The organism is Lentzea sp. NPDC058436, from assembly GCF_042721515.1.
Taxonomy (GTDB): domain Bacteria; phylum Actinomycetota; class Actinomycetes; order Mycobacteriales; family Pseudonocardiaceae; genus Lentzea.
This window is the reverse complement of the sequence record NZ_JBHXLF010000004.1, coordinates 57672-171308: the sequence shown is the minus strand read 5'-3', so window position 1 is coordinate 171308 and position 113637 is coordinate 57672. Positions and strand designations below refer to the sequence as shown.

The following is a 113637-nucleotide window of genomic DNA, read 5'->3' as shown; positions in this document are numbered from 1 at the left end:
GCCCGCGATGTCCGGCGTCCTCGGCATCGACAGGAAGCCCGTGGCGGTCACGAGGTACCGCGCGGTGAAGGTCTCGCCGCCCGCCGTGACCTCCCAGTCCTCGCCGGTCCAGCGGGCGCCCGTCACGGTCACGCCGAAGCGCATCAGCGGCCGCAGCCCGTACTTCACGGCCACGTGCCCGGCGTAGCGCTTGAGCTCCTCGCCCGGTGCGAACAGCCGTGACCAGTGCGGATTCGGTTCGAACGAGTACGAGTAGGTCGAGGACGGGATGTCCACGGCCAGGCCCGGATAGCGGTTCACGTGCCAGGTGCCGCCGAGGTCGTCCTCGCGCTCCAGGATCAGCAGGTCGTGCAGCCCGAGCCGCTTGAGCTCGATCGCCGCGCCCATGCCGCCGAAGCCCGCCCCGACCACGACCGCGTCGTACCGCCTGGTCATCCCGGCCTCCCGTCACAAACGGAATCGTGTGTCAGTTTCGGAACCGTATGTCAGTTCCGAGGTGATCGCAAGCTTCCGCAGGTCATAGACTTGGGCGCATGACGTCCAGTGCCGAGCCCGTCAGCCGCGCCGAGCGCAAGAAGCAGGAGCTGCGCCGCGAGATCATCGACGCGGCCTTCGACTGCTTCGCCGAACGCGGCTACCACGCCACGGGGATCGCGGACGTCGCCGCGCGGCTCGGCATCGGGCACGGCACGTTCTACCGCTACTTCCAGAACAAGCGGGACATCGTCGACCACGTGGTGGACGGCCTGGCCGCGCGCATCACGGGCGCGCTGACGGCCGAGAACGCGCCGGACGCGGTGTCGACGCTCGACGAGTACCGCGAGCAGTCCGCGCGCATCGGCGAGGCGCTGGGCCGCATCTTCGGCGAGGACCCCCGCGTGCCGCGCCTGTTGTTGTTCGAGGCGCCCGGAATCGACCGCGCCATGGCGGAACGGATCCTCGACCTGTTCGACCTCGCCGCCGCGCTGACGTCCGCGTACCTGTCGCACGGCGTCGAACTCGGCTACCTGCGCGCGGACCTCGACGTCGGCAACACGGCCAGGGCGATCAACGGCATGATCCTCGGCACCGCGATCTCGTCGCTGCGCACGCCGGAAGCCCAAGCGGCACAAAGCGAAGCGCTGCGGCGCGTGATGTACGACGGCATCGCGGCCCGGTAGCGGAAACGCGGAAGGCCCCGACCGGAACCGGTCGGGGCCTTCGTCACGCGGGTGCTGCTCGCCGGATCAGCCGATCAGGCGGGTGCTGTTCCAGCCCCAGCCGCGGGCCGTCGGCTGCCACTGCTCGGCGCTGGTGTTCCAGGCGTACTCGATGAGCGTGCCGTCGGTCGCGATGACCGTGAAGTGGTCTGCGTCGCCACCGGCGATCAGACGCATCCAGCGGTTGTCGAAGCCACCCGGCTCGGCGTACTCCGTCAGGCCGCTCTGCTCGTTGACCCACCACGAGAGCGAGTTGAGAGCGTCGCCCTTGATCTCGATGAAGAGGAACGGGTCGAGACCCGTGATGCTCTTCGTGCCGCCCCAGCCCCAGCCGCGGACGACCTTGGAGAGGTTGTTCGAGCCGTCGAACGTCCAGTAGGCGAGCTCGCCCTGGTTGTTGATCTCGATGAACTGGTTGCTCGCGATGCCCGTCACGAGGCGGGCGTTGTTCCAGCCCCAGCCGACGACGGCCTCGTTGTAGGCGCCGCCGTTCCACGTCCACTTGGACAGGCGACCGTCACCCTTGAGCTCCAGGAACGTCTGGTTGTCGAGGGTGGTGATGGCGCGGGTGCCCTGCCAGCCCCAGCCGCGGACCTGCTTGGCGTAGCTCTCGCCGGCCCGCTGCCAGTGCACGAGCTCACCGGCGCCGTTGATCTCCAGGAACGACTGGCCGTCGGTCGTGAGCGGCTTCGGACCCCGCTCGCGCTCGACACCGTTGAAAGACGGAACTTCCCCCTGCGCGGAGCTCGGCGCCGCGCTGATGACGGTGATCATGGCCGCAAGGCCGACCACAGCCGTGATTGCACGCTTCAAACGCATGATTCGACTTCCCCCAAAGAAATCTGTCGTGTCCGACGCCGCCATCTAAGCGGGAGAACACGCAGGTCACAACCTATTTGTGCGCTATGTGAAACGCCTGCGACACATCAGACGATGGAGGAGGTGCGCCGTAGTCCGCGCTCGTCAGGAAACCGGGAAACCGTTCACCGCAACCAGGTTCGTGCGGCGACGATCAGCGCGGCGACGCCGGTGGAGAGCGTGGGCTCGATGTCCGGCGCGTACTCGGGGGAGTGGTTCATCGCGACGGGACGACCGGGTTCACGGGTGCTGAAGTCGGTGCCGCCGAGGAACCAGAAGACGGTCGGACTCCCCGCGGCGGCACCGAGAACACCGACGTCCTCGCTGGCGTTGACCACCGCGCCGGGGATCAGGTTGTGCTTGCCGAACCGCTCGGCGAACGCGGCCATCGTCGTCGTGGTCGCGTCCGGATCGGACACGAGCACGGGAGTGCCGTCGTACCAGTCGAACTCGGGCTCGCGCGGGGCGCCGGACGCGGCGGCCTCCGCGCGCACGATCCGTTCGACCGCGGCGCGCACGATGCCGCGGACGTGCTCGTTGAACGACCGGATGTTGACGCCGATCTCGGCCGTCTCCGGGATGACGTTCTCCTTGGTGCCGGCCTGCAACCGGCCCACCGTGACGACCGCCCTCTCGGACGGCGCGATCTCGCGCGCGACGATGCCCTGCAGCCGCACGACGGTGTGCGCGGCCATTAGCACCGGGTCGACCGCGCTCTCCGGCGCCGAACCGTGGCCGCCGCGCCCGAACAACGTCACGCGCACCGAGTCGGACGCCGCCAGCACCGGACCGGTGCCGTACGCGATCATCCCGGCGGGCAACGGACCGACGTGTTGCGCCAGCACGACTTCCGGCTTGCCGAACCGCTCGAACAGCCCGTCGTCGACCATGTTCCGCGCGCCACGGCCCAGTTCCTCCGCGGGCTGGAACACGACGAGCAGCGTTCCCGCCCACTCCTCACGGGTCCGCGCGAGCTCGTCGGCCGCCCCGATCAGGCACGTGGCGTGCATGTCGTGCCCGCACGCGTGCGCCACCGGCACGTCCTCGCCGTCCGCGGTGGTGGCGCGAACCGTTGACGCGTAAGGCAGTCCGGTCGCCTCCTCCACGGGCAACGCGTCGATGTCCGCCCTGAGCAGGACGGTCGGTCCGTCGCCGTTGCGCAGCACACCCACCACACCGGTGCCACCGACCCCCGTGGTGACCTCGTACCCCAACGGCCGCAACGCGTCCGCCAGCACGCCGGCCGTGCGGAACTCCTGCAGCGACAGCTCCGGGTGCTGGTGCAGGTCGCGGTAGAGCGCGTGCAGGTCGGGCACCGTGTCTCCTCAGTTCCGGTCGAGCTTCGGCAGTTCGTCGACGAGCAGGGCGAGCGACCGCAGCAGCGCCTCGCGATCGGCGGGCGCGAGCAGGCCGAGCAGGCGTTCCTCGCCCTTCTGGACCTCGGCCTGGACCGCGCGGTGCCGGCGGCGACCCTCGCTGGTGATGGTGACGAGCCGCGCGCGCCGGTCAGCCGGGTCGCGGGGGCGTTCCAGCAGGCCGTCGTTCTCCAGCTCGTCGAGCACGCCGATGATGCGGCTCTTGTCCGCGCCGATGAACTCGGCGAGCGCGGCCTGGGTGCGCACCGGCTGGCCTTCGAGGGCGTCGAGCACGACGTAGCCCCACATGCTCAGCCCGTGGGCGCGCAGCACCGGCTGCTCGGCGGCGACCAGCGCGCGTTGCAGCGGCGCGATCATCGCCGCGAGGTCACGTCGCCGGCCGTCCACGTGCCGAATGATAGCGACCTTGCTCCAGTGATGTGCATGTGCTTATCGTAGGCACATGCACATCAATCACTTGCTCGACCTCCACCACACCGCGGTGCGGACGAGCGTCGAGATCGTGGCCCGCGTGACGCCGGACGACCTGGACAGGCGCACGCCCTGTGCCGAGTGGACACTCGGAGACCTGCTCGCCCACATGACCGCCCAGCACCACGGCTTCGCCGCCGCGGCTCGAGGCAGGGGAGCGGACCTGTCGGCGTGGGAGGTCGGTCCACCCACCGCCGACGGCTACGCCGAGGCCGCCGGGGACGTCCTCGCAGCGTTCGCGGAACCCGAAGTGCCACAACGGGAGTTCGACCTGCCGGAGTTCCGCGCGAGCTTCCCGGCCGCGCAGGCCGTGAGCTTCCACCTGATCGACTACGTGGTGCACGGCTGGGACGTCGCGCGGTCCTTGGGCCTCGGCTACGACCTGGCACCGGAACTGGCCGAGCCCGCGTTGCGGATCGCTTTGGCGGTGCCCGGCGGCGACACCAGGCTGGTGCCGGGAGCGGCGTTCGGTCCCGCGCTGGAGACGGGGAACGCCGACCCGCTGTCCCGGATCCTCACCGCGCTGGGGCGCTCGCCCGGCTGGGCCTGAGATCAGCCGCGCGACACGACGAGCCGGAACCCGGCGTCCCACTCGTCGAGGGCGAGCAGGTCCCGGTGCCGTTCGTGCCACCGGCCGCTGTCCAGGTCCGCGCGCAACCGGCCGACGCCGCGTTCGACGGCCGAGGGCTCGGTCTGGGCGAGCGCGGAACAGGCGTGGCGGACGCCGGGGTCGAGGTAGGCGGCGGGACGGCGCCAGTGGGCGGGGAACACGCCGTCGGTGAAGTCCCACGGCACGGGCAGGGTGATGACGGCGTCGGCGCCCAGTTCGTGCGCGATGTCCTCCGCGGACGGCCGGCCGAGTTCGAGCGCGGCGATCTCCGGCACGTACTCGCGGACGAACCAGAACTCGGTGTGCCGGCGCGTGTCGTAGGCGAGGACGACGCGCAGCGGCGCGATCCGGCGCAGCTCGGCCAGCCCCGCGCGCCAGTCGGTCCAGTGGTGCACCGTGAGCACGGCCAGCGCGGCCTCGACGGCGTTGTCCCGCAACGGCAACGCCTCGGCGACAGCCCGCACGGCCGGCCCCGCGCCGGGAGGCCGTTGGCGGATCATCCCGGCGGACGGCTCGAACGCCACCACCGCCCGGTCCCGCGGTTCGTAGGAACCGGTGCCCGCGCCGACGTCCGCGACGGAACGGGCGGTGCCGAGCGCGGCGAGCACCTCGGTCATCCAGCGCGGATCGGTCCGCCGCCCCGACGAGTAACCGGTGCCGATGTCGTCGTACAGGTCCATGCCGCCCCCAGCAGCTCGATGTCCTTCGAACGTAGCGATTCCTTGGCAGGATGAGGTGATGCGGATCAAATTCCAGGTCATCACCTTCGACGCGGCCGACCTCGCCGCGGAGAGCCGCTTCTGGGCCGGCGTGCTCGGCGGCGAGGTGGCGGAGGACGACGACTGGCACATGGTGATGGTCGACGGCGAACCCCGCGTCGGCGTGCAGCTCGCGCCCGACCACACACCGCCGGAGTGGCCGGACGGGCCGACGAAGCAGCAGATCCACCTGGACCTGTGGGTGGAGGACTTCGCCGAGGCGCACGAGCAGGTCATGGCGCTCGGTGCCGTGGTGCTGAAGCCGTTGCGCGGGGCGACCAGCGGGGACGACTTCCAGGTGTACGCGGACCCGGCCGGCCACCCCTTCTGCCTGTGCTGGCTGGTCGCCGAGCAGGGGAAGTCGAACTGAGTTCGCAAACATGACAGGCGGGCCGAGGTGCAACTCGGCCCGGCTCTCAGCAACACCCGGCCATCGCCGAACCTGCCGCGTCCTCATCGGAGTTCGAGCTCGCTATTCCATTTCGGATAGACACTTTCGACGGTGCTAACGAATCCGGGACAAGTCTCGATACGACTTTCGTCCCATCGGATCAACCGTCACATGCCGAGCGAACGACTTCTTCTCACCACTGAGCAAGGCCTCTTTGGGCTGCCGAAATCCGGTGCTGCTCCGAGAAAGGGTGATGCACCTTGTGGGCAGCCTTAGGACCCCTGCGAGCTGCGGTGGAGCGTGCCTGGACGTCGGTGGCGAAGCCGGCCGTGTCCGAGATGGACGGGGAGTTCCGAAACAGGCGTCAGGCATTGACCTATCGAATGGCGCGCGCCGTTGCCGAACTTCCGGACCAGCTCGGGGACGAGACCAGGTTCGTCGTCGTGAGCTTGAACCCCGCAGACCACCACATCTTCGGACGCGACCTGATCCTGGAAGAACGCGCGCTCAACATCCAGCTGGCCGAGATGGGCGTCGAAAGGGTGCGAATCCGCGAATACACGACCGATCCCGAGGTCTGGCTCGGCCGTGCGCGGGTGGCACTCGCCGACGACCACGAACCGATGCCGGCGACCTACCTGTTCAACGGCGGGGAGGAGCGCGCCGTTCCGCTCCCGGCTCGCAGGGGGCGGTTCGTGCGGATCGGACTGCCGGGTCCTGTCCTCCCAGTGCCTTCCGGAGGCGGCGTCATAGGCAGGGACGCGGCGGTGTGCCAGATCGTGGTCGACGCGCCGACCGTCTCCCGAAGGCACGCCCGGATCCGCCCGAGGGAGGCCGGCTTCACGGTGGAGGACCTGGACAGCGCGAACGGCGTCACGATCAACTCGCGCACCACGGAGCTCGGGGTGCTGCACCACGGCGACATCCTCGGGCTCGGCAGGCAGGTGCGGCTGCGACTGGAGCTCGATGACTGACCTCGGACGCGGGGGTTCGGCACGCCCGCAGGTCGTCCCACCGCCTTCGGCGCTGCGCGGCGCCGGCCTCATTTTCACCGATCTCAGCGAGGTATGACCTGTGACGTTCTCGGAGGACGTGCTCCAAACGGCGAAGCCGAGGTGGCCGTTGGTGCCGCTGTGGTGGCTGGGCAACGGTTTCGCTTGGCTGGGTGGTGCGTCGTGGCGCGGCATCAGCAGCAGACACGACCGTTCGTCGTATCAGCTCTCCGGGTTCTTCGTGCTCCTCAACGGGTTCATCGCGTGGGGCACGCTGGCACTGGCCGCGGTCGGTCTCGGCGTGACGGAGGACTTCGCCGACGCCCTGCCATACACGGTGCCGTGGGGCTTGTTCGTCGCGGCGTTCGACCGGGCGATCGCGGCCAAGCCGGTCGACCCGGAGGAGAGCAGGGGCAAGACCCTCACAGGCTTCCTCGTGCGAGGGTTTTGCGCCGTGCTCCTCGGTTTCCTGGTGGCCCAGGCCGGAGCACTGGCCATCTTCCGGGACGACATCGAACGCACCATGCGCGACACGATCTCCACGCAGGTGAACCAGTCGACCGAGTTGGTGACCGGTTCGAGCGACAACCCGACGGCGCGCCAGGAGGAGCTGAACCGCCTGCGTGGTGAGAGGACCACGCTTGAGACCGAACTGCAGACCGCGGAGACCAAGGCGTTCGAAGCGCAACGGATCGCGGCCTGCGAGCGTGATCCGAAGGGCTGCGAGGACCTGATCAGAGCGGGCAAGGTCACCGGTGCCGGCGGTGACGGGGACAAGACCGTGGTCCGCGACCGGGAGAAGGCCGAGGCGGAGGCGGCGCTCGGGCGGGCACGCGAGGCGTGGAACGGCAACCGCGACCGGCTCAACAGACGGATCGACGAGCTGGACGAGCAGATCAAGGGTGATGTCGGACTCGCGCAGAGCGCGGCGAAGCTCAGCGACGGCATCCCGGCGAAGCTGCGCGCGATGTTCGACTTCACCAGGCAGAACCTCGCCGGTGGTGTCATCCACCTGGCGATCATCGTCGTGGGTGTGCTGCTGGACCTGATCCCGTTGCTGCTGAAGATCTGGCGCGGGCGCACCCAGTACGACATCACCGTGGTGTCCAGCCGCAAGCGTCACGTGCGTGAAGCGGAGAACGCGGCGACCCGTCACCAGGAAAGACTGGACCGGGTGCTCGCCCGTGAACGCATCGAGGAGAGCCTCGATGTCGACCTCGCCCGGTTGCGCGCGGAGGCCAGGACGAAGGTCGAGGCCGAGCGCCAGAAGCACTGGGTCGAGGCCGAACTGGAGAAGATCGGTACCGAGCCGGATCTCGCCGAGCCGTTCACCGAACCCGCGATCCGCGAGGACAAGGTGGTCCCGAAGAACTGGACCAGCGAGGACATGGAACTCCTCGACCAGACCTTCGGCGGCCGGTTCCGCGCTCTGGAACCGTTGGAGGGCGCGGATCGCGGCGCGTTCGGCCGCATGCTCGTGGCTCACGACCTCGACACCGACAAGAAGGTGGTGATCAAGGCGGTGCGCGACATGGGAGGCGACCGCCGCAAGCTGTCCCGCAGCCCGTTGCACCGCATGTGGCAGAGCGAGGTGGAAGCCGCCGGCCGGTTGCACCACAAGAACATCGGCAAGATCATCAGTTCGGGCGCCGACGCCGGGTATCTCTGGACCGCGTCACCGCAGTACCGGCCGGGCAGCCTCGTCCGGTGGATCGAGGACACGAACGAGGGTGCCAGGGACTACACGCTCCAGCTCTCCGTCCACCACATCGGGCAACTCACTGAAGCGCTTGCCTACGCCCACGGCATGAACGTCACGCACGGCGACATCAAGCCCACCAACGCGGTGCTCGAGGGACCTCGCCTGGTGCTGGTCGACTGGGGTTTCGCCCGCGTGCTCACGAAGGCGGAGCAGGAGGAGGCACTCGGCGGGACGCCGCACTACACGGCTCCGGAGGTGCTGCTGAACCGTGATTTCGACGCTGAGCTCGCCGACCTCTACTCGATCGGTGCCACCTGGTACTTCCTGCTGACCGGCCGGCCGCCCTACCTGACCGCCGACAGCCACGGGAGTGCCAGGGACCTCGCCAAGGAGATCGTCGCCGGCACCCTCGTCCGCACGGATCTGAAGGACCTGCTGCCCGACGTTCCCGCTGAGGTGAACGACCTCGTGCACGACCTGATCTCACCGGAGCCCGCCCGCCGCGGCTCGCGGACCGACGAGGGACCGGCGGCCTACCTGGCGCGCAAGCTGAGCGGGATCGCGACGATGCTGGCTTCGACCGGACAGGCCGACCTCCCTGTCGGCCCGACCGCGCTGGGCAGCCGCCGGTCCAGCAGGACGCCGGCGGACACCGTTCTGGAGACCAAGCCGAGGACCGAAGCGACGGAACTCAACGACGGCAACGGTTTCCACGAGGTTCCGATGACGACGTTGCTCGACGACACGGTGAATCTCGACGTGCCGAGCAGGACCGAGACCAACTAGCCCACGACGAAGCCGATCGGACCACGTTCGAAGGGCCCCTCGCTAGACCACGATCACGGTCTTCCCGATCGTTCGGCCGCTCTCGACGAGCGCGTGCGCCGACCTCATCGTGTCCGCCGTCAGCCCGTGCAGCGTGGTCGTGCCGATCGGGCGCAGGCGACCTTCGACGACGTCCCGCGCCGCACGGGTGAGGATCCGTCCCTGGGCGCCGGCGTCGTGTCCCGCGATGATCCTGCTGAACACCATCTCGGTGTGCAGCGACAGGGACCTGCCCGTGAACGCGCCGAGGTCGAGGGGACCGGCGGAGTCGATGACGGAGAGGTGCCCGAACGGACGGAGCACCTCGGTGATGGCGTCGAGGTGCTCGCCGGTCCTGGCGGTGGACAGCACCATGTCGACGGCCTGCTGGGCGGCCAGGTCGTCGTGGCCGACGACCAGGTCGGCGCCCATCTCCGTGACCCAGCGCGCCGACTCGGGCCGCGACGCCGTGCCGATCACAAACGCGGACGTCCTCGTCTTCAGCAGCTGGGTCGCCATCGACCCGACGCCGCCCGCCGCGCCGATGACCAGCACGCGGTTCACCCCTGCGGGCAGGGAGTCCTGGTCGCGGAACAGCGCCTCCCACGCCGTGAGGACGCCGATCGGCAGGGAGGCGGCGTCGGCGAACGCGAGCTCGTCCGGGATCTTCGCGACGACCCGGTGGTCCACCGCGACCCGCTCGGCCCAGCAGCCGTCACGGGTGAAGTCACCGGTGCCCATGACGCGGTCGCCGACCGCGAAGCCGGTGGCCTCGGGGCCGATGGCGGTGACCACGCCGGCGAACTCCCAGCCGAGCACGACCCGTCCGCCGGGTTCGGCACCGCGCGCCGCCCGGATCGCCGCCTCGCCGGGGTTGACGCCGATCGCGGCGACCTCGACCAGCAGGTCGGCGTCGCGCGGCCGAGGTTCGTCGACGTCGGTCAGCTCGACGGCGAACTCGTCGAGCGGATGCGCCTTCTCGTAGGCGAGTGCCTTCACGACCGGTCCCCGTCCAGCTTCAGGGCGTGCAGCGCCGAGAGCACGCTGCCCACCTGCATCAGCAGCCCGCCTTCGCGCAACCCGCCCGCGTCGACCGCCGCGAACCCGATGCCGTCGAAGACCTCGTGGAAAGCGGTCTTGGCGGTGGTGTCGTCGCCCGCGTAGAACAGCAGCTGCCTGCCTTCCGCGTGCCGCGGCTCGGCCGCGATGTACTGCGCGTACAGGGTGTTGAAGGCCTTGACCACCCGCGCGCCCGGCGCCAGCCGCGCCACGTACTCGCTGGAAGTCCGCACCCCGAGGTCCTCCACCGCGGGCGGCGCGAACCCGGAGTTGGTGGTGTCGACCAGGATCCGGCCGTCCCACGAGGACAGACCGGCCAGCGCGTCGCCGACCAGCGGCCACGGCACGGCGAGGAACACCACGTCGGCCGCGGCGGCCTCCTCGACCGTGCCCGCGCGCGCCGACGGGCCCAGTCCGGCCACGACGTCGAGCAGGGTGTCCGGGCCGCGGCTGTTGCTGAGCGTCACCTCGTGGCCGGCGCTGACGAGGTGACGGGCGATGGCCTGCGCGACCGCCCCGGCACCGATGGTTCCGAACCGCACGGCGAACCTCCTCAGTTAATGATGACGTATGACATCAATAACTATGATGATGCCCGACATCGTTGCCTTGTCAAGGCGCGGCGTGGTCCGTTTTGATGATGTGGAACATCACAGGGAGGTCCGGAATGCCCCGCATCACGCAGGAGCAGAAGCGGCTCAACCGCGAGAAGATCGTCACCGCGGCCGGCGAGGGGTTCCGGCAGCGCGGCATCGACGGCATCGGCATCGAGGAGCTGATGAAGTCCGCCGGCATGACGCACGGCGGCTTCTACAACCACTTCGCGTCGAAGGACGACCTGGCCCTCGCCGTCCTGCACCAGGGGTTCACCGACTCGCTGGGGACCCTGGACGCCATCCGCGGGTCCCACCCCCGGTCGGCGCGGGCGGCCCTGCAGGACCTGGTCGACGGCTACCTCAACGCCCACCACCGCGATCACCCGGAGATCGGCTGCCCCTCGGCCGCCCTCGTCTCCGACGTCGGACGCCACGGCGCCGACGCCCAGGCCGAGTACCGGCGCGGGCTCGACGGCTACTTCGCCGCCATCACCGAGATGCTGCTCGACCGGGCCCGCCAGTCGGGCGAGGAGATCACGCCTGCCGAAGCGCGCGAACGGGCGGTGGCGCTGTTCAGCCAGATGGTCGGGGCGCTGATGCTGTCCAGGGCGGTCGCCGACGCGGATCCGGCGCTGTCCGACGAGGTCCTGGCGGTCAACCGCAGGCGGCTCAGGAAGCCGTGACCTGTCAGCCCTCCAGGTAGGCGAGCACGGCGAGGACGCGACGGTTGTCGTCGTCGGACGGGTCGAGGCGGAGCTTCGTGAAGATGCTGTAGGTGTGCTTGCTGACCGTCTTCTCGGTGACGAACATCCTGGACGCGATCGCGGCGTTGGAACGCCCCTGGGCCATCAGCGACAGCACCTCCCGCTCCCGCGGGGAGAGAGTCCTGAGGTCGGCCGACCGGCGGGTCACCAGAGCGGTGACCACGTCGGGGTCCATGACCGTTCCGCCCGCGGCGACCTTGCGGACGTCGGCGACGAACTGGTCGACGACCATGACCCGGTCCTTGAGCAGGTATCCCACCGCGCCACCGCGGTCGGCCAGGAGTTCCCTCGCGTAGAACTGCTCGACGTACTGCGACAACACCATGACCGGCAGTCCGGGGATCTCCCCGCGCGCTTCGACCGCGGTGCGCAGGCCCTCGTCGGTGAAGGTCGGTGGCAGGCGCACGTCGACCACGGCGATGTCGGGCCGGTGCGCGGTCAGCGCCCGGAGCAGGGCGGGGCCGTTGTCGACGGCTTCGACGACCTCGCACCCGTTGGCCTCGAAGATCCTGACCAGTCCCTCGCGGAGCAGGGCGAGATCTTCGGCTAGGACGATGCGCACGGCAACGACATCCTCACCTCGGTGGGCCCGCCGCGCGGGCTGTGGACGGTCAGGGTGCCGTCGAAGGCCGCCAGGCGCCGGGCCACGCCGCGCAGGCCGGTGCCCGCGTCGGCGTTCGCGCCACCGCGCCCGTCGTCGGACACCAGCATCACCAGTTCTGCCGCGTCGTCCGAGTACTCCACCTCGATCCGGATGTGGCCGGCTCCGGCGTGCTTGATGGCGTTCGACAGGGCTTCGCTGACGGCGAAGTAGGCCGCGGACTCCACCGGCGCCGGCAGTCGTCCCGGCAGGCGGGTCACCACGGTGGTCTCGACGGGGTTGGCCAGCGCCAGGGCCTTCAGCGCGCCGTCCAGGCCGCGGTCGGCCAGCACCGGGGGGTGGATGCCCCGCACCAGGTCGCGCAGTTCGGTCAGGGCGTCGGCCGTCACGGTCTGGGCGTCGGACAGCATCCGCCGCACGGCCTGCGGGTCGTCGTCCAGCAGCTGTTTCGCCAGGCCCAGACTCATCCCCAGCGACACCAGACGGGCCTGCGCGCCGTCGTGCAGGTCCCGTTCGATCCGGCGCAGCTCACCGGCCTGCGCGTCGACGTTCTCGGCTCGGGTGGCCGCCAGGTGCGCGACGCGGGCTCGCAGCCGCGCCTGTTCGGTGGGGCCGAGCAGGGAGCGGACCACCAGGGCGTGCAGCCTCGTCAGCGGCGCGGACGTGGCGTACCAGAGCAGCAGGAGCGCCGCGCCGATCGGGACCAGTGCGAACGACTTCCCGACGTTGTCCAGGCGGAAGCCTTCGCCCAACGGCGTGCGCAACACGTGGGGCGGCGTCAGCTCGTAGAGGACCGGGTAGATCAGGGCGGCCACGCCGAGCAGGAAGAGCACGAGCGACAGGCCGCAGGTGAACCAGATGGTGACCGAGTTGACCACCAGCCACGCCCAGTCCCGCCAGCTCACCGGGTCGCGCAGGACCATCCGCAGCCGCGCCGTCCACCCGGCGGGCGCGACCGGGTAGGAGTGGGCCACCGGTTCGCCGAGCCGATCGGCGGCCCACCCGCGGTGCAGGTCGGCGAACCAGCGCACCACGACCGTCGTCAGCAGGGTGAGCGGGATGCCCGCCCCGAGCACGACGAGCGGGACCGACGTGATCCAGACCGTGGCCAGCGCCGCCCCCGCGGCCGCTCCGAGGAGCATCACCAGCGACCAGGCCACCTGGTTCAGCCGCAGGAGCAACCCCGCGCGCCAGAGGGGTGGTCCGGACTCCGTCATCACGCTCCACCATCGTCGCGGGGTCGTCGAGCGCCACGATCATCGCCGGACGACCGCGTTTCGCACAGTGGAGTTTCCTCCACCTCGGCCTCCGGACAGCACCACCGCGTCCGCAGTGGACCTGGCACCCACGCAGAACGGTGGCCGGCCGGATCGAGGAACGGGCGTGGAGTTCCTAGGGTTCTCGTCATGGTCAACCACATGAATCCCTTGCACCGCAACAAGTTCGTTGCCGCGATCGTGGCCGTCATCTCGCTCACGGCGTGCTCGACGCCGGACGCCGCGGGTGAGCCCGCGTCCACGACCCGCAGGGTGACGAACGCCGAACACGAACTCGTCTTCCACGTGCTGGAGGGGAAATCGCCGGCTCTGGTCCTGGACGCGGGAGGCGGGCTCAGCTCGTCGTACTGGAAGGACCTGGCGCCCAGGCTGGCGAAGGCCACCGGGTCGAAGGTCATCACCTACGACCGCGCCGGTGAGGGCGAGAGCGACGAGGTGTCCGGGCCGTGGCGGGTGGAGAACGCGGTCTCGGACCTGGAAGCCGGACTGAGGGAACTGGGGGTGACGGACGACGTGGTGCTGGTCTCGCACTCGATCGCCGGTGAGGTCGCCACCACCTTCGTGAACGAGCACCCCGGCCGGGTGTCCGGCGCCGTCCTCGTGGACGCGAACGTTCCCGACTTCTTCACCGACGAGATGCTGACGGCGTTCGCGCCGGTCGTGGAGAAGCAGAAGGCCGACCTGCTGGCCCAGCCCTCGACGAAGAAGAACCGCCAGCTGCTGGCCGTGATGGCCGACTACGCCCCGGTCCACCGCGTGTTCCACCGCCGGGCCTGGCCGAAGGACGTGCCGGTGACCGCGATCGTCGCGTCCCAGACGCCCTTCACCGACTCACCCGAGGCGGCGGGGCTGTGGCGGGCGGCCCAGGAGCGCTTCGCCCAGGCCAGGCCGAACCGGAAGCACGTGCTCGCCGAGAACACCTCGCACGAGGGGATCGTGACCGAACGGCCGGACGTCGTCACCGGTGCCGTCGAGGACATTCTGAAGATCGTCCGGTGAGGAAAGCGGACATACCGCTAAATGCAGAGAAGCAGGTCGAGATGAATCTCGACCTGCTTCTCTGGAGTACGCCGCCAGGGACTCGAACCCCGGACCCGCTGATTAAGAGTCAGCTGCTCTAACCAACTGAGCTAGCGGCGCTTGTTTGTGTGCCGGAGGCTTGCTCGTTTCCGACGTGAAGAACGTTAGCACAGCGCCTCCGCGCGCTCCCAATCGGCTGGTCAACACCGGTTTGCCGACGCATCGGCCACGTAACGATCCGGCCACTCGCGCAACTTCGGGCCACCTCCTGTCGTCACCTAGTCGGGGGACGCCAAAACGCCTTACGTGCAGGCAGTCTCGGGAGTGGCGACAAGCAGATCGGAAGTACGCCGATGGGGATGTGGAGCAGGCGCGGTCGTGGGGTGGTCATGGCGGGAATCGCTGTGATCCTGATCGCAGGCTGTTCAGGTGGGGCCGACACCGGGAGCGGGGGTGGCGGTGGTGAGTCGAGCGCGCCTCCTCCTCCGCCGCCGAAGCCCGTGACGTTGACGCTGGCGCTGAACAACGGCGCGGCCGACGTGTCGCCCGGCCTGCCGGTCATCGCCACGGCGGCCGACGGGAAGCTGACCGACGTCAAGCTGACCAACCCCGAGGGCAAGGTCGTCGAGGGGAAGATGAACCCCGAGTCGACGCAGTGGACGAACACCGAGCCGCTCGGGTACTCCAAGACGTACAAGCTCGTCGCCACGGCGACCGGTGAGGACGGCAAGACGGAGACCAAGGAGTCGTCCTTCACCACGGTGAAGCCGCGCACGCTCACGTACGTGTCGACGAACCCCCAGGACGGCACCACCATCGGCGTGGGGCAGCCGCTGGCCTTCTACTTCGACGAGCCGGTGGCCGACAAGGTCGCGGCCGAGAAGATGCTGGAGATCACCACCGAGCCCAAGGTCGAGGGCGCCTTCTACTGGTTCAACAAGAAGGAGGTGCACTGGCGTCCGGAGAAGTTCTGGAAGTCGGGCACCAAGATCACGATGAACATCAAGGTCTACGGCAAGCACATCGGTGACGGCATCTACGGCCAGGAAGACCGCACGATCACCACGACGGTCGGCGACGAGGTCATCCACGAGGCCGACGGCCAGACGCACCAGGTGATCACCAAGGTCAACGGCCAGGTCGTGCGCACCATGCCCACGTCGATGGGCAAGCCGGCCGACGCGACCCCCACCGGCACGTACGTGCTGATGGAGAAGTACAACCACATGATCATGGACTCGACCACGTACGGCCTCGCGCTGGAGAACGGCGGCTACAAGACGCCGGTCGACTGGGCGTTCCGCATGTCCAACAGCGGCATCTTCTTCCACGGCGCACCGTGGTCGGTCGGCGACCAGGGCCACCGCAACGTGAGCCACGGCTGCCTGAACCTCTCGCCCGAGAACGCCAAGTGGGTGTTCGACAACAGCAAGCAGGGCGACATCGTGATCGTCACCAACTCCGGTGGCCCCGTCCTGGAGTCGTGGGACGGGTTCGGCGACTGGCAGGTCCCGTGGTCCACGTGGGTCCAGGGCAACCGCTAAAGCACTAGGAGACCGTCACCTGGCCGGCCGCCACGGTCAGGTGACGGTTGACCTGCACGGCCTCCAGCATCCGCCGGTCGTGCGTTACCAGCAGCAACGTGCCGGTGTAGCTCTCCAGCGCCGACTCCAGCTGCTCGATCGCGGCCAGGTCCAGGTGGTTCGTCGGCTCGTCCAGCACCAGCAGGTTCACCCCGCGGCCCTGCAGCAGCGCGAGCGCCGCCCTCGTGCGCTCGCCCGGTGAGAGCGAGGCCGCGGACCGCATGACGTGGGCCGCTTTCAGCCCGAACTTCGCCAGCAGCGTGCGCACGTCGGCCGGGTTCATCTCCGGCACGGCCTCCTGGAACGCGTCGACCAGCGGCAGGTCGCCCAGGAACAGGCCGCGCGCCTGGTCCACCTCGCCGACCACGACGCCGGAGCCCAGCGTCGCGTAGCCCGAGGACAGCTCGGCACGACCCAGCAGTGCGGCGAGCAGCGTCGACTTGCCCGCGCCGTTCGCGCCGGTGATCGCGACCCGGTCCGCCCAGTCGATCTGCAGGTCCACCGGGCCGAGAGTGAACGAGCCCCGCGACACGACGGCTGCCCGCAGCGATGCCACGACCGCGCCGGAACGGGGTGCGGAGGCGATCTCCATCCGCAGCTCCCACTCCTTGCGGGGCTCCTCGACGACGTCCAGCCGTTCGATCATGCGGTCGGTCTGCCGGGCCTTCGAGGCCTGCTTCTCGGTGGCGTCGGCACGGAACTTGCGGGCGTTCTTGTCGTTGTCGCCCGCCTTGCGCCGTGCGTTCTTCACACCTTTCTCCATCCACGAGCGCTGCATGCGCGCGCGGGCCTCCAACGAGGACTTGGTGTCCGCGTACTCCTCGTAGTCGTCACGGGCGTGCTGACGGGCCCGTGCGCGCTCTTCGAGGTACGACTCGTAGCCGCCGCCGTAGAGGTGCACGGCGTTCTGGTGCAGGTCGAGCTCCAGCACGCTGGTGACCGTGCGGGCCAGGAACTCGCGGTCGTGCGACACCAGCACGGTGGCGGCGCGCAGGCCCGTCACGAACTTCTCCAGCCGCTCCAGGCCTTCGAGGTCCAGGTCGTTGGTCGGCTCGTCGAGCAGGAACACGTCGTAGCGGCTCAGCAGCAACGACGCCATACCCGCGCGTGCGGCCTGACCACCGGACAGCGAGGTCATCAACGCGTCGAGGCCCACGGCGAGTCCGAGGTCGGCCACGACCTCCAGCGACCGTTCCTCCAGGTCCGCGCCGCCCAGGGCGAGCCACTGGTCCAGCGCGTCGGAGTAGCCCTCGTCGTTGCCCGCGGTCAACGCCTCGGTGGCCACGTCCAGGGCACGTTGCGCGTCGGCGACACCGGTCCGGCGGGCCAGGAAGTCGCGGACGGTCTCGCCCTCGAAGCGTTCCGGCTCCTGCGCGAGGTGGCCGACGTTGGCGGAGGGCGGGTTCAGCGTGACGCGGCCCGACTCGGCGGGGATGAGCCCGGCGAGGGTCTTCAGCAGCGTCGACTTGCCCGCGCCGTTCACCCCGACGAGGCCGATCACGTCGCCGGGTGCGACGACGAGGTCGAGTCCGGAGAACAGGACGCGATCACCGTGACCGGCGGCGAGGTCCTTGGCGACGAGCGTGGTCATGAAGGCTCCCGTAAACGTGAAGAAAGGCCCCCGCAAAAGCGGAGGCCTTTCGACAAAGGGTGAGTGACGGGACTTGAACCCGCGACACCTGGGATCACAACCCAGTGCTCTACCGACTGAGCTACACCCACCATCACCGGTCTGTGACCGGCGAGGAAAGCATAGCAACGGCAGCCACCGATATTGAAATCGGGGTCTACTTGACGTCCTTGAGCAGGTCAGCGGCGACCGCCTGCGCCTGCTCGGTCGTCGGCCCCGGCTGCGGCACGAACGCCGTGCGCCGGTAGTACGCGAGCTCCCGGATCGACTCGACGATGTCGGCGAGCGCCCGGTGCGCGAGGCCCTTGCCCGGCTGCGCGTAGTAGATGCGCGGGTACCAGCGCCGGCACAGCTCCTTGATCGACGACACGTCGACCATGCGGTAGTGCAGGTGGGCGTCCAGCGCCGGCATGTCGCGGGCGATGAAGCCGCGGTCGGTGGCGATGGAGTTGCCGGCCAGGGGAGCGGTCCGGGGGTCCGGCACCCACTCCTTGATGTAGGCCAGCACGGCGGCCTCGGCCTCTTCCAAGGTCACCGCGGAGGCGCGCACCTCCTCGGTCAGACCCGATTTGGCGTGCATCTGCATGACGACTTCCGGCATCGAGTCGAGCACTTCGTCGGAAGCGTGGATCACGATGTCCACGCCGTCGCCGAGCACGTTGAGCTCGGCGTCCGTGACCAGTGCCGCGATCTCGATCAGGGCGTCCTTGCCCAGGTCGAGTCCGGTCATCTCGCAGTCGATCCACACCAGACGATCCATCACGGCCTGAACATTACTGCGCGGAGCGTCAACTTCGAGTGGCGGCGTGCAGCAACCTGGTTACGCTCCCCGTGCATGACGGCTCAAGCTGAGATCGCCGCGGGGTACGCGTCCGAGAGCGCGGCCATCGAACTCGGCGCCGTGCTGGTCGACGGGACCGTCGAGCCGGCCGCGCACGTCCGCATCCCGTTGTCCATGGTCAACCGCCACGGACTTGTCGCAGGCGCAACGGGAACCGGCAAGACGAAGACCCTCCAGCTGCTCGCAGAGCAGCTGTCGAACAACGGCGTCCCGGTGCTGATGGCGGACGTGAAGGGCGACCTGTCCGGTCTGTCGCAGCAGGGCGCCGAGAGCGACCGCACGAAGACCAGGGCAGCTGACACCGGCGACGACTGGGCGGCGACGGCGTTCCCCGTGCAGTTCCTCTCGATCGGCACGGGCGGCATCGGCGTGCCGTTGCGGGCGACGGTCACGAGCTTCGGGCCGATCCTGCTGTCGAAGGTGCTGGGCCTCAACGACACGCAGGAGTCGACGCTCGGCCTGATCTTCCACTGGGCGGACTCGAAGGGTCTGCCGCTGCTCGACACCAAGGACCTGCGCAGCGTCATCCAGCACCTCACGAGCGACGAGGGCAAGGCCGACCTCAAGGGCATCGGCGGTGTCTCCAGCTCCACGGCGGGCGTGATCCTGCGGGCGCTGGTCAACCTGGAGGCGCAGGGCGGCGACAGGTTCTTCGGCGAACCGGAGCTCGACCCGGCGGACCTGATGCGGCAGCGCGACGGCAAGGGCGTCGTGAGCCTGCTGGAACTGGCCGAGCTGCAGGGCAACCCCGCGCTGTTCTCCACGTTCCTGATGTGGCTGCTGGCCGAGCTCTTCGAGACGCTGCCGGAGGAGGGTGACGTCGAGAAGCCCAAGCTCGTCTTCTTCTTCGACGAGGCGCACCTGCTGTTCTCAGGCGCTTCCAAGGCGTTCCTCGACCAGATCACCCAGACCGTGAAGCTCATCCGGTCCAAGGGGATCGGCGTCTTCTTCTGCACGCAGCTGCCGACCGACATTCCGAACGACGTGCTGTCGCAGCTCGGCGCGCGCGTCCAGCACGCACTGCGCGCGTTCACGCCCGACGACCAGAAGGCGTTGGCGCGCACGGTGAAGACGTACCCGACGACGCCGCACTACGACCTGGAGAAGGCTCTCACGTCGCTCGGCATCGGCGAGGCGATCATCACCGTGCTGAGCGAGAAGGGCGCGCCGACGCCGGTCGCGTGGACTCGCCTCCGCGCGCCGCGTTCGTTGATGGACACCATCGGCAACGACGCGATCAGGCAGGCAGCGGGCCAAAGCGACCTGCACGGCAAGTACGCGGAGACGGTCGACCGCGAGTCTGCCTACGAGCGGCTGATGGCGAAAGTCGCGCCCCCGCAGGAGGAACAGGCCCCGGAAGCTCCTCCTCGGCGGCAGGAGAAGGAGGAACCGGGGATGGTCGAGAAGGTGCTGGGCAACAGCGCCGTCAAGTCGTTCCTGCGGTCAGCGGGCAGCGCTCTGGCCCGCGAGATCACGCGGGGCCTCTTCGGGACCTCGCGCAAGCGACGCTGACAGCAGCGCCGCGCCGATGCAGAGCCCGCCCGCGACGTACCAGGCCAGGTCGTAGCTGCCCAGGTGGTCGCGGGTGAGGCCGGCGGCGGACGCCGCGAGTGCCGCGCCGAGCTGGTGCGACGCGAACACCCAGCCGAACACGACGGGCCCGGACAGGCCGAAGTACTGGCGGCACAACGCCACGGTCGGCGGCACGGTCGCGACCCAGTCGAGGCCGTAGAAGATGATGAACACCAGCATCGACGGGTGCGCCGACGCGCCGAACAGCTGCGGCAGGATCATCAGTGACAGGCCGCGCAACGCGTAGTAGCCCGCCAGCAGCATCCGCGAGTCGACCTTGTCGGTCAGCCAGCCGGACGCGATCGTGCCCACGATGTCGAACACGCCCACCAGCGCCAGCAGGCCCGCCGCGGTCGTCGTCGGCATGCCGTGGTCGTGCGCGGCGGGGATGAAGTGCGTGCCCACCAGGCCGTTCGTGGACGCTCCGCAGATCGCGAACCCGCCGGCCAGCAGCCAGAACGGCCGGGTGCGAGCGGCCGATGTCAACGCGCCCAGAGCGCGTCGGGCCGCGCCACCGGACGGCGGCGGGGGAGTGTCCTCGGTGGCGCCCAACGGCAGCAGCCCCACGTCCCGCGAGTACTCGCGCAGGAAGAACGCGGCCAGCGGCACGACGGCGAACGCGGCGATGCAGATCACCAGTGACGCGGGCCGCCAGCCGTAGCTCTCGGACAGCCACGCCACGAGCGGCAGGAACACCAGCTGCCCGGCTGCGCCACCCGCCGTCAGCACGCCCGTGACCAGGCCGCGGTGCTTCACGAACCAGCGTCCGGTGATCGTCGCGACGAACGCCAGCGCCATCGAACCGGTGCCGAGCCCGACCACGACGCCCCACAGCAGGATCAGCTGCCAGGACGCGGTCATGAACACGGTCAGCCCGCTGCCGATCGCGACCATGGTCAACGCCCAGGTCACCACGACCCGCACGCCGAACCTGTCCATCAGCGCGGCCGCGAACGGCGCGGTCAGCCCGTACAGCAACAGGTTGATCGAGATGGCGAGCGAGATCGTGCCGGTGCTCCAGCCGAACTCCGCCCGCAACGGCTCGATCAACGCGCCCGGTGCCGCGCGGAACGACGCCGCGCCCACGAGGGCGATGAAGGACACACCTGCGACAACCCAGGCCCAATGCAGTCTCACGCCGACAAGGTTCGGCGACGGCCGACGCTCCAACCAGTGGCCCGATGGCCAACATGTGAAAGAATCGGGCCATGCACCGGATCGCCGTTCTCGCTTTGGAGCAGTCGGTGGCGTTCGACCTCGGCAGCTCGACGCACATGTTCGCCCGGCTCGCCGACCGCTACGAGGTCGTCGTCTGCTCGCCGGACCGCCGCCCGATCCCCACGACCGGCGGCTTCACCATCGCGCCCGACCACGGCTTGGAGGTGCTCCAAGACGCGGACACGGTGCTCGTACCGGGCACCCACTACCAGCCCGCACGGGAGGGTTGGCTCGAACCGGCGGTCCTGGAAGCGCTCACGACGACGAACGCGTCGCGGATCATGTCGATCTGCACGGGCGCGTTCGTGCTCGCCGCGGCAGGGCTGCTCGACGGCAGACCCGCCACCACGCACTGGAACACCACCGACCAGTTCCGCGCGCTGTACCCGAAGGTGCGGCTCAACCCGGACGTGCTGTTCGTCGACGACGGCGACGTGCTGACCTCGGCGGGCGTCGCGGCGGGCATCGACCTGTGCCTGCACGTCATCCGGTCCGACCACGGCAGCGAGGTGGCGAACTGGATCGCCCGCTACTGCGTCGTGCCCGCGTGGCGGCAGGGCGGCCAGTCCCAGTTCGTCGACAGGCCGGTGCCGAGCTACCCGGACACCTCGACGGCGCTCGCCCGCGAGTGGGCCTTGGAGCGGCTCCAAGAACCGCTCGACCTCGCCGCGATGGCCGGGCAGGTGCGGATGAGCGTGCGCACGTTCACCCGCCGGTTCCGCGCGGAGACCGGCATGTCACCGGGCCAGTGGCTGACGCAGCAGCGCGTCGACAGGGCCCGGCACCTGCTGGAGTCCACCGACCTGCCGATCGACCAGGTCGCGAGCCACGCCGGCTTCGGCACCGGCGCGGCTCTGCGACAGCAGCTGGCCGCTTCGATCGGGGTCTCGCCGAGCGCCTACCGTCAGACGTTCCGCTCGGCCTGACCGTCTACATCGGACTCGACAAGGAACGGGCGCAGCAGGTCCGGCACGGCCTCGTCTGCCAGCGCGAGTCCGTGCGCCTCGCCGACGTCCGTCACGTGGTAGATGCCCGCGCCGGCCGCCGTGGTCGCGCCGATCGTCATCAACCCGCTGCGGCGCTGGAAAAACGACCGCTGGATGCGCCAGCCGATGATGCCGGTGCGCTGCAACGCGACGGTGCTGCGCACGAGGGAGTTGTTGCGCGTCACCAGATAACGCTCGTCCATCGCGTTGCCGAGCGAGCGGTAGTTGTCCCAGCCGACCAGCGCGGCGAGCGGGATGATCGCGGCCGGGATCGGCCACGCCCACGACGGCGCCCAGATCGCGAGGCCCGCGGTGATCACGACCCACGGCAGCACGTGCCGGAAGACGCTGCGGCGCAACGCGGCGAACGGGTGCCTGCGCAGCCGCAGCGTCGTCGGGTCGCTGCCGACCTTCAGCACGTCCCGCGACACCTGGTGCGCCACGGACAGCGGCGCGGGTGGCAGCAGCAGGTTGCTCTCGCCCTTCGACCCGAGGCCCGTCGTCACCGCGGCGAGCTTCGCGCCCTTGCCCGCGCGCACCAGCAGCGGTTCCTGGATGTCGACGCCGCGCAGCCGTTGCTCCTCCACCGAGACCGAGCGGGTGGTGAGCAGACCCCGTTGCACGCGCAGGGTTCCGTCCGGTTCGCGGGTCAGCCGGTAGTTCCAGAACTGCAAGATGTAGAGCGGGATCGACAACACGAGCCCGACGACGGCCACCACGACCAGGAACCCGGCGAAGAGCGCGAAGCTCGGGTTCTCGAACAGCCACTCCCACAGGTCCTGCACCGGGTGCAGACCGAGGTCGTCGGCGTAGTTGGACAGCACGCCGAACACGGCGCCGATCGCGACGAGCCCGGACAGCGACAGCGGCGCGAACTTCAGCCACTTCAGGTCGAGCTGCGAGATCACCTCGGACTCGGGCAGCGGCGCCGGTTCCGCGCCGGGCTCGTCCGGTGAGGCGTCCTTGGGTGCGACACCCTTCTGCAGCAACAACAACCGCAGCCGTTCGGCCTCCTGCTGCGTCACCGCGTCGAGCGTCAGGCCGTCGGTGCCCGGCACGTCCTGCTGGCCCGTGCCGATCCGCACCGCCGAGAGTCCGAAGATCCGGTGACCAGGCTTGGAGGTGAGGTCGACCGTCCTGATGCGATCACGCGGTACCGCGAGCTGCTTGCGCGTCAACAGACCCGTGTGCAGCTCGACCTGCTCGCCGGTGATGCGGTACTTCGTGGTGCGCCAGATGAGGTAGCTGAACGACAGGATCGCCGCGACCGTCACGCCGCTCGCGATGAGCCGCCACTTCTCGCCGTTGCCGGTGAACAGCAGCACGAGGATCGGCACCAGCATCGCGATGCCCTCGTTGAGCGGCCGCACGACCAGCATCCGCACGTGCAGGCGGTGCCACTCCTGCAACGGCTCGGTGAACTCCGGCGCGGCGGGCAGACCGGACGGAACCTCCGCCGGGGTGGTCACGTGGCATCACCCGGCGTGGCCTGCGTGGTGTTCGTCAGCTCCACCACGAGCCTCTGCGCGATCCCGTGCTCCAGGCCCTCGATCTCCACCGGACCGGCGGCCGACGCCGTCGTCACCGTGACGGTCGACAGGCCGAGCAACTGCTGGAACGGCCCGCGCTTCGTGTCGATCGTCTGGATGCGCGACACCGGCGCGACCCGCCACTCCTGGTTCAGCCAGCCGGAGAGCGTGTACACGGCGTCCGGCGTGGTCTCCCAGCGGTGGACGCGGTAGCGCCAGCTCGGTTCGACGGCGGTGTGCACGACGCCGACGACCGCCGTGGCGATCATGAGCACGAACTCCCACGTCGGCGGGTTGTTCACCAGCAGGTACACGACCAGCTGGGGCACGAACAGCACGAGCCAGAACACGGCGGCCTGCATCGTCCACAGCAGGACGGACTTCGGGCTCACCTGGTGACGAGGCGTGCGCAGTTGCGGAGTCACCCCTCAAGGGTGCCTCACCTGCCGCCGCCGGTGTGGACAGGTGTGTCAATTGGTGTGTCGGTGACCGCGGTGGTCCTGCTTGCGAGGGAGGCAGGACCACCGCGGCTCACGCGATCCGGTCAGGGACGGGCCGCGTACGGGGGAGTGAAGATTGCGCCGGGGTCGTCAGCCGACGCGACGCCGGACAACCCCAGCAGTGCGCCCAAACCGAGGATCACGGCTGCGACGGTGCGGGCGATAGTGTTCAACTTCATGAAGGGGCTCCTTCGTTAGGTGGCGGCCGTGGATGAGGGCAGGAAGTCGTTGACGAGGTTCGGTGCGCGGTTGCGGGCGGTCCGGCTGCAACGCGGTCTGTCGCAAAAGGACCTCGCCTGCCCCGGTGTCTCCATGAGCTACGTGTCGCGCCTCGAGTCCGGCGAACGGGTGCCGTCGCCCGCCGTCGTCCGCAGGCTCGCCGAGGTGCTCGGCGTCGACCCGTCCGAGCTCGTGGTCGACGAGGACGGCACCGCGATGCAGGACGAGGCGCTGACGTGGTGCGAGGCGGTGCTGGCCTACCACGACGGCGACCTGGTGCTGGCCGTCGACCTGCTGGAGGCGGTGGGAAAGCGCTCCGACGAGGAGATGTTCGGCTGGTGCGTGCGCTGGACGCGCCTGGGCGTGCTCGCCCGGCAGCGCGACCACGAGGGTCTGCTGCTGGCGGCGGCGAAGCTGCGCAAGTCGTGGTCTCCCGGTCCCGCTGTGGACGCGCTCGTGGAGATCCTGCGCGCATCCTCGTTGCGGCGCCTCGGCCGGACGGCCGAATCCGTGAAGGCCGCGAGTGAGGCAGTGGAGCTGGCCGCGGGTGACGGCGAACGGGTGCGTCGCGTCCACACCCGCGCGCTCATCGCGTTGTGCGCGGAGCTCACCGCGGCGGGACGCCTCGCCGACGCGGAGCAGGTCGTGGACCAGCTCTCCGCGCGGCTGCCCGAACTCGGCGGCGACCGGCTCGCGATCTCCACGTGGTGGGTGCGCGCCAAGGTGGCGGACCGCCTGGGGGACCGGATGGAGGCCGCGCACTGCATCCGCGAGGCACTCCTGCTGCTCGACGACTTCGACGGTGATCCCGAGTACCGGTGCCGCGTCCGCCTCGCCGGCGCCGCCATCGCCCTGCGCACACCGGAGGCGAACCTCGACGACGTGGCCGCGTCGCTGGACGAGGTCGAGACGACGGTCGCGGCGCTGCGCCGGCACCAGAACCTCCTCGCGCACGCCCGCGCGCTGCGGGCGGAGCTCGCGTTGCGCGACGGTGAGGTGGGCCGGGCGCGCGAGCTCGCGGAGGCCGCGCTCGCGACCGGGCGCCTCAACGCCGAACAGCAGCTGCGGTGCCACCTCCTGCTCGTGCGCGCGGCCGACGAGGCCGACACCGACGGAGGTGCGGCGCGGGACGCGCTCGCCGCGTTGCTGGAGCACATCAACCCCGAGGTCGTCGACCCTCTGCTGTGGCGGGACGTGGCACGCATCGCGCTCCGCAAGCACTAGAGCTCGTGGTGCCGGGCGGCGTTGCCTCGTCATGACCGCCCCTCGCTCCTGAACCGGACACCTTGTTAACGGAGCATGACACAGACCGGTTCTCCGTCACATCACCCAATTACACCGCGCGCACTTGGGTAAATCACCCGGTAACCGGCAGTTCCCGGTGATCGGCAAGCGTCCGAACGGGCGATGGTCGACTTCGCCCGCTCGGCCTACCTGTCAGCGTTTTTGACAGCACTTGACTACGTCGCCGTCAGGTTCATCCACCAGACGATGGCGCCGGCGCGGCCGTTGACATCCAGTGTCGTGTAGATGCGCTGGAGGTGGTTCTGCACGGTCTTGGGGGACAGGCCGAGCGACTCCGCGATCATCGCCGTGCTCGCCCCGGCGGCCACGAGCCGCAGCACCTCGATGCCGCGTTTCGTGAGCCCTGCCCGCAACGCGCGGGCGATGCGGGTGTTCGTGTGCTCCGCCGTGCCGGTCTCGTGGAGCTCACCGGAGTGCGGGACGCGCACCACCGCGTCCTCCCGCTTGGGCTCGAAACGCTTGTGCGCCAACTGTTCCACGAGTCGTGACGACAGGTCGTGCTCGCGCATCCGCAGGAGGTCGCGGCCCTCCTGCAGTTCCCACAACCGGTACTGCTCCAGCTGCATCCGCGCGTGCCGCAGCGCGAGCTCGAAGTCGCCGGACCGTTCGTGCGCCTCGCTCAGCTGCTGGTGCGCGTGCACCGCGACTTCCCGTGCGAGACAGCTCATCGCGAGCTCGGCGGCCTGGGTGAGCTGGGTGATCTGCTCGGGGTGGCGCTCCCTGGCGCCGCTCAGCCGCGCCCGTGCCATCAGCGCCTCCGCCCGCGCCACCGGGCGGTTCCTTCCGGCAAGCAACTGGTCAGCGCGCTGCCAGCTGCGGTGGGCGCGGTCAAGTTCACCCAGATCGATGCGGACGTGTGTCAGCAGGACGTTGACCATCGCCATCCGCACGGGATCGCCGAGCGATTTCCAGTGGTCGCGCACCTGGGCGCACAACGCCTCCGCGCGGCGGAGCTTGCGCACGCACGGCTCCCCGTCGAGGCTGCACCGGCTCTCCTCGGTGCGGATCATGCAGTGCTCGTGGAACTGCGTGCGCAGCACCCTTGCCTGTTCGAACAGCACCGAGCCGATCAGCTCGTTGTCACCGGTGAGCTCCGCCAGTCCCAGCGCGCGGGCGAAGGAGTTGAAGCTCCGCTCCCGCGAATCGAGACGCAACTCGACCACCGCGCGGGAGAAGCTGCACCGCGCCTGGAGTCCGATGTGGCGGTTCGCCGCCGCGATCGCCTGCACCTTGTCGATCGTGTCGAGCGCGCTGGGCCACAGTCCCCGCTTGCCCAGCGCCACCGACTGCGCCAGCACCCCTTCCGCGACGCCCTCCGCGTCGTCCAGCCAGGAGAACGCCGCCACGGCCTTCTCCGCGTGCTCCAGCGCCTCGCCTGGTCTGCCTTCGTCCAGTGCGATCCTCGCCTCGCGCAGGTTGTGCACGGCGTTGGATCGCGGATCCGCGGTCCTGCCGGGAACCGTCATGGTCAAGCCCCCTCAACTCGGGGCTGACTCTAGCCTTGGTCGCGCAATTGACGTTTCAACACTTTTCCGGCCGCGTTGCGCGGCAGCTCGTCGACGAAGTGAACGTCGCGGGGAACGGAGTACCGCGCCAGGTTCGCCTTCACGTGGTCACGGATTCGTTCGGCTGTCAGGGTTTTTGCGCCGACAACGAACGCGGCGAGCCGCTGGCCCCACTCGTCGTCCGGCACGCCGAGCACGGCGACCTCCGTGACGCCGTCCAGCGTCGAGAGCAGGTCCTCGACGTCGTGCGGGTAGACGTTCTCGCCACCTGAGACGATCATCTCGTCGTCGCGGCCGGCCACGAACAGAAGGCCGTTCTTGCGGTAGCCGAGGTCACCGGTCGACATCAGGCCGTCCAGCGACTCCTTGCTGGTGCCGTTGGTGTAGCCGTCGAACAGCATCTCGTTGCCGACGAAGATCCGTCCGGTCTCACCCTCGGCGACTGCTTCGCCCTGATCGTCCACAATGGCCAGACGGGTGCCGAGCGGCGGTTTTCCCGCCGTGCCGGGCTCGCGCAGCATCTCCTCGGGCGTGGCGATGCTCGCCCAGCTCACTTCCGTTGAGCCGTAGAGGTTGTAGAGCACCGGGCCGAACTCGTCGAGCGTGCGGGCGGCGACGCGCGGCGGCAGCGCCGAGCCGCTGGACGCGATGATCCGCAGCTTCGGCCGGTGCTCGTTCTCCAGCATGCGTTGCAGCATCACGGGAACGACGAACATCGCCGTGCACCTGTCGGCGTCCCGCAACGCCTGCGCCGGGTCGAACCGGCGGCGCAGCACCAGGGTCGCGCCGAGCACGAGCCCGAGCTGGAACGCGGCGAGCCCCCAGGCGTGGAAGAGCGGGGAGGTGATGGAGATGACGTCGCCGTGCCTCAGCGGGATCCGCGACAGCAGCGCGGCGGCGGGGGCGAGGCTCGCGGGTTCCGGCCTGCGGGCGCCCTTCGGCGTGCCGGTGGTGCCGGACGTGAGGATGATCAACCTGCCGCGCGGAGGTCTGCGGGGCAGCGAGGCAGTCGGTCCGTTGGCGATCAGCGACTCGAGCTCGTCGGTGAAGAACACCGGGAGATCGGGCAGCACGCCGGCGAACTCGCGGTCGGCGACGATCCTGTCGATCTTCTGGTCCTGCGCGACCTGCGTCAGTTGTCCTTGGCTCAGACCGGTGTTGAGCAGGATCGCGTCGGCGCCGACCTTCGTGCACGCGGTCATCGTCTCGATGAACGCGCGGCCGTTGCGGCAGAGCAGCCCCACGCGTTCCTTGGGGCGGAAGGCGTGCGCGAGCCGGCTGGTGCGCTCGTTCACTTGCGCGTACGTGAGCACGCCGTCGTCGTCGATGATCGCGGCGCGGTCCGGGTGCCGACCGGCTCCCGTCTGGTAGCCCCAGGCCAGCGTGATGTCCCAGTGCAGGTATCCGCGCACGGTGCCGGCGAGCCCTCGCGGGCCCAGCGGCCGGATCACTCCGGCTTTGACCAGGGTCAGCAGCACGCGGGTCACCATGTGAGCCACTCTGCCATCTACCTACTAGCGAGTAGGTAACGGTGTGACGGCGGTCACATATCGGTGTTGGACGCGCTCACGACGGCGTCGCGCAGGGCTGCCCGCAGCCGGCCTACCTCCAGTGGCGTCAGAACGGCGGCCTCTCCCGGCGGCACGGTGATCACGATGTGCCCCTGGCTGACGAACACCGTCATGTCCCGTCGGCGCGAAGCGATGTCGCGGCAGCTCACCTGCCACTCCTCTTTGGCTCCCACGGGGTTCTTCCTCCAGCTCACTCGGCGCACCGGCTCGGTGTACCCGGTGCTCACGTCCAAGAGACGTTCGTCACCGGAAGTCATGACGAAGGTTTTCCGTTCTCCGTCGAGCGACTGCGCCGAGCTGCGGATAGCGTCGCACGTGGGACGAGTTCAGGTCACCTGGAGGGGTGAAAATGGCGGAACCGCAACGCATCGTGATCGTGGGAACCGGCCTCGCCGGTGCCTCCGCGGCAGGCGCGCTCCGAGACCGCGGCTACGGCGGCAAGATCGTCATGTTCGGCTCCGAACGCCACCGCCCGTACGAACTTCCCGCGCTGTCCAAGGACCTTCTGCTGGGCAAGGCCGGCGAACCGGCGTGGGTGCACGAGCCGGGCTTCTACTCCGACAACGAGATCGACCTCCAGCTCGGCGTGTCCGTGCTGGAGCTGCGGCCCGACGATCACGCCGTCGTCGACTCGGACGGAGCAGTGCGGTCCTACGACCGGCTGTTGCTCGCGACCGGATCACGTCCGCGCGTTCTGCCTGGGGCACAAGGACATGTGCTGCGCACGCTCGACGACTCGCTCGCGTTGAAGTCCGCGTTGCGCGAAGGAAGGCACGTCGTCGTCATCGGCGCGGGCTGGATCGGCTGCGAGGTGGCGTCCGCCGCCCGCGCGCACGGCTGCCGCGTCACGGTCGTCGACCCGCTGGCCGAACCGCTGGTGCGCGTGCTGGGAACCGAGATGGGCGCGATGTTCCGCGGCCTGCACACCGAACACGGCGTGGAGTTCAAGCTGGGCACGGGGGTCGAGAGCTTCTCGCCGTCCGGCGTGCGCCTCGACGACGGCACCGAGCTGCTGCCGGACGTGACGGTGCTGGCCGTGGGCGCGACACCCCGCCTCGAACTGGCCGAGGCAGCGGGTCTGGAACTGGCTGAGGGCGGTGTGGCGGTCGACGCCGTGCTGCGCACCTCCGCGCCGGACGTGTTCGCGGCCGGCGACATCGCGGCGCAGGACCACCCGCGCTACGGCGGCAGGGTGCGCGTCGAGCACTGGGCGAACGCGAAGGACCAGGGCACGCACGTCGCGGGGTCGTTGATCGGGCTGGACGAGTCGTACGTGAAGTCGCCGTACTTCTTCACCGACCAGTACGACCTGGGCATGGAGTACCGCGGCCTCGCCGGTCAGGACGACGAGCTCGTCGTGCGCGGTGACGTGGCCGCGCGGGAGTTCGTCGCGTTCTGGCTGCGCGACGGACGGCTGCGCGCGGCGATGAACGTCAACGTCTGGGACCACGGCACGGCGTTGAAGGCGCTGGTGGACGCGCAGGCGACCGTGACGCCGGAACAGCTGCGAGAGGCTGACCTCGGCTCGTTGGTCTAGTGGTGTGGCGCAGAACGTTGCCGGGGGAATTCGCGGTCAGACGGGTGTCTCGGGGTGCCGCCCCCACGTCCTCGTACTGGTTGTACGGGGGCGTGGGGGCGGTGCCGCGAGGCGCCCTGCTGGGCGTGGATTACCTCGCCAACGTTCTGTGACGCGCCACTAGATGCAGGAGCCGTGCATCGGGCCTTCCCCGCGGGAGAGGTCCTGCAGGGCCTTGCGGATGACCAGCATCTCCTGGTGGGTGAAGCGCGACTGGAAGGCCCTGTCGACCTCTGCGAGCGCGTCGCCCGCCTTCTTCTGCAGCTCACGGCCCTGATCGGTGATCACCGGTGTGCGCACGCGCCGGTCGTTGGGGTCGGGCACGCGCTGGACCAGGCCGGCCCGCTCCAGCTTGTCGAGCTCGCTCGTCAGCGTGGTCTTGTCGAGGCCGAGCATCGCGCCGAGCTTGAGCTGCGTGCGCTGGATCTCCTCGTTGGCGAGCGCCTGCAGCACGAGCTGACCGCGCAGCGAGATCCCGAACTTCGCGATCTCCTCGGCGAACGCGGCGCCCACGCGCTGGGTGGCGCGGTGCAGCAGCCAGTTGAAGTCCCACTTCTCCACGCAGGCTTCGACGAGATCCGGCTCCTCCATGTGTCCCATCCTACATCCCGGAAGAGATGTTCTCGGCTCGGAACATCTTGACTCGGAAGTTCTTCGCTCGTATGTTCCGAGTATGACCAATCTGCTGCACCTCGACACGAGCATTCGGTACGAGGGGTCCGTGACCCGCGAGGTCTCCGGTGCGTTCGCCGAGAGCTGGCGTGCCGCGAACCCCGGCTCCGGCTACACCTACCGGGACCTGCACGCGTCGCCGATCCCGCACAAGGACGGCACCGAACAGGGCGTTTCCGCAGACCTGATCGCCGAGATCGACGCCGCCGACGTGATCCTGATCGGCGCGCCCATGTACAACTTCTCGATCCCGTCGACCCTCAAGGCGTGGATCGACCAGGTCGCGACCTCCGAGCACTTCGCCCGTGAGGACGGCACGTTCGCGTGGGGCGGCAAGCGCGTTGTCGTCGTGACGGCCCGTGGCGGTTCGTACAAGCCGGGCACGCCGCGCGAGGGCTTCGACTTCCAGGAGCCGTACCTGCGCGCCGTGCTGTCGATGGTCGGCCTCGACCAGAGCCTGGAGTTCGTGCACGCCGAGCTGACCCTGGCGGACGTGGTGCCGCAGATGCACCAGTTCCGCGAGCTCGCCGTCGAGTCGCTGGCCGACGCGCACCGCGTGGTGAAGGAACTCGCCAGCGCCTAGTGCGGTGACCACAATCCTCACCGTGTTCTGCGCGGCCCAGGTGGACGCCCTGGACCGTGCACAACCCGGCAAGGGTTCGTGGCCACCGCACTAGGGTTCGGCCTTGTGATCGACAAGGTTGCTTGGATCCACCTGAGGGACGGCCAGGTGCTCGGCACCCGGTCCAGGGGCAAGGACACGTACTACCTGCCCGGCGGCAAGCGCGAGCCGGGGGAGTCCGACGTCGAGACGCTCGTGCGCGAGATCCGCGAGGAGCTGTCCGTCGAGATCGACGGGGCGTCGGCGAGGCACCTGGGGACGTTCGAAGCGCAGGCACACGGTCACACGTCGGGGGTGACCGTGCGGATGACCTGTTACACCGCGTCGTTCGACGGGGAACCGGTGGCGTCGGCCGAGATCGAGGAGCTCGCCTGGCTGACCACCGCCGACGCGGACCGGATCTCGCCGGTCGACCGGATCATCTTCGCCCACCTGAGCTCAGAGGGCCTTCTTCGCTGACCCCTGAAAACACGAATGGAGAAGAGCGCCGCTCTTCTCCCACTTCAACATATAGCGCACCCGGGGCCTTGCCACAAGACCCCGGGTGTGCTTCATCATTTCCCGGCCAACGTCATCCACCTGGGGAAATGGGGAAGACTCCATGATCGACGTCATCATCGCCGGCGGTGGACCGACCGGCATGATGCTGGCCGGCGAGTTGCGGTTGCACGGTGTGAACGTGGTTCTGCTGGAAAGGGACCCGGAGCCGACGAAGGTCGTCCGGGCGCTCGGGCTGCACGCGCGCAGCATCGAGGTGATGGACCAGCGCGGCATCGCCGGCAGGTTCCTGGACGCGGGCACGACGCACCCGCTCGCCGGGTTCTTCGCGGGCATCGACAGGCCCGCGCCCGAGCGGCTGGACACGAAGTACCCGGTGGTCCTCGGCCTGCCGCAGCCGCAGATCGAGCGGCTGCTCACCGAGCACGCCATCGAGGCCGGTGCCGACATCCGGCGCGGCAGCACGGTCGTCGCGTTCTCGCAGGACGACGAGGGGGTGACCGTCGAGCTGTCGGACGGCACGTCGTTGCGCGCCCGGTACCTGGTCGGCTGCGACGGCGGCCGCAGCACGGTGCGCAAGCTGGCCGGCATCGACTTCCCCGGCGAGCCCACGCGGGTGGAGACGCTGCTCGGCGAGATGGAGATCGGCATCCCGTGGGAGGAGGCGATGCCGTTGATGCTGAAGGTCCGCGAGACGCAGAAGCGCTTCGGCGTCGGCCCGATCGGCGGCTCCGCGACGTACCGCGTCGTCGTGCCCGCGGAGGGCGTGAACGAGGACCGCTCGGTCATGCCCGCGCTCGACGACTTCAAGGAGCAGCTGGTCAGGATCGCGGGCACCGACTTCGGCGTGCACTCGCCGCGGTGGATGTCCCGCTTCGGCGACGCCACCCGGCAGGCCGAGCGCTACCGGTCCGGTCGCGTGTTCCTCGCGGGCGACGCGGCGCACATCCACCCGCCGACCGGCGGCCAGGGGCTCAACCTCGGCGTGCAGGACGCGTTCAACCTGGGCTGGAAGCTCGCCGCGGCCGTGCACGGGTGGGCTCCCTCCGGGCTGCTCGACACCTACGAGGCCGAACGGCACCCGGTCGCCGAGGAGGTGCTGAACAACACCCGCGCGCAGATCGAGCTGATGAAGGTCGAGCCCGGCCCGCAGTCGGTGCGGCGGCTGCTGACCGAGCTCGTGCGGTTCGAGGAGGTCAACCGGTACCTGACCGAGAAGATCATCGCGGTCTCGGTCCGGTACGACCTCGGTTCCGAGGACGACCTGGTCGGGAAGCGGATCGGGGACCTCGCGCTCAAGCGCGGCGGGCTCTACGACCAGATGCACGCCGGGCGCGGGATCCTGCTCGACCAGGCGGGGACGTTGTCCGCCGACGGCTGGGCGGACCGGGTCGACCACCTCGTCGACGTCAGCGAGGACCTCGGTGCTCCCGCCGTGCTGATCCGGCCGGACGGGCACGTCGCGTGGGCCGGAGAGGACCAGGCGTCGCTGGAGGGAGAGCTGGCGCGCTGGTTCGGGGACGCCCGCTGAGCACCCCCGACTGAGGTCACCCGTTCGGGGGCCGGAGGTGCTTTGTCACACTGTTCCGCGTGTCCGAGCCGATGACAGCGGTGCTCCTGCGTGCCGCGGAACTCACCGCCTCGGGGAAGCCGCGGCAGGCCATCGACCTGTTGCGGCCCCTCGTGGCGGCGAACCCTCGGCACGCCGAGGCGTGGTGCCGCCTCGCCGCCGCCCACCTCGACCTCGGTGAGGCGGACCAGGCGCTCGACTCCGCCAAGCGCGCGATGATCCTCGACGGGGAGCCGGCCTGGCCCCAGCGGCTCGCCGCCCTGGCGCTGAGCGACCTCGGCCGGCACCAGGAGGCGGCGGTCGCGGCGCGGGAGTCCGTGCGGCGCAAACCCGGTGACTGGCGCGGCTACGTCGTGCTCGCCGAGGTGCTGGCCGACGCCCCGGACGGCGCCGTCGAGGCGTTCGACTCGGCGCTGCACGCCTCGCAGCTCGCCCCGACCGAGGCGCGGGCGTTCCAGGTGCTGGGCGACGCGGCGCTGCGGATGCGCGACTGGGGCACGGCCGAGCACGCGTACCGCACGGCGATCAAGCTCGACCCGTCCGACGCGGACTCGAAGGCGAACCTCGCGACCGTGCAGCGGCGGCGTTCGGCCAGGCCCGCGCCCCTGCAGCTGAACAAGGTGCAGGTGTGGCGCTCGCTGCGCACGCTCTCGTTGCTGCTGGTCGGCGGCGGTTTACTCGCCCTCATCGCCGGCATGCCCCGGCCCACGCCCTACCTGTCGTTCTTCACCGGCGCCCTGGTGCTGTGCTGCCTGGTCGTGGCGCTCCGGCTGCGTCCGTTCAAGCTGCTCTTCAGCCTGCGCAAGCTCGCCGTGACGGTGTCCCTGCTCGCCGTGTCGGCGCTGATCCTGCTCGGCTGGACCGTCGCACTGACCTTCGGGGCTACGACGATGCAGCCACTTGTGCTTTCCTGGTTGTGCGCTGTCGTCGGGGGAGCGCTCGTCTACGTCGGTGGAGGCAGGAAGCGGTGATGCGTCGCAACGCGGTCGCGCTCGCGTTCCTGCTGTTCCTCGGACAGCTGTTCATCGTCGCCGCGCCCGCCGAGCCCGTCGTCTCCGGTTCCGTGGTCCGTCACGGCCACGACTTCGCGAACCTGCCGGTCACCGCACCCAAGCCGCACAACCCGAACGCCGCCCAGGTCCCGCAGACCCAGGTGCCGTCCGACGTGCCGCCGGTCGCGAAGCCCGCGCTGCCCATGCGGTTCGTCGTCTCCTTCGCCCGGCGCGTGCACCGCACGCCCGAGGGCATCCGCTGGACGCCGCAGCCCGCTCGTTCACCGCCTTCCGGTCGCTGAATCTCCTTCACCAGCAACCATCTTCCGGAAGGCTCACCACCCATGTCGCGCGACAACGCGCGCCGGGGTCTTCTCGTGCGTGCACTGGCAGCGCTCGGGGTCCTCGTCGCATCCGCATTCCTGCTGCTCACCTCCGAACCCCGCCTGGGCCTCGACCTGCGCGGGGGAACCCAGATCGTCCTCGAAGCCAAGGGCGACGCCGATGCCGCCGACCGTTCACTGGAGGTGCTGCGCCGCCGCGTCGACGCGCTGGGCGTGGCCGAACCGGTGATCGCCCGCTCCGGCGAGAACCGCATCGTCGTCGAACTGCCCGGCGTCCAGGACCCCGAAGAGGCCGTGAAGGTCCTCGGCCAGACCGCGCAGCTCACCGTGCAGCGCAACGGTCAGACCGTCATGACCGGCGAGGGCATCTCCGACGCCCAGTCCACCCGCAACCCGCAGGGCGCGGGCTTCGTGGTCAACATCCAGTTCCAGGGCGAGGGCTCGAAGACCTGGCAGAAGGTCACCGGCGAGGCGGCCTGCGAGCCGTCCGGAACGCCCGGCCGCCAGATCGCGTTCGTGCTGGACGGCAAGCCGATCTCGTCCCCCGAGGTCAGCCTCGACACGCCCTGCGGCGCCGGTCAGGCCGGTGGCGCGACCACGATCACCGGCCGCTTCGCCCAGCCGGAGGCCAAGGAACTCGCCCTCGTCATCCGCTCCGGCGCGCTGCCCGTGCCGGTCGAGGTGATCGAACAGCGCACCGTCGGCGCGACCCTGGGCGCCGACGCCATCGAGGCCAGTGCCAAGGCCGCGATCATCGGCATCGCCCTGACGTCGTTGTTCCTGATGTTCGCCTACCGCCTCGCCGGCTTCCTGGCCGTGGTCGCGCTGGTCGGCTACGCGGGCGTCGCCTATGCCGGACTCCTGGCGGTGGGGGCGACGCTGACCTTGCCGGGCCTGGCCGGCTTCGTGCTGGCGATCGGCATGGCGGTCGACGCGAACGTCCTGATCTTCGAACGAGCCCGCGAGGAGTACGCGCGCAAACCCAACCTCCGGCGCGCCTCGGAGAGCGGCTTCCGCGGCGCGTTGAGCGCGATCGCCGACTCGAACGTGACGACGTTGCTGGCAGCCGGGTTGCTGTTCTGGCTGGCCACGGGCCCGGTGCGCGGCTTCGGCGTCACGCTGACCATCGGTGTGCTGGCGTCGATGTTCAGCGCCCTGGTGCTGTCGCGCGTGCTGGTGGTGTGGGTCGTGGGCAGTCGTTTCGTGGCTCGTCGTCCCAAGTTGAGCGGCCTGCACACGCTGGGCTACGTCCGCCAGCGCCTGTCCGTCGTCCTGTACCGCCGTCCGTCGCGGTGGCTGATCAGCGCCGGCGTGCTGGTGCTCGTGGCGTTCGCCGGCCTGTTCGTCCGCGGCCTCAACCTCGGCGTGGAGTTCACCGGCGGCCGCATGCTCGACTTCACCGCGGGCGGTTCGATCGACGCGGGTCGTGTCCGCGAAGCGTTGTCCGACGCGGGCTTCCCGGACGTGGTCGTGTCGTCGTCCGGCAACGAGGTCTCGCTGCGCACGGGCCCGATCGACGACGCGACGTCGTCCCGCATCGGCCAGGTCGTCTCCTCGGCCGTCGACGGAGGCGCCCGCCAGGCGAGCAACGAGCTGATCGGCCCGTCGCTCTCGTCCGAACTGCGCCGCAACGCCGTCATCGGCCTCGCCATCGCCGTCGCCGCCCAGCTGGTCTACCTGGCCATCCGCTTCGACTGGCGCCTCGGTCTCGCCACGGTCGCCGCGCTGATCAGCGACGTCCTGGTGCTGATCGGCCTGTTCGCGTGGATGGGCAAGACCGCGGACGGCGTGTTCCTCGCGGCCCTGCTCACCGTGATCGGTTACTCGGTCAACGACTCGGTGGTCGTCTTCGACCGCCTGCGCGAGCTCCGCGGCTCCCGTTTCAAGGCCCCGTATCCGGACGTGGTGTCGGACGCGGTCGTGCAAACCGTGCCGCGCACGGTGAACACGGGCATCGGCGTGCTCTTCGTCCTGTCCGCACTGCTGGTGCTGGGCGACGGCTCGCTGGCGGACTTCGCCGTCGCGCTGCTGATCGGCCTCGTGGCGGGCACGGTGTCCACAGTGGTCACCGCCGCGCCGATCGCGATCTGGCTGGAGTCGCGCTGGCCGCGCCAGGCGGCGTTGACGAAGAAGCGCCCGGCAGCCGCGCGGCCCTAGCTCGCGCCGCCCGTTCGTAGCAGAGTGGGCGTCATGACCTCCTTCGCCTCGTACCAGAACGAGATCTACCTCCAGGGGCTCGGTGGCACCGTGCCGCCGTTCACCACCGATCCCAACGCGCTGGAGCAGTCCGCGCGAGATCGGCTGGGACCGGGTCCGTTCTGGTACGTGGCGGGAGGTGCGGGCTCCGGCGCCACGGTGCGGGCGAACCGTGCGGCCTTCGAGCGCGTGCAGATCGTGCCGCGGATGCTGACCAACGCGACCGAGCGACACCTCAGCGTCACCGTGCTGGGCACCGAGCTGCCGGCGCCGGTGATGCTCGCACCCGTTGGCGTGCAGGCGATCCTGCACCCGGAGGGTGAGCTGGCGACCGCACGGGCGGCCGCGGAGCTCGGGGTGCCGATGGTGTTGTCGACGGCGTCCTCGCACACCATCGAGGAGGTCGCCGAGGCCTCCGGTGACGGGCCGCGCTGGTACCAGCTCTACTGGCCGAACGACCCCGACGTGTGCGCATCGCTGCTGGAGCGGGCCAAGAAGGCCGGGTACACGGCGCTGGTTGTCACGTTGGACACGTGGACGCTGGCGTGGCGGCCGCACGACCTGGACCAGGCCTACCTGCCGTTCCTGCGGGGGATCGGGACGGCGATCCCGTTCAGCGACCCGGTTTTCCGCGCCGGACTGCAGAAGTCGCCCGAAGAGGACCTGCCGATGGCGATCCTGCGGTGGGTGCAGCTGTTCACCGGCACCGACAAGTCGTGGGACCAGCTGTCGTTCCTGCGCGAGCACTGGGACGGGCCGATCGTCCTCAAAGGAATCCAGCACGCGGACGACGCGCGCAAGGCCGTCGAGTACGGAATGGACGGTGTCGTCGTCTCGAACCACGGCGGGCGTCAGGTCGACGGTGCTGTGGGCTCGCTGGACGCGTTGCCGTCGATCGTCGAGGCGGTGGGGGAGCAGGTCGACGTGCTGTTCGACTCCGGGATCCGCACCGGCGCGGACATCGTGAAGGCGCTGGCGCTGGGTGCCAAGGCCGTGATGGTCGGGCGGCCGTTCGCGTACGGGCTGGCGCACGGCGGGCAGGTCGGCGTGAAGCACGTGCTGCGGAGCCTGCTCGCGGACTTCGACCTGACCCTCGGGCTGTCCGGGCACCGCAGCCCGGCCGACCTGGGGCCGGACGCGCTGCGGTTCTCCTGACGTTCTAGGGCATAGTCGCGGTCATGTGAGCGAGAGTGCCGAAGTCGGCTGGCTGCACCCGCAGCCAGCCCTCGCTCTTGGCCGCGAGGTACCGCCCGCTCGGCGTGTCGATGTACGTCAGCGGGTTGATGCAGCGCTGCTTGCGGCCCAGATGGTCGCGCTTGGCCGAGAACAGCTGACCGCCGCCGGTGCGCGGCTGGTTCATGATCTCCTTGAGCTGCGCGACGAGCTGGTCGTTCGGCGTGCTCGTCGGCCTGCTCTGCTGCATGAACGAACCGGTGTCCTCGTAGGACGGTTGCCGCTTCTGCTTCAGCGCGTCCTCGGGCAGCGTGATCGGGTTGCCCCTGCCCGCCGGGGTAGGCGGCAACGCACCGATCAACGCCTGCGGCGCCTCCTCGGCCCTGACCGGTTCGAGCACGAACTGCTGGTCCGGCGTGAGCGCGATCCGCAGCGCGTCCTGGCCGTTCGACACGACCAGCACGCTCTGCTGAGGGCCGTCCTTCAGACTGAAGAACGCCCAGTACTCCACGCCGGCCTCGACCACGAGCCGCAGCGCGTTCGCCAGGTCCGGGTGGACCTGGTTGCCGCGCGCGAGCCCGTACTGCTCGAGCTGCGCCCACGCCGACCTCTGCAACCGTTCGAGCTCGCTCACGTCACCCGACTCGAGGAGTGCCTCGTCGAAGTCGACCTGAGCGAGCAGCGCACGGTGCATCGTCGGCAGGCCCGCGGCCTGCCAGGCCTGATAAAGCGCCGTGACAGGGATTGCGACCCTGCTCCGCAGCACGTTTCCCCCTTATCCGCCGATGACCGGCGGAGCAACCATCGTTCCGTCGCCGAAGATGTCCTCGGTCTCCTGCAGGTAGGACGCCGACTTGTGCTCGGAGTCTTCCGCGCCGTCACCACGCGCGCCACCCGCGCCCATGCCACCGGCACCCATGCCCGCGGCACCACCGCGACCAGCGGCACCCGCCGCACCACCGGAAGGCCCGAAGCCGCCGGCACCACCGGCACCGCTGCCGGCGACACCGGCCGCGCCACCGAAGTTGCTGCCCATGCCACCGGGACCACCCATGCCCCGAGCAGCCGCGGCCCCACCAAGGCCACCGCCACCGGGACCGCCCAGCCCACCGCCGCCACGTCCGCCGCCGGCACCACCACCGCCACCACCGGGCCCGCCGAGACCGCGGCCACCAGCGGTGCTGGGGTTACCGGGCCCGCCGGGACGGTTGCGCGGGTTGTTGGGGTCGAGCGGACCACCGGGCCGCCGCGGGTCGTTCGGGTTGAACACACCGCCGGGCGGGTCTGTCGGGTTGCCGATGTTGGGCGCCGGCCGCCGCCCGCCGTCGTCGGTGGGCGGCGGGGTGAACTTGGGGTCGTCCACGCCGGCCGTGTTGGTGCCGTCGTTCCCGCCGTTGTTGCCGCCGGTGCCGGGCGGGGTCCACTGGGAGAGACCGGTGTCGGATCCTCCACTGCGGTCGCCACCACCGGGGTTGCCGACGCTCGGCGGCGTGTTCTTGCCGTTGGAGCCGACCTCGTCGATGCCGCGCTTGTCGTCGGACGGTCCCTCTTGGACGGTGCCGTCACCGGCCGTCGGCGCGATGAACGTCGGCTGGATGTTCATGCTCGCGTTGACGGCGCCCGCGTACTGGTTGAACGCCCGGATGTTCTGCTCGCTGACCTGCTGGTTCTTCTCGAGCGCGTCGTCGTAGTCGGTGTCCCAGGGCGCCCAGTCGTTCAGGAAGGGCTTGTCCGGCACAGACGGCGGCATGGACATCGAGTTCTTGGCGTCGACGTACGCGTCGCCGACGCTGTCCGCGCTGTTGCCGGCCTGAGTGGCCGACTCCCCGGTGACCGTCGCCCACGTCGCGAGCGGCGACGTCGCGCCACGAGCCGAGTCGCCGGCAGCGCCTTCCCACGACGCGCCGGAGTCGCGCACGGCCTTCTCGATCAGCTGAGCCACGTCTCCGTGGCCGGTCGAGAGGTCACGCCAAGCCTGCGCGGTGGGCGTGGTGCTCTGACCTGGCCCCTTGCCGTTCTCGAACCACTTGTAGATCGTTTCGCCACCTGCGAACGGCAGCAACGCGAAACCGCCGATGTTCGGCTCATCCCCAGCCATCTCGCTACCCCTTCAGGTTGCCGATGATCAACTGGGCCACCCGCTCGCCCTCAGCACATGCTTTCTTGGTCGCCTGCTCGTCCGAGGCGACGTTGACCTGGATCGTGACCGAGTCGGTCTTGGAGATCTGCACGGAAGCCAGGCAGGTCACCAGGCCGTCGAGCCGGTCAGTGGAGATCACCCGCACGCCGTCGATCTTCTTGTCGTTGAAGACCGCGTCGCCCTTCACCTCGTTGACCTGCTTCTCGAAGTCCTGGCCCGCGGTCACGTGCACGGTGTAACGCGAATTCTTGATCGGGTCTTTGCCCGACCACACGCAGTTGGGACCGAGAAGCCCCGTCCCGGGAGCGGCCTCGCGCACGGAACCGAGCGTCGTGACCTGGTCAGCCTTGAGGATCGTGCAGGGGGCGCTCGTGTACTTGGTGATGCTGAGTCCCGAGTCGGACCCGTCATTGGTGGGCTGGCTGCTCGTCTGCTCGCCCCCGGTCGTGGGCGCGGGGGTGGGATTTCCCCCGGTCTGCGAGCTGGTGCATCCCGCCAGCGCGCCGATGGCGAGCACGGCGGTCAGCAGGGCGGTCATGCGCTTCAAGGTCGGTCAGCCCTTCATCGCGGACTTCGCCGCGTCGTCGGTGGCTCGGTACTCGGCAAGAGCCTTTTCGATGTTCTTGATCGTCTGCTCGAGCGCTTTCCGCGCTTCCCGATTCGCCCAGAGGTAGCCGCCCGGCTCACCGCCGGCCGTCTTGCGCTGGCCGAGCGTCGCGTAGCCGCTGTAAGGGTCGGGTCCAGGCGCACCGTGGTAGTGGATCTCGGCGCTCTTGTCCTCCAGCACCAGCAGCTTCTCCAGCGCCTGCTTCAGGCCGTCGATCATCTTCTGCGCCTGGTCCGGGTCGACGCTGAACTTCGCCACACCACCGCCACCAGCGCCTGCCGCCGAACCGGCGGCCGCGCCGAGCGCCGCACCGACGCCTGCGCCGACAGCCCCGGCGGTCTTCACGGGTACGAGTGCGTCGAACATCAGCATCTCAGCCAGCTCCCCTCAGAACTCCACACCCCTGTTGGAGGATTTTCGCATAGGACCGGTTCCCGGAGGAGGCGAACGAATCAGCAGATCAGGTCACATGGCCGATTCGTTCAAGACCCCGGACCCCGACCGGCCTAGGTTCGACGCATGATCCAAGAAGCGAGGACCTTCCTCTGGCTCAACGCGCGCACGCTGGAACAACGCCTGTTCGAGCACGCCTTCGACGGCGGGAGCGCGGAAGCGGTGGTCAGGGCGGTGCTGGCCTACCGCAACGACGACGGCGGGTACGGGTTCGGGCTCGAACCCGATCACCGCGGGCCCACCAGTCAGCCGTTGCACGCCCTGCGCGCGCTCCAGGTCTTCGGTGAGATCGGTGCCCCTGAGCAGGCCGAATCGGTCCTGACCTGGCTGGAGAACACCTGTCCTGACGGCTCCGTGCCGTTCGGGCTGTCGACCTCCAAGGACCACCCCAAGGCGCTGTGGGTTGCTGCCGACGACCAGGGTGGGCTCCTGCTGACCTCGCAGATCGCGGCCGCGCTGCATGCGCTCGGAGCCACCGGTCCGTGGCTCGACAAGGCCACCGACTACTGCTGGCGTGAGATCGAGAAGCTCGAACAGACCCACCCGTACGAGCTGCGGGGTGCGGCCATGTTCCTCGACGCGGTGCCGGACCGGGCGCGTGCCGAACTGGCCGGCGAGAAGCTCCGGCACCTCACGCCGAGCACCGAGGGGTACGCGGAGGGTGAAGGGCTGGATCCGCACGAGTTCGCGCAGACGCCCACGAGTCTGGCTCGCAGCTGGTTCACCGACGAAGAACTGACCAAAGACCTCGAAAAACTTCAGAACGGGCAGCAGGAGGACGGCGGCTGGAACTTCGGCTTTCCCGCGTTCACCCCCGTCGTCGACTTCGAGTGGCGGTCCATCGCCACGGTCGAGGCGCTGCTGACGCTGCGTCGCTACGGCCGGATCAGCTGACCCAGGGGCACGCCCGCCAACGTCCTCACCTCGCGGGCCAGGTGCGCCTGGTCCGCGTAGCCGGCTTCGAAAGCGACGGAGGCGAACGGCTTGCCCGCCCACGCCAGCTTCAGCGCCGAGTCGAACCGCAGCACCCGTTGCAGCACCTTGGGCGGATAGCCGAACGCGTCCAGGCACCGCCGCCGCAGCTGCCGTGAGCTCAGCCCGATCTCCCACGCCGCGGACTCGACGTCACCGGAACGCAGCAACGACGCGGTGGCGGTCAGCGCCGGATCGACCACGACCCGCGAAGCGCAGAACTCCACCATCGAGGAGAACGACGTCAGCCGCGCCGAAGGCACCAGATCGGACAACGGCACTCGCAGGTCCCGCACGGCATGAGCGGGCACCCCGAACACCGAGGGAAACGCGCCGGGCGGCAGCCGCACCCCGTACAACGTGCCGGGAGCGACGGAAGCGAGTTGCGCGGAGGTGTCCGGACCGGCCACGAACAGCGCGCCGGACGCGGGTGTCCACATCAGGTCCGTGCAGCCGTCCGGCACCACGCGCTGCACGGTGGGCGACGACACCGTGCGCGTCCAGAGGCAGGCCAGGCCGGCGGGAGCGGGAAGTTCCGCGTACACGAGCCCATCAAAGCAAATGGCGCCGCATCCCGAAGGACGCGGCGCCATTTCAAGTGGACGATACTGGGATTGAACCAGTGACCCCTACCGTGTCAAGGTAGTGCTCTCCCGCTGAGCTAATCATCCGTGGTCGTACGGATGACATCTTAGCGGACGGTCCAACGGAACACCGAACCCAGGGGTCAGGTTCCGAACTTCACCCAGTTCACGCTCACGTACGGCGAAGGCTGCCCGCTCGTGAAGGTGATGTACACGTCGTGCGTGCCGGAGATGTTCGAGATGTTCGCGGGGATCGTTCTCCACGCGTCCCAGCCTCCGGTGTTGCCGACCGCGATCGAACCGACGGGCGTGGCCGTGCGCGAGCCGAGCCGCACCTCGATCAGGCCGCTCACCCCGCCGCCCGCTCCCGAGGCGACCCGTGCGTAGAACTGCCGGGCAGGGCCGGTGCCGAAGTTCACGCCGGAGAACTTCAGGTACCCGCCGTTCGCGATCTGGTTCACGCCGGAACCGCCGTCACCCGATCCCACGGACCCGCCGGAGCGCTCTGAGGCGTTCTCCGCCTGCAGGTCGCTGTACGCGGAACCCCCACCGCCGGGGTTCGACGTCGTGGTCGTGGTCGTCGGGGGAGTGGTGGTCCCGCCACCAGTCGAGTAGACGGCCACGTAGTCCACGACCATGGAGTGGCCGGACTGGGTGGCCGCGACAGGGGTCGGCTGGTTGTTGTTCAGCGCGTTCGGGAACGCGCCGCCCATCGCGAGGTTGAGCAGGATGAAGTGGCCCGCGTGCGACGTCATCGCGTTCCACACGTTCACGCCGACACGTGCCTGCGTGACCTGGTGGAACGACTGGCCGTCGACGAACCAGGTGAACGTCTTCGCGGCGTCGTCCCACTCGAAGCGGTACGTGTGGAAGGCGCTCTGGCAGGACGAGCCGGGGCACGCCCGCGAGTTGCCGATGCCGGTGAACTCGCCGCAGGCGCCGCCGGGTGCGACGTCGCAGTGCAGGACGCCCCAGACGGAGTTGATGCCGTTGACGTTCTCCATGATGTCGAACTCGCCGATGCCCGGCCAGTTCCAGTAGTTGCCGCGGTACGGCGAACCCAGGGTCCAGAACGCGGGCCAGTAGCCCAGGGCGGCCTCGCCGCTGACGTTCGGCATCTGGATGCGGCCCTCGATGGCGAGCTTGCCGCCGGCCGGGGGCTTGAAGTTGGAGCGCTGGGTCTCGATGCGGCCCGACGTCCAGTTGCCCGCGCCGTCCTTCAGCGCGGTGATGCGCAGGTTGCCGTTGCCGTCGAGCTTCAGGTTGCTGGTGCTGTTCGTGTAGTTCTGGATCTCGCCGGTGCCCCAGTTGGCGGGGCCGCCGGGATAGCCGTGGCCGGTGTCGACGATCCAGTTGGCGCTCGACGGCAGCGATCCGTTCGAACCGTTGAAGTCGTCACCCCACACCTGCGTCCAACCCGTTGCAGGGGGTGGGATGGCAGCGTTGGCGGACATGGCGGCGATCGCCAGGGGTACCGCGGCGATGAGCGCTGTCGTGGCCGCGAGCACGCGGCGGCGTTGCTTCATGCGCGAGTGACCTCCTTGTCACGGGTGCAGTCCATTTATGAGAGCGCTCTCACGGTGCAAGAACAAGCGCCCGTTCGGACGAACGCCGCCGAACGGCACTGTCTCGTTTGGACTTACTTCGCGTCGGCGTAGCAGGTCACGGGCACGGCGTTCATCGGGAAGCGCACCGATGTCTCACCGAACAGCAGGCGTGTCGCCTCGCGCCCCGCGACGGCGATCGCCTCGATCACCGCGTCGGCGTCGGAGCGCGGGCAGTGCACGAGCACCTCGTCGTGCTGGAAGAACACCAGCTGCGCCTCGGTGGGCAGACGGCCCCGCAGCACGGCCAGCAACGCCGCCGTCCAGTCCGCCGCGCTGCCCTGCACGACGAAGTTGCGGGTGAACCGCCCCCAGTTCCGCGCGGCCTGCCGCGACGAGCTCGACACGTTGCCCGAGTCGTCCGCGCCGCCGGTCAGCTCCTGCCAGGCCGCCGACGGCGTGGGGGAGGTGCGGCCCAGCCTCGTGCGCACCATCCGGCCCTGCTCACCGGCCTGCGCGGCGGCCTCCACGTACCCGACGGCGATCGGGAACCGCCTGCGCAGCACGGCGAGCAACGGCCCGGCCTCACCCGAGGTGCCGCCGTACATCGCCGACAACATCGCGATCTTCGCGCGCGGCCGTTCCCCCTTGAACGAGTCCGCCGCCAGCGCCGCGTAGAGGTCCTCGTCCCCGCACACCTCGATCAACCGCGCGTCCCCGGACAACGCGGCGAGAATCCGCGGTTCGAGCTGGGAGGCGTCCGCGGCCACGAGACACCAGCCGTCGTCCGCGATCACGGCCTGCCGCATCAACCGGGGGATCTGCAACGCCGCACCGCCGCGCGACGCCCACCGTCCCGTGACCACGCCGCCGACGACGTAGTCGGGCCGGAACCGCCCGTCGGACACCCAGGCGTCGAGCCACGTCCAGCCGTGCGCCACCCACAGCCGTGCGCGCTCCTTGTAGTCCAGAAGTGGTGCCACGGCAGGATGATCGACCGTCTTCAGCACCCACCGCCGCGCCGAAGGCACCTCGATGCCCGCCCGTGCGAACGCCCGCACGATGCTCGCCGGCGCGTCCGGGTTGATCTCCCTGCCGTCGAACGCCTCCTGGATCTGCTCCGCCAGCGCCTGCAACAACTTCGGCCGCTGACCGGCAGCCGGACGGGGCCCGAGCACCTCCTCCAGCAACCGGTTGTGCACGTCCGCGCGCCACGGCAGCCCGTGGAACGTCATCTCCGCGGCCACCAGCGCCGACGCCGACTCGGCCGCGATCAGCAGCCCGATCGCCGGATTCCGTTGCTGGGCCTGGAAGACCAGCGACACCGCGACCAGAGGATCCGTGTCGTCCGGCAGCGTCACCGGTTCCGGGCCGAACAACGTCAGCGCGTCGTCCTTCCTGGGCGGTCCGACGTCGGGCGGTGCGGGCAGCCCCAGCACCCGCGCCAGCGCCCCGGCCAGCTCCTTCGGCTCCCGGTGCCGGCCCTCGACGCCGAGCAGCAACGTCTCGGTCAGGTGCAGGTCCCAGCACCGCTCGACCCGCACCCCCGCCGCGAGCAGCACCGGGTAGACCTCGGACGTGTCGGACCACACCCAGCGCGGCCGATGGGCGCGCTCCAGCGACGCGACGGCGGAGGGCAGCGACGAAGCCGTCATCACGGGACCGGACGGGGTCCCGTCGTCGTGCAGCTTCTGCCACCGCCCGGCACCGTCGGCGTCGACGACCAGAGCGACCAGCACACCCGCGATTCTGCCCGCGAGGTCTGACAATTTCAGTTCAGGCTGAAAACCACGTAGCTGTTGGAGGTTCCCCAAGCCAGTAGACGTTGGGGTGAAGGAAAAACGGGAAATGGCCACGATGGTGTGGTCTTGCTACCCCTGACCTGACCCGCGACCGACTATGAAGTGGTGGACCGAGCACTCAGCGTCGCCGCTTTGCTGGATCCCACCCATCAGGTGGTCCCCTTTCACGGCAGAGAATCCGAGCTGCACACGCTCGCGCTCTGGCGCGACAGCCCGACGCCCCAGGCGTCCCTGCTGCTGCACGCTCCGGCGGGCGCGGGCAAGACCAGGCTGCTCCAGCACTTCCAGGACGAGCACTGGGACGACGCCGAGCACGGCAGGCTGCTGGTGGTGGACGACGCCGACCGCCTCCCGTGGCAGGACGTCTTCCTGAGGCTGCAGGACACGCTCCGCCACGGCCCGGCGCGCACGCGGGTGCTGCTGGCGGCCAGGACCACGGGCTGGTGGTGGTCCTCCACCCGTCAGCGCATCGCCGACTTCGACCACGAGGTCACCGCCGTCGAACTGGCGCCGACGCTCGACGACAGGGCGGAGTCGTTCACCCTCGCCTGCCAGCACTTCGCCAAGCACCTCACCGTCACCGCCCCGGACGAGCCACCGCCCAACATCGCCCAGGAGACCGTCCTCGACCTGCACATGGCGGCGCTGACCGTGGTGCACGGCGACCCCTGCGACGTGAACCGCACCCAGCTCGTCCGGCAGCTCCTCAAGCGCGACGACGGGCGCAAGACCGGCCGCATCGCCGAGGACTACCTCGCCGCCGCGACCCCCGGCACCCCGGACCCGGACCTCCTCGCCCGCGCCGCCCAGCGCTGGCCGACCCTGCTGCCCAGGCTCGACGAGCTGATCACGGCCACCCCTGAGGTCGTGCGCGACATGGCCCGCGACAGCCTGCGCATCGCCGCCGAGATCGGGTCCGCCGCCACCCTGGAGGCGATCGCGCGCCAGATCTTCCGCGACGAGCGGTTCGCCACCGACGCCATCCCGTCGATCCTCACCCGCCGCCTGATCGACCGCGCCGACGACGTCCTCGACCGCGCCGAGATGTACGGGATGCTCAGCGCCCGCACGATGCTCTGCGGCCTGCGCCAGGAGTCCGTCGAGGCGTCGCAGGCCGAGGTCGGCTGCTACCGCGAACTGGTCGAGCAGGACCGCGAGAACCGGCCGCTGCTCGCCGACGCGCTGGGAGACCTCGGGCTCAGGCTGATCAACGCGCAGCGCAACGACGAGGTGCTCGCCGTCTCCGAGGAGGCGATCGACCTCTGGCGCGAGATCGCGGAGGACGACCCGGAGACCGTCCCGCAGCTCGCCTCCGCCCTGGAGCAGATCAGCTACCGCTACCAGGCGCTCGGCCGCGACGAGGACGCGATGACCGCCATCAGCCGCGCCACCCTGCTCTTCCAGGAGCTCGCGAAGAACCACCCGGCGCTCTTCCGCGCGGACTTCGCCAGGGTCGCCGCCGCGATGGCCCGCCGCTTCCACGTCGAGGGCAACCGGCAGCACGCCGCCGACTCGATGCAGCTCGCCATCGCGAACTGGCGGGTGCTCGCCCAGGAGGACCCGCGCTTCGAGCCGGAGCTCGCGCGCAACCTGGTCGCCGCCGGCACCATGCTCACCGACCTGGGCAGGGCCGAGGCCGCGAGCGAGACGCTGAAGGAGGCCGTCGACCTCTTCCGCCGCCTCGCCGTCGTCAACCCCGCCACCTTCGGCCCCGAGCTCGCCGAGGCGCTGACGCACCGCAGCAAGGCGTTGGTGGAGCTGGCCGACGACGTCGACGCCGCGCTCACCGCCCGCGAGGCCGTGATGCTCTGGCGCGAGACGGGAGACCTGAAGGGACTGGGTGCCGCCCTGCTCAACGTCGCCCAGGTCGTCGGCGACGTCGGCGCGGCCGAGGAAGCCGTTGAGGTGTACCGGGAACTGGTGGGCAGGGACCTGGTCTGGAACCAGGCCGGGCTGGTGATCGCGCTCGCGATCCTCGTACGGCAGCAGCTCCTGCACGGCCAGGACGGCGACGCGCTGCAGACCGCCGACGAGTGCCTCGACCTCTGCCACCGGCTGCCGTCGCAGCTCGTCGAGTTCTTCGGCGCGAAACTGGTGCCACCGCTGCAGAACACGGCTCGCGCACTGTCCGATTCGGACCACCACGTCCGCGCGCTGGGCATGTCCGGGTTCACGGTCGGCGTCTGCGAGGCGATCAGGCCCAACACGGCGCCCACCGTCTACCTCGACGCCCTGCAACGGCACGTGTGTCGGCTCCGTGCCGCGGAACGCAAGGAGGAGGCGCGCAACACCGCGCACACGGCCGTCTTGCTGTGGCACCTGGCCGGGATCGACCTCGACCGCAACGCCGACTACGCCGACGCGGTGGTGATCTACGGCCGGCTGTGCGCGGAGACGAGGTACGAGACGGAGAAAGCACTCCGGCTCACCCACCGCGCGGTCGAGGTCTTCCGCGCTGCGGGTGAGCCGGTGAAGGCGCAGTTCGCCCTGGAGACGGCCGAGGAGCTCAGCTCCTGGTGAGCAGCGACCGGGCGAAGAACGCGACGTTGGCCGGACGCTCGGCGAGACGGCGCATGAAGTAGCCGTACCACTCGTCGCCGTACGGCAGGTACACGCGCATGCGGTTGCCCTCACCGGCGATGCGCTTCTGCTCCTCGGGCCGGATGCCGTACAGCATCTGGAACTCGTAGGTGTCCTTGGAACGCGCGGACGCCAGGTCGGCGGCGATCGCGATCAGGCGCGGGTCGTGCGAGGCCACCATCGGGTAGCCCTGGCCCTCCATCAGGACCTTCAGACACCGCACGTACGACAGGTCGACGTCGTGCTTGTCCTGGTACGCAACAGAAGCGGGCTCCTGGTACGCGCCCTTGCACAGCCGCACGCGCGAACCGGAGTGCGCCAGGTCGCGGCAGTCCTGCTCGGTCCGGTGCAGGTACGCCTGCAGCACCGCGCCCACCCACGGGAAGTCCACCCGCAGCTCGCGCAGGATGCCCAGCGTGGAGTCCGTGGTGGTGTGGTCCTCCATGTCCAGCGTCACGGTCGTGCCGACGACAGCGGCGGCGGCACAGATGCGACGGGCGTTCTCCAGCGCGATCTTCTCGCCGTCCACGGCCAGCGACTGACCGACGGCCGACAGCTTCACCGACACCTCGGCGCCCTCGGTCAGCCCGTGAGACTCCAGCCGCGACAACAACGTCAGGTACGCCTCGACGGTGTCGTTCGCCTGCGACTCCTCGAACGTGTCCTCACCGAGGTGGTCGAGGGTCACCAGACGGCCGTCACCGAGCACCTCGGCGGTCGCCCGGATCGCGGACGACACGTCGGCACCGGCGATGAACCGGTCGACGACGGGCCGGGTCAGCGGCGTCGACTCGACGAGCTTGCGGGCGCTCGCGTTGCGGGCCGCGAAGAGGAGGCTGGAGCGCAACATGGTTCACGTCCTCGGGGTGTGAGAGGTGAGGGGAACGTCGAAGTGCTTGTGGCTCAACGACGTTCCCCTCACTTCAGGAGGGCTTGGGTATCAGCCCTGGTGCGGGTGGAGGTGGGAGGTGGGGGCCGCGAAGGTCTCCTTGATGGAGCGCGGGCTGACCCAGCGGAGCAGGTTGTGGACCGACCCCGCCTTGTCGTTCGTGCCGGACGCGCGGCCGCCGCCGAACGGCTGCTGGCCCACGACGGCACCGGTGGGCTTGTCGTTGACGTAGAAGTTGCCGGCGGCGAACCGCAGTTCCTCCTGCGCGTGCGCCACGGCGGCGCGGTCACGCGAGATGATCGAGCCGGTCAGGCCGTACGGCGCCGCGCTCTCCATCTGCTTCAACACGGTCAGGTAGTCGGCGTCCTCGAAGACGTGGATCGCGAGCACCGGGCCGAAGAACTCGGTGGTGAACACGGAGTTCGAGGGGTCGGAGCCGACGAGCACGGTCGGCCGGACGAAGAAGCCGTCCGAGTCGTCCGCGGTGCCACCGGCGGCGATCTCCAGCGAGGAGTCGGCGCGAGCGGCCTGCAGCACGCCCGACAGCTTGTCGAACGAGCGGCGGTCGATCACCGCGCCACCGAAGTTCGAGAAGTCGGTGACGTCGCCGTAGGTCAGGGCGTCGACCTCGGCCAGGAACTGGTCCTTGATCTTGTTCCACACCGAGCGCGGCACGTAGGCGCGCGACGCGGCGGAGCACTTCTGGCCCTGGTACTCGAAGGCACCGCGGATCAGGGCGACGCGCAGCACGTCCGGGTCGGCCGACGGGTGCGCGAGGATGAAGTCCTTGCCACCGGTCTCGCCGACGATGCGCGGGTACGAGCGGTAGTTCGCGATGTTCGACCCGACCTGCGCCCACAGCTTCTGGAACGTCGCGGTGGAGCCGGTGAAGTGGATGCCAGCGAGGTCGGGGGAGGACAGCGCCACCTCGGACACCGCGAGACCGTCACCGGGCAGCAGGTTGATGACGCCGGGCGGCATGCCCGCCTCTTCCAGCAGCCGCATGGTGAGGTGCGCGGCGAACGACTGGGTGGGCGACGGCTTCCACAGCACCACGTTGCCCATCAGCGCGGGCGCGGTCGGCAGGTTGCCGGCGATGGCGGTGAAGTTGAACGGCGTGATGGCGTAGACGAAACCTTCGAGCGGACGGTGGTCCGTGCGGTTCCACACACCGGGGGAGGAGATCGGCTGCTCGGCCAGCAGGTTGCGGGCGAACTGCACGTTGAAGCGCCAGAAGTCGATCAGCTCGCACGCCGAGTCGATCTCCGCCTGGATCGCGGTCTTCGACTGGCCGAGCATCGTCGCGGCGTTCAGCGTCTGGCGCCACGGGCCGGCCAGCAGGTCGGCGGCGCGCAGGATGATCGCCGCGCGGTCGTCGAACGACAGCGCGCGCCACGCAGGAGCGGCCTCGCGGGCCGCGCGCAGGGCGTCGGTCGTGTCCTGCTGGGTCGCGCCGGCCAGCGTGCCGAGGACCGAGCGGTGGTTGTGCGGCTGGACGACGTCGAAACGCTCCCCGCCACCCATGCGCTGCTCGCCACCGATGGTCAGCGTCAGGTCGAGGGGCTCCTTCTGGAGCTCGACCAGCTTGGCCTGCAGTTCGGCGCGCTCCGGGGTACCGGGGGCGTACTGCAGGACCGGCTCGTTGACCGGGGCGGGAACCTGGGTGACCGCGTCCACTCGCAACTCCTTCAGGGCTTGTTCGGTACGCAAACCGTAAGTCCGCGCGACCTGGCCTCGGTTGTCCGAACCGCCAAGATTCACCAGGTCAGATGTACGATCGAACAGTGTCGAGTCTCCGCCACGTTCTCATCGCGCTCGGCGATCCGCTCGTCGAACTGCAGGTTGCCCCGCAGGGCCTGGAGGTAGACGTGCGCGATGTGGTGATCATGGATCCGGACGACCCGCCGGACGTGGCTCAGGGCGATCTCGCCCTGCTCATCGGGGCACGGGGCCGGGCCGCGTTGCCGCTGATCAGGGCTGCCGGACGGGCGAAGGCCGCAGCCGTCGCGGTGAAGGAGTCGTCACCGGCGCTCGACCAGGCCGCCACGGACGCGGGCGTCGCGTTGCTGGAGGTCAGGCCCGAGGTCCGCTGGGGGCACCTGGAGTCGCTGGCCAAGGGCGTGCTGACCACGACCACCGACGACGGCGAGGTCCTCGGCGACCTGTTCGCGCTCGCGCAAACGATTGCCACCCTGACCGGCGGGATCGTCAGCATCGAGGACACCGCGAGCCGCGTGCTGGCCTACTCCCGCTCGTCCGACGAGGTCGACGAGCTGCGCCGGCTCTCGATCCTCGGCCGCCAGGGCCCCGAGCCGTACCTGAAGATGCTGCGCGAGTGGGGTGTCTACAACCTCCTGCGCTCCGGCGAGGAGGTCGTCCGCATCGACGAACGCCCCGAGCTGGGCATCCGCCGCCGCATCGCCGTCGGCATCCACGCGGGCCAGCAGCCGCTCGGCACGATCTGGGTGCAGGAGGGCGACCAGCCGCTGACAGAGCAGGCCGAACGAGCCCTGCTCGGCGCCGCCCGCGTCACCGCCCCGCACCTCATCCAGCAGCGCAACCAGCCCACGTCGAGGTTCCGCGAGAACCTCCTCGCGGCGTTGCTGACCGGCCGCATGGACGCCGCCACCGTCGCGGGCCAGATCGGCGCCGACCCGAAGAAGCCCGCCGCCGTCGTGGTGTTCGCGGTGCGCAGCGCCGAGGGCGACCGCAGCGAGCACGAGCTCCGGCGTGCCGAGATGACCGGCCTGATCTCCGTGCACGCGGCGGCGTACCGGCGCAGCGCGCTGGTCAGCGAGTCCGGTGGCCGCACGTACGTCCTGCTCCCGGACCTCGCGCCGAACGCCCAGCTCCTGAGCCTGACGAGAGAAATCGTCACCACCGCACGCCGTCACCTGCACACGGCTGTCCAGGCGGCGGTCGGCTCGACGGTGTCCACACTGGACGACGCGCAGATCTCCCGGCAGGAGGCCGAACGCGTGCTGGACGCCATGGCCCGCGACCTCGACGCCGAGGTGGCCACGCTCGCCGACGTCCGCTCGCAGGTGCTCGTGAGCGAGATCCTGGCTCTGCTCCAGGACAATCCGAGGATCCGCGATCCCAGGATCGACGCGCTCGACCCGGAGCTCGCGAAGTCGCTGTTGGCCTACCTCGACGCGTTGGGCGACGTGCGCGCGGCGGCGGACCGGCTGCACGTACACCCGAACACGTTGAGGTACCGCCTCAAGCGGATCGACCTCGACCTCGACGACCCGCTCGTCCGGTTGATCGCCCAGCTTCAGCTCAGGATGCGGTAGAGCAGCGCCCGTTCCGCGATCGTCCACGTCGTGGTCGTGAGCAGGTACAACCCGGCGGCGAGCGGCAGGTAGGCCGCCACCAGGATCGTCCCGAACGGCAGCACCTTGATCAGCCCGGTCATGAACCCCGGCTGAGGCGTGGTGGTCATCCGCGACTGCTGCCACTTCACGGTCAGGTAGGCGACCGCGGCGAGCAGCCCGAACAGCACGAAGAACACCCACGCGAAGCCGGTCGTGAAGTGCGAGCCGAGCGAGACGCCGAACAACGTGCCGTCCAGCAACGGGTTCGGCGTCGTGACCACCTGGTAGATGACCATGAAGAACGGGATGGTCGCGAGCATCGGCAGCATGCCGGCGAACATCGAGACACCGTTCTTCTTGTACACCTTCTGCGACTCCTCGGAGAACCGCATCAGGTCCTTGCCGTACTTCTTCTGCAGCTTCTGGATCTCCGGCGCGAGCTTGGCCTTGGCCTTCTCGCCGCGCACGGCCGCGCGGTAGAAGGGGTGCAGCGCGAGCCGCACTACGATCGTGAACAGAACGATGGCGAGCGCGGGCATGCCGAAGCTCGCCAGGGCGGCGCCCAGGTCAGCGAACAAGGGAGGTTTCTCCGTCTTGAGTTGGGAAGGGACGTGTCAGAACGTCCGGCATCCCGGTGCTCGGGGACGGGCCCTGCCTGCGGCGTCGGGGTTTCGCAGGCGCAGCTGTGCCGTGCGCTGGGCTCGTTCGCGGATCGAGAGCGACCGCGCCGGCGCCACCGACAGCGGCACCAGCGCGACGACCACGATCAACGCGAGGGCGAGCGCGGTCACGGCCGCGACGACCTCGGTCGGAGACGAGAACAGCGTGAAGGCGTAGAGGGCGGGCAGGAAGACCGCGAGCACGAGCATCGCCCGCTGCCTGGTCTCCGGTCGCCACATGCCTTGCAGACTACCTGTGCTTGACGGGGATCGGTGCGGTCTGCAGAACAACGTTCGCCTCGTCATAGAGCTTCACGTCCTTCGGCTTGCCCAGGCTCGGCCACCAGGCCACGACCCGGCCGTTGCCGATGGTCGCGGTCACCTCCAGCCCGTCCTCGGTGCGGATGACCACCTTGCCGACCGCGCGACTCACCCGGCCGGTCAGGACGGTCATGGCGTTGCGGCTGCCCCCGTCGTGGATGCCCACCGACGGGAGGAAGTCGGCGAACAGCCTGTCGCCGAGCGGCTCCTGGCCCTGGAGGTTCCCGCTCCCGTTCATGCCGACGCCTTTCGGCGTCCACAGGCACAGCATCTCGGACTGCGGGCCGACGTACTGCACCATCGTCATGTCCCCGCGCTGGTCGACGACGGCCACGTCGCGGGGCGCCGGCCAGTCCGGCCCGTTCGTCCCGCGCTGCGCGTCGTGCCGGTCCAGCGTCTTCGCGCAGTCCGCGAACACGGGTGCCAGGTCACCGGGCGCCCTCGGTTCCGCGGTCCACGCCGCGGAGGCGTCCTGGTTCGTCGGGGTCCACAGCACCAGCGTCACGGAGACGGCGGCCACGAGCGCCGTCGCGGGCACCGCGAAGCGCCACCAGCGGCGGGACGGCTTCGAGTCGATCTCGTTCAGCAGCGCGTGCTTGCGGGCCTGCAGGCGCGTCGGGTCCATCTGCGGGACGTCGGGGGTGATGTTCACAGTGCCTCCTCACGGTGTCCGATGAAGGACAACGCGCCACGCACGGTGCGTTGCGCACGAGCGAGCCGGGACTTCACCGTGCCGACCGGGATGCCGAGCACCTGGGCGATCTGCGCCTGCGACAGGTCCGACCAGGCGGACATCTCCAGCACCTCCCGGTCCCCGGCGGGCAGCTTCTCCAGCTCCGCGATCACCGCCCGTGTCCTCGCCTCCGCGTCCACGCGCCGTGCGACGTCATCGGCGTGGTCGTCGTCCGAACCGTGCGGCGGAACCTTGCCAAGTGCGGCCTTGTACCGCGTGCGGGCACGGTGGTGGTTGCGGGTGGCACCAAGGGCGACGGTGTACAGCCACGGCAGCAGGGACCCCTCGACCGTCACGGACGTGCGTTTGCGCCAGGTCTCCATGAACACCACCGACACCAGGTCCTCGGCGACCGCCCACGTACCGGTGCGGCGCAGGCAGTAGGCGAACACGGCTTGGGCGTGGCGTTCGAACAGCTGCCCGAACGCCTCGCTCACCCCGGCCCGGACCTGTCCCCAGAGTTCTTCGTCGGTCACGGACCCTCCTCTCTGCCCCGTCCATGTCCGCAGAGGGAGGTTCGGTTCACGACTCGACCAGGCCCGGCCGTCCGGGGTGGTCGTAGCGCACGAAGAGGTCGGCCGCCGGGTCGTAGTCGTCGAACGCCGGCAGCGTCCACTCCTCTTCCGTCTTGCGCTTCAAAGCGGCGGGGGAGAGCCAGAGGTGGACCGTGAGCTCGGCCGGCAGCCAGCGGTCGAGCATGAGCGTGCCGTCGACGAGCACGACGCCGTTCTCGGGCAGGTCGACGTACTCGGCGCGGCTGGCCCGGTCGGTGGCCGCGTTCCACAGCGACGGCAGCACCCTGCCGTCCAGCGCGGGGTCGAGCACCTCGCGTTGCAGGCCCTTGTAGTCGAACCAGTCGTGCCGGTACGAGTACGAGTCGGTGCGGCCGTGTTCCAGCCGCACCGACGCGGGACGCAGGAAGTCCTCAAGGGACACTCGCTGCACCGCCCGTCCCAAGGAGCGCAACGGTTCCACGACGGCGTCCGCGAGCCTGCCGGGCTCGGCGGCGGGTGCGCCGTCGATCAGCACGCGCACCCGCCCGCCCGACTTCGACACCTGGTCGACGATCTCGGCGACGAGCGTGTCGAACGTGAGTGGCCTGACCTTCACGGCTGCCAGTCCGCCCAGGCCGTGTCCCACCAGGTCTCGCCGGACGCCAGCATCTTCTCGATCTTCGCGGCCTCTGCCCTGATCGACTCGGCTTCTGCGGCCGAGTACTTGCCGGACGCGACCTGCTCCTCGAACTCGTCGAGGTCGCGCTGCTGCCACGAACCGTCCGGCGCGACCGTGTAGTCCAGGGCGTGGTCGAGGGTCTCGAACCCGTCCCCGACGCGGCGGTAGGGCGCCTGGAGGTTCAGGTAGTAGTTGCCGAACGTCCGTTCGTCGCCCTTCCAGAACAGGTCGACGGAGTAGGCGTCCTGAGGGCGGTGCAGCATGAGCTTGCCGTGGCCGCGCCAGAAGCCGCGGTCGGGCTTGTCCCACGGGTGCGGGTGGTGGTGGTCGGGATACGTGAGTCTGGTGCCCGGTTCCACGAACACCGCGAGCAGCCCCGGCTCGTCGACGACCACCCTGGTCGGCATCTCCGACCACACCTTGCCGTGCAGCACCTCGCGCCGCACCACGACCTCACCCGGCGCGAACAACCTCATGCGTGGAACTTACGTGATCACGCTCGGCCGCGTCCTCGGCCATCATCTTCCGCTTGAGCGGCGGCACGGCGTTGGTCACGCGCAGGAACGTCCGCGAGAACGCCGCCACGACCCGTCCGATCACGGGCTTGTGGACGAGACTGCCGCCGTCCATCATCTCGCGTGACGCCTCCACGGCCGCGAAGCCGTACTCGATCATCTCCTGCTCGTACTCGGAGATCGCCTGCACGACGTCCTTGCCCACGGCGGCCTCGGTGAGCTTGCGGGACAACAGCTCCGCGTCCCGCAGCGCCGTGTTCGCGCCGATGCCGCGGCCGGGTGTCATGAGGTGCACCGAGTCGCCGATCATCGTGACGTTGCTCGGCTGCCACGGCTTGAGCCGCTCGGACGTGCGGACCCTGATCTGGAACACGGTCTCCGGTGTGGCCAGCGCGAAGAGCCTGCGCAGGTCCGGGTGGAACCTCGGGGTCAGGTTGAGCACGACCTGCTTGAGCTCGGCCTGGCTCATGCCGTTCATGTCCGGGAACTTGTCGTGCGAGGCCGCGTAGCCCCACATGATGTAGTCGTCCTCGACACCGGTGCCGTCGAAGCGCATCACATGGATGATCACGAACTCGCCGTTCGGACCGAACAGCAGCGTGATGCCGCCGTCGGCCAGGGGCGGGAGCAGCTTCGCGTTCTCCTCGGTCAGCGGCAGCTTGCCCGCGACCGACGTGATGCCGGTGTCGATCACCCTCGCGTGCGGCAGGTACTGCCGGCGCACCTTCGACTGCGCGCCGTCCGCGCCCACCAGCACGTCACCGGTCTCGGCCGTGCCGTCGTCGAAGAACGCGGTGACCGTGCCGTCGTCGTTCTGCCGGAAGTGCGTGAACGTCCTGTCGAACCGCACGACGTCGTCGAGGCCGCCGAGCAGGGCCGTGCGCATCGCGATCCGGCTGACCGACTTCTCGCTGCGGCTGTCCTCGCGGTCCGTCGGGATGTCGCCGACCAGCAGTTCCCCGTACTTCTCGGTGCGCATGACGATCTTCCGCGGCGGCCGGGCGGTGGTGCGGACGAACTCGGCGAACACCTCCGGCGGCAGGCAGCTGTGCAGCGCCTTGCTGCCGTCCGGGCTGATCCCGACGCGGTAGCCGATCAGCATGCTGCGCGGTGTGCGGTCGCGTTCGAAGACCGCGACGTCGACACCGGCCTTCTTCAGACCGTGCGCCAGGCACAACCCGCCGGTCCCCGCTCCGATGATGAGTACGCGCATGACAACCCCCTCCACTAAGTATCTTAGTGAGGAAGATATTCAGTTGTTGAGAGTCTTGTCAATCGTCCTGACCGAGCCTCCGGAGGCGCGCGGTGGCGAGCGCGAGCCGGACGTCGTCCGGCGCCAGCAGCTTGACCAGCTGTTCCAGGGCCTCGACGTCGTGTTCGCCCGAGTCGGTCTGCGTGAACGTCCACAGCGCGTTGCCGTCGCCGCGTTGCAGGAGCGCCTTGCGCACGCTGGTCGCCAGGTCGTCCCGTTCGGCCAGCACCACGGGCGCCTCGGAGCGGCGCAGCAGCGAGCCCCGGTACCTGCTCGCCGCCAGCGGCAGGTCGGCGGCCTTGAGCGCGGCCCTGACCGCGAGGAAGTCGGCCTCGACGTCCGCGGTGAGCCGGTACGGCCTGGTCGCGAGCACGTCCGGACCCAGCTGGGCGCGCAGCCGGTGCAGCTCGGAGCGCACGGTCGTCGGGTTGCCGCGTTCGCCGTAGAGGCGCAGCGCGAGCTGGTCGGCGGTGAGCCTGCCCTGCAACGTCAGCGCGCACAGGATCTCCGCGTGCCGCAACGAGATGGGCACCTCGCGGCCGTCCAGCACGACCTTCGGCTCCGGGAGCAGGAACGACAGCGACAGCACGCTGCGCCGCACGAGCCGCTGCCGGGGGATGCGCAGCAGGTAGCCGTCGGAGAGCGGTTCCAGCACCGCCTCGCGGCCGTCCGGCAGCTCGACGCGGTCCGCGGACACGTCGACCCGCGAGGACAGCAGCCCGTACGGCTCGACGGCGACGACCCTGCCCGTCTGGCTCAGCAACGCGCCGGGCTCACCGCGCAACGCGATCAGGTGCCGCATGTTGCGCGACCGCAGCTCCTCGTCCTGCGCGTGCATCCGCGTGAGCATGTCCAGCTCGGCGAGGCGGGCCGACGCCGACACCAGCGCCACCATCGAGGGATGGACGGTCTCGATCGGGCCACTGAGGTCGACGACCCCGATCGTGGTGCCCGTGTCGGGGTCGCGGATCGGGCTCGCCGCGCAGGTCCAGTGGTGGTAGGTCCGCACGAGGTGCTCGGCCGAGTGGACCGTGACGGGGGAGTTCAGCGCCAGCGCGGTGCCCATCCCGTTCGTCCCCGCCGCGTCCTCCGACCAGAGCGTTCCCTCCGCCAGGCCGACGTCCTCGGCGTGGCCGCGGGTGCCCTTGGAGCCCTCGCACCACAGGATGTGGCCCTGGGCGTCCGCGACGATCATGATGTGCCCTGCCTCCTCCGCGAAGCCCAGCAGCGTCTCGCGCAGCAACGGCAGCATCGGGTGCAGCGGGTGCCGCTCGCGCAGGTCGGAGAGCTCGTCGGCGGCGAAGACGGTCGGCGCCGTGTGCAGGTCGGGGTCGACGTTGGCGGCGAGTGACCGCTGCCACGACGCGGAAATCACTGAGCGTGGCAAATCAACCGTGCGAGTACCACTCAACACGGCATCTCTGACTCGACTCAGCAACAGTGCGTGTTGCCCGGGTTCGTGGGCCACTGATCCATCCACGGCTTGCAACGAGCATGCAACGTTCTGCTGCCTACTTTCTCATTTTGCCCACTCCGTGCGTGCGGTGGGCCGGTCTCTGGCAGGGAGTCGAGAATGACGCAGTACGCGGCACCGGGGCAGCCCGGGAGCGTGGTCGCGTACCGGGCGAGGTACGACCACTTCATCGGCGGCGACCACGTGGCGCCCGTGAGCGGCGAGTACGTCGAGAACGTCACGCCGGTCACCGGTGAGGTGTTCACCGAGGTCGCCCGCGGCACCGACGCCGACCGGGCCCGTGCGCTGCACGCGGCCAGTGGCGCCGCGCTCGCGTGGGGCAACACCACGCCCCGAGAGCGCGCCACCGTGCTGTGCGAGGTCGCCGACCGCATCGAGGAGCACGCGACCGAGCTCGCCGTCGCCGAGACGTGGGACAACGGCAAGCCGGTCCGCGAGGCCCTGGTCGCCGACGTGCCCATGGTGATCGAGCTGTTCCGCCAGTTCGCCGCCGTCGTCCGCGCCGAGAACGGCGAGGTCGAACAGCTCGGCCGCGCCACCTGCGAGTACCGCTCGCACCAGCCGCTCGGCGTGGTGCACGAGCGCCTCTCCTGGACGTTCCCGCTGCTCAACGCCTGCCGAGTGCTCGCGCCGGCGTTGGCCGCCGGCAACGCCGTGGTGCTGGAGCCCGCCCTGCAGACGCCGGCCTCGATCCACGTCCTGATGAACGTGATCACCGACCTGCTGCCGCCCGGCGTCGTCAACGTCGTCACCGGCTCCGACGACCACCCCGTCGTCGTCGGCCGCTGCCCGAACATCTTCTTCGCCGACGTCACCGCGCGACGCGACAGCTTCCTGGACAAGGCCCTGGAGGGGTTCGCGATGTTCGCGGCCAACCAGGGCGAGATCGCCACGGCCCCGTCGCGCGCGTTGATCCAGACGGCCATCTACGAGGAGTTCCTGCACCTCGCGACCGTGCGCGCGCAGGCGTTGCGCGTCGGTGACCCGCTCGACACGGACACCATGGTCGGCGCGGTCGTGAGCCTGGCGCAGCGCGACCGTGTTCTCGCGTACGTGGAACGCGGCAAGGCCGAGGGCGCGCGCCTCGTGACCGGTGGCGAGGCCTCAGGCCACTACGTCCAGCCGACGATCTTCGAGGGCGACCACCGCTCGGCCGTGTTCGCCGACGACGTCCTCGGCCCCGTCGTGTCGGTGACGAGGTTCGACGACCGCGACGACGCGCTGAAGATCGCCAACGAGGCCACGGCCCAGCTCGGCGCCGGCATCTGGTCCCGCGACCTCGCGCTGGCGCACAACGTCGGCCACGACCTGCGCGCCGAACGCGTGTGGGTCAACAACTACTACGCGTACCCGGCGAACACCGCCGTGCTCGCCGACTACCGCCGCGTGAAGCACCTCGTGGTCAGCTACTCCGACCGCGGGCAGGGCTATTTCTAGTCCTTCCAGGGCACCTGCGGGCTCGCGTAGAAGTTGATGCCCTGGACCCTCCAGCGCGGGGCCTGGGCGCCGAGCCTCGGGGCGAACTTGTCCCAGTCGTGGACGGCCGCCGGTGCCCAGCCGAGCTCCGCGGTCACCGGAAGCCTGGGGAACGCCAGGTGCTCGACGTCGGCGGACGTGCTGACGGTCTCCGTCCACAGTGGAGCTTCGACGCCGAGGACGTCCTCCTCGGTGACGCCTTCGAGGTACGCGCCGGGGTTCCAGCCGTAGGAGTCCTTCACCTCGACGAGGCCCGCCCACTTGAGGCCGAGCTCGGTGTCCTCGTCGTACTTCATGTCGAGGTAGACGCGGTTCCCCGGCGACATGATGACCTTGTGGCCGCGCTTCACCGCCGCCGCCACGTTGTCGTCCTTCGTGGTGGTGGCCCAGAACTGCGGGATCGCCTCGGGGTTCTCGCTGGTCTTGACGAACTCGTGCCAGCCCACGGTCGTCTTGCCGTACTTCTCCACCAGGGGCAGCACGCGGCTCATGAACGTCGCGTAGTCCTCGTCGGACGTCGTGAGGGCCTCGTCGCCGCCGATGTGGAGGTACGGGCCGGGGGTGATCGCGGCGATCTCGCGGATCACGTCCTCGACGAACCGGTACGTCGTGTCGTCGTGGATCGCCAGTGAGCTGAAGCCCACCTCGATACCGCTGTAGGCAGGGCGCTTCTCGCCGTCCTCGTTCAGCTCCGCGTAGCTCGCCTGGGCCGCGTTGGTGTGGCCGGGCATGTCGAACTCCGGGATCACCGTGATGCCCCTGGACGCGGCGTGCGCGACCAGGTCCCGGTACTCGTCCTGGGTGTAGAAGAGCCTGCCCGTGCGGCCGCCGATCTCCGTGCCGCCGCCGGTGTTCGTGAGCTCCGGCCAGCTCTTGATCTCCAGGCGCCAGCCCTGGTCGTCGGTGAGGTGGAGGTGGAAGTGGTTGATCTTGAACGCGGCCACCTGGTCGATGTAGCGCTTGACCTGGTCCGGCGTGAAGAAGTGCCGGGCGACGTCCAGCATCGCGCCGCGGTGGTGGTACCGGGGGTGGTCCAGGACGCTCGCTCCCGGGATCTGCCACGGAACCTGTTGTGCCGTACCGGCTTCCACCTCGGGCGGGAGGAGCTGGCGCAGGGTCTGGACGCCGTTGAAGTGACCCGCCGCGGAGTTGGCCCGGATCACCACGCGGCTCTCGGTCACGTCTAGCTGGTAACCCTCCCGGCCGGTCTCCGGGTCCGCGCCGTCCGTCAGGACGATGCCGTCGTCCGAGCCGGAGTCCTCGATCGGCAGCGCGAAGCCCGTGGAGGGGCGCAGGATCGAGGCCAGCAGTTCGGCCGGCGCGACGGCGTCCGGGGTCGTCGCCCGGATCGTCGTGGACGGGGTCAGGGTGAACGTGACGTCCGGCCTGGGCTCCACCCCGACCGGGTGGGGGAGCAACTCCTGCAGGCGGTTCGTCGTGGCTGCGTCAGCTGTCTCGGTCACCAGCACTCCTGATCCGGCGATCACCACCGCTGCTGGTGGCGGCGTTCGATCACCGTTTCAGGGGCCGGGTTTCGGTGTCAAGGTTCAGACCAATTTTTCGCTGTGCGTCAGAGGTGTTCCTTGCTCAGCTTCTGCCACAGGGCGGGGAGTGCCGCCTCGGTCGTGTGCGCCAGCTCCACCTCCTTGCCGTACAGCAGGCCGAACGTGAAGCCGTTCTCGTCACCCCTGCCCAGCTCCAGCAGCACCGGCCGTGCGACGACCGAGTCCTGGTGGTCGCCCAGCAACGTCTGGACGTCCTTGGCGCGCTTGCGCAGGGCCTTCGCGTGCTTGCCCAGGGCTGGCTCCGCCACCTCGGCCGAGTAGCGGAGGCGCTTGGCGGCCTTGCGGGCCTCGTGCAGGGGTTCGTCGCTGTCGTTCACGGCCAGCGCGGCCTCCACGCGGACGTCCAGGCGGTGGCGGGCCTTCTCCACCAGCCCGGGCAGGACGTCCTTCGCCTTGCCCGCAGCCTTGGAGGTGAACGGAGGCGCGGCGAGCAGCGTGTCGATCGAGTTCAGCAGGGTGAAGTAGCGCTCGCTGTCCAGGGCGGCGACGGAGTCCTTGTGCGCCTTGGCTTCCAGCGGTGCGAAGTACCGCGTCATGCGGGCGGCCACGTCACCCAGCGCCAGTTCCGGCGGGAGGGCGTGGAGACCGTCCTCGAACCGCATGCGGAGGACTTCCAGGTCGCGCGAGGTGCCCAGGACCGAGGCGAGCCACTTCAGCTCGTCGGTGAGCGCTCGGGTCTCCTCGCGGTCGATGATCTTGCCGTAGGCCTGCAGCGCCGAACGCATGCGGCGGGTGGCCACGCGCATCTGGTGCACGGCGTCGTCCTCGTTGCGGCGGACCCTGGGGTCCTCGTTCTGGAGCGCGGCCCGCTGCTCGTAGAGGTACGCGAGGACCACGTCGCCGGCCGTCGGCTTCTTGCCGAGGGAGGGGCCCACGTCCCGCTTCACGCCGATGACCTGGGAGAGCTTCGACTTCGACGACGACGGGACGATGCCCGCGTCGCCCAGGTGGCGTTCCACGGTGTCGAGGAGCTTGCGGTCGCCGCCCTCGCCCAGCTCCACCTCGATCTCGCGCCACGAGGTGGTCGTGGTGGAGGAGCCCATGGTCTGGGCGGTCACCACGTCGTCGACGACCTCGGCGAGCATGTCGCCCTTGCCGTTGGAGAGCTGCCAGCGGCGGCGGTTCGTGCGGATCTCCGCCACAGGGGCGAGGGTCTGGCCGCGGGTGTGGGCGCGCACCAACGAGGAGAGGTCCTTCGGGGGCTTCTTCACCGTGCGGCCCAGGGGAACGCGGAGTTCCTGGCGGGAGTCCTCACCTGCCGGGAGCTTGAGGTGCCAGCCCTCGTCCGAGCCGCCCGTCCGCCTGCGCAGCGTCACGCCGGCGCGTGCCAGCCGGTAGTCGTCGGTGTCGAAGTACGTGGCTTCGAGGTCGAACTCCTCCGGGCCGGTCGCCACGCCGGTGATCTCGGTGAGGTCCGGCAGACTCGCGTCCGATGGTGCCTCGTACTTGCGTTCGGTCTCAGTAACGGAGGTCGCCATTTTCTATTCATACCTCGTTTTGTCCGGGTTGACCCAGTGTCGTGACGGTGCGTGAGGGTGTGTCCACGGGCGGGCGGAACCACGCCTCTAATGCGTGTAATGGCCGGGTACCCGCTTTTCCGGGTCCTCGGTGTCCGGTTCGCTGGTCGCGTGCCCACGGAGAAGGAACGGCTCGACGTGGTCGAGCCGCAGATCGCCACCCTGATCAGCCACGTCGGTCAGCTCTCTGCCGAGCTCGAACGCGTCACGGCCCGGCTGACAGTGCTGGAGCGGCGCCTCTCCGGTGCCGGTGACGGGCCGCTCGTGGACCTCGACGCGGTCGCCGCCGACATCGAGCCGCTGGTCGAGGCGCTGCGCAAGGGGTGGGACGCCGAGCAGGAGATCCTCTCCGGCCCCGCGCGCGTCGAGCTCAGGCAGGAGGTGCTCGAGTTCGACGGGCTCAAGGCCCGCCGCGACGACGCTCGGTCCAAGTTGGACGGTGGGCGGGTGCCGCGGTTCGAGCGGGACGCGCTGTCGCACGAGGTGCGGCAGATGGAGTGGCTGATCAACGCGAACGAGGCCAGTGCCGTGCGGGCTGCCGAACGGCTGGAGGCCGACGAGGACGCCACGGGCGAGGAGTGGCGCACCGAGGCCGTGCTCGCGGGCGACAAGGCCCGCGGCGAGATCAAGGACGCGGCCGAGCGGCGCATCTCCGACGCGCTCGGCCAGTACGCGCGCATGCCCGTGTGGTTCCGCGTCGGCCTCGGCGAGATCCCCACGCCGGACCCGTCGTTCTGGCTGGAGTCGGCGATCGCCGTGCTCGCGTACCGGCTGGAGTACGGGGTGACGGACGCGGTCTCGCCGCTCGGCACGCCGCCGTCCGCGTCGTCGGGCAGCCAGAACTGGGTGCGCCGCACGAACGTGCACGCCGACATCACCGACCGCCTCACGACGTTGGCCGCGACCTTCCACCTGCAGTAGCCTGTTCTGCAACCGACGGGTTGCAGGAGGGATGTGCGGGTGAGTCAGGTCGACGACGTGCTGGGCGCGCTCGCGGATCCGATGCGCCGCCGGGTGCTCGACCTGGTGGCGGCCAGAGGGCCCGTGTCGGCGTCGACGCTCGCCGGGGAGCTGCCGGTGAGCAGGCAGGCCATCGTGAAGCACCTCGCCGTGCTGGAGAAGGCAGAACTGGTGGCGTCCGAACGCGCCGGCCGGGAGAACAACTTCTCCGTCCGGTCCGGCGCGCTCGACGCCACGGCCACGTGGATGGCCTCGCTCGCCTCCCAGTGGGACCGGCGGCTGGCGGCGCTCAAGAAGATCGCTGAGGCATGAGCTTCCCGCCGACCATCGTCGCCAGCACCGGGATCTCCGCGATCGCGTCACTCGTGCGCGGGTCGTCGCCGAGCACGACGAGGTCCGCGAGCTTGCCCGGCGTGAGGCTGCCCAGCACGTCCTCCTTGCGGCACGCGTAGGCACCGCCGAGCGTGTACGCGCGGATCGCCTCCTCGACGGTGACCGCCTCGTCCGGACCCACCGACCGGCCGCCGGACGACCGCCGCCGCACCATGAACTCGATGGCGCGCAACGGAGCGCCGTCCGCGACGGGCCGGTCCGAGCTGCCCGCGACCGTGATGCCGTGGTCGAGGAACGAGCGCCCGCGGTACATCCACGGCGCCCGCCGGGAGCCCATGATCTCGCTGTAGTCGTCGCCGTAGGCGTGCAGGAAAGCCGGCTGGATCACGGGGACCATGCCGAGCTCCGCGATCCGGCCGAGCTGGTCGGGGCGCACCAGGCCGCAGTGCTCGACGCGGTGCCGTGCGTCGGCGCGCGGGCGTTGCCGCTGGGCCTCGGCCACCGCGTCCAGCGTGAAGTCGATCGCCCGGTCGCCGATCGCGTGGATCGCGAGCTGCCAGCCGGCGTGGTGCCCGTCGAGGATCGCCGCCCGCATGAACTCCTCGGGCTCGGCGAGCTGCCCCGCGTTGTCCGTGCCCTCGTACGGCTCGGTCAACGCGGCCGTGCGCGCGATCATGCCGCCGTCGGTCCACAGCTTCATGGCGCCCAACGACAGCATGTCGCCGCCGAAGCCCGTGTGCAGGCCCAGGTCGATCGCCCGCGCGATCCCGTCCGCCGGATCGGCGGCGACGTCGTGCAGGACGTGCGCGGACACCATGAGCTGCACGCGGATCGGCAGCTCCGCGCGTTGGTACGCGGCCGCTTCGAGAGGGCTGCTGGCGATCAGGCCCGCGCCGATGCCCGCCTCCGCGCACGTCGTGACGCCCTCGGCCAGCACCTGCTCGGCGCTCGTCCGCAGTTCGGCGACGATCTCGTCGAGCGAGTACGGCAGTCGCAACGTGCGTGCCGCCAGCTGCTCGTTCTCGGTCAGCCAGCCGTCGCTCGTGATCGCCGGAAGTTGTTTCAGCACCGCGGAGTTCACGACGCACGCGTGCCCGGACAGGTCGGCCACGTAGACCGGCCTGCCACCGCTGACCGCGTCGAGGTCGGCGGCGGTGAGCGGGCGGTCCATGATCCGCGGGTCGTAGCCGGACGCCTCGATCCAGCCCGTGCCGGGAGCGCCGGCGAGCCGGTCGAGGACCTGCGGCACCGACGTCAGACCGGTGATGTCGGTCGTGCGGCGGCCGTTCCACGCGAGGTGCGTGTGGGCGTCGATGAAACCGGGCAGCACCACGGCGCCGCCCAGGTCGACGGTCTCGGCGGCGGGCAGGTCCGCGACCTGCTCGTCCAGCCCGGCGATGCGGCCCTGCCAGATGCCGATCGTGTGCGCGGCGGGGCGTGCCGGGTCCATCGTGATGGCCCGGCAGCCCGTCAGCTTGAGATCGAGTTTCACGCGGTCGCGAGGACCGGCACGGGAGTGTTCGTCAGCACGGACGCCAGGATCTCACCCGAGCGCACCGCGACGTTGGACAGCAGCGACGACGTGATGCCGTGCGAGTGCTCGGTGCCGCCCTGCAGGTAGAGGCCGCCGCGCAACGACGTCCGCAGGCGGTAGTCGCGATCCACGACCAGACGGCCGCGTTCGTCGCGCTGGCAGCTCGCCTCCAGCGACCCGAGCACCGGCGCGGCCTCGTCGTAGCCGGTCGCGAGCAGCACGAGGTCGGTGTCGACGAACTCCTGCTCACCGGTGACGAGCGACTGGATCACCGCGCGGGCGCCGTCCGCGGACTCCTCGACCGCGACGAGCCGGGTCATCTTCATCATCCGCAGGCGCTCGGTGCCGAGCACCTTCTCCTGGTACTGGGTGCGGTAGAGCTGCGCGATGAGGTCGACGTCGACCACGGAGTAGTTGGTGTTGCGGTGGTAGTCCATCAACCGCTGCTTCACCGCGACCGGGGCGTCGTAGTAGTGGTCGACGGCCTCGGGGTCGAAGATCCTGTTCGCGAACGAGCTGTCGTCCGCGGGGGAGTAGCCGTAGCGGGAGAACACCGAGCACACCTCGGCGCCGGGGAACTCGCGGTGCAGGTACGCCACGGCCTCCGCGGCGCTCTGCCCGGCACCGACGACGACGCAGCGCCGCGGGTTCTTCAGCTCGCCCACGCGGTGCAGGAACTCGCTGTTGTGCCACACGCGGTCCGACAGCGCGACGCCGTCGGGAACGGTCGGCCGCAGTCCGGTGGCGAAGACGACGTTGCGGGCGTGGTACACGTCACCAGTGGCCGACGTCACCTCGAACAGGTCGTCCTGGATCGCTTCCACGCCAACGACTTCGGTGCCGTACGCGACCACGTCGTCGACCTGCGCGGCGGCCCACTCGAAGTAGTCGTGGAACTCGACGCGCAGCGGGAACAGGTTCTTGTGGTTGACGAAGTCGACCAGCCGGCCGCGGTCCTGGAGGTAGCACAGGAACGAGAAACGGCTGGTCGGGTTCCTCATGGTGACGAGGTCCTTGAGGAACGACACCTGCATGGTGGCGTCGTCCAGGAGCATGCCCCGATGCCAGCCGAAGGCGTGCTGGCGTTCCAGGAACACCGCGGTGACAGGGGTTTCGGCCTGCTCGTTGTGCTCGGTCAGAGCGATGGCGAGCGCCAGGTTCGAGGGTCCGAACCCGATGCCGACGATGTCGTAGATCGGATGCATGAGCATTGAACTTAGGGAAGCCTAAGCTCTCTTCGCAAGCCGTCAGTTAGGTTAGCCTGACCGTATCGCACCGAGGTGAAGGAGGGCACCCCCATGAGGGTCGTCATGTTCGGGTTCCAGACCTGGGGTCATCGCACCCTGCAGGCACTTTTGGCGTCCGAGCACGAGGTCGTCCTGGTGGTCACCCACCCCAAGGGTGAGGGTGCGTACGAGAAGGTCTGGAGCGATTCGGTCGAAGAGCTGGCCAGGGAGAACGGCGTGGACGTCCTCGTCCGCGAACGCCCGGAGGACCAGGAGCTGCTCGACGCGCTCAAGGCCGCCGAGCCCGACGTGATCGTCGCCTGCAACTGGCGCACCTGGATCCCGCCGCAGGTCTTCGCGCTGCCGAAGCACGGCACGTTGAACGTGCACGACTCGCTGCTGCCGAAGTACGCGGGCTTCTCGCCGTTGATCTGGGCGCTTCTCAACGACGAGAAGGAAGTCGGCGTGACGGCGCACATGATGGACGACACGCTCGACGCCGGCGACATCGTGCTGCAGCGCTCGGTCCCGGTCGGCCCGCGCGACACCACCGCCGTGCTGTTCGAGAAGACGCTGGAACTCTTCGGCCCGATCACGGTCGACGGCCTCGCCGAGATCGCGTCCGGCCGCACGGACTTCCAGAAGCAGGACCGTTCGCAGGCCTCGTTCTTCCACAAGCGGGCAGAGGAAGACCTGCGCATCGACTTCACCTGGACCGCCGAGGAGCTGGACCGGCTCGTGCGCGCGCAGTGCGCGCCGTACCCGAGCGCGTACTGCTTCCACCGCGGCCAGCGCCTGGAGATCATCGAGGCGGACGTCTCCGCCGAGGTCTACGGCGGAACTCCCGGCCGCATCTTCTACCGCGAGGGCGACGGCGTGACGATCGTCGCGGGCACCGAGGCGCGGCGCGGCACGAGCAAGGCGTTGCTGGTCAAGAAGGTTCGTACCGCCGATGGCACCGAGCTCAAGGCGCACGAGTACTTCAAGCACATGGGCGGTTACCTGACCTCCCGCCCGTAGGTTCGACACGCTGATCGCGGGCCGGGTGACCGGTCCGTGATCGGCATGGTCGATCATTGGCGCATGAATCGCGCGGCGGTGACGTCACTGGTGGTCTTCGTGCTGCTCGTGGTGTTGGGTTGGTATCTCACGAATCTCCAGTCGTCCCAGGAGAATCCGCCGGCCAACCCCGTGCCGACCGGGTCCGCTCCCGCCGGTTCGTCCGATCTGGGCGCGTTGACTATCGCGCCCGAGGGCAAGATGGCCGGCTACAGCCGCGACCGCTTCCCGCACTGGGCCTCGCAGGGGAACTCCTGTGACACCAGGGAGATCGTGCTGCAGAAGCAGGGCGCCGACGTCAAGACCGACAAGGACTGCAAGGCGGTCTCCGGCACCTGGAACAGCGTCTACGACGGCGTGGTGATCAAGGAGGCCGGCGAGGTCGACATCGACCACACCGTGCCGCTCGCCGAGGCCTGGCGCTCCGGCGCCGACAAGTGGACCGACGACGAGCGCAAGGCGTTCGCCAACGACCTCGGCGGCATCCAGCTGCTCGCGGTGACCGCGAAGTCCAACCGCTCCAAGGGCGACCAGGACCCGGCGAAGTGGAAGCCGCCGGTCGCGGCGTACGGGTGCACGTACGCGCAGCACTGGATCGCCGTGAAGATCACCTACAAGCTGACCGTCGACCAGGCCGAGCACGACGCGCTGGCCACGTTGCTCAAGACCTGTTAACGAGGCCAGAACCCTGGATTCCGGGTGGGCGTGAAGTCGAGGAGCCCGCTGCGGAACCCGCCGGTCAGCAGGTCGTGGAGGAACGCGCTCACCGGCCCGTCGTGGTCCTCCCAGGTGGAGAACCCGGCGTCGCACAAGGTGATCGTCCACCGGTCCGGCTCACCGCCGGTGCGCCAGAAGAAGGTGACACCGCGGTCCGCCGTACCCCACGGGACGAGACCGTCCGGCGCCTCGTGCAGGTCGCTGAGGTAGTCGTCGAGCGACTCGTCGTCCGCGATCGGCGACATCACCTCGACGACGTGGTCGAAGACGCCGTTGCCCAGCGCGGACATCAGCTCCTTGTAGTCGCCGGGGAACACGAGCCCCAGGTGCTCCTCGGCCTCCGCCCACAGCTCGTCGGGCACGCCCTTCGGCTCCTGCCCGAGCAACCTGAGCAGGTCCGCGCTCCCTGACAACTCTTCTCCCTCGTGGTGCGGGTTGCGCGACACGGCCCGACCCCCCAGGCGGGCCGCATCGCTGTTCCCCCTTGCCCGACCGGCGCTCAGCAGGCCGGTTCCTCCCGTCCCCGACAAGCCGAGCGCTTCTTCCAGCCCGACCCGTCCCCCGACAGGCCAGGCGCCTTCCCCCTACCCGACCTGAACGGACTCGAACAGGCCGGACAACTTCCAGTGCGTCACGTACCCCATCGCCTCGGCCGCGATCAGCACGTCGAGCTTGCCGAGGTTCGTGCGCGCCGGCATCTGGTACGCCTTGCCGCGCCGCGCGTCGAGCACCATCGGCACCGCGCCGGGCAGCGTGTCCGCGACCGTGTGCTGCAGGATCCGCAGGCCGACGTTGGCCGCCTCCCTGGTCAGCGGCACCTCCTTGGTGTGCACGAGCACCGCGTACGCCGTGCCGTCCTTCTTGCGCAGCCCCAGGTGCGGCCGCACCTTCAACGTGAGCTCCCCGGCGCGGTAGGTGGCTCCCTCCACCGGCACGCCGGTCGCCTTGAACGCCGTCAGCCAGGGCAGGAAGCCGTCGGCGATCTCCTCGAACGCCCGCGGCTGGCCCGTGCGGTTGGCATTCATGACCGCCTTCTTGAGCTCGATCTCGGGCTCGGTCGAGTTGACCGCTCGTCGCATGGCGTCACGGATCGGGTTGTAGAACCCGCACACCCTGGTGTCCGAGGCCAGGTACATCCCCCGCTGTTCCGACACGATGTTGATGCGTCCACGCTGGCCGCTCATGACGTACTCGGTGAACGACAGTGCGGTGACGCTGACGTTGTTGTCCGGCAACGCTTTCTCCCCTCGTACCGCGAGCTTCACCTGACGTTATCCGAGGGGTCTGACAAAAACGGGGCTGCTCCGAACGGCGCAACCGTCACGCAATGTTGAACAATCACTCGATTAGGTGACACGTAGAGTTGCGATCTCGATCGCAATCGGTGAACGGACCGTGACGAACCGGCAACCGATCACGGGCATGACCGTTCGTCTGCCGTTCGCCGACGCTCACCGAACGCTCACCGCAAGACCAGCGGGAGTAACACTCCGTAGAAGATCAACTCAGGAGAATGGAGTTCGTCAGGACGAGTCAGCGCAAGGGAGCACGATGTCGGTCAAGGCGGAGCGTTCACCCGATAGAGCGGGTGACGTGGAGGTTCCGCAGCCGGTGAGATGGCCGGCCCACCCCAGCACCTGGCCGCACGCGGCCCAGGTGACCGTCATCCTCGTGCTGATCGCACTGCTGCTGTGGGCCATCGCCGTGACTCTCGGCCCCGACCAGGCGTTCATCGTCGGCTCCGCGGGCGTCGCGGCCAAGCTGATCTGCATGTACCTCGACACCCGCGTGCGCCACTAACGGCCGTAACGCTCCGCCGAACGCGCCTTCGCCTTCGCCGCCTCCACCTCGCGGTCCTTCGGCGGCGCCGCCGTCACCAGCGCGTCGAGCAGTTCCTGCGTCGCCGCCGCCACGGCCGCGACCGCCTTGTCGAACGCGGCCTGGTTCACCGCGGACGGTTTGGTCGACCCGCCCACCTTGCGCACGTACTGCAGCGCCGCGGCCTGCACCTCGTCGGACGTGGCGGGCGGTTCGAAGTTGTGGAGCACCCGGATGTTTCGGCACATGCCTCCACTATGACCTGTCGCGCGGCGCCGCGCGGGTGTGGATGCGTTCGCCCTGCTTGCCGAACAGGCTGAGGATCTCCGCGGGCCGCCCGTCGGCGCTGCTGAAGCTGTGCGGCTGCCGGCAGTCGAACTCCGCCACCTCACCCGCCCGCAGCACGACCTCCTGCTCGCCGAGCCGCAGCCGGATCCGCCCGCTCAGCACGTAGAACCACTCGTAACCCTCGTGCACCCTCGGTTCGTGCAGGTCGGGGTCCGTGATGATCATCTTCCACGCCTGCAGCGGCCCGATCGACCTGGTCAGCGGGACGCCGACGCGGCCGTGGCCGAGCTCGCGCGGCTTCATCACGACGCGGGGATCACCCACCTCGGGCGCGCCGACCAGGTCGTCCAGCGACACCTGGTACGTCCGCGACAACGGCAGCAGCAGTTCCAGCGTCGGCTTGCGCTGGTCGGTCTCCAGGCGCGACAGCGTCGACTTGGAGATGCCCGTCATCTCGGACAGCGTCGCCAGCGTCAGATCGTGCTCCGCCCGCAGCGCGGCCAGCCGTTGCCCCACGGTTGTTGCCATAACGGCAACATACTTTGCCAAAACTGGGCTGTCGACCGCACTCTGGGACCATGAACTACGAAGTGGTGATCATTGGTGGGGGAGCGGCCGGGCTGAGCGCCGCTCTAATGCTGACCAGGGCGCGCCGCAGCGTGCTCGTGGTCGACGGTGCCGAGCCGCGCAACGCGCCGGCCGCGCACATGCACAACTACCTCTCTCGCGACGGCCTCTCGCCGTTGGAGCTGCTCAAGCACGGACGGGCAGAGGTCGAGGGCTACGGCGGAGAGATCGTCAACGACGACGTGCGCGGCGTGACGAAGACCGAGGACGGGTTCGCCGTCGAACTGAGCGGGCGCACCGTCACCGCCCAGCGCCTGCTGTTCGCGACCGGCCTGGTCGACGAGGTGCCGGAGGTCCTGCGCGGCCGCTGGGGCCGTGACGTCTTCAGCTGCCCCTACTGCCACGGCTACGAGGTCCGCGACCAGAAGCTCGTGGTGTTCGGCGAGGAGATGAAGGTGGCGCTGGTCCGGCAGTGGTCGGACGACGTCACGCACGTTCCCTCGGTCGACGCGATCGAGGTCGAGGACGACAGGCTGGTCGCGGTGATCTCCGGCGGCGTGCGGGTGCCGGCCGATGCCCTCGTGTACTCCGCGGAGGTCAAGCCGCGCGACGAGTTCCTGCTGGCGTTGGGTGCCGAAACCGAGGAGACCATGGTCGGTCCGTTCGTGCGCACGGACGCGAAGGGCCGCACGAGCGTTCCCGGCGTCTACGCGGCGGGCAACGTCACGGACCCCTCGGCCATCGTCATCGTCGCCGCCGCGCAGGGTGCCCAGGCGGCCGGAATGATCAACATGGACCTGCTGGGACTCATGCCGGCAGGCTGATCCGGAACGTGGAGCCCTCGCCGGGCGTGCTGGTCACCGACACCGAACCGCCGTGCGCCTCCACGAGGTGCCGCGTGATCGCGAGCCCGAGCCCGCTGCCGCCCGTGCGACGGCTGCGGGACTTGTCCGCCCGCCAGAACCTGTCGAAGACGTGCGGCAGGTCCTCGGGCGCGATGCCGGTTCCGGTGTCCGCCACCTCCAGGATCGCGTCGCCCTGCTGCTGGAACAGCCTCACGACGACCTCGCCTCCGGGCGGGGTGTAGCGGACGGCGTTCGCGACGAGGTTGCCCAGCGCCTGCCGCAACCGCACCGGGTCCGCGTTGACGTGCACCGGCGTGGTCTCGGCGCGCAGCAGGATCTCGCGGTTCTGCTGCGCGTTGACGACCTGCTCGACGACGTCGTCGAGCGCGATCGGCTCGGGGTGCAGCCGCAGCGTGCCCGCGTCGGCCTGGGCGAGGTCGTGCAGGTCGTCCACGAGCCGTTGCAGCAGAAGGGACTCCTCCAGCAGCATGTCGATCAGGTGCGGGTCCGGCTCCGCCAGCCCGTCCTGCGTCGCCTCCAGCCAGCCGGTGATGTTGCCCAGCGGTGTGCGCAGCTCGTGCGCCACGTCGCTGACCATCGCCTGCCGCTGCCGTTCGGTCTCGGCGAGCTTCTCCGACATAGCGTTGAACGACTTGGCCAGCTCGCCGATCTCACCCGCGCCACCGTCGACCCGCGCCGTCCGGTCGCCTTCCGCTGTGCGCTTCGTCGCCGCGGTGAGCGCGCGGATCGGCCGCACCAGCTGCGTCGCGGTGACCCACGACGCGAAGCCGGCGATCGCGAGGATCCCCAGCGCCACCAACGTGATCCGCGTGGCGCCGGTCGTCGACAGGTCGATCGACTGGGGCCCGTCGCCGGTCGTCGAGGTGAGGAACAGCTGCACGGGTGCGGCGACGTGCGGCCTGAGCTGCTCGCGGCGCGCGCCGTCCATGCACTCCACCACCTCCGGCGACGCCCCGTAGACGGAGGTGATCTCCCAGTCGAACGTCCTCGGCCCGGGAGCCTTGTTCGGGTAGCGCTGCTCGTCAGGCAGCACCGTGACGCACTTCTCGAACAGCTCGAACAGTTCCTGGTACGCGGAGAGCTCGGTCTGCGTCAGCGTGTAGAGCCGGTCGCCGGCCGTGCACGTGTCCCACACCGAGAGCTCGCCGGGCCTCAGGCTCGTGAGCCGAGGCCGGCCGTTGGGAGCGTCGACCAGCCTGATCTTGTCGGTGCAGCCGAGGAGCTCGTCCGCGTAGGAGTGCAGCTTCCGGTACTCGTCGTCGGTGAGCTTGAACGGCCCGACCGCCCTCGGGTCGATCTTGCCGTTGACGTTCAACGGGTCGACCAGGGCCTTGGGGGTGATCGGCAGCGGCGGCGCGTTCTCGTCTCCGGTGTCCACCAGCTTCTTGCCGTTGCCGTCGGTCAGCGCGATGCGGCGGTCGTACTTCCGCGCGACAGCGTCCACATCGGACTTGGAGCCACTCCAACCCTCGTGCGTGGCGGCGTAGTGCACCAGCTCGTCCAGGATCTGCGCGTCCGTCGCGAGCGCGTCGCCCTGCTCCTGCCGGATCGCGCCGGTCGTCGCCTGGCTCGCGAGCCAGGCCGTGACGGCGATCGAACAGGCCGCGATCACCAGGGAGAACAGGAAGAACCGGACGAGGAGGCTTTTCATACGAGCTTGTATCCGATGCCGTAGACGGTGAGGAGGCGTTCCGGCCGGCGCGAGTCCTGCTCGATCTTGCGGCGCAGCTTCATCATGTGCACGTCGACCGTGCGCGCGGTGATGAACCCGTCCTCCAGCAGCTGTTCGCGCGTGAACACGCGTTGCGGCTGCGCGGCCATCTTGGCCAGCAGGCGGAACTCGGCGGGCGTCAGGCTCACCAGTTCGTCCTTGATGCGCACCTCGTGGCGGATCGGGTCGACGGTCAGATCGCCGACCTTGAGCACCGTGGCGTTCGTCTCGCGCGCACGGCCGGTGCGCCGCAGGATCGTCCGCACCCGCGCGACCATCTGCCGTGGCCGGAACGGCTTGGTGATGTAGTCGTCGGCGCCGAGGTCGAACCCGAGCAGCACGTCGTCCTCAGTGGACCGCGCGGTGAGCAGCACGATCGGCACGTCCGACTCGGTCCGGACCGCGCGCATCACGTCGATCCCGTCGACCAGCGGCATCATCACGTCGAGGACGAGCAGGTCGGGGTTGCGGCGCCGCGTCTCGTCGATCGCCGCCCGCCCGTCGTGGACGACCACCACCGAGTGCCCGTCGTGCTCTAGGTACCGGCGGACGAGTTCAGCCTGGTGAACGTTGTCCTCGGCGACGAGGATGTGGGCACACACAGTGCGAAGTATGCAGCCCTTCACGACAGTCAAGCGGAACGCAAACAGGTTCTTCATCAGTTCCGGCGAGCGTTGCCGTCATGAAGGTGCACCTGGCCCTGGCGGCCGTCGGCCTGACGGCGCTGCTGCTCACGACGACCCAGTTGGCGGGCGAGACCTCCCCTGCGGCCGCGCCGTCCGTGACCGTTGTCGAGGTGCCGTCCTCACCGGCACCGCCGCCACCGCCGCCACCACCGCCGCGCGTCTACGCGTCGAGCTCGGACCTGCCCGACGGCCCGGAGTTCCCGGCGGCCGGCGCGGGCACGTTCCACGTCGTGCCGGGCTCGGGACCGGTCGTGGGCACCGGCCCGTTGCGCACGTACGCCGTGGAGGTCGAGGACGGCATCACCGTCGACGAGCAGGCCTTTTCGGCGTTCGTGGACGCCACCCTGGCCGATCCGCGCGGCTGGACGGCGCGGGGCGCGCGTTCGGTGCAACGAGTGTCCGGCGCCGCGTCGGTGCGCGTCCGGCTCACGTCCCAGCAGACGGCGCGTGCGGTCTGCGGGTTCGAGATCCCGGTCGACGTCTCGTGCCGCGACGGCAACTTCGTGTTCCTGAGCGCCGCACGGTGGATCCGCGGCGCCGTGGCGTTCCTGCCGGATCTGAACACCTACCGGACGTACATGGTCAACCACGAGGTCGGGCACGCGTTCGGGCAGGGGCACGCGCCGTGCGCCGTGGCGGGCGGTCCGGCGCCGGTGATGATGCAGCAGACGTTCGGCGTGGCCAACGACGAGATCGTCCGCATCACCAACGGCGTGCCCCAGGGCGCGTTCATCCCGCAGGACGGGAAGGTGTGCACGCCCAACGGGTGGCCGTACCCGTGAGTTGCTCACTCGTGGTTGATGTCCGGCTTCCTAACCTGGCGGCATGGACGTGGACACGAGGCTGCTTAGGTACTTCGCCGCCATCGCCGAGGAGGGCAACCTCACGCGCGCGGCGCACCGGCTGTTCGTGTCGCAACCATCGCTGACCAAGCAGCTCAAGCACCTGGAGTCGCAGCTGGGCGTGCGGCTGTTCACGCGGTCCAACACCGGAATGACGCTGACCGAGGCCGGTCACGCCCTCGCCGCGCGCGTGCCGCCGGTGCTCGCGGGCTGGGACGCGGCCGTGAGCGAGACCCGGAGCACCGCCCGCGTGCTGCGCGTCGGTTTCCTTGCCAGCGCGGCGAACGACGCCACGCAGGACATCGTCGCGGCGTTCGGCGGACTCCGTCCGGGCTGGCGGGTCGACCTGCGCCAGGCACCGTGGTCGGACCCGACGGCGGGTCTCGCGTCGGCGGAGGTGCCGGTCACGTTGCTGCGACTGCCTTTCCCCGGCGAGGAGTCGTTCGGCGTTCGCACGTTGTTCAGCGAACCTCGTTGCGTGGCACTGCCTTCCGTCCATCCGCTGGCCTGCCGCGCGTCGGTCGCGTTCCCCGAGTTGTGGGACGAGCCGGTCATCGTCGCGCCCGCGTTGAAGGGCATCTGGCGCGAGCACTGGCTGGCGTTGTCCGAAAGGGACGGTCGCGAGGTCCGCGTCGGTGCCGTCACAGAACAGCCCGACGAGTTCCTCAGCGCAATCGCCAGTGGCCACGGCATCGCACTGGTCCCCGCGTCCACCTCTCACTTCTACGCACGGCCGGACGTCGTCTACGTGCCCGTGACAGGCGTGAGCCCCAGCGAGGTGGCCGTGGCGTGGCTGCCCGACGCCGGCGAGGCCGTCACCGACTTCGTCCGCTGCTGCGTGGACGTCACGCGCTCACGGCGCACCGGCTGCGACAGGCGCTCGGGCTGAACCCGTGCACGCGCTTGAACGCGGCGCTGAACCCGAACGCGTCCGCGTACCCGACCTTGCGCGCCACCGAGGCCACCGTCGCAGGCGACTCGGCGAGCAGATCGGCCGCCACGGCCATCCGCCACTCCGTGAGGTACGTCAGCGGCGGTACCCCGACCAGCCGCGCGAACCGGCTCGCCAACGTCGTCCGCGCCACCCCGGCCTCCTGCGCCAGCAAGGCGAGCGTCCAGGGCCGTTCGGGATGGGCGTGCATCGCCCGCAGCACCGGCCCGACCACCGAGTCCGCCTGAGCCCCCAGCCACCCGTCACCGTGCTCGCGGTCGAACCACTCCTTGAGCGAGCAGACCATCAGCCAGTCCAGCAACCGGTCTGCCACCACAGCCGGTCCGTCCGTGCCGATGGAGTCGTAGAACTCCGCGCACCCGTCCTCACCAGGCACCACGAGCGCTGCGGGCAGGACTTCGGTGAGCTTCCGCGCCACCGACCCCAAGACGTCGTACGTGCCGCTGATGATCCTTGCGTGCCCCCGCACAGCGATAGATCCCTGCACCACCAGCACGTCTCCCGCCCGCGCCACCTCGTCCACGGCCCGGACCTCCCCGGCCGTCACCGCGCACAACGTGAGTCCGCCGAACACCTCCGACCCCGACACCTCGGTACGGCGCACCCCGGCACCATCGGCCCGCATCCCGCGCAACAGCTCGTCGAACGGCTCCATGCCCACCAACATACGGCCCGAACGATCGAACATCATCGATGAACTCTGACCCATGTCCCCGGCGGGCGTTCGCGGCTTGGCTGAGGCCATGAGCGAAGAGATCCTCGTCCTGGGCGCCACCGGCAAGACGGGCCGCCGGATGGTCACCACCCTCGAAGCCGCCGGCGCGGTGCCGCGCAAGGCCTCCCGCGCGACCGGCTTCGACTGGAACGACCAGTCGACCTGGAAGCCGTTCCTGCACGGCGCCACCGCCGCATACGTCATCGCCCCGGAAGACCCGTCCGCCGCAGCCCCGTTCGTGGAGCAGGCGGCGACCGCAGGCCTGCGCCGCCTGGTCCTGCTCTCGGGCCGAGGCCTTGACAAGACCCCGCCCACCGTCTTCCAGGGCATGCACACGGCCGAAAAGGCGGTCCGTGAAGGCGCCGTCCCCTGGACCATCCTGCGAGCCAACAACTTCAACCAGAACTTCTCCGAACAGGTCTGGCAGCCCGAGATCGAGGCAGGCCGCCTCTCCCTGCCCGCCGACGACACCCCGGAACCGTTCGTGGACGTGCAGGACATCGCCGAGGTGGCCGCCCTGACCCTCACCACCGACGACCACCACGGCCAGACCTACGACCTGAGCGGCCCGGAAGGCGTCACCTTCACCGAGGCCGTGGCCAAGATCGCCCAAGCCACCGGCCGCACCATCGACCTGGTCAAGCTCACCCCAACCGAATACCGCGAGGCCCTGCTAGCACTGGGCGCCCCCGAAGAGGTCGCCACCGAACTCAACGGCATGTTCGAAGGCATGCGAGCCGGCCACCTGGCCACCCCGTCAGAAGACATCCCCCGCCTGCTCGGTCGCCAGGCCAAGAGCTTCGACGCCTACGTCTCCGAAACCTGGCGCTGACGAGGCAACAACAGGTGCACGGCAAAGCCAGCCGCCGTCGCCATCACCGCCTGGTAGGCGACCGAGGCCTGGTACCCGCCACCAACGAGGAACGCGGCGTCCAGCCCGGTCGTCCACCAGCCGGCCAGCTCCCCGAGCCCGAGCACGTGCCACCCGAAGAACCCGGCGCACCACGCGCCGACGACCCACGCCGCCCGCCCGCCGCGCCGGACGAAGAGGAACGTCGACACCGCGGCCACGGCGTTGAAGGCGAGGGCGATGCCGGTGAGCGTCCCGTCGGGATTCCACAGCAGACTTGCCACCGTTTGCACCACGAGCACACCGATGACCAGCCCGATGCCCAACCGCGTCTTGTCCACGGGCCGATTATCCCGTTTCTGCCGAGTAGCGCAGACAGCCCGTTGAACATCAACGATGTTCAACGGGCTGTGAGTCTCAGGAGTGAGTTACGTCGCCGGAAGCGTGTTCTTTCGGTAAGTGACTGCGATCCGACGCATCAGTTCGCCAAGCAGCAGGCACACTCCTGTCACCCACACAGCCTTGACGAGGACCTGTCCTGCGACAGCAGTGACTGTGAGGCCGAAGCCGGACAACCATAGGAAGAGCACGGTGTCTGCGACAGAACCCACCGCGTTGGACGATACGAGCGCGAGACGCCAACTGCGCTCCCGCAAGCGCGTGTAGACCACCATGTCCAGGAACTCCGAAAGCGCGAACGCGGCGCCGGATGCCAGGGCGATGCGACCGTCAGCAACGAGAACAGACAGGATCGTCCCGGTTGCAATGCCAACCCAGACCCACGACCGTCCGGCGAACTCCTGTACGGCGTCACGCAGGCTGAGAGCGAGTGCTGCGGTGTAGGTGCCGGCAGGAACCAAGAGGCCGAATCCTGCGGCGATCAAGCCGAACTGGCTGGTGACGATGTTTGCCAGCAGGACAGTCCCGACGTACGCGGCGACCGTGAGCAGAAGGATGAGCCGTGTCATCGGGAAGAAGGTCGCTTTCTCTTGCTCTTCGCGTGCTTGCGGTAGCTGTCGAGCAGGTGGTTGGTCAGCAGTTGGATGTCTTTTGAGGTGTTCTGGAGTTCGTTCCAGCGGCGGGCAGATCCGTCCTTGAACTCCCAGTTCCCTTGAGTCCACCTGCAGATCGGTGCGAGCGCCTTCAACTCGACCTCGAAATCTTCAACCGTGAGCTCTTGATCGCTGGACTTGACCTTGACGATCTCGTCCATGACGAAGCCGAGGCTGATGATTCCGACACCGTGTGTGAGGCGAGACTTTGTCGGCTTCAGGTCCCAAGGCAAGCTGAAAACTTTCGAGACAGCCCTCCAGTAGGTCTTCAACACGCGCAGCATCGAGGCCACATCTCCGTCGCCGGCGCCGGCGTTGCGGTACTCGTGGAGCGCGCCGTTGTCGAGGCTGTTCTCAAGCATGCGAAGGATGGAGTTGTCCTTCACGAAGCCGTCCGGCATCGTCGTCGTGTGGATGCGGTGCTTGAGCGGTGAGTCCTCGTCGTAGTTGAGCCGCTCCAGGAGCAACGCTGGAAACTGACGGAGCTGGAGCGGCAGCGGGAGTTGGCCCGAAGCTGTCGGCAACAGTTCGTGGATCAAGCCCTTCGGTAGAGGCTTGGTGTTGTTGACCAAGATGAACTGAGACCGTTGCTCGGCGGCATCGTCTGTGATGAACGCCGTGACACACACGGGAAAGCTCTCAACGCGGGCCTGGCGGATGGCGGAGCTACGTTGCTGACCGTCGACGATCCACCCAGGCTTGTCCGACTCGCTCCACTCCTCGTCAACAGGGATCACCAGCGTCCCTGCACGGCTGTGACCGTCAGCTGGCGCACCCTTCGCCGCCTCGAAAGAGACTCGCTTGTCGAACGCCACTACAAGTGCGTTCGGCAGCATCGCGTCAGCGGACTCGATGTAGCGCTTGATCGCGTTGATGTGGGACGTCACCGCAGTACGTTGGTATCCCTGCAGTTGTGAGTCCTCGTCACGGCGGATTCGGGCGATCGTGGCGACCTTCGGCAACTGCTTGCCGTCGATCGCGAACGTGTAGAGCGTTCTGTTAGGCCCCTGCTTGACCTCGATAGCGGGGATCCGCAGCGTCTGCTCGGTCTCTATGAGGCTGTCGGTCGCGGTCACGCGATACTCCCTGCTACCAGTTCTCGGTCGAGTTTCTTGCTGAATACGTACAGATTGTGGAACCCACGGCTCTTGTTGCGCTCGGAGCCACGGAAGAGGATCACCTCAACACCGATCCGCTTGCAAATCGCGCACGGACACTTCTCCCAAGGGCGATCGCCAAGCGTCTCGCGGTACGCGGCGCGATGGTCCTTCTTGGGGTCGTACAACTTCTCGTACGCGCACAACGCATCGACGACTTCGTCCAAGTCAGCGTTGCCGTCGGCGTAGGAACGCACCAAATGAAGGCATTTCTGCTCGTGTTCGAACGCGAGGTCCTGCTCGATCCGGCCTGCGCTGATCTCCTTCCGCAGGCGAGGGCTACCGTCCACCTGAGGAATTCGGACCGCAACGTAGTTCCTGTCAAGCGCGTAGTAGTTGTCTTTGTCGTCCTTGAACGCCTGTCGGAACGCAGAGGTGGAGTCGAAGCTCGTCACCCCGTATCGCTCGAACTCCAGGACCTGCTCGCACCGGCTGATGCCCAGAAGGTGCAACTCTGTCTTCGAAGCGCGGTCATCGGCGATTCGACGCAAGCTCAACAGGATGTCTGCCGTCTTCAGCGGCACCATGCCACCCAGCGCGATGCGCTTGAAGCCGATCTTCTGGAGCACTGCCACCGAGTGAGCGTACGAGTCGGGGTCCCATCCCTGCGCCACACCCATAGGGGTGAAATCAACCTTGCGCAGCCTGCACAGCTTCCAGAACTCCGCAGCCAAGTCAAGGGTGATCTCTTGACGTCGTGTCCACTCCGGCAGCTTCGGCTCGTCGGCGGGGGTGACCGGCTTGAAGCCGAAGATCACGTGGTCGACGGAGATGCCGATGTGCAGCCCCGTTTCCTGGTAGAAGTCGATGACTTCGTCAGGCGTGTAGGGCGGGTACTCCTCGGCGACGTAGTTGAAGGCACCGCAGTCACCCATGATCTGCAGGTCTCTGCTCTGGCCGGAGAGCCGGAAGAACTGTTCAGCGCCTTCACGGTAGAGCCTGTGGCGCTGAGCGACCGTGTACTTTCCGGTACCGCTCATCGTCCCGTCCACGATCGCCTTCGAGACGAGCAGACCGTCGAAAGGCGGCTCCTCCAACGCTTCGTGGGCGTACAGGTCGTCGCGCTGACGGATGCGGAACGCCTTCTTCTCTTCGGTGATGAAGTCGAACGCAGGATCGATCTGATCCTGCGAGTCAGGGAAGAAGAACTTCATGACGTTGGCGTCCTGCCGCTCGTGACGTAGGTGCGAATGAGGAAGTTGGACAACTCTTGGATGTGCTTGGGGAGATTCTCGATGGCGTTCCACTTCATGCCGAGCTCTTCCCACGTGCCGCTGGTCCACCGGCACTCGGGTGCGATCTTCGCAAGCTCGCGGCGAACGAGTTCCGGCGCATCGTCACGCAAAGGATCTACTGCGACGAGCACTCGATCCATCAACCTGCCCATCGCCCGGATCCCCGCACCGTGGCTCAGCCGACTCTTGGTCGAGGGCTTGCCCCACGCGTCGGGGAACGTGTCCTTGACCGCCGTCCAGAACACCATCAAGGCACGCCACACGCCGTCTACGTCGGTGTTGCCGCTGCTCATGTTGCGGTACTGGAACAGGCATCCGGTGTCTTTGAGTGACTCCTCCAGCATCTTGATGATGCTGGTGTCGGTGATCACTGTTGTCTTCCGTGCCTTGGTGTCCGTGGAGGAGCGGCTGATGAGCCCGTGGAACGGAGATTTCTCATCCTGGTTCAGCATGTTGCACAGCTGCGACGCCAGCTGCTTGAGAGTGAGCCTGCGGGGAAGTTCTGTGGTGACCTCGGGCAGCAGTTCGGTCACCAGGCTGCGAGGCAGCGGCTTGGTGTTGTTGACCCGGATGAACTGGTCTCGCTGGACCGACACCTCATCAGCGATGAACGCGGTGACTGGAACGGGGAAGTTCTTGTTCCCGGCTTGCGCGAGCGCGAGTGCGCGCTGCTGGCCGTCCACTATCCAGCCTGGTTTCGGCCGGTCCGGTGGCACGAGCGGGATGTCGATCGTGCCGGCAGTCGCGACACCATCGTTGGTCTTCGGCCCCCGACTGCCGGTGAAGTGGACGTCAGACGACAACGCCAGGATGATCGGGTTTGGAAACAACACGTTGTCGCCATCCAGGTACTCGACTATCTCCTGGATGTGGGCGCGCACCGGGGCACGTTGGTAGCCGATCAGATCCCCGGCGCCGTCACGGTTCACCCGGGAGATCTCGGCGACCTGAAGGATTTCGGCTGCTGTCAGGGTGAAGAGGTACAGCGGTCGCTGAACGCTCTGCGCGATCTGGAGTGCGCGTCTGCTGATGATGAGCGATGACGGGTTTGCCATCAGGCTCCCTCCATCGAGCTCAGGAACAGTTGCCTGAACCGGCTCTGTTCGCAGGCGAACCCGGCGTCTCGAAGCTCACGCAGCATGGATGTGTGTGTGCTCCTCGGAGTCAGCCGTTGCGCGATGAAGCCCAGTACCTCAGCGTCGTTCATCGGCACGCGCTCGAACTTGCGGCGCGGTGCACTGCTTGAACGCAGCCGTGCCAGATGTTCGGTGAGAGCTGGCCTGGTCAAGTCGCCGTTGTCCAGTAGTGCCGCGGCGATGCGCACGTTCAGCGAGCCGAGGCTACCACCGAGGCTGTTCTGCAATCGTGCGTCAGTCGGCAGGAGATACCGATCCCAGTCGCCGGCGGTTGTGGCACCTGCTGAGATGATCGAGAGCCGTGCCGAGTCGTGAAGGTGGTTCGCGGCGGCGGCGATGTCTGGCCCGACTGCTCGCAGATAGCTGCTGGACAGTACGACGATGAACGTGGACTCGGGGTCGCTGTGTGCGAGAGCAGCCAGTGAGCGTGGAGTGCTCGTGCCTGGGATCCTCCAGGTGGCCAGATACTGCCACCATTGTTGGATCTTGGCGGTGGTCTTGCCCACGCTGTCAGCCTGATCTGTGGCGAAGGTGGCTGCGTAGGGCCGGAGTTCCGCTTCCAACGGCACCAAACCGTAGCCCGCTGAACAGATCCACGTGGTGGCGTTGTCGATCTTGGCGTGCAGCTTCCGTGCGATCTGCCACTGATCGCCCGCGTAGAGTTGCTCAGCGGGAACCTCGGGAACGTCGGACGTGCTCAAGCGTTTGATCCACGCGTCGAAGCGCCCGGCAGTGCCCAACTGAGTCAGGCTGCGTACCTGTAGTTCCTCGGGGACAACGCGTTGCTTGCGATTTGTGCAGGTGACGACGATGTGAGTGCGAGACGCGCCCATCACGTCGTCTCGAGCGTGTACGCGCCACGGTGAGGCCATTCGGTTACCGCGTAGGCCGCGTGGTCGTGAATGCTCTCCTCGTTGGCGGCGTGCACTCGGAACGCGAGTACACGGTCGTCGGTACGCAGTTGCTCGGCAACAGTTCGCGCCATGTCCTCGACGAACACAGGGTTGTCATACGCCTGCATCGTGACGAAGCGTTCATCGGGTCGCTTCAGCAGTGGGTAGACGGGAGCTGATGCCGCAGACTCCGCGAGGTCGAACAAATTGATCAAGGTCAACTGCTCGGAGTTGTCTGCCTGCTCGGCGAGCAGTACGCCGATGATGATTTGTCCACGCTGATTGTGGGCACCGTAGTCGCTGATCGCTTTGCTGCAGGGGCACACACTCGTCACCGGTACGGTCACTTGAATGCGGACCGCGCTGTCATGATCTCCACCTACGACGCTCCATCGAACGCGATGACCAAGCAGTGCACGAGCACCGCTTACAGGAGCCAGTCGCTCGCGGAAGAATTCAGTGTCAACGGCCACTTTCGCCCAGGGCGTAGTCAGTCTGCGAAGCACTTCGCGGTGCACGGCCTGCACGCCGGTGGCGCTGATCTCGGACGCGCACTCGTGCAAGATCTCTACAAAACGACTCATGTGGGTGCCCTTGACCTCAGAGGGCAGCGCAACGGCGAACGCGAACTCGCCGATGCTTTCTTGCTTGGCGCCGGGGCCATCGGAGATCAGTACGGGGTACCTCAGGCCGGATATGCCAACCTCGTCGAGCGCGACGCCGCGGAGGTCCGGTCGGCTCTGGACGTCTTCCAGCGTCATGCTGCTTCTCCTCGATAGACGCAGCCTGAGGTGCAAGTCTCGCGAACCACGATCTTTGACAGCGGAAGGTCGGCGGAGAGCCGGTCCCAGATCCACCGCGCCAAGTTCTCGCTGGTCGGGTTCTCCAAGCCAGGCACTTCATTCAGGTAGTGGTGATCGAGTTGGGCATCAACCGGCTCGAACGCCCTCTTCACATCGCCGAAGTCCATGATCCAGCCCGCGACGGGGTCCACATCACCGGTGACGTGGACCTCCACCCGGTACGAGTGACCATGCAACCGAGCACATTTGTGGCCATCCGGCACGTTCGGCAGTCGGTGGGCTGCTTCGAAGGTGAACTCGCGGAAGATCTCCATCACGCAATTCCTAGGTACTTGTGCGTCTGCAAGCTGAGACTCCACTGTGGATTCTGCAGGCAGTACTCGACAGCGGACTTCGTGTTGGCTTCGACCTCAGGGCCGTCCATCGGCTGAAGTCTGAAGTATGCGAAGTCGAGATTTTCGAACATCTCAGGTGGCGCCGCTTCCTGCGGGAAGACCAGCTTGAGCTCATCGCCGGACGTGAGGATCAGGTCTGCCCCGGCCTTGGGGCTGACGCAGACCCAGTCCAGGCCGGCGGGAGCCGACTGAGTTCCGTTGGTTTCCACCGCGATCTCAAAGCCGGCGTCGTGCAGGGCGTCGACCAATTCAGCGTTCAACTGCATGAGCGGTTCGCCGCCGGTGCAGACGACGAACCGTTTCGCGCGGGGATGTGCTTGGCCAGACCATGCACGGCTGATGGCCTCAGACAGTTCCTCCGCTGTGCGGAACATGCCGCCGCCAGGGCCGTTCGTGCCGACGAAGTCAGTGTCGCAGAACTGGCAGATAGCCTTGGCGCGGCCAGACTCCCTGCCGTTCCACAGATTGCATCCAGCAAAGCGGCAGAACACAGCAGGTCGGCCCGCATGTGAGCCTTCACCCTGAAGGGTGTAGAAGATTTCCTTGACCTGATAGGTCACCTCGACACCGACCCGGACAGAGCTGGATCTGTGAGGTCAAGTTCCTCGAAGCCGCGCTTGCGGAGCAAACAGGAGTCGCACGTCGCGCATGCCTGCCCGGCAGGGCTGGGGTCGTAGCAGGAGTGGGTGATCGAGTAGTCGACACCGAGGTCCAGCCCACGCTGAATCGTTTGCGCTTTTGTGAGATCGACGAGCGGAGCCTGCACGCGGAACCTCACGCCTCCGTCTGCCCCGGCAACTGTACCGAGCGTCGCAGCCTCTTCGAACGCGTCGAGGAACGGGCGCCGGCAATCCGGGTAGCCGCTGTAGTCCAGTGCGTTGGCGCCGATGAAGATGTCAGATGCGCCAACGGTCTCGGCCCAGCCAGCCGCAACGGACAAAAAGATCAGGTTTCGTGCCGGTACGTACGTGATTGGCGCCGAACTCGAGTCGAGGTCGTCAACGCTGTCGTGATGGGGAACGTCGATGTCGGCGGTCAAAGCTGAACCGCCGATGGCCCGCATGCCGAGGTCGAACACGATGTGTCGTGCAGCGCCAAGTTGCTTGGCAACGCGATGCGCAGCGTCCAACTCCACGGTGTGCCGCTGTCCATAGCTGAAGCTCAGCGCATACGTCTCGTAGCCCTCTGCGTTCGCGATGGCCAAGACCGTTGCCGAGTCCAGGCCTCCGCTGAGCAGCACAACAGCCCTGCGGGGTTGGTCCACCGTTTCCTCCAAGATCGGATCCGCCTTCGTGATCAGGTGGATCGCCAAAACTGTGACGGTCTCAAGATCGTAGCAGTGCAATTTAGGCGCAAGCGCGGCGCCTGGAGTTGATTGGTCGCATGTAGTTTTCGGGCATCGACTGTCCTGGAAACTGTAGCGCGGGAGCTGATGATCTTGGGGAGTTCGAGACGTGTCGGGGAAAAATCCTGCTGACCTGCGTCGCAGTTCGGCGACGCAGCACAGACGAGGCGAGGCGGCTCTGCGGTTGATGTAACCGCCTTGTACGGAACGTGAAACGGACGCCACGCGGCGTACCTGCCGTCGGATGCGAGCACGTGAGTCGACTCACCCGCGTCGAAGTGGACGGCCTCTTCGGGGAAGGCCTGCTCGCGCCTGCCCCGAAGAGGCCGTGATGCCGGTGATTGCCGGCCGAACTTCGTGGGCAGGTGCTGAACCCACTGGCTACTCGGCGCGCTAGAGCACGTTCTCCGTGAGTTTCTTGATCTGGGCGATCGCGGTCTGCAGCACGGAGGCCGAACCTGCTCCTTCCACGTAGGCGATTCGGTCTTGCGCGATGTGCTGACTGATGAAACCGGTGGCCGCGTGAGTCGCGCACCGGGTCACCATCACCACCGCGTCGGCGTTTCGCACGTGTTGGCGGAGTTGTGGCCCGCCCACGTGATCTGACCGAAGGACGAGCCTCACGTTCGGGGCTTCGAACTGCAGTCGTTCGCTTGCTCGTGCGAGCACCTTCTCGTCCAACGAGTACAACAACAATGACGCTTGCGAAGACCGCCAGTTCTCCGCGTCTGGCGTAGCGCGAAGAGACGGTTCGTCCGCCAAGGTCCATTGCAGACCCAGGTTCAGTTCGGTCGTCAGTTGTCGAGCGAAGCCAAGGGTGTGATCGTCCAGCCTGGACCCGTGGATGGCGAGCGGCCCAAGAACTCGGTAAGCGAAAGCCGAGCGTGCTGCCTCGTTGGGACAAGCCGCGACGATCAGCGAGTCCACCATGTCAAGAATGATCAGCGCGCGATCGACAGCCACCCAACGATCACACTCTGCGCCGATGTCCTCCAGCAGTTGCTGGTACCGATCTGACTTCGGCCCTGCCCGCAACACGACGTTTACCAGCGCGTGGAGAGCCAGCAGGTCACCTGGACCGAACCTGTCACAGAAAAGAGCGTTACCGATGAACGAGGTCGCGGAGGCAGGTGCGGTTCCGTCTGCTCCCAGCGCGTTGATGAACGCTCCGGCCGCATCCCAGACTCGATCTGCCGCGGTGCGCGTGAGGTCGTCGAGCACGGCTGCGATCTGATCATCAGCTGCGGCAGGAGAACTCCACTTGATCCACGTCTCTTGTTCTAGTGCGGTCTTGAAGCTGGAGGGATCTGTGGACGCCGCTTGCACCAGGTCTAGCCAGGACTCTGGTGCGAGCACCTCACTTGCTGCGTCCGCGATCGACTGCTGAGCGGAGGCAGCCGATGGGAGGAGGGTTGCCATCTCGTTGGTGAGAGCACCTGGCAGTTGGGCGATGTGTCCGTCTTCAACCGCGAATGCCCTCAGCCGAGCGAGCCGCTCGGTATCAGCGCGAAGGATGCAAACCATCACGTCGACTGCCGACGATTCAGCGGAACGGTGCCGAGGTTCGCCGTCGAACAAGCCGCGCACGTCGCTGTTATGCCAGCGAAGTGCAGTCAACGCGGCGTCGAACTCGCCTGCGTCGAGGTGCTCGGCGATGACTGTGCAGTAGATCGCTTCCAGAATGGCGTCTCGGACCGGAGCTGGAGGAGACTGGCGGACAACGTCCTCCAAACGCGGCAACGAGAGGATGTCAGCGTCTCGCCCTAGCCTGTTCAGGCGCTTGATGTTGAGGAACGCCAGGTTTGTCGCGTCAAGTCCACCCTTGGCCTGGAGTTGACCAAGCAGATCTGCGGACGCTTGCTCCCCACCCGCTGCCAGCGCGCTGTCGAATTCCGCCAGCAACCTGCCGGTGGGCTTGACCACTCGCCAATACCGCGGCGGGCGACTCGCAGCGGTGCTCTGCATCCGCATGAGCGAGTCGGTGAGCCGGCTGCGATCGATGCGAGTGTCTTGGGTTCGAAGCTTGAACGTGACGCCAGGACCGCAAAACTCGAGTACGGCGCGCTCAACTGGATTGTCGGGATCCATCACTGCCGGACGGGAGTCAGAGTCGTCCCTGATGTACGAGTGGCCTGCGAACGCGGTGATCAGCAGGGAGGTCTTCACGACATCGGCTCTTGCCGGCGCGATCACGTACATCACGAACTCGTCGGTGGCTTTTCGCAACCATGGCAACACGATGAGCGCGTTTGCGCCGCTGGAAGCCTGGTCCACGAACGGCTTGACGCGAGCTTCCCAGCCGCCCGCCGCCATGTCGGGCCACGCGTCGTTGTGCGATGCCGAGAAGAACTCGCGGAGCAAGTTTTGCAGACTCGCCGACGTTCGTGCCGGCTCAATCGTGCGCGAGTTCACGTGGCGGCACCCCATCGGCGTTCCAGATCGAGCCGTGCTTGTCCTGGCTGAGCGCCGCCGACGCTGTACGTCACAGCTTCGTCGTTGAACACCATGCCACGCACGGTGAAGTTCATCGAGCCGGTGAGCATCCAGTCTTTGCCACAGAAGGTCTTCTCATGAATTTCAGGTGCGAGGCTGATCGTCAAGCGGTCGTTTGGTGCCTGGGTGGTCAATCGATCGATGAACCGATCGTTGTGCTGGTCTGGACGTGCCACGACGTGCAGATCTGCGCCACTGGTACAGATCCTTCCCAAGGCGTCGGACAACCGGCATACGGTGACCGAGTCATCACCGAAGGCGGCATCGAACTCTCCTGAGTTGTTGTCGATGACGTCGACGTCGGTGATCCAAGGAGAAACCAGCCACAACTGAGGACTCGGGGCAAGAAGTTCCGCAAGCAGCACAGACCGGAGTAGTGGCCGAATGCGGATACCTGTGCCATCGCCGATACGGATCGTCCGTGGCGTCGTGTTCACTGGATGGCCTCCCGGATCTCCACGCGGATGACCATCTCGCCGGCGTGCCGGGTGACGCTGCGGACCTCGCCGTAAAGTCGCAGTACATCGCGGTCGATCGCGATCGCCGGTATTTGATACAGGGCTTCCGCTGCCACGCGACCGCTGTCGTCCCCTGCAGACACGAGGTCAACTTCCGCGTCCTGAGCCAGCACCTCGCGATACCTCTCCATCCAGTCGTGAGCGGACAGTGAGACCTTCTGAACGCGATCGGTGTGCGCTGCGGCAACCAGCAGACGGTCGATGATCGCCTCTGGCGCAAATGGCTGGAAGTAGTGCAAGTGCTGGTTGCGCGCCAGTTGGCCGCGAAGCCAGAGCAAGCTGAATGCCTGGTCCGCGTTGAGGCTTCGTGTGGTGCTGCGCGCGTCAGACCTCTTTCCAGCGATGTAGGCGATGACCCTGGCGTCCACCTCAATGCCCAGCGCTGTCTCCAGGCGGTCCCAATCGTCGATCAACTCCATCGCTGCGGTGTCGCTCCCGCCGTCCGAACCAGGACGCAACAGGCGAGTGGACGCGACGCCGACAGCGGCACGGCGAGGGGGGCCGTCCAGGTTCGTCCACGCGGCTCTGAAATCGGCGAGTGCAGAGTCGGCTTCATGCGCAGACCCGGCTTGCCGCAGTCGCCGCATCGCCTGAGCCGCCTCTCCTGAAGGTTCAGTCGTGACGTTCCGCAGCAGACGTACGACTGCTCCGTCGACGTACTCGTGCACGCTGGGCCCGAGGATCGAGTCGACCAAGGTCCAGAAGCGACGGGGATCCTCGCTGTAGTAGCGGATCAGGTACTCCACGACACCGAGGCCGCCCGGAGCTGTCTCCGTCAACCAGACGACGTCAGCACCGTCGACGCCGGCAGAAGGAAAAATGTCGACTGCGAGGTCGTTGTCCTGCGCGTCAGGGCATGCCCGGATCGAAGCGGAGAGAATCGCAGCAGCGAGCGTCTCCCTGTACGCGCGGTGTGCCAGTTCCGCGGTGCGCGCGGCGATGTCTTCCGTGATGAGCAACTCGGCCACACGCTCGACAGCGTCGACCACGACCTGATCAGCGGTGAGCTCGATCATGCCCCGTACGAGCCGGTCGGTGGTCGTGTGTTCCGATCCGTTGTCGGCCGAGCCGCGGTACATGACGGTCAAGATCTCTCGGAGGTCAGCCAACCACTTGCCGCGAGAGAGGTCCCGCAGTACATCGGCAGGTGGTTTGCCGTTCGCTCCCGCCAGTGCGAACGCCGTGAGATAGATGTGTGCGAGCCACTCTCGCTTGAATCGGTTCGAAACCTCACACAGCACCTGATCATCGACCAGAGTGTGGAAGAACGCGAACGACCTCCACTGTGGAGACTTGAGGTGGGCCTGTACGGCGTCGGCGCTAACGTCCAACGGGGCGAAGGTGAACTGAATTCCGTCCGCTTCCAGGTCGAAACCGAGCGCGGCCGGTCGTCCGTTCAGAACGTAGCTGATCTGGCGTTGATCTTCACGACCTCCGTCGTAGGCGACCGATATGTCAGCACCGAGCGACATCCGTCGAACCTCGATCGGATTACCAGCTGAGTGGGACGAGAAGGCGATGGCCTTCACACGGCTGTGCCAGCGAGACGGCGATGGGATGTCGCCGGGGTGTGGCGCTGTGGTGTGTGGCACGACGATCTCGGTTCCCCACACCGGGGCACCGTGCGATCGGGTTTGCACCTTGGGATCTGGCTTGGTGAGCCTGAGCTCCAGCGGGCGCACGACATCCACTTCGTTGCCACCGACTGGCTGCCACGTACCTCGGCGGAAGCCGTTTCTGACGAACGTCTCAAGTTCCAGGAGGTTCGTGTCCACTGGTGGCGCTACCCACGTGCGATCATCGTCCTTCTTCACCCCGTAGCGCTTGCTCACCCGGCCGGGAACGGCCTCGCGCAGGGCGTGCCCGATACCCAGCTTCTCCGGTTCATCCGCCTGACCGAAAGGCAGTGACAAGGTCACCTCGGGCAGGTTGAGCTGATCGAAGAGCGCCGTGGTGACGAACTCCGGGAGCAAGGACCCGGGATACGCACCGGGATCTTCGCGGAGGGCCTGCCAACCGCTCTCCAGCCGTCGCAAAGCTGTCGGAATAACGGATAGCATCAATGAACGAGGTGGCTCCCACATCACGGCCTCCAAGTCACTCGTACTGAGGCTCAAGGCGTTCTGGAGATGCTTCGTCAAGGAGTCCCGGGCCGTGTCCTCCTCGAGAACGGCTTTGAGGAAGTCGACGAGGTACTTGGCCACGATTTCGTTCGTGGCCGTCTCAGGTGACGGTGCGCGCATCGTCCGCCGTGGATCTGCGGTCACACGGCGCCTTCTCAGTTGTACACCGAGCCAGTCGATGAGTGCGTGCGTTGCCTGGATTTTGAGAATGAACCGGTTTTTGACAGGCAGCCGTGGAGCTGTGACCTCGGGAGCGAAGAGGCTTTCGTACGCTTGGTAAGCCAGGCGGTCGCGCCCGTAGTCCGACAACGTCACCACGGTGACAGGGCGAGTGTTCCGGCGTCGACCGGCTCGTCCCCGGCGCTGGATGAACGCGGCGGAGTTCCGCGGTGCCTTGTGCTGTATGACAAGGCCGACCCGGGGATCGTTGACTCCGACTTCCAGTGACGGCGACGCCACGGTCAGGTCGGCGTCATGCGCTATTCCCGCGTCTTGAGACGACGTCCGTCCGATCCGCAGCGGGCGTTGGTGGAGGTCTTTGGACAGCGGACGCCCGATTTTCTGCGTGATGCCCCAGTCTTGACCGTCCCGATCTCGTTCGAGCTTCTGCGGTGCTTCTCTGCTACGCAAGGCCGCCAGGACCGGCTTGCCCGGAGTAGGTCGCATTGCGCGAGTCTGTCCGGCCTCGGCGTCTCGCAGGTCGTCGTAGAACCTGTTCGTCACATCGAGGTCGTCGGTGAACACGAAACCGGTTGTTCCGAAGAGATACTGCTCGGCGTCGAGTAGCCGGCCGAACAACATCGCGGTCTGGATTGACGTCGAGAGAAGGCTCACGCCCGACACGGGATCGCCGCGTAGGGCGATCGAGTACTCCCGCCCTTCTCGTTTCAGTTCGTTGGGCGCCGGCTCGACAGATTCGACATCGGCAGGGTCGAGCCCTGTGAGGGAAACGAAGAACCGCTCACTGTCGCGCAATGTCGCCGACAGGCCCACGAACGTGATCGGTTTGCGGGGATTCGCGTGGCGCCAACGTCGGAGCATGAGCGCCACCTGGGCTCCGTGCATGCCGACGTACGTGTGCACCTCGTCAAGCAGCACCACGTCGGGAGCAGATCCTGGTTGCCACCCGAGAAGGGCGCCCATGTCTGGATCGGCACTCGTGCGACTCAGCATCTCAGTAGTGGTGAACAACAAGTCCGGGTAGTTCGCCTGCATGCTCCTGCGAGTGAGCGCCACCTGGCCTGGCTCCGACCGGTAGGCGCACTTCACGCACCGAAGTACTTCCTTCGGCGGGTTTGCCATCCGGTCGGTGTTCGCCCAGATCAGTTCGCCCGTACCGCAACGCGGGCAGTCGACGTATGGACAGACAAAACCCGCTGTAGTGCTTCGCCACGCAGCCTTTCCTTTACCGACTGTGTTTGGTGCGGTAGGGGTTGCGCCGAACAACACGCCAATACGAAGAGGACGCCTGCGGGGTGACAAAGCAGGGGTGAGACGTTCGGCGGTGCGCAAAGCTTCGCCGAGCTGGTCACGCAGAAGCTCGATCCGCGGGTACAGAGCGAGCGTGTGCACGCGCTTCCGCGTGGGCGTGGTCATCGCGGCGAAGGCAGGCAGGTAGAAGGCGATGGTCTTGCCGCTGCCGGTGCCGGCGCCGACGATCACGCCGCTCGATCGGCTACCGGAGAGCCTTGAGAAGACGGTCCGCGTCGCACGAACCTGGAATCCAGCCAGGTCGTTGCTGCCGATGAGAGCTTTTGCTACATCGTCCTGGGCGTCGTCCCAGCCAGGAGCGGATCGAAGCTCTTTCAAGGCTTCGGTCAAGGTCACGTTCCGCTCCGGATAACGTCGTGGAGCTACGTGCAACCTGTAGTCAGCGACCAGGCGTCTCCCCTCAAGCCACCATTGAGGTTCGTCCGCGCGGGACCAACTCGGTTTGAAGAGTTGTCGCAGACTCGTCGTCAGCCGCAAGGCCTCGCCAAGGCGTGTGCGGTAGGCAGATGAGACGTCACTTTCGGCGGGATATATCAAAGCCTTGCTGATGAGGTGAGCCCGGACGTCTGTAACTGAAGCGCTCACGGGCGCGTCTTCGTGCTCACGCAGCAGCAGCTCGACGACTGCGTCCACCTCGTCCTGCGAGATGACACCGCCTGTCACACCCCACGACAGCAGCGGAAGTTCCAAGTCTTCAAGCGCTGACAACACGTCGTTGACAAAGACGTCTTTCCAGCCTGTCATCCACCAGTCCTCTTCATAGCGATCTCGGTGTCCAGCCCCGCCGATCGCAGCAACCGGATCTCGTCGTCCGACACGTCAGCCAGTCTTGGGCTCGGCGTCCGCGCCAGGCGATCGAGCACGGCGGCGAGTTCGGCAGGAACGTCCTTTGCAGTCCCGAGCAGCTCGCCAAGAGTCTCCAAGGTCGTCCTGAACACGCGTACATCGCTCGAGTTCAGGTCCGACTTCGTGATCATCCGGTCGAGGTCCTGCTTCTTCGAGCGGGCTGCAGGTTGCTGATCCACGTTGAGCATCGGCAGCTTCCCATAGGGCAAGTCCTGGACTCGCGCGGTTGCCCACCTCTGCCACACCTCGAGCGTCCGATCACGCAGCCGATTGGTCAGTGTCTCGACTTTTGTACGCGCAGCCTTGAACACCGGATCGAGCGGGTTGGGGGAGGCTTCGGCCTTCTTTTTGAAGTCCTCCAGCCCCGCGCTGAGCCCGGAGAGATCTACCAGGGGTGCGCCGATCGCGCTGTTCACCGACTTGGCCAAGGTGACCTGTCTTGCCAGGCTCTGCAGCGAGTCTCGGAGCTTCGTCACCCGCTCACTGATGCGTGTGGCCTGCCGCATGCCTTCAGCGCCATCGGCGAGTCTTCGAGCCTCACCTTTGAGCCGGTTGGCCTTGTCCAGGACCGTGTCAGCCATGGTCGACCTCTTCAACCTTGATGATGTCTTCCCACTCGGCGATCACACTCTTGATGCTCTGCGAGCTTGAGTCGTCGTGGTTACCGGTCCGTAGCGCCGCGTTGCGGAGCGCGTTGTCCAACCAGTTTTCGCTTTCGGAGAGGAACCGTGAAATCGCCGTGAGGTCATCGCCGCGATCTTTGGCTGCCAATGCCAACTTCAGGCCTGGGCTCTTGGCCTCATTGGCGGACAACAACCGATGCAATTCGTCCTCCAATTCGGTTATCGCTCCCCAATTGCGAGTGCTGGCTTCATGCCCGGTTGCGTCAATAGACTTTTCGGTCGCGCTTGGCAGATCAATGCCGGCAGGCCGGGCCTTGTTCATGGCATCGCGCACCGCCGCGATCACGACCGAACCGTTACTTCCTCTTGTTACACGGGCTCTGAGGCCGATAAGTGCGTCTTTCAGAACCTCCAGCTGCTGGTCCACGTCTCTCTGCAGCAGCGAGAACCCCTTGACAGCGGGCTTCACCCACGAGGGAACAGCATCTTGAGAAGGCGGCAACCACTCCCACGAGCTCGCTGCCATCTCCAGCAGGGGCAGGAGTCGGGTTGCGTCAATCATCTTTGTTGCACCAGTGCCCTGGGCAACTCCGACAGCATCTCTGATCTGATTCACCAGATCAGGACGGTGGACGAGGTGTCCCTGCAGGTTCTGCTCCCAGGCTGGAACCCGGCTGTCCAGGTCGCCTCGGTTCCAGCCCTTTCCATCGTGCAGGCTCGCGTCAAGTAGCTGTGAGGTGCTCATTCCAGGCCAAGCCCGGCCAGCGAGAGCGGCTCCGATGAGTGATGCGCGAAGGCCGAGTACCAGGTCTTGATCTGTGATGGCCCACGCGGTCTGCAAAACAGCGGTGAACGCGTCCGCCTTCTTCTCCGCGATGGTAGCGAGCCTGCGCATGTCGGCCGCGGTGTGCGTCAAATTGACTTTTGCTCGTAGGATGGATTGAAAAAATAGACTGTTCCTGGAGGTTCTCCTGAACTTGATGGGGGCATTCTCGGCGCTTGCGTTGAGTTGTCCCTTCGCTTTCTCGATGTACACGGTGCCACCCTTGTTGTCCCAGACCTTTTCCCAGGCTCCCTTGCTGCGTTCTCTCATGAGCGGGTTGATCCAGGAATAACGATATGCGACAGCCTCTGCGATGATGGTGCGAATATCGCGGGCCGTGTCCTGTTCCAGTGGTTCTCCGCGCTTGCCCCAGTTGTCAATGTTTTGCAGTTTCGTGGCGAGAGCGGGTGATATTTGCTGCCTGTCAGTGGAAGTATGAATCGGGTTTGTGGACGCGACTGGCGTTGGCGTGTTTTTGGTTTGTGTCGTCGGAGAGCCGCTGAGTTCAGGAATAGCAAAGGCGGTGCGCATCGCCGACTCAGTGGGGATGACATCCTGTGCATCGCCCCAGAATTCCGCAAACAACGTGTGGCGAACTACATCTTCTGGCCGCTGCTGATCGATTCTTGCAAGTGTGGAGTTGGGGACCGCCTGGTCGATCTTGGCCAGTTTGAAGTCATCGCGGAAGCGAGGAGGTGGAAAATCACCATTTACGATGTCGTGTCGATAATCGATAAGTGCTGGTTTGATCACGCCGCCCAATACTGCGCGTGGGACGAACTTGTACTGATTTTCGATGGGGGCGGTTGAATGTACTGCACGACGCAAAGCGGAGCGGTTGAAGGGGTAAAGTCCGTAGCCTTCGGATGACGCTCCGAACGCAGAGTGGCACGCGCTCTTGAATGCGCAGTCGTTACACTTGTTCGGGGTTTCATCGGGGCTTCCCTCAAATGCCTGTGCGCCCACTCTTGCGGCATTCAGGTAGCGGGCCGCGAACGAGGCGATGTAGTCGTCTCCCTCGTCGTTTTCGCTGAAGGGGGCATCCAGGTCGTATACGTAACCCAGGGTAGCGTGAAGTCGTGTGAGGACAGTCTCTGGGAGGTCGCGAAAATAGCCGGTTGTTACCGCCATCATCGTGCGAATACGTGCCAGCACCTCTACGCCGCCTCTTTTAGCGGGTTCGATCATGGCGTCGAGCAGCTCGCGTTGCATTCCTTGAATCAACGCGAAGTCCTCGATGAGGAGAACAATTTCCTTGTTTTTCGCAGAATACTCTTTCCGTACCTCGTTCATTGCCTCAATGAGGCTGCCGGCGCCGAGGTTGAACGACTTCTTCACCGCGTTTTCGAGGAGCTCGTTCAGAAGGTCGACAGCAGCGCTTTGCAGCTCCGGCATTGCCGACAGCATGGCAAGTTTCTGTCGAGTGATTTCCGCAGTCTTCTTGACTTCGCCGAAGTTGATCGGAAGATCGCTTGTCGTGAAGCGTTCAGGCCGATCATCACCGCCGTTGCGATCGTGGAGGAGGCGGTCTGCCATCTGGGGTATGAATCGCGCCGGCTGGAGCATGTACTCGCGGACGTGTGGGTCCTGCAGAATGACTGCGAGACCTTTTGGGCCTCGCAAAGTTCGTGCGGCGCCAGAAAGTCCTTGTGAGGATGTAGCAGCTAGTTCCTCTTCGAGGCTGTTCAGCAGCTCGCGCGCAAGGGCTGGAGTGTCGCGGCTCTCAGTGAATCGCTCGATGCCCGCGCGCAGCTCTGCGCCGCGGTCAGTGTCGAGGTCGACAAGAAGTTCCCGGATGACTGCTTTCAGGCTCGTCTTGCCCTTTTCCAGGTAGATGATCTTCCGGTTTTCCGCCTTGGGAATTTTTTCGTAGATCCATCGCACCAGATGTGACTTTCCTGAGCCGGAATCGCCGACCACAGGCACAAGTAGTGCACCTGTGTCTGACACGTGTTCAGTAAAGTCTTTGAGCACGGTTTTCTCGTCAACCGTCGTGTTCTCCTGAACGAGTGACTTGGCATCATCTCGGGTTCCGCCATTCAGCTTTGAACGGCGAATTCGCAGCGGGGCATGTGTGGCCAGGAAGATAGACTTTGGAGGGCTGACGGCTTCGGTGTTGATCGTGTTGGTGGCGTCCTCAAGATCCCAGCACGCGTACGTGGTGAATTTATTACTCATCTGATTCCTTCCTGTACGCGATATCGCTTACCCGTCGGCCGGGTTCATCAGGATCCGCAAGAGTTACGGTCCGAGAAGCATCTGCGAATCGGCCCAAGGTCAGCCAGTTCTCGCTTTCTCCGCGGAGCAATGCGTACGAAAGCGCGGCGTCGACAACCGACTCTCCTGGATGTCCGATGTGGAGCTCAGACGCGAACTTGCCGCCTGGCAAAACCGGGATCTGCTCGCGCAGCAACCGCACGGTGTCGACTGCGGATCCGAGACTCGGGGCATGACGGAGGACGTCGCGGACCGCTGAGGTGCAATCAGCCACCATTGGCCTCGCGCCTGCTGAAGGAAAGAGTGGCGGAGTACCCAATCCCAATGCGTGTGCCCAACGCCCGAAGGAATTCCACCTGGTGTCGTTCGGATTTGCATTGGTCTCTTCAACAGAGAATGAGTTGCTCATGAAATCATTTGCTGTGCTTGCCGTGACGGGAGGACCTAGTGGGTCAGAGGAGAGAAAGAAGCACAAGATGATCGTGAGGTCTCTGCTGTCACGGTTTGGATGTGCGGCCAGATCGCTGTTTCTGTCGGCGTCGAGCAACACTGTTCGGAGTAGCCGAGCAAGCTCGGCTGTTGAGTCCGGTTGGTACTTCAAGTGCAGTTTGCCTTGCTCATCCTTCGTGACGATTTCAAGCTTTTCCAGAGTTCTCAACGTTCGCTGAAAATGCGATGATCCGGATAGCGAATTCGGGCTGAGGAGTTCGTGAGCCTGTTCGGCATCGATACCGTTATTTCCTGAGAATAGCCGGATCGCGGTCCACAACTGCGAAGGGAGTGCGTTGTCGACGTTCAGGATCGCCATCAGAGCATCTCCCATGCGGCGTGAGCGGAAATTGTCGAGCTGTGGAGCTGGTTCAGCGGAGTGCCCGGCTTATCTGGGAGCTCTGAGTGAGCAGGGTGCACCACATAAGTGATGTCGGTCGATGTCAAACGAGACACGAGGTCATCCGGCAGTGAAACGGTCTCGGGGGTGCCGATCCACAACACGGGTCCGGCATAGGAGCGAAGCAAGTCCTCGTCCTCATCTCTGATCACGGCGGTCAGTGATGAGTCTTGTTGGATGGCTGAGCAGAGTGGCGCCGAAGCACCTGGTCCGCTCAGTACGGCAATCCCGTTGCGGACGAGGCGTGTCAGCAATCTCGGTATGAACGTGCTGAACTCTCGGTCGTCTCGCCACCAAATGCTGAGCCATGAATTGCTCGACCGAAGGCGGGCCAGTGGTAGGGCTTCACCTTCTCCCGTGTGCGGCACCACTGGACCGGGCTCTTCCGAGAGGCGGTAAAATCCTTCCGCGCCAAGGCTTCTGTGGGTGCGACACCATGGGCACCCTCGACAGTTGATGGCAACGTTTACATCGGAGCTTCGGTAGTAGTTCGCGAGTGTTTCGCCAATGCATCGATCGCCGTCAAGAACTCTGGTCATTCCGTCAATCGCTTTGCGTTGACCGCGTTTGATCACATCGCGTACGCGGCCGACTCTCTTCGCGAACTCGTCATCGCTGCCGGGATTGTTGAGCAAGGATATGTCGATGTATTCGCTTGATGTTCTTTCAAACTCGTTGAGCTGCTCGTACCACTGGTCGATGTTTTGCTCAGGGGTGCGCTTCGGGGGCTCTGGAAGCGACATTTGGAGGATTCCGGCCTGCTCCATCAGATTTAGTACGTGAACGTTCCAGTCTCGATATGTCTTTGTCGGCTCGTCAAACCTGGAGTGGTAGCTGTTGAGATCGAGACGGTGGCGGCCAGGACCTAGTTCTTTCGCGCTGTCGATCATCGCTTTCCAGTGTTCTAGCGCCCTTGCAGGTCCGATGATCTTTTCATCGGCCAGTGCCAGGGCTGTGCGCTCGTCACCGGCCGCGGTCATCAGGACCGCGGTGGACGGTGAGCCATCTCGTCCGCCGCGACCGACCTCCTGGTAGTAGCGGTCAAGCGACTCCGGCAGACAAGCGTGGATCACGGTTCGCACGTCCGGCACATCGACGCCAAGGCCGAATGCCGAAGTGCCGACGACGACGTCGTACTTCGTCACCGCGCGCCCCGAAGCGTCCTGACCTCCCCACGATTGAACAGCTTCGCGACGCTGCTCATCAGTTGAGTCTCCGGACACTCCGGTTACGCGCCGGAATCCGTTTGATCGCAGGAGGTGCACCCACTTCGGTACGTCAGCGACCTTGCTGACGTACAGCACAAGCGGCCTCGGCAAGCGGCTCACTGCTGCAAGTACGGCAGCGTCGCGCTCGGTGTTGTCGTCGAACGTCGTGATGTAGTAGCTGGGTTCGTGACGAAGCTCGGCCGCGGAGATGACACGGGTGGACGTCGGCGAACCGAACAGGTTCCTGAGGACCGCGATCTGATCGGCGGTCAACGTAGCGCTCATAGCGACTGTTGTTGGCGCTCGTCCAGGAGGCGCGACTGCAAGCCAACTCTTCTGGTGTTTGGCCATGAGTTGGAAGGACTGGCGGAACCGCGTCCCCCATTGAGCAACCAGGTGTGCTTCGTCGATCACGAAATAGCGGAGCGTCCCGGCTGCCGCAGCTTCTGCCACCGAGTACTTCAAGCCGCTCACCAGCGCCTCAGGCGACGTGAACAGCAGTCTTTGTCGCCCAGATCTGACCGCGTCTCGGATCGCTCGCTTGTCGTCGTCGCTCAAGCCGCCGACGTACGCGTATCGATCTGTTACGGAGCCTATGCCGTGTTTGGACATGAGGGTTCGTGCTCGGCGCTCCATGTCGAGCGCGAGCACGACAGTGGGAACAACCACAAGAGTGAGGCCAGCCTGAGTTCGGTCCACCAGCCCTGGAGCCTGGATGACTGCCGTTTTCCCATGGCCCGTGGGCAGACAGATGATCACTGTGGACCCCGGCGGCGCGAGAGCGACTGACCGAGCTGCTTGGCGCTGTCCAAGCGACTGGTACTGCTCGAAGTGCAACGCTCTGAGCCAGAACGGGTCAGCCGGATACGTAGGTCGAGGGAACTTCGCGTCAAGCCCCAAGGCCAACGTTTCCATGTCTTGCTCCGCAGCGACCGGTGAGGGCGAGGGCGGATGCCAAGGATGTACGAGGATGCGATCCTGTTGCCCGGCAGGGATGATCGTGCAGTCGACAGCCGACCAGTCCGATTCAGCGGGCAGCAGGTCTGACCTCGGAACTACCAGTCCGCTGAGATTGCCTCTGGCCGCCGCTTCGAGAAGAACCTGGCGAGTGAGTACGGCGACGTCCCTGCGTGCTGCGGTGCCGTTCTGTAGACCGTGAAGGGCATCCGACAGCCTTCGCGCAGGGCCGGTTCCCCAACTGTGTTGAACATCTGGCCAGGCGTTGAAGAGGGTCTGCGCGCCCGTCCAGCTATCAGCCATTGTGGATGCCCCTCCGTCCCAGGCAGGTCGTGGCGGCCACTCGCACGACAGGCTCACTGATTCCGTCGATGAGAGCTTGAGTGATCGTGCTGTTCAGCAGCATGCTTTCACTGCCGTTGACCAACCGTCCTGCAGCGGCTCTGGCCTTGGCTTGTGCTCGGTGCACACGAAGGGTTTGTCCGGCGACCTCAGTGGCTGTCCGGCACCTGCTCACAAGTTCACTGCCTTGTTCCAGGTTTTCGCGGGCGACTGCTTCCGCTTCCTCGCCGGCGCTCTGGAAGTTGGCAAGGCCGCCGACGGTTGCGATGAACTCGCTGAAGCCGTTGATGTGCACGCTTCGGTCTCGTTGGCCGTCGTACTCGCGGTCAAGCCAGGCTGCTTGCCCTGGGTCTGTCACGGGCTCGTAGCCGATCGTGCTCACCCAACTCTTCATCATGAAGGGTGGGAACAGACGATCTGCTTGCCGCCGAAGAGCCTTGACCTCAGCGCGAGCATCGGGGACGAGTCCCAACGCATGGGTCAGATCCGCCTCTACGATGAAGTCGAAGCCGAAGTACAGCACGGGCGATCCTGTGTGGTGGGGGTCGTACCGCCAGAGCGCGACAGCTTGACCACGATCGTCTCCGTCAACGACGTTGGCGAGCATCTCCATGATGGGGTTACCTACCCGGAAGATGCGAGAACCTGGCCGTTGCTGCGCCACAGCGCGGTTGAACACGCCTTTGGCGGAAAGTTCCCCGTAGGCCCCTTGCTCCACGCGGAGCAAACGTGGGTCTACCAGAGGTCGAGACTTCGAGACGAGGAAGGTTACTTCCTTGTCAGTCCGCATGGGTTCCTCCTTGCGGAGGATGTTGATGCCGCCGTGGTCCTTGTCCGTGTAGCGCAGCACGGACGTAGCGATCTGCTTCCAGTCGGTCTCCAGTTCACCGATCGCTTTCGGCACGTCGAACACTTGGCCGGTCTTCTCGTGGACGGACTCCAGCATGTCCATCTTGTCGATCTCGACACGGGCTTCGCTCAGGTTCTTGCCGACCGCATCCTGCACAGAACTGAAGCCATCTGGCCCGTTTGCCAGCGCCGCTGCCCACACGTCAAAGAGGTTGGCCGCAATCGCGTCCTGAAGGGTGGAGAGGGACGTGTCGAAGATCCGGTAACCATCAAGGAGAAGATCGAGCCATGTCTTGAGAGTGGACACCTCCCCAGTCGACGGCAGGATGACGTACTGGTCGGCAGGAGTTCGCTGAGCTTGTGCGCTGGTACCGGGAAACCTGTCGACACGTCCCAGACGTTGCTCCAGTTGGTTGGGTGACCACGGCAAACGTAGATGTACCAGTGCGTCTGCGGTCTGCAAGTTCAGCCCGTCCTGTGCCGAATCGTCGACCACCAGCAGCGACGGACGCCTGGGGGTTCCTGAATTCCAGGCTTGCAGGGCTTGCTCCTGGGCTTCGGCGGGGACGCTGAACGTGTGCTTGTGGATCGCAGCGTTGGGATGCTGCGCGCGCAACGTCGTGGTGAGGTCGTCTGCCAGGGCACCAGGACCGCAGAACACGACGGTTCTCGCGTGCTTCTGGACGACTCTGACCAACTCGCGGTGGATCTCAGGCGCCCACGACGTGCCGGCGTCGGTGGAGAGATTGAGGAGTCGCTGCAGAACACTTGCCTCGTGGGGCAACACCGGAGGCTCGGTGAGAAGCGTGCGCTCTCGGTCGGTGAGCCTGCTCGTGTCTCCGCCGATGCGCTGAACACGCCAGTTCATCGCATCGGCGAGGTCATTCACTCCACCACCCGCGCGCCCTATCAGCACCGCGAAGACGGCAGCGTACGCACGATCTTCCACGGCGCGGCCGGCATCCATCAGCGTGTCTCGCACGACGCTCCTCCACTCCTGGAGAAGGTCTTCGGCTTCGTCCTGCGCCTCAGATCGCACGGTCAGCACGGTCGGTCGATGACGGCCGCGAACCTCGTAGGGGAGGAAGTCGCCGTCCGTGTCTTCCTGGAGCACGTGCGCCCGGCGGTGGCGAATGGTCCGTCGATGCAGTCGATAGGTCTCGCTGACGTGGCCACGGAGTTCCTCAACACGCAAAACGAGTTCAGCCTCGTCCGCTTCGTCGAGAAGGTCTCCCTCGTCATCCAGCAGGGCTAGCACTCGTTCCGACAGTTCAGTCAATCGTCCGTCATCGGGAAGCATGTGTCGGATGCGGTCGATGTTGATCGGCAGCAACGACGTGTCCCATGACGGATCGAGCGCGTAGGCGACGTCAGCAAGTTCCGCGCGTAGCGCATATCGTTTCGCGAACGCCTCTGCCTCATCCCACCTGTACAGATCAGCATCCAGGAGGTGGAGCAGACCGAGGTGTGTGGTCAGGTTTGAGGTCACAGGCGTTGCAGACAGCAGGAGCAACCGCTTCGTGGAGTGCGCGAGTTGAGCGAGTCGCTGGTACTGGTCGCTGTGCGGAGCATCCGCGTCTACTAGGAGATGAGCTTCATCGACAACCACGAGTTCGTTGTCCGTGTAGTTGCTCCAAGTGTCTGGGCGCTCGTGCGCGAGGACCTTGATTCGAGCCCTGGGGAAGTCGTCGGTGAAGAACTTCTCGCTCAGTTCACGCACCCACTGCCTGCGCAGTGAATCTGGCACCAGGATCGCAACCCTGGAGGTTGGGCTGTCGATCAGCGTTTGGCGGATGACATAGCCTGCTTCGACTGTCTTGCCCAGTCCTACCTCATCGGCGAGCAGGTACCGCTGAACAGGGTCGGACAGCACCGTGAGAGCGGCGCGTACCTGGTGGGGGTAGATCTCTGCGGCAGACGACACGAGAGCAGACGTGCTAGCGGTGGAGGCACGCTGGCGAATCAGGCTCTTCAACATCGGGATTCTGGCGCCGTAGAAGTATGGAGATTCGCACCCGCCGGCCGTCAGAACGTGAAGGGGGTTTGAGACAGGGCGATTCCACCTGACCCGGAGATCGCGACCGTGTACACGAAGCCCTTCGCGCGCGAAGGGAAACTGTACGGCGTAGACGGCGCCCGGAAACTTCGTCAGCACGCGTCCGGCCGACCATTCCGCGGTGTCCGGGTTCAGCCAGAACACGCGCGCGCCGCCGGGAAGCAGTACAGATTGAAGGTTCCGGACGGTCTCGTCAAGCGATTGGGCGATAGGCTGGGAGATGGACTCGAAGTAGTCAATCCTTACTTTGTCGGCGATCGCTCCAACGCGACCAATGTCGTCTGTGCCGTGACGCATGACGAAGTCGCCGACTTGAAGTCCAGCCATTTTGCCCCCTCTGGCACTAGCTTCCCCGTGGCTAGAGTAGGCCCATCCGAGATGATCGTTGAGTCGGGGCGCGCTTTGCCACACGATGCATGAAAGACATTTCCATTGTCGATCGTCGATGGCCAGGTGTTACGGTTGCTGCGAATGGGTGAATCTGATGTGCATTCCGCGCTTCGTGGCCGGTTGCTGGGTTGTCCAAGGTGGTCAATATTGGACTGGACCATCAGGATGATCAACGTCAGCGCAGGCGGCTCGGATGCGGCTTATCTTGAAGTGGTCGGACGCCGCATGTTTGGTCTTGCTTGCTGATGGGTGCGCGGTCTGCTGTCACGTTCGTTCATGGTCGCGCTGTCTGGCGCGTTCGGTCGCCGGTGGGTGAGCGACGAGTACGCCGTCTCGGCATGTTCGGCGTTTCTGGTGGTGACAGCTTCGATGATCGGCTCAGAGGTCGATCCTGACGAAGGCCGCTGACCTGTTCTAGCAGGTCAGCGGCCTTACTTCGTTCCAGCGCCCCTGGCAGGATTCGAACCTGCGACCTCGGGATTAGAAGTCCCTCGCTCTCTCCACTGAGCTACAGAGGCTGGAGGGGTGCGAAAGTGACCACGACGCGTGGCCACCGGTGCCCCCACCGGACACATCGTCCGGAGTCGATCGACTGTTTCCGCCCTACGTCCAAACGGGTGATGAAAACAGTCTAAACGTGACTCAGATCACGTTCGTGGGGCCGTTGAGGCTCTTTTCACGAGGGAAACGTCGAGTCTCGTCGGCCGTGGTGGTCTGCCGCCGGCCAGTAATTTCAGGGCCAGTTCGCCGGCTCGGCGGCCCTTGTCGGCCAGGGGTTGACGCACAGTAGTCAGCGGTGGGTCGCTGTAGGCCGCTTCGGGGACGTCGTCGAAGCCGACGACCGAAATGTCTCCCGGGACGGTCAGGTTCAGGTCGCGGGCCGCTTGGAGGGCGCCGAAGGCCAGTTGGTCCGACGCGCACAGCAAGGCGCTCGGGCGCGGCGTGCGGGTGAGCAACCACCGCGCGCCTAGACGTCCGAGCTCGCGATCACTGCCGCGCGCCTCCCACACCGGAACATTGTCCGGTTTCACCCCTGCTTTTTCCAAAGTGTCGAGGTAGCCGCCCAGGCGGTCCCGGCTCACGCGGAACGGCACGGCCGAACGGCGCTCGTGCGAGACCGGTCCCTCTGCTCCGTCCGGGTGCAGCGCGAAGGTCAGGACGCCGAACCGCGTGTGGCCCAGTTCCAGCAGGTGCGCGGCTGCCGCGGACGTGCCGGTGTAGTCCTGCACCTCGACTCGTGCGGAGCCCGGCAGGATCGGCTGGTCGATCACCACGAGCGGCAGGCCGCGGGCCGCCACGGCGTCCAGGGCCGGCGCGTGGTCCGGCAGCGAGTAGGCGACCATCACGTCCGCCTGCGTGCGCGACACGATGGACGGGCGTGGGCCGCCCGTCGAGTCGCCCGGCATCAGGACGAGGCTGTGGTCGTGGCCGTCGACGGTCTGGGCGAGGCCGTCGAGCACGATCGACAGCGCCGGGTCCGAGAACGCGCCGGACAGGCCCTCCGGCAGCATGAAACCCACGGCCGCGGACGTGCGGGTCGCGAGGGAGCGGGCCACCGGGTCCGGGCCCGCGTAGCCGAGGGTGCGCGCCGTTTCGAGGATGCGTTCGCGCAACGACGACGACAGCTGGTCCGGCCTGTTGTACGCGTTCGACACCGTTGCCCTGGAGACCCCGACGGCCGCGGCGACGGTGTCCAGCGTCGGCCTGCGTCGGCGGTCGGAGTCCACGGACGCATCGTATGCGAGAGATCGCACCTCAACCGCTGGCGTTGCTGAAGCGCTTCAGTCATGCTGGGCGCATGTCCCCACGCCTGGCCACGTTCGTCGTCTTCCTGTTGAACGGCGCCGTCTTCGGCACTTGGGCCTCCCGCGTGCCCGCGCTCGCCGAGCAGATCGGTGCGGAGGTGGGCAGCCTCGGCCTGGCGTTGCTCGGGGCGAGTGCCGGACTGGCGTTCACGGCGCCGTTGGCGGCACGGGTGTGTGCGCTCTACGGGTCGCGTTGGGTCCTGATAGGGAGCAGCCTCCTCAGTCCGCTGCTTCTGCCCGTGCTCGCGTTGTCGCAGTCACCGCTGCAGTTCGGACTGACGCTTGTCGCCCTGGGCGCGAGCATCGCCGCGATGGACGTGTCGATGAACATCGCCGCGGTCGTCGTCGTCCGCAGTCTTCAACGGCCGTTGATGCCGCAGTTCCACGCCGGGTTCAGCGTCGGTGGTCTCTTCGGGTCGTTGGGCAGCGCCGCCGCCGCTCAGGCGCAATGGACGCCCATGAAGCACTTCCTCCTGGCGGCGCTCGTCGGTGCACTGGTGGCCGTTCTCATCGCGAAGAAGATCCCCGGAGGAGTAGGGGAGCGCCATAGGGAAGAAGTCGCCGAACGCGCGAACGTGCTCAAGAGCCCGGTCCTCTGGCTGTTGGCGGGCGTCGCGCTGTGCAGTGCCATCGCGGAAGGAGCGGCGGCGGACTGGTCGGCGCTGTTCATGGTGCGTGAACGTGGCATGGGCGACGCGGCAGGTGCGTACGCCTATGCGGGCTTCTCGGTCGCGATGGCGCTCGCACGGTGGTTCGGCGAACCGATCCAACGCCGTCTCGGCCCGCACCGCCTGCTCGCGACGGGTGGTGGCCTCGCCGCGACGGGGCTGGCGCTCGCGGTGCTGGTCCCGTGGCCGGCGGCTGGGTACGTCGGGTTCGGACTGGCCGGGCTGGGCCTCGCGTTCTCGTTCCCCGTGGTCATGGACCTGGCCAGCGAGACCGGCAAACGCGAGGACGGCAGCGGCGGTGAGCGTCAGCTCGGGCTGGTCACGACCATCGCCTACAGCGGGTTCCTCGCGGGTCCGCCGATCGTGGGCGGCCTGGCCCACGTCAGCTCTCTCGTGCTGTCCCTCGGGTTCGTGGCGCTCGTCACGGCGCTGATCATCCCGACGACCCTGCTGGCCAGGCGTGCGGCTAGGCGGACGGCATCCGTTTGAGCGCTTCCTGACGGATCGGCTCCAGCGCCCTGCTCGCCTGGCTCTCGGTGGCGTCACCGCCCATGCCGATCGCGACCAGCAACGACTCGTCGCGCGTCACGGCGATGGTGGCCGTGCACACCATGTCCTTGTCGGAGGACGGCCGGGAGCAGCTCAGCCACGTGGCGTGCTTCGAGGTCTCGACCTCGCGGCCGTCCTTCTGGGACTTCTTCGACTCGTCGAACGACCGGTAGGGCACCGCCACCATCACGTACGGGCCCTCGTTGAGCGTGAACAGGCACGAGTTCGCCAGCTCGGTGCGCGGGACGGGCTTGAACTTGAGCGTGCCGAGCGGCTTGAGGTCCTTCTCCGTCACCAGGGAGCACGGGTCGACGCCGGCGGTCTTGCGCGGGGTCGCGATGGCGAGCGGCGGCAGTGGCTCCGCGACGGGTTCGCCCTGGACCGAGTACGCGCAGCCGGTCAGCGGGACCAGCGCGGACAGCAGGAGGAGAGAACGTCTCACACGGGGCAACACTAGAGGGTCGTAGGCTCCGGGTCGTGCCAATCGAACGCTCCACCAGAACGGGTTTGGTGCCCCTCGTCGTCATCGGCTTCGCGGTGGCGGCCCTCGCCGCCGTCGCGCTCAGCTCGTTCGAGAGCAACCCCCCGGTCGGGGTGCAGATCGTGCGGGTGCTGACCGAGACGGGTGCGGTGGTGACCATCGGCTCGTTGCTCCTGGCGGCGTTCCTCGTGCCACCGCAGAAGTCCGGCACTCTCGCAGCGGACGGCTACGCGGCGATGCGCACCGCTGGGGGCTTCGCACTGGTGTGGCTCGTCGGCGCTCTGCTGTCCGTGCCGTTCACCACGGCGGCCGCGATCGACCGGCCGGTGAGCTCGTTCACCTTCAGTCAGATGGTCGCGACGGCGATGCTGCTGGAGCAGTCGAAGGCGTGGCTGCTGACGGCGATCCTCGTGGCGTTGCTCGCGCTGGGCTGCCGTCTGGTGCTCACGTGGGGATGGACGACGGTCCTGCTGTTCGGCGCCATCTTCGCGTTGGTGCCTGTCGCCGTCACGGGCCACTCGTCGTCCGGCGGCTCGCACGACATGGCGACGAACAGCTTGCTGTTCCACCTCGTCGCCGCCGTGCTGTGGGTGGGCGGTCTGATCGCGTTGCTCGCGCACGGCAGGCGTGGCGGCGCGCACCTCCCGCTCGCCGCGACGAGGTTCTCGAAGATCGCGCTGGTCTGCTGGATCGTCATGGCCGTCTCGGGCGTGGTGAACGCGCTCGTGCGCATCACACCGGCCGATCTCGTGACGTCCACCTACGGCTGGCTGACGCTCGGCAAGCTCGCGTGCCTGCTGGTGCTCGGCGTCTTCGGCTACTTCCAGCGCGAACGCGGCGTGAAGGGCGTGGTCGACGGCAGGCCGCACGCCCTGCTCAAGCTCGCCGGCCTCGAGATCCTGCTGATGATGTTCACCATCGGCCTGGCCGTGGCGCTCGCCCGCACGCCCCCTCCCGGCGGCAGCACCGAGCTGCCCAGCCGTACGGAGATCGCGATCGGCTACGACCTCGACGGCCCGCCGACGCTCGCCGCCATCCTGTTCGACTGGCGCTTCGACCTGATCTTCGGCACTGCCGCGCTGGTCCTCGCCGCGCTGTACGTGCTGGGCGTGCGCAGGCTGACCCGGCGCGGTGACAAGTGGCCGGTCGGTCGCACCGTCGCGTGGCTGTGCGGCTGCTTCTCGCTGCTGTTCGCGACGTCGTCGGGCATGGGCCGGTACTCGCCGGCGATGTTCAGCGTGCACATGGAAGCGCACATGGTGCTGTCCATGCTGACGCCGATCCTGTTCGTCCTGGGTGGACCGGTCACGCTGGCCTTGCGCGCGTTGCCGGTCAACAAGGAGGTGCCGGGACCGCGGGAGTGGGTGCTGGCCTTCGTGCAGTCACCGGTCGCACGGCTGCTGACGAACCCCTTCGTGGCGCTGGCGTTGTTCGTCGGTTCCTTCTACGCCCTGTACTTCTCGGGACTCTTCGAGGCCGCGCTGCCGTTCCACTGGGCGCACCTCGCGATGAACGCGCACTTCATCCTCGCCGGCTACGTCTTCTACTGGCCCGTGATCGGCGTGGACCCCGCACCGAACAAGCTGCCGCCGCTCGGCAGGCTGGGACTGCTGTTCGCGTCGATCCCGTTCCACGCGTTCTTCGGCGTCATCCTGATGAGCTCCGCGACCGTCATCGGCGAGCAGTTCTACCGCGGCCTCTCGCTGCCGTGGGTGCAGAGCCTGCTGGAGGACCAGCGGCTCGGCGGCGGCATCGCGTGGGCGGCGGGGGAGATCCCGTTGCTGGTGGTCATGGTCGCGCTGCTCACGCAGTGGGCGCGGCAGGACGGCCGAGACGCGAAGCGGTACGACCGCAAGGCCGACGCCGATGGGGACGCCGACCTCGAGGCCTACAACGCGATGCTGCGGAAGATCTCCGAGAAGGGTTAGACCGACAGCGGACGGCGGAAGCCGCGGACCGCGAAGAACGCGCCGACCGCCGCGATCACGCCGCTCGTGACCAGCGCGCCGGCCACTCCCGTGACGGGGTGGGCGAGTGCCAGGCTGCGGGCGGCGTCGACCGCGTAGGTCAGCGGGTTGACCTTCGCGATCGCCTGCAGCCAGCCAGGTAGGCCGTTGATCGGCACGAACGCGCTGGACGCGAACATCAGCGGGAACATCGCCAGGAAGCCGACGGTCTGCATGAGCTCTGCCTTGCGGACCCAGGCCGCGATCGCGATGAACACCCAGCTCAGCGCCCATCCGACGACCAGGGCGAGGCCCAGTGCGGCGAGGGTGCCGAGCATGCCGCCGTCGGGGCGGAAGCCGAACACCAGGACGCCGAACGCGATCATCAGCACCAGCTGGAACGCGGTGCGGACCGCGTCGGACAGGTTGCGGGCCAACAGGACCGTGCTCGGGCGGATGGGAAGTGAACGGAACCGTGCGAGCACACCGTTCGACATGTCCTGCACGAGCCCGATGCCGGACGCGAGAGAGGACTGCATCGCGGTGTTCACGAGGATCGCGGGCAGCAGGTAGTTGATGTAACTCATGCCCGCCGGGAAGTTCGCCGTCGACGTGATGCTGCCGAAGATCTGGCTGAACAGCGTCAGCATGATCAACGGCTGCAGGATGCTGAAGAAGACGAGTGCGGGCGTGCGCAGCAGTGCGCGCAGTGAACGTCCGGTCAGCACGAGGACTTGCGTCGGGTAGCTGCTGCCGTGCCAGGTCAAGGTCGCCATGATTTCCCCCTAGTTCGCGGCGAGAGTGAGGTAGACGTCGTCCAAAGTGGGCTCCTTTAGGCCGATTTCGTGCGCCTCCAAGCCGTTGTCGTCCAATGCGCGCACGACCGTCGCAAGGTCGCGTGACGCGCTGACGGGGGTCGTGAGCGTGAGGCCCTCGGCGACGGGGTGGAGCCCCACGGAGTTGACGGCCTTCAACGCGAGGTCCACTTCGGACACCGAGTCGAGTGTGACGGTGACCGTGCGCTGGCCGACCTGGGCCTTGAGCTCGGCGCTCGTGCCGGACGCGACGACCTTCCCGTGGGACAGCACGGTGATCTGGTCGGCGAGCCGGTCGGCCTCGTCGAGGTACTGGGTGGTGAGCAGGACGGTCGTGCCGTCCGCGACGAGCTTCTCGACGATCTCCCACATCGCGAGGCGGCTGGCCGGGTCGAGGCCGGTGGTCGGCTCGTCCAGGAACAGCACCTCGGGGTTGCCGACCAGGGAGGCGGCCAGGTCGAGGCGCCGCCGCATGCCGCCGGAGTAGGTCTTGGCGTTGCGCTTGGCGGCGTCGGTCAGGTCGAACTGCTCCAGCAGGTCGTTCGCGCGCTGGTGGGCCTGCCCGCGGCTCGCGCCGAGCAGGCGGGCGATCAGCACGAGGTTGTCGTGGCCGCTGAGCTGCTCGTCGACGGCGGCGAACTGACCGGTCAGGCCGATGCGGCTGCGGACCTCGTGGCTCTGCTTCACGACGTCGAACCCCGCGACCTTCGCGCTGCCGGACGACGGCGGCAGCATCGTGGTGAGGAGGTTGACCAGCGTTGTCTTGCCGGCGCCGTTGTGGCCGAGGAGGCCGAGAACGGAGCCCTTCTTCGCGGTGACGCTCACGCCGTCGAGCGCGTTCACGTCACCGAACCTCTTGCTCACCTCATGCGCTTCGATCATGAGCTCACTCATTTTTTCTCCCCCTTGAGCGCGCCGTGCAGGAAAAGCTCGACGATGGCGGCGGGTTCGGCGGCGGTCTGGCCGAAGCCCGAGCCCATGCGGTTCGTGAAGACGGTGCCGAGCAGCATCCGTCCGGCCAGGTCAGGGCTCACCCGCAGGTCGGCGCCGGTGAACAGGCGGCCGACGGCGTCGGACAGCTGCTGCATGCCGATCGGCGGTCCCTTGTGCTTCTTGTGGTCGTCGTCGTGCGGGTGGTAGCCGGACTCGCGGAGCGTGCCGATCAGGCCCCACATGCGGTCGAGATAGCCGCTGAACGCGGCGACTCCCGCCGTGAGGCGTTCCTCAAGCGGTACGTCCGAAGGGATCGCATCGAGGCGTGCGACCTCTTCGTCCGAGCGCAGCGCGCGCTCGACGCACGCGTCGAGCAGTTCCGCCTTGTCCTTGAAGACGCGGAACACCGTGCCTTCCGCGATACCGGCCGCGGCGGCGATCTGGCTGGTGGTGACGTTCGCGCCGGCCTTGACGACGAGCGGCAGCGTGGCCTGGACGATCGCCTCGCGGCGGTCTTCCGGGCTCATAGCGGGGGCGCGGCGGCGGCGTGGTTCCTCTGACACGTTCGCCACTGTATGAGTGAGCACTCACTCATGTCAATGAGTGGGCGCTCACTCACTTGCTCGGCTCCAGTGTCGCCCTAGCACGTACCCCTGACAATTCCGCGGTTCGGGGCACCTGAAGATCTCGACTTGTCCACAGCTCGCGAGTTGTCCACAGATCCGCCGCCACCCCGTCCGGCCCGCCTGCTCCCGGAGCAACCTGGACCACGACCCCGCGACCTGGAGGCGAGCCCGATGTCCTGGAATTCCACGCTGATCACCTGCGTTGGCACTGTCGTCAGCGAGATCACCTACAAGCACGGTGAAGACGGCAAGACGTACGCGTTCTTCCGCATGAGCTCGACGGAGCGCCGGTACAACACGGGGGCCGCCGACTGGGAGGACGGCGAGACGTTGTGGATGAACGTCTCGTGCTGGCGGAAGCTCGCAGACAGCGTGAAGACCACGCTGTCCAAGGGCGATCCGGTGATCGTCCAGGGCAAGTTGCGCATGCGCTACTACGAGAAGGACGACGGGAAGAAGCTCGCCGTTCACGTGGACGCCATGCACGTCGGGTTGGACTTGAGCCGCGTGCAGTCACTGGGCGCCGCGACGCTCGTTGAGCCTCGGGCCGCCGAAGATCTCTCGGAGGAACCCGTTCCGTTCTGAGCTGTTCGGGGCAACCGTGTGCCGGACTTCGGGAACCCACCCGATCGGGTAGCGCGCGCCGGAGAAGATGTACCTACTGCGAACCACGAGAAGGAGGGAAGCTCGTAGATC

General features: G+C 67.6%; 106 protein-coding genes and 4 tRNA genes (1 of these 110 cut by a window edge). 36 read left to right on the top strand and 74 right to left on the bottom strand.

What is annotated here, in order from left to right:
- On the bottom strand, window positions 1-435 hold the beginning of the coding sequence (locus ACFWN2_RS19385; protein ID WP_382429012.1) for a flavin-containing monooxygenase. Its footprint begins 1044 nt before the window's first position; the window shows 435 of its 1479 coding nt (coding positions 1-435); the start codon lies at window positions 433-435; the stop codon falls past the left edge of the window.
- Window positions 436-533: 98 nt separating this feature from the next.
- Here ACFWN2_RS19385 and ACFWN2_RS19380 point away from each other — a divergent pair, with 98 nt between their 5' ends.
- Window positions 534-1160, top strand: a complete 627-nt coding sequence (locus tag ACFWN2_RS19380; protein ID WP_382429010.1) for a TetR/AcrR family transcriptional regulator — start codon at window positions 534-536, stop codon at window positions 1158-1160.
- Window positions 1161-1226: 66 nt separating this feature from the next.
- On the opposite strand, the gene ACFWN2_RS19375 is transcribed toward ACFWN2_RS19380, so the two are convergent.
- The 3 genes from ACFWN2_RS19375 to ACFWN2_RS19365 all read right to left on the bottom strand — a co-directional run bounded on the left by ACFWN2_RS19375 (window position 1227) and on the right by ACFWN2_RS19365 (window position 3820).
- Window positions 1227-2012, bottom strand: coding sequence for a hypothetical protein (locus ACFWN2_RS19375; protein WP_382429008.1), 786 nt, complete (start codon window positions 2010-2012; stop codon window positions 1227-1229).
- A gap of 170 nt (window positions 2013-2182) precedes the next feature.
- The gene (locus ACFWN2_RS19370) at window positions 2183-3373 is read right to left on the bottom strand and encodes an amidohydrolase (protein ID WP_382429006.1); all 1191 of its coding nucleotides are present in this window, start codon (window positions 3371-3373) and stop codon (window positions 2183-2185) included.
- 9 nt (window positions 3374-3382) lie between these two features.
- Window positions 3383-3820 (bottom strand): MarR family winged helix-turn-helix transcriptional regulator, encoded by a 438-nt coding sequence (locus tag ACFWN2_RS19365; protein WP_382429004.1) that lies wholly within the window; start codon window positions 3818-3820, stop codon window positions 3383-3385.
- 55 nt (window positions 3821-3875) lie between these two features.
- Here ACFWN2_RS19365 and ACFWN2_RS19360 point away from each other — a divergent pair, with 55 nt between their 5' ends.
- The gene (locus tag ACFWN2_RS19360) at window positions 3876-4454 is read left to right on the top strand and encodes a TIGR03086 family metal-binding protein (protein ID WP_382429002.1); all 579 of its coding nucleotides are present in this window, start codon (window positions 3876-3878) and stop codon (window positions 4452-4454) included.
- A gap of 2 nt (window positions 4455-4456) precedes the next feature.
- On the opposite strand, the gene ACFWN2_RS19355 is transcribed toward ACFWN2_RS19360, so the two are convergent.
- A complete protein-coding gene (locus ACFWN2_RS19355) occupies window positions 4457-5194 on the bottom strand; it encodes a class I SAM-dependent methyltransferase (RefSeq protein WP_382429000.1) in 738 nt (245 codons plus the stop codon).
- A 58-nt stretch (window positions 5195-5252) separates the two neighbouring features.
- Here ACFWN2_RS19355 and ACFWN2_RS19350 point away from each other — a divergent pair, with 58 nt between their 5' ends.
- The 3 genes from ACFWN2_RS19350 to ACFWN2_RS19340 all read left to right on the top strand — a co-directional run bounded on the left by ACFWN2_RS19350 (window position 5253) and on the right by ACFWN2_RS19340 (window position 9143).
- Window positions 5253-5642 (top strand): VOC family protein, encoded by a 390-nt coding sequence (locus ACFWN2_RS19350; protein ID WP_382428998.1) that lies wholly within the window; start codon window positions 5253-5255, stop codon window positions 5640-5642.
- Window positions 5643-6046: 404 nt separating this feature from the next.
- Window positions 6047-6637 (top strand): FHA domain-containing protein, encoded by a 591-nt coding sequence (locus ACFWN2_RS19345; RefSeq protein ID WP_382428996.1) that lies wholly within the window; start codon window positions 6047-6049, stop codon window positions 6635-6637.
- Window positions 6638-6737: 100 nt separating this feature from the next.
- Window positions 6738-9143 carry a DUF4407 domain-containing protein gene (locus ACFWN2_RS19340; RefSeq protein WP_382428994.1) on the top strand — a complete coding sequence of 802 codons (2406 nt, stop codon included), beginning with the start codon at window positions 6738-6740 and terminating at the stop codon, window positions 9141-9143.
- A gap of 42 nt (window positions 9144-9185) precedes the next feature.
- On the opposite strand, the gene ACFWN2_RS19335 is transcribed toward ACFWN2_RS19340, so the two are convergent.
- Window positions 9186-10160, bottom strand: a complete 975-nt coding sequence (locus ACFWN2_RS19335; RefSeq protein ID WP_382428992.1) for a zinc-binding alcohol dehydrogenase family protein — start codon at window positions 10158-10160, stop codon at window positions 9186-9188.
- The gene (locus ACFWN2_RS19330; protein ID WP_382428990.1) at window positions 10157-10762 is read right to left on the bottom strand and encodes an NADPH-dependent F420 reductase; all 606 of its coding nucleotides are present in this window, start codon (window positions 10760-10762) and stop codon (window positions 10157-10159) included. The genes ACFWN2_RS19335 and ACFWN2_RS19330 overlap by 4 nt, the downstream gene beginning before the upstream one ends.
- Window positions 10763-10887: 125 nt before the next feature.
- Between ACFWN2_RS19330 and ACFWN2_RS19325 the strand changes: the two genes are divergently transcribed.
- Window positions 10888-11499, top strand: coding sequence for a TetR family transcriptional regulator (locus tag ACFWN2_RS19325; RefSeq protein ID WP_382428988.1), 612 nt, complete (start codon window positions 10888-10890; stop codon window positions 11497-11499).
- Between the two features lie 4 nt (window positions 11500-11503).
- Here ACFWN2_RS19325 and ACFWN2_RS19320 read toward each other — a convergent pair whose 3' ends face one another.
- Both ACFWN2_RS19320 and ACFWN2_RS19315 read right to left on the bottom strand, forming a co-directional pair.
- Window positions 11504-12142 carry a LuxR C-terminal-related transcriptional regulator gene (locus tag ACFWN2_RS19320; protein WP_382428986.1) on the bottom strand — a complete coding sequence of 213 codons (639 nt, stop codon included), beginning with the start codon at window positions 12140-12142 and terminating at the stop codon, window positions 11504-11506.
- The gene (locus ACFWN2_RS19315; protein ID WP_382428984.1) at window positions 12127-13398 is read right to left on the bottom strand and encodes a sensor histidine kinase; all 1272 of its coding nucleotides are present in this window, start codon (window positions 13396-13398) and stop codon (window positions 12127-12129) included. Before ACFWN2_RS19315 ends, ACFWN2_RS19320 begins: the two co-directional genes overlap by 16 nt.
- Before the next feature lie 201 nt (window positions 13399-13599).
- On the opposite strand from ACFWN2_RS19315, the gene ACFWN2_RS19310 reads away from it, so the two are divergent.
- On the top strand, window positions 13600-14457 hold the full coding sequence (locus ACFWN2_RS19310; RefSeq protein ID WP_382428982.1) for an alpha/beta fold hydrolase: 858 nt from the start codon (window positions 13600-13602) through the stop codon (window positions 14455-14457).
- A 67-nt stretch (window positions 14458-14524) separates the two neighbouring features.
- On the opposite strand, the gene ACFWN2_RS19305 is transcribed toward ACFWN2_RS19310, so the two are convergent.
- Window positions 14525-14598 (bottom strand) — tRNA-Lys (locus tag ACFWN2_RS19305).
- A 269-nt stretch (window positions 14599-14867) separates the two neighbouring features.
- Here ACFWN2_RS19305 and ACFWN2_RS19300 point away from each other — a divergent pair.
- The gene (locus ACFWN2_RS19300) at window positions 14868-16022 is read left to right on the top strand and encodes an Ig-like domain-containing protein (RefSeq protein WP_382428980.1); all 1155 of its coding nucleotides are present in this window, start codon (window positions 14868-14870) and stop codon (window positions 16020-16022) included.
- Between the two features lie 4 nt (window positions 16023-16026).
- Here the strand turns inward: ACFWN2_RS19300 and ACFWN2_RS19295 are convergent, their stop codons facing one another.
- The 3 genes from ACFWN2_RS19295 to orn form a co-directional block, all read right to left on the bottom strand.
- Window positions 16027-17652, bottom strand: coding sequence for an ABC-F family ATP-binding cassette domain-containing protein (locus ACFWN2_RS19295; protein ID WP_382428978.1), 1626 nt, complete (start codon window positions 17650-17652; stop codon window positions 16027-16029).
- A gap of 58 nt (window positions 17653-17710) precedes the next feature.
- A tRNA-His gene (locus ACFWN2_RS19290) sits at window positions 17711-17783 on the bottom strand.
- Window positions 17784-17848: 65 nt separating this feature from the next.
- Window positions 17849-18454: an oligoribonuclease gene (orn, locus tag ACFWN2_RS19285; protein ID WP_382428976.1), complete on the bottom strand. Its 606-nt coding sequence runs from the start codon at window positions 18452-18454 to the stop codon at window positions 17849-17851.
- A 72-nt stretch (window positions 18455-18526) separates the two neighbouring features.
- Here orn and ACFWN2_RS19280 point away from each other — a divergent pair, with 72 nt between their 5' ends.
- Window positions 18527-20044, top strand: a complete 1518-nt coding sequence (locus ACFWN2_RS19280; protein ID WP_382428974.1) for a helicase HerA-like domain-containing protein — start codon at window positions 18527-18529, stop codon at window positions 20042-20044.
- On the opposite strand, the gene ACFWN2_RS19275 is transcribed toward ACFWN2_RS19280, so the two are convergent.
- Window positions 19976-21235 carry an MFS transporter gene (locus ACFWN2_RS19275; RefSeq protein WP_382429650.1) on the bottom strand — a complete coding sequence of 420 codons (1260 nt, stop codon included), beginning with the start codon at window positions 21233-21235 and terminating at the stop codon, window positions 19976-19978. The genes ACFWN2_RS19280 and ACFWN2_RS19275 overlap by 69 nt on opposite strands.
- 77 nt (window positions 21236-21312) lie before the next feature.
- Here ACFWN2_RS19275 and ACFWN2_RS19270 point away from each other — a divergent pair, with 77 nt between their 5' ends.
- Window positions 21313-22248 carry a GlxA family transcriptional regulator gene (locus ACFWN2_RS19270; RefSeq protein WP_382428972.1) on the top strand — a complete coding sequence of 312 codons (936 nt, stop codon included), beginning with the start codon at window positions 21313-21315 and terminating at the stop codon, window positions 22246-22248.
- Here ACFWN2_RS19270 and ACFWN2_RS19265 read toward each other — a convergent pair.
- The 3 genes from ACFWN2_RS19265 to ACFWN2_RS19255 all read right to left on the bottom strand — a co-directional run bounded on the left by ACFWN2_RS19265 (window position 22227) and on the right by ACFWN2_RS19255 (window position 24516).
- The gene (locus ACFWN2_RS19265; protein ID WP_382428970.1) at window positions 22227-23777 is read right to left on the bottom strand and encodes a PH domain-containing protein; all 1551 of its coding nucleotides are present in this window, start codon (window positions 23775-23777) and stop codon (window positions 22227-22229) included. The genes ACFWN2_RS19270 and ACFWN2_RS19265 overlap by 22 nt on opposite strands.
- The gene (locus ACFWN2_RS19260; RefSeq protein ID WP_382428968.1) at window positions 23774-24262 is read right to left on the bottom strand and encodes a PH domain-containing protein; all 489 of its coding nucleotides are present in this window, start codon (window positions 24260-24262) and stop codon (window positions 23774-23776) included. The genes ACFWN2_RS19265 and ACFWN2_RS19260 overlap by 4 nt, the downstream gene beginning before the upstream one ends.
- Window positions 24263-24381: 119 nt before the next feature.
- On the bottom strand, window positions 24382-24516 hold the full coding sequence (locus tag ACFWN2_RS19255) for a hypothetical protein (protein ID WP_382428966.1): 135 nt from the start codon (window positions 24514-24516) through the stop codon (window positions 24382-24384).
- A gap of 28 nt (window positions 24517-24544) precedes the next feature.
- On the opposite strand from ACFWN2_RS19255, the gene ACFWN2_RS19250 reads away from it, so the two are divergent.
- Window positions 24545-25780 carry a helix-turn-helix domain-containing protein gene (locus ACFWN2_RS19250; RefSeq protein WP_382428964.1) on the top strand — a complete coding sequence of 412 codons (1236 nt, stop codon included), beginning with the start codon at window positions 24545-24547 and terminating at the stop codon, window positions 25778-25780.
- Between the two features lie 236 nt (window positions 25781-26016).
- Here the strand turns inward: ACFWN2_RS19250 and ACFWN2_RS19245 are convergent, their stop codons facing one another.
- From ACFWN2_RS19245 to ACFWN2_RS19235, 3 genes are read right to left on the bottom strand one after another with little or no spacing between them, the layout of a single operon-like run.
- The gene (locus tag ACFWN2_RS19245) at window positions 26017-27327 is read right to left on the bottom strand and encodes a response regulator transcription factor (RefSeq protein WP_382428962.1); all 1311 of its coding nucleotides are present in this window, start codon (window positions 27325-27327) and stop codon (window positions 26017-26019) included.
- A gap of 29 nt (window positions 27328-27356) precedes the next feature.
- Window positions 27357-28856 (bottom strand): AMP-binding protein, encoded by a 1500-nt coding sequence (locus ACFWN2_RS19240; RefSeq protein ID WP_382428960.1) that lies wholly within the window; start codon window positions 28854-28856, stop codon window positions 27357-27359.
- A gap of 53 nt (window positions 28857-28909) precedes the next feature.
- A complete protein-coding gene (locus ACFWN2_RS19235; RefSeq protein ID WP_090010112.1) occupies window positions 28910-29110 on the bottom strand; it encodes a hypothetical protein in 201 nt (66 codons plus the stop codon).
- Window positions 29111-29286: 176 nt separating this feature from the next.
- On the opposite strand from ACFWN2_RS19235, the gene ACFWN2_RS19230 reads away from it, so the two are divergent.
- Window positions 29287-30474: an NAD(P)/FAD-dependent oxidoreductase gene (locus ACFWN2_RS19230; protein WP_382428958.1), complete on the top strand. Its 1188-nt coding sequence runs from the start codon at window positions 29287-29289 to the stop codon at window positions 30472-30474.
- Window positions 30475-30633: 159 nt separating this feature from the next.
- Here ACFWN2_RS19230 and ACFWN2_RS19225 read toward each other — a convergent pair whose 3' ends face one another.
- Window positions 30634-31104, bottom strand: a complete 471-nt coding sequence (locus ACFWN2_RS19225) for a MarR family winged helix-turn-helix transcriptional regulator (RefSeq protein WP_382428956.1) — start codon at window positions 31102-31104, stop codon at window positions 30634-30636.
- Between the two features lie 82 nt (window positions 31105-31186).
- On the opposite strand from ACFWN2_RS19225, the gene ACFWN2_RS19220 reads away from it, so the two are divergent.
- The 7 genes from ACFWN2_RS19220 (at window position 31187) to ACFWN2_RS19190 (ending at window position 38562) form a co-directional block, all read left to right on the top strand.
- On the top strand, window positions 31187-31768 hold the full coding sequence (locus ACFWN2_RS19220; protein WP_382428954.1) for an FMN-dependent NADH-azoreductase: 582 nt from the start codon (window positions 31187-31189) through the stop codon (window positions 31766-31768).
- A 105-nt stretch (window positions 31769-31873) separates the two neighbouring features.
- Complete coding sequence (locus ACFWN2_RS19215; RefSeq protein ID WP_382428952.1) at window positions 31874-32266, top strand: NUDIX domain-containing protein; 393 nt, start codon at window positions 31874-31876, stop codon at window positions 32264-32266.
- 142 nt (window positions 32267-32408) lie between these two features.
- Complete coding sequence (gene rox, locus ACFWN2_RS19210; protein WP_382428950.1) at window positions 32409-33836, top strand: rifampin monooxygenase; 1428 nt, start codon at window positions 32409-32411, stop codon at window positions 33834-33836.
- 59 nt (window positions 33837-33895) lie between these two features.
- Window positions 33896-34846, top strand: coding sequence for a tetratricopeptide repeat protein (locus tag ACFWN2_RS19205; protein ID WP_382428948.1), 951 nt, complete (start codon window positions 33896-33898; stop codon window positions 34844-34846).
- On the top strand, window positions 34846-35169 hold the full coding sequence (locus tag ACFWN2_RS19200; protein ID WP_382428946.1) for a hypothetical protein: 324 nt from the start codon (window positions 34846-34848) through the stop codon (window positions 35167-35169). The genes ACFWN2_RS19205 and ACFWN2_RS19200 overlap by 1 nt, the downstream gene beginning before the upstream one ends.
- A gap of 75 nt (window positions 35170-35244) precedes the next feature.
- Window positions 35245-37368, top strand: coding sequence for a protein translocase subunit SecD (gene secD, locus ACFWN2_RS19195; RefSeq protein WP_382428944.1), 2124 nt, complete (start codon window positions 35245-35247; stop codon window positions 37366-37368).
- A 33-nt stretch (window positions 37369-37401) separates the two neighbouring features.
- Window positions 37402-38562: a lactate 2-monooxygenase gene (locus ACFWN2_RS19190; RefSeq protein ID WP_382428942.1), complete on the top strand. Its 1161-nt coding sequence runs from the start codon at window positions 37402-37404 to the stop codon at window positions 38560-38562.
- 4 nt (window positions 38563-38566) lie between these two features.
- Here ACFWN2_RS19190 and ACFWN2_RS19185 read toward each other — a convergent pair whose 3' ends face one another.
- From ACFWN2_RS19185 to ACFWN2_RS19170, 4 genes are read right to left on the bottom strand one after another with little or no spacing between them, the layout of a single operon-like run.
- Complete coding sequence (locus ACFWN2_RS19185) at window positions 38567-39346, bottom strand: ESX secretion-associated protein EspG (RefSeq protein ID WP_382428940.1); 780 nt, start codon at window positions 39344-39346, stop codon at window positions 38567-38569.
- Between the two features lie 9 nt (window positions 39347-39355).
- Window positions 39356-40678, bottom strand: a complete 1323-nt coding sequence (locus tag ACFWN2_RS19180) for a PPE domain-containing protein (protein ID WP_382428938.1) — start codon at window positions 40676-40678, stop codon at window positions 39356-39358.
- A gap of 4 nt (window positions 40679-40682) precedes the next feature.
- The gene (locus ACFWN2_RS19175) at window positions 40683-41258 is read right to left on the bottom strand and encodes a DUF3558 domain-containing protein (protein WP_382428936.1); all 576 of its coding nucleotides are present in this window, start codon (window positions 41256-41258) and stop codon (window positions 40683-40685) included.
- 15 nt (window positions 41259-41273) lie between these two features.
- A complete protein-coding gene (locus tag ACFWN2_RS19170) occupies window positions 41274-41699 on the bottom strand; it encodes a hypothetical protein (protein WP_382428934.1) in 426 nt (141 codons plus the stop codon).
- Between the two features lie 147 nt (window positions 41700-41846).
- Here ACFWN2_RS19170 and ACFWN2_RS19165 point away from each other — a divergent pair, with 147 nt between their 5' ends.
- Window positions 41847-42674, top strand: coding sequence for a hypothetical protein (locus tag ACFWN2_RS19165; RefSeq protein WP_382428932.1), 828 nt, complete (start codon window positions 41847-41849; stop codon window positions 42672-42674).
- Here ACFWN2_RS19165 and ACFWN2_RS19160 read toward each other — a convergent pair.
- The 4 genes from ACFWN2_RS19160 to ACFWN2_RS19145 all read right to left on the bottom strand — a co-directional run bounded on the left by ACFWN2_RS19160 (window position 42656) and on the right by ACFWN2_RS19145 (window position 46619).
- A complete protein-coding gene (locus ACFWN2_RS19160; RefSeq protein ID WP_382428930.1) occupies window positions 42656-43297 on the bottom strand; it encodes a DUF6597 domain-containing transcriptional factor in 642 nt (213 codons plus the stop codon). The two genes, ACFWN2_RS19165 and ACFWN2_RS19160, sit on opposite strands and share 19 nt — an antisense overlap.
- Before the next feature lie 54 nt (window positions 43298-43351).
- Window positions 43352-43423, bottom strand: a tRNA-Val gene (locus ACFWN2_RS19155).
- Window positions 43424-43479: 56 nt separating this feature from the next.
- Window positions 43480-44862, bottom strand: coding sequence for a carbohydrate-binding protein (locus tag ACFWN2_RS19150; protein WP_382428928.1), 1383 nt, complete (start codon window positions 44860-44862; stop codon window positions 43480-43482).
- A gap of 113 nt (window positions 44863-44975) precedes the next feature.
- Window positions 44976-46619, bottom strand: coding sequence for a bifunctional 3'-5' exonuclease/DNA polymerase (locus ACFWN2_RS19145; RefSeq protein ID WP_382428926.1), 1644 nt, complete (start codon window positions 46617-46619; stop codon window positions 44976-44978).
- 168 nt (window positions 46620-46787) lie between these two features.
- Here ACFWN2_RS19145 and ACFWN2_RS19140 point away from each other — a divergent pair, with 168 nt between their 5' ends.
- On the top strand, window positions 46788-49202 hold the full coding sequence (locus ACFWN2_RS19140) for a hypothetical protein (protein ID WP_382428924.1): 2415 nt from the start codon (window positions 46788-46790) through the stop codon (window positions 49200-49202).
- Here the strand turns inward: ACFWN2_RS19140 and ACFWN2_RS19135 are convergent.
- Both ACFWN2_RS19135 and pruA read right to left on the bottom strand, forming a co-directional pair.
- Entirely contained in the window at window positions 49189-50112 is a 924-nt protein-coding gene (locus ACFWN2_RS19135; protein ID WP_382428922.1) for a proline dehydrogenase family protein, read from the bottom strand. The two genes, ACFWN2_RS19140 and ACFWN2_RS19135, sit on opposite strands and share 14 nt — an antisense overlap.
- A 90-nt stretch (window positions 50113-50202) precedes the next feature.
- On the bottom strand, window positions 50203-51828 hold the full coding sequence (gene pruA, locus ACFWN2_RS19130) for an L-glutamate gamma-semialdehyde dehydrogenase (protein WP_382428920.1): 1626 nt from the start codon (window positions 51826-51828) through the stop codon (window positions 50203-50205).
- Between the two features lie 92 nt (window positions 51829-51920).
- Here pruA and ACFWN2_RS19125 point away from each other — a divergent pair, with 92 nt between their 5' ends.
- A complete protein-coding gene (locus ACFWN2_RS19125; protein WP_382428918.1) occupies window positions 51921-53447 on the top strand; it encodes a PucR family transcriptional regulator in 1527 nt (508 codons plus the stop codon).
- On the opposite strand, the gene ACFWN2_RS19120 is transcribed toward ACFWN2_RS19125, so the two are convergent.
- From ACFWN2_RS19120 to ACFWN2_RS19085, 8 genes are read right to left on the bottom strand one after another with little or no spacing between them, the layout of a single operon-like run.
- Window positions 53429-54046, bottom strand: coding sequence for a YidC/Oxa1 family membrane protein insertase (locus ACFWN2_RS19120; RefSeq protein WP_382428916.1), 618 nt, complete (start codon window positions 54044-54046; stop codon window positions 53429-53431). The two genes, ACFWN2_RS19125 and ACFWN2_RS19120, sit on opposite strands and share 19 nt — an antisense overlap.
- Window positions 54047-54082: 36 nt before the next feature.
- Window positions 54083-54367: a DUF6412 domain-containing protein gene (locus ACFWN2_RS19115; RefSeq protein ID WP_382428914.1), complete on the bottom strand. Its 285-nt coding sequence runs from the start codon at window positions 54365-54367 to the stop codon at window positions 54083-54085.
- A 10-nt stretch (window positions 54368-54377) separates the two neighbouring features.
- Window positions 54378-55100: a hypothetical protein gene (locus tag ACFWN2_RS19110; RefSeq protein WP_382428912.1), complete on the bottom strand. Its 723-nt coding sequence runs from the start codon at window positions 55098-55100 to the stop codon at window positions 54378-54380.
- The gene (locus ACFWN2_RS19105) at window positions 55097-55657 is read right to left on the bottom strand and encodes an RNA polymerase sigma factor (RefSeq protein WP_382428910.1); all 561 of its coding nucleotides are present in this window, start codon (window positions 55655-55657) and stop codon (window positions 55097-55099) included. Before ACFWN2_RS19105 ends, ACFWN2_RS19110 begins: the two co-directional genes overlap by 4 nt.
- A gap of 46 nt (window positions 55658-55703) precedes the next feature.
- Window positions 55704-56291 carry a uridine kinase gene (locus tag ACFWN2_RS19100; protein ID WP_382428908.1) on the bottom strand — a complete coding sequence of 196 codons (588 nt, stop codon included), beginning with the start codon at window positions 56289-56291 and terminating at the stop codon, window positions 55704-55706.
- A complete protein-coding gene (locus ACFWN2_RS19095; protein ID WP_382428906.1) occupies window positions 56288-56830 on the bottom strand; it encodes a DUF402 domain-containing protein in 543 nt (180 codons plus the stop codon). The genes ACFWN2_RS19100 and ACFWN2_RS19095 overlap by 4 nt, the downstream gene beginning before the upstream one ends.
- Window positions 56808-58082, bottom strand: a complete 1275-nt coding sequence (locus tag ACFWN2_RS19090; RefSeq protein WP_382428904.1) for an FAD-dependent oxidoreductase — start codon at window positions 58080-58082, stop codon at window positions 56808-56810. Before ACFWN2_RS19090 ends, ACFWN2_RS19095 begins: the two co-directional genes overlap by 23 nt.
- 58 nt (window positions 58083-58140) lie before the next feature.
- Window positions 58141-59496, bottom strand: a complete 1356-nt coding sequence (locus ACFWN2_RS19085) for a GAF domain-containing protein (protein WP_382428902.1) — start codon at window positions 59494-59496, stop codon at window positions 58141-58143.
- A 198-nt stretch (window positions 59497-59694) separates the two neighbouring features.
- On the opposite strand from ACFWN2_RS19085, the gene ACFWN2_RS19080 reads away from it, so the two are divergent.
- A complete protein-coding gene (locus ACFWN2_RS19080; protein WP_382428900.1) occupies window positions 59695-61032 on the top strand; it encodes an aldehyde dehydrogenase family protein in 1338 nt (445 codons plus the stop codon).
- Here the strand turns inward: ACFWN2_RS19080 and ACFWN2_RS19075 are convergent.
- On the bottom strand, window positions 61029-62534 hold the full coding sequence (locus ACFWN2_RS19075; protein ID WP_382428898.1) for a beta-N-acetylhexosaminidase: 1506 nt from the start codon (window positions 62532-62534) through the stop codon (window positions 61029-61031). The genes ACFWN2_RS19080 and ACFWN2_RS19075 overlap by 4 nt on opposite strands.
- A gap of 107 nt (window positions 62535-62641) precedes the next feature.
- Entirely contained in the window at window positions 62642-64114 is a 1473-nt protein-coding gene (locus ACFWN2_RS19070) for a CHAD domain-containing protein (protein WP_382428896.1), read from the bottom strand.
- Window positions 64115-64264: 150 nt separating this feature from the next.
- Here ACFWN2_RS19070 and ACFWN2_RS19065 point away from each other — a divergent pair, with 150 nt between their 5' ends.
- Together ACFWN2_RS19065 and ACFWN2_RS19060 are read left to right on the top strand one after the other, a co-directional pair.
- The gene (locus tag ACFWN2_RS19065) at window positions 64265-65074 is read left to right on the top strand and encodes a hypothetical protein (protein WP_382428894.1); all 810 of its coding nucleotides are present in this window, start codon (window positions 64265-64267) and stop codon (window positions 65072-65074) included.
- A 39-nt stretch (window positions 65075-65113) separates the two neighbouring features.
- The gene (locus tag ACFWN2_RS19060) at window positions 65114-65425 is read left to right on the top strand and encodes an ArsR/SmtB family transcription factor (RefSeq protein WP_382428892.1); all 312 of its coding nucleotides are present in this window, start codon (window positions 65114-65116) and stop codon (window positions 65423-65425) included.
- Here the strand turns inward: ACFWN2_RS19060 and ACFWN2_RS19055 are convergent.
- Entirely contained in the window at window positions 65403-66938 is a 1536-nt protein-coding gene (locus ACFWN2_RS19055) for an amidohydrolase (RefSeq protein WP_382428890.1), read from the bottom strand. The two genes, ACFWN2_RS19060 and ACFWN2_RS19055, sit on opposite strands and share 23 nt — an antisense overlap.
- Window positions 66935-68191 carry a lysine N(6)-hydroxylase/L-ornithine N(5)-oxygenase family protein gene (locus ACFWN2_RS19050; RefSeq protein WP_382428888.1) on the bottom strand — a complete coding sequence of 419 codons (1257 nt, stop codon included), beginning with the start codon at window positions 68189-68191 and terminating at the stop codon, window positions 66935-66937. The genes ACFWN2_RS19055 and ACFWN2_RS19050 overlap by 4 nt, the downstream gene beginning before the upstream one ends.
- Before the next feature lie 87 nt (window positions 68192-68278).
- Here ACFWN2_RS19050 and ACFWN2_RS19045 point away from each other — a divergent pair, with 87 nt between their 5' ends.
- Window positions 68279-69226 carry a methionyl-tRNA formyltransferase gene (locus ACFWN2_RS19045; protein ID WP_382428886.1) on the top strand — a complete coding sequence of 316 codons (948 nt, stop codon included), beginning with the start codon at window positions 68279-68281 and terminating at the stop codon, window positions 69224-69226.
- Between the two features lie 63 nt (window positions 69227-69289).
- Window positions 69290-69940, top strand: coding sequence for an HNH endonuclease family protein (locus ACFWN2_RS19040; RefSeq protein WP_382428884.1), 651 nt, complete (start codon window positions 69290-69292; stop codon window positions 69938-69940).
- Here the strand turns inward: ACFWN2_RS19040 and ACFWN2_RS19035 are convergent.
- Complete coding sequence (locus ACFWN2_RS19035; protein ID WP_382428882.1) at window positions 69937-70395, bottom strand: SMI1/KNR4 family protein; 459 nt, start codon at window positions 70393-70395, stop codon at window positions 69937-69939. The two genes, ACFWN2_RS19040 and ACFWN2_RS19035, sit on opposite strands and share 4 nt — an antisense overlap.
- A 171-nt stretch (window positions 70396-70566) precedes the next feature.
- A complete protein-coding gene (locus ACFWN2_RS19030; protein ID WP_382428880.1) occupies window positions 70567-71247 on the bottom strand; it encodes a hypothetical protein in 681 nt (226 codons plus the stop codon).
- A gap of 346 nt (window positions 71248-71593) precedes the next feature.
- Between ACFWN2_RS19030 and ACFWN2_RS19025 the strand changes: the two genes are divergently transcribed.
- Window positions 71594-71782 (top strand): hypothetical protein, encoded by a 189-nt coding sequence (locus ACFWN2_RS19025; RefSeq protein WP_382428878.1) that lies wholly within the window; start codon window positions 71594-71596, stop codon window positions 71780-71782.
- Here ACFWN2_RS19025 and ACFWN2_RS19020 read toward each other — a convergent pair.
- Together ACFWN2_RS19020 and ACFWN2_RS19015 are read right to left on the bottom strand one after the other, a co-directional pair.
- Complete coding sequence (locus ACFWN2_RS19020; protein WP_382428876.1) at window positions 71779-72048, bottom strand: DUF2277 domain-containing protein; 270 nt, start codon at window positions 72046-72048, stop codon at window positions 71779-71781. The two genes, ACFWN2_RS19025 and ACFWN2_RS19020, sit on opposite strands and share 4 nt — an antisense overlap.
- 7 nt (window positions 72049-72055) lie before the next feature.
- On the bottom strand, window positions 72056-72616 hold the full coding sequence (locus ACFWN2_RS19015) for a cupin domain-containing protein (protein WP_382428874.1): 561 nt from the start codon (window positions 72614-72616) through the stop codon (window positions 72056-72058).
- A gap of 50 nt (window positions 72617-72666) precedes the next feature.
- Between ACFWN2_RS19015 and ACFWN2_RS19010 the strand changes: the two genes are divergently transcribed.
- Window positions 72667-73479: an NAD(P)/FAD-dependent oxidoreductase gene (locus ACFWN2_RS19010; protein ID WP_382428872.1), complete on the top strand. Its 813-nt coding sequence runs from the start codon at window positions 72667-72669 to the stop codon at window positions 73477-73479.
- Here the strand turns inward: ACFWN2_RS19010 and ACFWN2_RS19005 are convergent.
- Window positions 73463-75172 carry a sensor histidine kinase gene (locus tag ACFWN2_RS19005; RefSeq protein ID WP_382428870.1) on the bottom strand — a complete coding sequence of 570 codons (1710 nt, stop codon included), beginning with the start codon at window positions 75170-75172 and terminating at the stop codon, window positions 73463-73465. The genes ACFWN2_RS19010 and ACFWN2_RS19005 overlap by 17 nt on opposite strands.
- A complete protein-coding gene (locus tag ACFWN2_RS19000) occupies window positions 75169-75834 on the bottom strand; it encodes a response regulator (RefSeq protein WP_382428868.1) in 666 nt (221 codons plus the stop codon). The genes ACFWN2_RS19005 and ACFWN2_RS19000 overlap by 4 nt, the downstream gene beginning before the upstream one ends.
- Window positions 75835-75914: 80 nt before the next feature.
- Here ACFWN2_RS19000 and ACFWN2_RS18995 point away from each other — a divergent pair, with 80 nt between their 5' ends.
- Together ACFWN2_RS18995 and ACFWN2_RS18990 are read left to right on the top strand one after the other, a co-directional pair.
- The gene (locus ACFWN2_RS18995) at window positions 75915-76700 is read left to right on the top strand and encodes a DUF3152 domain-containing protein (protein WP_382428866.1); all 786 of its coding nucleotides are present in this window, start codon (window positions 75915-75917) and stop codon (window positions 76698-76700) included.
- A 43-nt stretch (window positions 76701-76743) separates the two neighbouring features.
- The gene (locus ACFWN2_RS18990; protein WP_382428864.1) at window positions 76744-77649 is read left to right on the top strand and encodes a LysR family transcriptional regulator; all 906 of its coding nucleotides are present in this window, start codon (window positions 76744-76746) and stop codon (window positions 77647-77649) included.
- Here the strand turns inward: ACFWN2_RS18990 and ACFWN2_RS18985 are convergent.
- Window positions 77606-78367, bottom strand: coding sequence for an AraC family transcriptional regulator (locus tag ACFWN2_RS18985; protein ID WP_382428862.1), 762 nt, complete (start codon window positions 78365-78367; stop codon window positions 77606-77608). The two genes, ACFWN2_RS18990 and ACFWN2_RS18985, sit on opposite strands and share 44 nt — an antisense overlap.
- An 88-nt stretch (window positions 78368-78455) precedes the next feature.
- Between ACFWN2_RS18985 and ACFWN2_RS18980 the strand changes: the two genes are divergently transcribed.
- Entirely contained in the window at window positions 78456-79259 is an 804-nt protein-coding gene (locus ACFWN2_RS18980; RefSeq protein ID WP_382428860.1) for an NAD(P)H-binding protein, read from the top strand.
- Here ACFWN2_RS18980 and ACFWN2_RS18975 read toward each other — a convergent pair.
- From ACFWN2_RS18975 to dpdE, 18 genes are all read right to left on the bottom strand, one after another.
- Entirely contained in the window at window positions 79235-79618 is a 384-nt protein-coding gene (locus tag ACFWN2_RS18975) for a hypothetical protein (RefSeq protein WP_382428858.1), read from the bottom strand. The two genes, ACFWN2_RS18980 and ACFWN2_RS18975, sit on opposite strands and share 25 nt — an antisense overlap.
- Before the next feature lie 87 nt (window positions 79619-79705).
- Window positions 79706-80245 carry a VUT family protein gene (locus ACFWN2_RS18970; protein ID WP_382428856.1) on the bottom strand — a complete coding sequence of 180 codons (540 nt, stop codon included), beginning with the start codon at window positions 80243-80245 and terminating at the stop codon, window positions 79706-79708.
- Window positions 80242-81405: a DGQHR domain-containing protein DpdB gene (gene dbpB / locus ACFWN2_RS18965; RefSeq protein WP_382428854.1), complete on the bottom strand. Its 1164-nt coding sequence runs from the start codon at window positions 81403-81405 to the stop codon at window positions 80242-80244. The genes ACFWN2_RS18970 and dbpB (ACFWN2_RS18965) overlap by 4 nt, the downstream gene beginning before the upstream one ends.
- The gene (dpdA, locus tag ACFWN2_RS18960) at window positions 81402-82640 is read right to left on the bottom strand and encodes a tRNA-guanine transglycosylase DpdA (RefSeq protein WP_382428852.1); all 1239 of its coding nucleotides are present in this window, start codon (window positions 82638-82640) and stop codon (window positions 81402-81404) included. Before dpdA ends, dbpB (ACFWN2_RS18965) begins: the two co-directional genes overlap by 4 nt.
- A complete protein-coding gene (gene dbpB / locus ACFWN2_RS18955; RefSeq protein WP_382428850.1) occupies window positions 82637-83776 on the bottom strand; it encodes a DGQHR domain-containing protein DpdB in 1140 nt (379 codons plus the stop codon). The genes dpdA and dbpB (ACFWN2_RS18955) overlap by 4 nt, the downstream gene beginning before the upstream one ends.
- Window positions 83776-84597, bottom strand: coding sequence for a hypothetical protein (locus ACFWN2_RS18950; RefSeq protein ID WP_382428848.1), 822 nt, complete (start codon window positions 84595-84597; stop codon window positions 83776-83778). The genes dbpB (ACFWN2_RS18955) and ACFWN2_RS18950 overlap by 1 nt, the downstream gene beginning before the upstream one ends.
- Window positions 84598-84689: 92 nt before the next feature.
- Window positions 84690-85511, bottom strand: coding sequence for a GTP cyclohydrolase FolE2 (gene folE2 / locus ACFWN2_RS18945; protein WP_382428846.1), 822 nt, complete (start codon window positions 85509-85511; stop codon window positions 84690-84692).
- On the bottom strand, window positions 85508-85867 hold the full coding sequence (gene queD / locus ACFWN2_RS18940) for a 6-carboxytetrahydropterin synthase QueD (RefSeq protein ID WP_382428844.1): 360 nt from the start codon (window positions 85865-85867) through the stop codon (window positions 85508-85510). Before queD ends, folE2 begins: the two co-directional genes overlap by 4 nt.
- Window positions 85867-86508: a 7-carboxy-7-deazaguanine synthase gene (gene queE / locus ACFWN2_RS18935; RefSeq protein WP_382428842.1), complete on the bottom strand. Its 642-nt coding sequence runs from the start codon at window positions 86506-86508 to the stop codon at window positions 85867-85869. The genes queD and queE overlap by 1 nt, the downstream gene beginning before the upstream one ends.
- Complete coding sequence (gene queC / locus ACFWN2_RS18930; protein WP_382428840.1) at window positions 86505-87260, bottom strand: 7-cyano-7-deazaguanine synthase QueC; 756 nt, start codon at window positions 87258-87260, stop codon at window positions 86505-86507. Before queC ends, queE begins: the two co-directional genes overlap by 4 nt.
- A gap of 426 nt (window positions 87261-87686) precedes the next feature.
- Window positions 87687-89705: a hypothetical protein gene (locus ACFWN2_RS18925; protein WP_382428838.1), complete on the bottom strand. Its 2019-nt coding sequence runs from the start codon at window positions 89703-89705 to the stop codon at window positions 87687-87689.
- Window positions 89702-90223, bottom strand: coding sequence for a phospholipase D-like domain-containing protein DpdK (gene dpdK, locus ACFWN2_RS18920; RefSeq protein WP_382428836.1), 522 nt, complete (start codon window positions 90221-90223; stop codon window positions 89702-89704). Before dpdK ends, ACFWN2_RS18925 begins: the two co-directional genes overlap by 4 nt.
- The gene (gene dpdJ, locus ACFWN2_RS18915) at window positions 90220-94662 is read right to left on the bottom strand and encodes a protein DpdJ (RefSeq protein WP_382428834.1); all 4443 of its coding nucleotides are present in this window, start codon (window positions 94660-94662) and stop codon (window positions 90220-90222) included. Before dpdJ ends, dpdK begins: the two co-directional genes overlap by 4 nt.
- Window positions 94659-95345, bottom strand: coding sequence for a hypothetical protein (locus tag ACFWN2_RS18910; protein WP_382428832.1), 687 nt, complete (start codon window positions 95343-95345; stop codon window positions 94659-94661). Before ACFWN2_RS18910 ends, dpdJ begins: the two co-directional genes overlap by 4 nt.
- Window positions 95338-98388, bottom strand: coding sequence for a protein DpdH (gene dpdH, locus ACFWN2_RS18905; RefSeq protein ID WP_382428830.1), 3051 nt, complete (start codon window positions 98386-98388; stop codon window positions 95338-95340). The genes ACFWN2_RS18910 and dpdH overlap by 8 nt, the downstream gene beginning before the upstream one ends.
- Window positions 98381-99235 (bottom strand): protein DpdG, encoded by an 855-nt coding sequence (dpdG, locus tag ACFWN2_RS18900; RefSeq protein ID WP_382428828.1) that lies wholly within the window; start codon window positions 99233-99235, stop codon window positions 98381-98383. The genes dpdH and dpdG overlap by 8 nt, the downstream gene beginning before the upstream one ends.
- Window positions 99235-101784, bottom strand: coding sequence for a protein DpdF (dpdF, locus tag ACFWN2_RS18895; protein ID WP_382428826.1), 2550 nt, complete (start codon window positions 101782-101784; stop codon window positions 99235-99237). The genes dpdG and dpdF overlap by 1 nt, the downstream gene beginning before the upstream one ends.
- Window positions 101777-105055 (bottom strand): protein DpdE, encoded by a 3279-nt coding sequence (gene dpdE, locus ACFWN2_RS18890; protein WP_382428824.1) that lies wholly within the window; start codon window positions 105053-105055, stop codon window positions 101777-101779. The genes dpdF and dpdE overlap by 8 nt, the downstream gene beginning before the upstream one ends.
- A 312-nt stretch (window positions 105056-105367) precedes the next feature.
- Between dpdE and ACFWN2_RS18885 the strand changes: the two genes are divergently transcribed.
- Complete coding sequence (locus ACFWN2_RS18885; RefSeq protein WP_382428822.1) at window positions 105368-105526, top strand: hypothetical protein; 159 nt, start codon at window positions 105368-105370, stop codon at window positions 105524-105526.
- 37 nt (window positions 105527-105563) lie between these two features.
- Here the strand turns inward: ACFWN2_RS18885 and ACFWN2_RS18880 are convergent.
- Together ACFWN2_RS18880 and ACFWN2_RS18875 are read right to left on the bottom strand one after the other, a co-directional pair.
- Window positions 105564-105636: transfer RNA gene (locus tag ACFWN2_RS18880), tRNA-Arg, on the bottom strand.
- A 129-nt stretch (window positions 105637-105765) separates the two neighbouring features.
- The gene (locus ACFWN2_RS18875) at window positions 105766-106845 is read right to left on the bottom strand and encodes a LacI family DNA-binding transcriptional regulator (protein ID WP_382428820.1); all 1080 of its coding nucleotides are present in this window, start codon (window positions 106843-106845) and stop codon (window positions 105766-105768) included.
- 71 nt (window positions 106846-106916) lie between these two features.
- On the opposite strand from ACFWN2_RS18875, the gene ACFWN2_RS18870 reads away from it, so the two are divergent.
- Window positions 106917-108080: an MFS transporter gene (locus ACFWN2_RS18870; RefSeq protein ID WP_382428818.1), complete on the top strand. Its 1164-nt coding sequence runs from the start codon at window positions 106917-106919 to the stop codon at window positions 108078-108080.
- Here the strand turns inward: ACFWN2_RS18870 and ACFWN2_RS18865 are convergent.
- Window positions 108058-108582, bottom strand: coding sequence for a hypothetical protein (locus ACFWN2_RS18865; protein WP_382428816.1), 525 nt, complete (start codon window positions 108580-108582; stop codon window positions 108058-108060). The two genes, ACFWN2_RS18870 and ACFWN2_RS18865, sit on opposite strands and share 23 nt — an antisense overlap.
- Window positions 108583-108617: 35 nt before the next feature.
- Here ACFWN2_RS18865 and ACFWN2_RS18860 point away from each other — a divergent pair, with 35 nt between their 5' ends.
- Window positions 108618-110549: a cytochrome c oxidase assembly protein gene (locus tag ACFWN2_RS18860; RefSeq protein WP_382428814.1), complete on the top strand. Its 1932-nt coding sequence runs from the start codon at window positions 108618-108620 to the stop codon at window positions 110547-110549.
- Here ACFWN2_RS18860 and ACFWN2_RS18855 read toward each other — a convergent pair.
- From ACFWN2_RS18855 to ACFWN2_RS18845, 3 genes are read right to left on the bottom strand one after another with little or no spacing between them, the layout of a single operon-like run.
- Complete coding sequence (locus ACFWN2_RS18855) at window positions 110546-111343, bottom strand: ABC transporter permease (protein WP_382428812.1); 798 nt, start codon at window positions 111341-111343, stop codon at window positions 110546-110548. The two genes, ACFWN2_RS18860 and ACFWN2_RS18855, sit on opposite strands and share 4 nt — an antisense overlap.
- A gap of 9 nt (window positions 111344-111352) precedes the next feature.
- Complete coding sequence (locus tag ACFWN2_RS18850; protein WP_382428810.1) at window positions 111353-112276, bottom strand: ATP-binding cassette domain-containing protein; 924 nt, start codon at window positions 112274-112276, stop codon at window positions 111353-111355.
- Window positions 112273-112878 (bottom strand): TetR/AcrR family transcriptional regulator, encoded by a 606-nt coding sequence (locus tag ACFWN2_RS18845; protein ID WP_382428808.1) that lies wholly within the window; start codon window positions 112876-112878, stop codon window positions 112273-112275. Before ACFWN2_RS18845 ends, ACFWN2_RS18850 begins: the two co-directional genes overlap by 4 nt.
- A gap of 234 nt (window positions 112879-113112) precedes the next feature.
- Between ACFWN2_RS18845 and ACFWN2_RS18840 the strand changes: the two genes are divergently transcribed.
- Window positions 113113-113526: a single-stranded DNA-binding protein gene (locus ACFWN2_RS18840; protein WP_382428806.1), complete on the top strand. Its 414-nt coding sequence runs from the start codon at window positions 113113-113115 to the stop codon at window positions 113524-113526.
- Window positions 113527-113637 lie beyond the last annotated feature (111 nt).

Coding starts and splice junctions, on each gene's coding strand:
- ACFWN2_RS18970 (WP_382428856.1), bottom strand. CDS start 80,245: ATGACACGGCTCATCCTTCTGCTCACGGTCGCCGCGTACGTCGGGACT.
- ACFWN2_RS19245 (WP_382428962.1), bottom strand. CDS start 27,327: ATGACGGTTCCCGGCAGGACCGCGGATCCGCGATCCAACGCCGTGCAC.
- ACFWN2_RS19190 (WP_382428942.1), top strand. CDS start 37,402: ATGACCTCCTTCGCCTCGTACCAGAACGAGATCTACCTCCAGGGGCTC.
- ACFWN2_RS18870 (WP_382428818.1), top strand. CDS start 106,917: ATGTCCCCACGCCTGGCCACGTTCGTCGTCTTCCTGTTGAACGGCGCC.
- queD (WP_382428844.1), bottom strand. CDS start 85,867: ATGGAGATCTTCCGCGAGTTCACCTTCGAAGCAGCCCACCGACTGCCG.
- ACFWN2_RS19125 (WP_382428918.1), top strand. CDS start 51,921: ATGTACGATCGAACAGTGTCGAGTCTCCGCCACGTTCTCATCGCGCTC.
- dpdF (WP_382428826.1), bottom strand. CDS start 101,784: ATGGCTGATAGCTGGACGGGCGCGCAGACCCTCTTCAACGCCTGGCCA.
- ACFWN2_RS19380 (WP_382429010.1), top strand. CDS start 534: ATGACGTCCAGTGCCGAGCCCGTCAGCCGCGCCGAGCGCAAGAAGCAG.
- dpdE (WP_382428824.1), bottom strand. CDS start 105,055: ATGGCTGGACTTCAAGTCGGCGACTTCGTCATGCGTCACGGCACAGAC.
- ACFWN2_RS19350 (WP_382428998.1), top strand. CDS start 5,253: ATGCGGATCAAATTCCAGGTCATCACCTTCGACGCGGCCGACCTCGCC.
- folE2 (WP_382428846.1), bottom strand. CDS start 85,511: ATGACGCTGGAAGACGTCCAGAGCCGACCGGACCTCCGCGGCGTCGCG.
- ACFWN2_RS19300 (WP_382428980.1), top strand. CDS start 14,868: ATGGCGGGAATCGCTGTGATCCTGATCGCAGGCTGTTCAGGTGGGGCC.
- ACFWN2_RS18850 (WP_382428810.1), bottom strand. CDS start 112,276: ATGAGTGAGCTCATGATCGAAGCGCATGAGGTGAGCAAGAGGTTCGGT.
- ACFWN2_RS18985 (WP_382428862.1), bottom strand. CDS start 78,367: ATGGAGCCGTTCGACGAGCTGTTGCGCGGGATGCGGGCCGATGGTGCC.
- ACFWN2_RS19295 (WP_382428978.1), bottom strand. CDS start 17,652: ATGACCACGCTCGTCGCCAAGGACCTCGCCGCCGGTCACGGTGATCGC.
- ACFWN2_RS19080 (WP_382428900.1), top strand. CDS start 59,695: ATGACGCAGTACGCGGCACCGGGGCAGCCCGGGAGCGTGGTCGCGTAC.
- ACFWN2_RS19310 (WP_382428982.1), top strand. CDS start 13,600: ATGAATCCCTTGCACCGCAACAAGTTCGTTGCCGCGATCGTGGCCGTC.
- ACFWN2_RS19040 (WP_382428884.1), top strand. CDS start 69,290: ATGAATCGCGCGGCGGTGACGTCACTGGTGGTCTTCGTGCTGCTCGTG.
- ACFWN2_RS18910 (WP_382428832.1), bottom strand. CDS start 95,345: ATGGCTGACACGGTCCTGGACAAGGCCAACCGGCTCAAAGGTGAGGCT.
- ACFWN2_RS18980 (WP_382428860.1), top strand. CDS start 78,456: ATGAGCGAAGAGATCCTCGTCCTGGGCGCCACCGGCAAGACGGGCCGC.
- ACFWN2_RS19255 (WP_382428966.1), bottom strand. CDS start 24,516: ATGAAGTTGAACACTATCGCCCGCACCGTCGCAGCCGTGATCCTCGGT.
- ACFWN2_RS19280 (WP_382428974.1), top strand. CDS start 18,527: ATGACGGCTCAAGCTGAGATCGCCGCGGGGTACGCGTCCGAGAGCGCG.
- ACFWN2_RS19240 (WP_382428960.1), bottom strand. CDS start 28,856: ATGGTGACCCGCGTGCTGCTGACCCTGGTCAAAGCCGGAGTGATCCGG.
- dpdH (WP_382428830.1), bottom strand. CDS start 98,388: ATGAGTAATAAATTCACCACGTACGCGTGCTGGGATCTTGAGGACGCC.
- ACFWN2_RS18990 (WP_382428864.1), top strand. CDS start 76,744: ATGGACGTGGACACGAGGCTGCTTAGGTACTTCGCCGCCATCGCCGAG.
- ACFWN2_RS19170 (WP_382428934.1), bottom strand. CDS start 41,699: ATGCTGATGTTCGACGCACTCGTACCCGTGAAGACCGCCGGGGCTGTC.
- ACFWN2_RS19090 (WP_382428904.1), bottom strand. CDS start 58,082: ATGCGCGTACTCATCATCGGAGCGGGGACCGGCGGGTTGTGCCTGGCG.
- ACFWN2_RS19175 (WP_382428936.1), bottom strand. CDS start 41,258: ATGACCGCCCTGCTGACCGCCGTGCTCGCCATCGGCGCGCTGGCGGGA.
- ACFWN2_RS19010 (WP_382428872.1), top strand. CDS start 72,667: ATGAACTACGAAGTGGTGATCATTGGTGGGGGAGCGGCCGGGCTGAGC.
- ACFWN2_RS19150 (WP_382428928.1), bottom strand. CDS start 44,862: ATGAAGCAACGCCGCCGCGTGCTCGCGGCCACGACAGCGCTCATCGCC.
- ACFWN2_RS19045 (WP_382428886.1), top strand. CDS start 68,279: ATGAGGGTCGTCATGTTCGGGTTCCAGACCTGGGGTCATCGCACCCTG.
- ACFWN2_RS19180 (WP_382428938.1), bottom strand. CDS start 40,678: ATGGCTGGGGATGAGCCGAACATCGGCGGTTTCGCGTTGCTGCCGTTC.
- ACFWN2_RS19220 (WP_382428954.1), top strand. CDS start 31,187: ATGACCAATCTGCTGCACCTCGACACGAGCATTCGGTACGAGGGGTCC.
- ACFWN2_RS19115 (WP_382428914.1), bottom strand. CDS start 54,367: ATGTGGCGACCGGAGACCAGGCAGCGGGCGATGCTCGTGCTCGCGGTC.
- ACFWN2_RS19270 (WP_382428972.1), top strand. CDS start 21,313: ATGCACCGGATCGCCGTTCTCGCTTTGGAGCAGTCGGTGGCGTTCGAC.
- ACFWN2_RS19165 (WP_382428932.1), top strand. CDS start 41,847: ATGATCCAAGAAGCGAGGACCTTCCTCTGGCTCAACGCGCGCACGCTG.
- ACFWN2_RS18840 (WP_382428806.1), top strand. CDS start 113,113: ATGTCCTGGAATTCCACGCTGATCACCTGCGTTGGCACTGTCGTCAGC.
- ACFWN2_RS19360 (WP_382429002.1), top strand. CDS start 3,876: ATGCACATCAATCACTTGCTCGACCTCCACCACACCGCGGTGCGGACG.
- ACFWN2_RS18995 (WP_382428866.1), top strand. CDS start 75,915: ATGAAGGTGCACCTGGCCCTGGCGGCCGTCGGCCTGACGGCGCTGCTG.
- ACFWN2_RS19325 (WP_382428988.1), top strand. CDS start 10,888: ATGCCCCGCATCACGCAGGAGCAGAAGCGGCTCAACCGCGAGAAGATC.
- rox (WP_382428950.1), top strand. CDS start 32,409: ATGATCGACGTCATCATCGCCGGCGGTGGACCGACCGGCATGATGCTG.
- ACFWN2_RS19015 (WP_382428874.1), bottom strand. CDS start 72,616: ATGGCAACAACCGTGGGGCAACGGCTGGCCGCGCTGCGGGCGGAGCAC.
- dpdJ (WP_382428834.1), bottom strand. CDS start 94,662: ATGACAGGCTGGAAAGACGTCTTTGTCAACGACGTGTTGTCAGCGCTT.
- dpdG (WP_382428828.1), bottom strand. CDS start 99,235: ATGGCGATCCTGAACGTCGACAACGCACTCCCTTCGCAGTTGTGGACC.
- dbpB (WP_382428850.1), bottom strand. CDS start 83,776: ATGGCAAACCCGTCATCGCTCATCATCAGCAGACGCGCACTCCAGATC.
- ACFWN2_RS19095 (WP_382428906.1), bottom strand. CDS start 56,830: ATGAGGTTGTTCGCGCCGGGTGAGGTCGTGGTGCGGCGCGAGGTGCTG.
- ACFWN2_RS19315 (WP_382428984.1), bottom strand. CDS start 13,398: ATGACGGAGTCCGGACCACCCCTCTGGCGCGCGGGGTTGCTCCTGCGG.
- ACFWN2_RS18855 (WP_382428812.1), bottom strand. CDS start 111,343: ATGGCGACCTTGACCTGGCACGGCAGCAGCTACCCGACGCAAGTCCTC.
- ACFWN2_RS19200 (WP_382428946.1), top strand. CDS start 34,846: ATGCGTCGCAACGCGGTCGCGCTCGCGTTCCTGCTGTTCCTCGGACAG.
- ACFWN2_RS19345 (WP_382428996.1), top strand. CDS start 6,047: ATGGCGCGCGCCGTTGCCGAACTTCCGGACCAGCTCGGGGACGAGACC.
- ACFWN2_RS19225 (WP_382428956.1), bottom strand. CDS start 31,104: ATGGAGGAGCCGGATCTCGTCGAAGCCTGCGTGGAGAAGTGGGACTTC.
- ACFWN2_RS19355 (WP_382429000.1), bottom strand. CDS start 5,194: ATGGACCTGTACGACGACATCGGCACCGGTTACTCGTCGGGGCGGCGG.
- ACFWN2_RS19230 (WP_382428958.1), top strand. CDS start 29,287: ATGGCGGAACCGCAACGCATCGTGATCGTGGGAACCGGCCTCGCCGGT.
- dpdA (WP_382428852.1), bottom strand. CDS start 82,640: ATGAAGTTCTTCTTCCCTGACTCGCAGGATCAGATCGATCCTGCGTTC.
- ACFWN2_RS19020 (WP_382428876.1), bottom strand. CDS start 72,048: ATGTGCCGAAACATCCGGGTGCTCCACAACTTCGAACCGCCCGCCACG.
- ACFWN2_RS19005 (WP_382428870.1), bottom strand. CDS start 75,172: ATGAAAAGCCTCCTCGTCCGGTTCTTCCTGTTCTCCCTGGTGATCGCG.
- ACFWN2_RS19070 (WP_382428896.1), bottom strand. CDS start 64,114: ATGGCGACCTCCGTTACTGAGACCGAACGCAAGTACGAGGCACCATCG.
- ACFWN2_RS19050 (WP_382428888.1), bottom strand. CDS start 68,191: ATGCTCATGCATCCGATCTACGACATCGTCGGCATCGGGTTCGGACCC.
- ACFWN2_RS19135 (WP_382428922.1), bottom strand. CDS start 50,112: ATGTTGCGCTCCAGCCTCCTCTTCGCGGCCCGCAACGCGAGCGCCCGC.